The organism is Pseudomonas sp. AC463 (assembly GCF_979253585.1).
Genome location: NZ_CEEDDZ010000001.1, coordinates 281,762 through 394,992, shown reverse-complemented (window position 1 = coordinate 394,992; position 113,231 = coordinate 281,762). Strand labels below are relative to the sequence as shown.

101 protein-coding genes and 4 pseudogenes (2 of these 105 running past the window's edge) are annotated in these 113,231 nt (G+C 59.3%); 44 read left to right on the top strand and 61 right to left on the bottom strand.

Annotation, left to right across the window (positions count from 1 at the left end; all coding sequences use genetic code 11):
* Positions 1–458: the final stretch of a molybdopterin cofactor-binding domain-containing protein gene (locus AC0IYH_RS01850; RefSeq protein ID WP_471832812.1), read on the top strand. It extends 3,061 nt beyond the left edge of the window; the window shows 458 of its 3,519 coding nt (coding positions 3,062–3,519); its start codon lies beyond the left edge, outside the window; its stop codon occupies positions 456–458.
* Positions 459–519: 61 nt separating this feature from the next.
* Here the strand turns inward: AC0IYH_RS01850 and AC0IYH_RS01845 are convergent, their stop codons facing one another.
* On the bottom strand, positions 520–1,164 hold the full coding sequence (locus tag AC0IYH_RS01845) for a TetR/AcrR family transcriptional regulator (protein ID WP_471832811.1): 645 nt from the start codon (positions 1,162–1,164) through the stop codon (positions 520–522).
* A gap of 160 nt (positions 1,165–1,324) precedes the next feature.
* Between AC0IYH_RS01845 and ggt the strand changes: the two genes are divergently transcribed.
* A complete protein-coding gene (gene ggt / locus AC0IYH_RS01840; RefSeq protein ID WP_116628120.1) occupies positions 1,325–3,049 on the top strand; it encodes a gamma-glutamyltransferase in 1,725 nt (574 codons plus the stop codon).
* On the opposite strand, the gene AC0IYH_RS01835 is transcribed toward ggt, so the two are convergent.
* From AC0IYH_RS01835 to AC0IYH_RS01825, 3 genes are all read right to left on the bottom strand, one after another.
* Positions 3,046–3,591, bottom strand: a complete 546-nt coding sequence (locus tag AC0IYH_RS01835) for an AAA family ATPase (protein ID WP_471832851.1) — start codon at positions 3,589–3,591, stop codon at positions 3,046–3,048. The genes ggt and AC0IYH_RS01835 overlap by 4 nt on opposite strands.
* Positions 3,588–4,151 (bottom strand): nicotinamide riboside transporter PnuC, encoded by a 564-nt coding sequence (pnuC, locus tag AC0IYH_RS01830; RefSeq protein WP_116628118.1) that lies wholly within the window; start codon positions 4,149–4,151, stop codon positions 3,588–3,590. Before pnuC ends, AC0IYH_RS01835 begins: the two co-directional genes overlap by 4 nt.
* 92 nt (positions 4,152–4,243) lie before the next feature.
* The gene (locus AC0IYH_RS01825) at positions 4,244–5,878 is read right to left on the bottom strand and encodes a methyl-accepting chemotaxis protein (RefSeq protein ID WP_471832810.1); all 1,635 of its coding nucleotides are present in this window, start codon (positions 5,876–5,878) and stop codon (positions 4,244–4,246) included.
* A 220-nt stretch (positions 5,879–6,098) separates the two neighbouring features.
* On the opposite strand from AC0IYH_RS01825, the gene AC0IYH_RS01820 reads away from it, so the two are divergent.
* Positions 6,099–6,929 carry an undecaprenyl-diphosphate phosphatase gene (locus AC0IYH_RS01820; RefSeq protein WP_116628116.1) on the top strand — a complete coding sequence of 277 codons (831 nt, stop codon included), beginning with the start codon at positions 6,099–6,101 and terminating at the stop codon, positions 6,927–6,929.
* Complete coding sequence (locus AC0IYH_RS01815; RefSeq protein WP_471832809.1) at positions 6,926–7,309, top strand: DUF1294 domain-containing protein; 384 nt, start codon at positions 6,926–6,928, stop codon at positions 7,307–7,309. The genes AC0IYH_RS01820 and AC0IYH_RS01815 overlap by 4 nt, the downstream gene beginning before the upstream one ends.
* On the opposite strand, the gene AC0IYH_RS01810 is transcribed toward AC0IYH_RS01815, so the two are convergent.
* Positions 7,298–7,654 carry an MmcQ/YjbR family DNA-binding protein gene (locus AC0IYH_RS01810; protein WP_116628114.1) on the bottom strand — a complete coding sequence of 119 codons (357 nt, stop codon included), beginning with the start codon at positions 7,652–7,654 and terminating at the stop codon, positions 7,298–7,300. The genes AC0IYH_RS01815 and AC0IYH_RS01810 overlap by 12 nt on opposite strands.
* Positions 7,651–8,559 (bottom strand): LysR substrate-binding domain-containing protein, encoded by a 909-nt coding sequence (locus AC0IYH_RS01805; RefSeq protein WP_471832808.1) that lies wholly within the window; start codon positions 8,557–8,559, stop codon positions 7,651–7,653. Before AC0IYH_RS01805 ends, AC0IYH_RS01810 begins: the two co-directional genes overlap by 4 nt.
* A 125-nt stretch (positions 8,560–8,684) precedes the next feature.
* Between AC0IYH_RS01805 and AC0IYH_RS01800 the strand changes: the two genes are divergently transcribed.
* Complete coding sequence (locus AC0IYH_RS01800) at positions 8,685–9,296, top strand: FMN-dependent NADH-azoreductase (RefSeq protein WP_122772234.1); 612 nt, start codon at positions 8,685–8,687, stop codon at positions 9,294–9,296.
* A gap of 210 nt (positions 9,297–9,506) precedes the next feature.
* Complete coding sequence (locus AC0IYH_RS01795; protein WP_116628111.1) at positions 9,507–10,544, top strand: alpha/beta hydrolase; 1,038 nt, start codon at positions 9,507–9,509, stop codon at positions 10,542–10,544.
* Here the strand turns inward: AC0IYH_RS01795 and AC0IYH_RS01790 are convergent.
* From AC0IYH_RS01790 to AC0IYH_RS01780, 3 genes are all read right to left on the bottom strand, one after another.
* Positions 10,538–11,713, bottom strand: a complete 1,176-nt coding sequence (locus AC0IYH_RS01790; RefSeq protein WP_471832807.1) for an MFS transporter — start codon at positions 11,711–11,713, stop codon at positions 10,538–10,540. The two genes, AC0IYH_RS01795 and AC0IYH_RS01790, sit on opposite strands and share 7 nt — an antisense overlap.
* A 164-nt stretch (positions 11,714–11,877) precedes the next feature.
* Positions 11,878–13,464, bottom strand: a complete 1,587-nt coding sequence (locus AC0IYH_RS01785; RefSeq protein ID WP_116628109.1) for an ABC-F family ATPase — start codon at positions 13,462–13,464, stop codon at positions 11,878–11,880.
* A gap of 142 nt (positions 13,465–13,606) precedes the next feature.
* Positions 13,607–14,845, bottom strand: coding sequence for an MFS transporter (locus AC0IYH_RS01780; RefSeq protein WP_471832806.1), 1,239 nt, complete (start codon positions 14,843–14,845; stop codon positions 13,607–13,609).
* 155 nt (positions 14,846–15,000) lie between these two features.
* On the opposite strand from AC0IYH_RS01780, the gene AC0IYH_RS01775 reads away from it, so the two are divergent.
* Positions 15,001–15,813: a class I SAM-dependent methyltransferase gene (locus tag AC0IYH_RS01775; RefSeq protein WP_471832805.1), complete on the top strand. Its 813-nt coding sequence runs from the start codon at positions 15,001–15,003 to the stop codon at positions 15,811–15,813.
* A gap of 124 nt (positions 15,814–15,937) precedes the next feature.
* On the opposite strand, the gene AC0IYH_RS01770 is transcribed toward AC0IYH_RS01775, so the two are convergent.
* Positions 15,938–16,324: a TIGR03067 domain-containing protein gene (locus tag AC0IYH_RS01770; RefSeq protein ID WP_116628106.1), complete on the bottom strand. Its 387-nt coding sequence runs from the start codon at positions 16,322–16,324 to the stop codon at positions 15,938–15,940.
* Positions 16,325–16,721: 397 nt separating this feature from the next.
* Here AC0IYH_RS01770 and AC0IYH_RS01765 point away from each other — a divergent pair, with 397 nt between their 5' ends.
* Together AC0IYH_RS01765 and lpxO are read left to right on the top strand one after the other, a co-directional pair.
* Entirely contained in the window at positions 16,722–18,038 is a 1,317-nt protein-coding gene (locus tag AC0IYH_RS01765) for a Wzz/FepE/Etk N-terminal domain-containing protein (protein WP_122772230.1), read from the top strand.
* A 264-nt stretch (positions 18,039–18,302) separates the two neighbouring features.
* Positions 18,303–19,202 carry a lipid A hydroxylase LpxO gene (gene lpxO / locus AC0IYH_RS01760; RefSeq protein WP_471832804.1) on the top strand — a complete coding sequence of 300 codons (900 nt, stop codon included), beginning with the start codon at positions 18,303–18,305 and terminating at the stop codon, positions 19,200–19,202.
* Between the two features lie 15 nt (positions 19,203–19,217).
* Here the strand turns inward: lpxO and ligD are convergent, their stop codons facing one another.
* Positions 19,218–21,698 (bottom strand): DNA ligase D, encoded by a 2,481-nt coding sequence (ligD, locus tag AC0IYH_RS01755; RefSeq protein ID WP_471832803.1) that lies wholly within the window; start codon positions 21,696–21,698, stop codon positions 19,218–19,220.
* A 24-nt stretch (positions 21,699–21,722) separates the two neighbouring features.
* The gene (ku, locus tag AC0IYH_RS01750) at positions 21,723–22,562 is read right to left on the bottom strand and encodes a non-homologous end joining protein Ku (protein WP_116628102.1); all 840 of its coding nucleotides are present in this window, start codon (positions 22,560–22,562) and stop codon (positions 21,723–21,725) included.
* Between the two features lie 184 nt (positions 22,563–22,746).
* Here ku and AC0IYH_RS01745 point away from each other — a divergent pair, with 184 nt between their 5' ends.
* Both AC0IYH_RS01745 and AC0IYH_RS01740 read left to right on the top strand, forming a co-directional pair.
* Positions 22,747–23,061 (top strand): hypothetical protein, encoded by a 315-nt coding sequence (locus AC0IYH_RS01745; protein WP_116628101.1) that lies wholly within the window; start codon positions 22,747–22,749, stop codon positions 23,059–23,061.
* A 12-nt stretch (positions 23,062–23,073) separates the two neighbouring features.
* Entirely contained in the window at positions 23,074–24,225 is a 1,152-nt protein-coding gene (locus tag AC0IYH_RS01740) for a PQQ-dependent sugar dehydrogenase (protein WP_116628100.1), read from the top strand.
* 127 nt (positions 24,226–24,352) lie between these two features.
* On the opposite strand, the gene AC0IYH_RS01735 is transcribed toward AC0IYH_RS01740, so the two are convergent.
* The gene (locus tag AC0IYH_RS01735) at positions 24,353–24,832 is read right to left on the bottom strand and encodes a nuclear transport factor 2 family protein (protein WP_471832802.1); all 480 of its coding nucleotides are present in this window, start codon (positions 24,830–24,832) and stop codon (positions 24,353–24,355) included.
* A 28-nt stretch (positions 24,833–24,860) separates the two neighbouring features.
* Positions 24,861–25,424, bottom strand: coding sequence for a TetR/AcrR family transcriptional regulator (locus AC0IYH_RS01730; protein ID WP_471832801.1), 564 nt, complete (start codon positions 25,422–25,424; stop codon positions 24,861–24,863).
* Positions 25,425–25,548: 124 nt separating this feature from the next.
* Between AC0IYH_RS01730 and pssA the strand changes: the two genes are divergently transcribed.
* Entirely contained in the window at positions 25,549–26,892 is a 1,344-nt protein-coding gene (gene pssA, locus AC0IYH_RS01725; protein ID WP_471832800.1) for a CDP-diacylglycerol--serine O-phosphatidyltransferase, read from the top strand.
* Positions 26,893–27,022: 130 nt separating this feature from the next.
* Entirely contained in the window at positions 27,023–31,675 is a 4,653-nt protein-coding gene (locus AC0IYH_RS01720; protein ID WP_471832799.1) for a hypothetical protein, read from the top strand.
* 50 nt (positions 31,676–31,725) lie between these two features.
* Here the strand turns inward: AC0IYH_RS01720 and efeO (AC0IYH_RS01715) are convergent, their stop codons facing one another.
* Genes efeO (AC0IYH_RS01715) through efeU form a run of 4 tightly spaced genes read right to left on the bottom strand, consistent with a single transcriptional unit; the run spans position 31,726 to position 35,946 of the window.
* Complete coding sequence (efeO, locus tag AC0IYH_RS01715; RefSeq protein WP_116628095.1) at positions 31,726–32,544, bottom strand: iron uptake system protein EfeO; 819 nt, start codon at positions 32,542–32,544, stop codon at positions 31,726–31,728.
* A gap of 27 nt (positions 32,545–32,571) precedes the next feature.
* On the bottom strand, positions 32,572–33,873 hold the full coding sequence (efeB, locus tag AC0IYH_RS01710) for an iron uptake transporter deferrochelatase/peroxidase subunit (RefSeq protein ID WP_471832798.1): 1,302 nt from the start codon (positions 33,871–33,873) through the stop codon (positions 32,572–32,574).
* A gap of 14 nt (positions 33,874–33,887) precedes the next feature.
* A complete protein-coding gene (gene efeO, locus AC0IYH_RS01705) occupies positions 33,888–35,090 on the bottom strand; it encodes an iron uptake system protein EfeO (RefSeq protein WP_471832797.1) in 1,203 nt (400 codons plus the stop codon).
* A gap of 10 nt (positions 35,091–35,100) precedes the next feature.
* Positions 35,101–35,946: an iron uptake transporter permease EfeU gene (gene efeU, locus AC0IYH_RS01700; protein ID WP_116628093.1), complete on the bottom strand. Its 846-nt coding sequence runs from the start codon at positions 35,944–35,946 to the stop codon at positions 35,101–35,103.
* Positions 35,947–36,113: 167 nt separating this feature from the next.
* On the opposite strand from efeU, the gene AC0IYH_RS01695 reads away from it, so the two are divergent.
* The 3 genes from AC0IYH_RS01695 (at position 36,114) to AC0IYH_RS01685 (ending at position 38,599) form a co-directional block, all read left to right on the top strand.
* Positions 36,114–37,133 carry an AraC family transcriptional regulator gene (locus tag AC0IYH_RS01695; RefSeq protein WP_471832796.1) on the top strand — a complete coding sequence of 340 codons (1,020 nt, stop codon included), beginning with the start codon at positions 36,114–36,116 and terminating at the stop codon, positions 37,131–37,133.
* A 151-nt stretch (positions 37,134–37,284) separates the two neighbouring features.
* Entirely contained in the window at positions 37,285–38,232 is a 948-nt protein-coding gene (locus AC0IYH_RS01690; protein ID WP_471832795.1) for a hypothetical protein, read from the top strand.
* Positions 38,222–38,599 carry a hypothetical protein gene (locus tag AC0IYH_RS01685; RefSeq protein WP_471832794.1) on the top strand — a complete coding sequence of 126 codons (378 nt, stop codon included), beginning with the start codon at positions 38,222–38,224 and terminating at the stop codon, positions 38,597–38,599. The genes AC0IYH_RS01690 and AC0IYH_RS01685 overlap by 11 nt, the downstream gene beginning before the upstream one ends.
* Before the next feature lie 94 nt (positions 38,600–38,693).
* Here the strand turns inward: AC0IYH_RS01685 and AC0IYH_RS01680 are convergent, their stop codons facing one another.
* From AC0IYH_RS01680 to mexE, 3 genes are read right to left on the bottom strand one after another with little or no spacing between them, the layout of a single operon-like run.
* Positions 38,694–40,109 carry a TolC family protein gene (locus AC0IYH_RS01680; protein WP_116628089.1) on the bottom strand — a complete coding sequence of 472 codons (1,416 nt, stop codon included), beginning with the start codon at positions 40,107–40,109 and terminating at the stop codon, positions 38,694–38,696.
* Positions 40,106–43,285 (bottom strand): efflux RND transporter permease subunit, encoded by a 3,180-nt coding sequence (locus tag AC0IYH_RS01675; protein ID WP_116628088.1) that lies wholly within the window; start codon positions 43,283–43,285, stop codon positions 40,106–40,108. The genes AC0IYH_RS01680 and AC0IYH_RS01675 overlap by 4 nt, the downstream gene beginning before the upstream one ends.
* 15 nt (positions 43,286–43,300) lie before the next feature.
* Positions 43,301–44,542, bottom strand: a complete 1,242-nt coding sequence (gene mexE, locus AC0IYH_RS01670; protein WP_116628178.1) for a multidrug efflux RND transporter periplasmic adaptor subunit MexE — start codon at positions 44,540–44,542, stop codon at positions 43,301–43,303.
* 407 nt (positions 44,543–44,949) lie between these two features.
* Between mexE and AC0IYH_RS01665 the strand changes: the two genes are divergently transcribed.
* Positions 44,950–45,918, top strand: a complete 969-nt coding sequence (locus tag AC0IYH_RS01665; protein WP_471832793.1) for an XdhC family protein — start codon at positions 44,950–44,952, stop codon at positions 45,916–45,918.
* 52 nt (positions 45,919–45,970) lie between these two features.
* Positions 45,971–46,852 carry an AraC family transcriptional regulator gene (locus AC0IYH_RS01660; protein ID WP_122772301.1) on the top strand — a complete coding sequence of 294 codons (882 nt, stop codon included), beginning with the start codon at positions 45,971–45,973 and terminating at the stop codon, positions 46,850–46,852.
* Here the strand turns inward: AC0IYH_RS01660 and AC0IYH_RS01655 are convergent.
* From AC0IYH_RS01655 to AC0IYH_RS01640, 4 genes are read right to left on the bottom strand one after another with little or no spacing between them, the layout of a single operon-like run.
* Positions 46,849–47,355 carry a response regulator gene (locus tag AC0IYH_RS01655; protein ID WP_471832792.1) on the bottom strand — a complete coding sequence of 169 codons (507 nt, stop codon included), beginning with the start codon at positions 47,353–47,355 and terminating at the stop codon, positions 46,849–46,851. The two genes, AC0IYH_RS01660 and AC0IYH_RS01655, sit on opposite strands and share 4 nt — an antisense overlap.
* Positions 47,352–49,670, bottom strand: coding sequence for an ATP-binding protein (locus tag AC0IYH_RS01650; protein ID WP_471832791.1), 2,319 nt, complete (start codon positions 49,668–49,670; stop codon positions 47,352–47,354). The genes AC0IYH_RS01655 and AC0IYH_RS01650 overlap by 4 nt, the downstream gene beginning before the upstream one ends.
* Positions 49,667–50,320 carry a response regulator gene (locus AC0IYH_RS01645; RefSeq protein WP_471832790.1) on the bottom strand — a complete coding sequence of 218 codons (654 nt, stop codon included), beginning with the start codon at positions 50,318–50,320 and terminating at the stop codon, positions 49,667–49,669. The genes AC0IYH_RS01650 and AC0IYH_RS01645 overlap by 4 nt, the downstream gene beginning before the upstream one ends.
* The gene (locus AC0IYH_RS01640) at positions 50,317–51,501 is read right to left on the bottom strand and encodes a sensor histidine kinase (RefSeq protein WP_116628083.1); all 1,185 of its coding nucleotides are present in this window, start codon (positions 51,499–51,501) and stop codon (positions 50,317–50,319) included. The genes AC0IYH_RS01645 and AC0IYH_RS01640 overlap by 4 nt, the downstream gene beginning before the upstream one ends.
* A gap of 173 nt (positions 51,502–51,674) precedes the next feature.
* On the opposite strand from AC0IYH_RS01640, the gene AC0IYH_RS01635 reads away from it, so the two are divergent.
* Positions 51,675–52,193 carry an SgcJ/EcaC family oxidoreductase gene (locus tag AC0IYH_RS01635; RefSeq protein WP_116628082.1) on the top strand — a complete coding sequence of 173 codons (519 nt, stop codon included), beginning with the start codon at positions 51,675–51,677 and terminating at the stop codon, positions 52,191–52,193.
* Positions 52,194–52,252: 59 nt separating this feature from the next.
* Here the strand turns inward: AC0IYH_RS01635 and AC0IYH_RS01630 are convergent, their stop codons facing one another.
* On the bottom strand, positions 52,253–54,328 hold the full coding sequence (locus AC0IYH_RS01630; protein ID WP_471832789.1) for a TonB-dependent receptor: 2,076 nt from the start codon (positions 54,326–54,328) through the stop codon (positions 52,253–52,255).
* A gap of 51 nt (positions 54,329–54,379) precedes the next feature.
* Positions 54,380–54,769 carry a DUF2946 family protein gene (locus AC0IYH_RS01625; protein ID WP_122772214.1) on the bottom strand — a complete coding sequence of 130 codons (390 nt, stop codon included), beginning with the start codon at positions 54,767–54,769 and terminating at the stop codon, positions 54,380–54,382.
* Between the two features lie 270 nt (positions 54,770–55,039).
* Here AC0IYH_RS01625 and AC0IYH_RS01620 point away from each other — a divergent pair, with 270 nt between their 5' ends.
* Entirely contained in the window at positions 55,040–56,380 is a 1,341-nt protein-coding gene (locus AC0IYH_RS01620) for an ABC transporter substrate-binding protein (protein ID WP_471832788.1), read from the top strand.
* Positions 56,381–56,388: 8 nt separating this feature from the next.
* Here the strand turns inward: AC0IYH_RS01620 and AC0IYH_RS01615 are convergent, their stop codons facing one another.
* Genes AC0IYH_RS01615 through AC0IYH_RS01595 form a run of 5 tightly spaced genes read right to left on the bottom strand, consistent with a single transcriptional unit; the run spans position 56,389 to position 63,913 of the window.
* Positions 56,389–58,002 (bottom strand): dipeptide ABC transporter ATP-binding protein, encoded by a 1,614-nt coding sequence (locus tag AC0IYH_RS01615; RefSeq protein WP_471832787.1) that lies wholly within the window; start codon positions 58,000–58,002, stop codon positions 56,389–56,391.
* Positions 57,999–58,883 carry an ABC transporter permease gene (locus AC0IYH_RS01610; protein ID WP_471832786.1) on the bottom strand — a complete coding sequence of 295 codons (885 nt, stop codon included), beginning with the start codon at positions 58,881–58,883 and terminating at the stop codon, positions 57,999–58,001. The genes AC0IYH_RS01615 and AC0IYH_RS01610 overlap by 4 nt, the downstream gene beginning before the upstream one ends.
* Before the next feature lie 3 nt (positions 58,884–58,886).
* On the bottom strand, positions 58,887–59,837 hold the full coding sequence (locus tag AC0IYH_RS01605; protein WP_116628076.1) for an ABC transporter permease: 951 nt from the start codon (positions 59,835–59,837) through the stop codon (positions 58,887–58,889).
* Complete coding sequence (locus AC0IYH_RS01600) at positions 59,834–61,447, bottom strand: ABC transporter substrate-binding protein (RefSeq protein ID WP_471832850.1); 1,614 nt, start codon at positions 61,445–61,447, stop codon at positions 59,834–59,836. Before AC0IYH_RS01600 ends, AC0IYH_RS01605 begins: the two co-directional genes overlap by 4 nt.
* Before the next feature lie 45 nt (positions 61,448–61,492).
* Complete coding sequence (locus tag AC0IYH_RS01595; protein WP_471832785.1) at positions 61,493–63,913, bottom strand: TonB-dependent receptor plug domain-containing protein; 2,421 nt, start codon at positions 63,911–63,913, stop codon at positions 61,493–61,495.
* 258 nt (positions 63,914–64,171) lie between these two features.
* Here AC0IYH_RS01595 and AC0IYH_RS01590 point away from each other — a divergent pair, with 258 nt between their 5' ends.
* From AC0IYH_RS01590 to AC0IYH_RS01555, 8 genes are all read left to right on the top strand, one after another.
* Complete coding sequence (locus AC0IYH_RS01590) at positions 64,172–65,989, top strand: ABC transporter ATP-binding protein (protein WP_471832784.1); 1,818 nt, start codon at positions 64,172–64,174, stop codon at positions 65,987–65,989.
* A gap of 215 nt (positions 65,990–66,204) precedes the next feature.
* Complete coding sequence (locus AC0IYH_RS01585; protein WP_471832783.1) at positions 66,205–67,152, top strand: AraC family transcriptional regulator; 948 nt, start codon at positions 66,205–66,207, stop codon at positions 67,150–67,152.
* Positions 67,153–67,259: 107 nt separating this feature from the next.
* Positions 67,260–68,636 carry an SRPBCC family protein gene (locus AC0IYH_RS01580; protein ID WP_471832782.1) on the top strand — a complete coding sequence of 459 codons (1,377 nt, stop codon included), beginning with the start codon at positions 67,260–67,262 and terminating at the stop codon, positions 68,634–68,636.
* Positions 68,633–69,121 carry a benzoate 1,2-dioxygenase small subunit gene (gene benB, locus AC0IYH_RS01575; RefSeq protein ID WP_122772206.1) on the top strand — a complete coding sequence of 163 codons (489 nt, stop codon included), beginning with the start codon at positions 68,633–68,635 and terminating at the stop codon, positions 69,119–69,121. The genes AC0IYH_RS01580 and benB overlap by 4 nt, the downstream gene beginning before the upstream one ends.
* A gap of 10 nt (positions 69,122–69,131) precedes the next feature.
* A complete protein-coding gene (benC, locus tag AC0IYH_RS01570; protein WP_471832781.1) occupies positions 69,132–70,154 on the top strand; it encodes a benzoate 1,2-dioxygenase electron transfer component BenC in 1,023 nt (340 codons plus the stop codon).
* A gap of 10 nt (positions 70,155–70,164) precedes the next feature.
* Positions 70,165–70,926, top strand: coding sequence for a 1,6-dihydroxycyclohexa-2,4-diene-1-carboxylate dehydrogenase (locus AC0IYH_RS01565; RefSeq protein WP_471832780.1), 762 nt, complete (start codon positions 70,165–70,167; stop codon positions 70,924–70,926).
* A 54-nt stretch (positions 70,927–70,980) separates the two neighbouring features.
* Positions 70,981–72,315: an MFS transporter gene (locus AC0IYH_RS01560; RefSeq protein ID WP_471832779.1), complete on the top strand. Its 1,335-nt coding sequence runs from the start codon at positions 70,981–70,983 to the stop codon at positions 72,313–72,315.
* A gap of 39 nt (positions 72,316–72,354) precedes the next feature.
* Positions 72,355–73,602 (top strand): OprD family porin, encoded by a 1,248-nt coding sequence (locus tag AC0IYH_RS01555; protein WP_471832778.1) that lies wholly within the window; start codon positions 72,355–72,357, stop codon positions 73,600–73,602.
* Here AC0IYH_RS01555 and AC0IYH_RS01550 read toward each other — a convergent pair.
* Positions 73,599–73,823, bottom strand: coding sequence for a DUF2790 domain-containing protein (locus AC0IYH_RS01550; protein WP_122772201.1), 225 nt, complete (start codon positions 73,821–73,823; stop codon positions 73,599–73,601). The genes AC0IYH_RS01555 and AC0IYH_RS01550 overlap by 4 nt on opposite strands.
* Before the next feature lie 110 nt (positions 73,824–73,933).
* On the opposite strand from AC0IYH_RS01550, the gene AC0IYH_RS01545 reads away from it, so the two are divergent.
* From AC0IYH_RS01545 to AC0IYH_RS01535, 3 genes are all read left to right on the top strand, one after another.
* Complete coding sequence (locus tag AC0IYH_RS01545; RefSeq protein WP_122772200.1) at positions 73,934–74,845, top strand: LysR family transcriptional regulator; 912 nt, start codon at positions 73,934–73,936, stop codon at positions 74,843–74,845.
* Between the two features lie 190 nt (positions 74,846–75,035).
* On the top strand, positions 75,036–76,019 hold the full coding sequence (locus AC0IYH_RS01540) for a DUF1852 domain-containing protein (protein WP_471832777.1): 984 nt from the start codon (positions 75,036–75,038) through the stop codon (positions 76,017–76,019).
* 27 nt (positions 76,020–76,046) lie between these two features.
* Entirely contained in the window at positions 76,047–77,075 is a 1,029-nt protein-coding gene (locus tag AC0IYH_RS01535) for a methionine synthase (RefSeq protein WP_471832776.1), read from the top strand.
* A 195-nt stretch (positions 77,076–77,270) separates the two neighbouring features.
* Here AC0IYH_RS01535 and AC0IYH_RS01530 read toward each other — a convergent pair whose 3' ends face one another.
* The 4 genes from AC0IYH_RS01530 to AC0IYH_RS01515 form a co-directional block, all read right to left on the bottom strand.
* The gene (locus AC0IYH_RS01530; RefSeq protein WP_471832775.1) at positions 77,271–78,047 is read right to left on the bottom strand and encodes a carboxymuconolactone decarboxylase family protein; all 777 of its coding nucleotides are present in this window, start codon (positions 78,045–78,047) and stop codon (positions 77,271–77,273) included.
* Complete coding sequence (locus AC0IYH_RS01525; RefSeq protein WP_471832774.1) at positions 78,044–79,102, bottom strand: NAD(P)-dependent alcohol dehydrogenase; 1,059 nt, start codon at positions 79,100–79,102, stop codon at positions 78,044–78,046. Before AC0IYH_RS01525 ends, AC0IYH_RS01530 begins: the two co-directional genes overlap by 4 nt.
* Before the next feature lie 188 nt (positions 79,103–79,290).
* Positions 79,291–80,124 carry an SDR family oxidoreductase gene (locus AC0IYH_RS01520; protein WP_471832773.1) on the bottom strand — a complete coding sequence of 278 codons (834 nt, stop codon included), beginning with the start codon at positions 80,122–80,124 and terminating at the stop codon, positions 79,291–79,293.
* Between the two features lie 163 nt (positions 80,125–80,287).
* A complete protein-coding gene (locus AC0IYH_RS01515) occupies positions 80,288–81,271 on the bottom strand; it encodes an aldo/keto reductase (protein WP_471832772.1) in 984 nt (327 codons plus the stop codon).
* Between the two features lie 98 nt (positions 81,272–81,369).
* Between AC0IYH_RS01515 and AC0IYH_RS01510 the strand changes: the two genes are divergently transcribed.
* Complete coding sequence (locus AC0IYH_RS01510) at positions 81,370–82,296, top strand: LysR family transcriptional regulator (RefSeq protein WP_471832771.1); 927 nt, start codon at positions 81,370–81,372, stop codon at positions 82,294–82,296.
* 100 nt (positions 82,297–82,396) lie between these two features.
* Here AC0IYH_RS01510 and AC0IYH_RS01505 read toward each other — a convergent pair whose 3' ends face one another.
* On the bottom strand, positions 82,397–83,290 hold the full coding sequence (locus AC0IYH_RS01505) for a LysR family transcriptional regulator (protein WP_471832770.1): 894 nt from the start codon (positions 83,288–83,290) through the stop codon (positions 82,397–82,399).
* Between the two features lie 186 nt (positions 83,291–83,476).
* On the opposite strand from AC0IYH_RS01505, the gene AC0IYH_RS01500 reads away from it, so the two are divergent.
* From AC0IYH_RS01500 to AC0IYH_RS01490, 3 genes and pseudogenes are all read left to right on the top strand, one after another.
* On the top strand, positions 83,477–84,067 hold the full coding sequence (locus AC0IYH_RS01500; RefSeq protein WP_471832769.1) for a flavodoxin: 591 nt from the start codon (positions 83,477–83,479) through the stop codon (positions 84,065–84,067).
* 96 nt (positions 84,068–84,163) lie between these two features.
* A pseudogene (locus AC0IYH_RS01495) lies at positions 84,164–84,883 on the top strand (aldo/keto reductase); the annotation flags it as partial.
* 50 nt (positions 84,884–84,933) lie between these two features.
* Positions 84,934–85,362 (top strand): (R)-mandelonitrile lyase, encoded by a 429-nt coding sequence (locus AC0IYH_RS01490; RefSeq protein WP_471832768.1) that lies wholly within the window; start codon positions 84,934–84,936, stop codon positions 85,360–85,362.
* 62 nt (positions 85,363–85,424) lie between these two features.
* Here AC0IYH_RS01490 and paoC read toward each other — a convergent pair whose 3' ends face one another.
* The 3 genes from paoC to paoA are packed head-to-tail and all read right to left on the bottom strand — an operon-like array spanning position 85,425 to position 89,196.
* The gene (paoC, locus tag AC0IYH_RS01485) at positions 85,425–87,623 is read right to left on the bottom strand and encodes an aldehyde oxidoreductase molybdenum-binding subunit PaoC (protein ID WP_471832767.1); all 2,199 of its coding nucleotides are present in this window, start codon (positions 87,621–87,623) and stop codon (positions 85,425–85,427) included.
* Entirely contained in the window at positions 87,620–88,576 is a 957-nt protein-coding gene (locus AC0IYH_RS01480) for an FAD binding domain-containing protein (protein WP_471832766.1), read from the bottom strand. The genes paoC and AC0IYH_RS01480 overlap by 4 nt, the downstream gene beginning before the upstream one ends.
* Positions 88,573–89,196 (bottom strand): aldehyde dehydrogenase iron-sulfur subunit PaoA, encoded by a 624-nt coding sequence (gene paoA, locus AC0IYH_RS01475; protein ID WP_471832849.1) that lies wholly within the window; start codon positions 89,194–89,196, stop codon positions 88,573–88,575. Before paoA ends, AC0IYH_RS01480 begins: the two co-directional genes overlap by 4 nt.
* A 641-nt stretch (positions 89,197–89,837) precedes the next feature.
* Between paoA and AC0IYH_RS01470 the strand changes: the two genes are divergently transcribed.
* Positions 89,838–90,743, top strand: a complete 906-nt coding sequence (locus tag AC0IYH_RS01470) for a LysR family transcriptional regulator (RefSeq protein WP_122772187.1) — start codon at positions 89,838–89,840, stop codon at positions 90,741–90,743.
* A 2-nt stretch (positions 90,744–90,745) separates the two neighbouring features.
* On the opposite strand, the gene AC0IYH_RS01465 is transcribed toward AC0IYH_RS01470, so the two are convergent.
* From AC0IYH_RS01465 to AC0IYH_RS01450, 4 genes are all read right to left on the bottom strand, one after another.
* Positions 90,746–91,252: a GNAT family N-acetyltransferase gene (locus tag AC0IYH_RS01465; protein WP_122772186.1), complete on the bottom strand. Its 507-nt coding sequence runs from the start codon at positions 91,250–91,252 to the stop codon at positions 90,746–90,748.
* A 47-nt stretch (positions 91,253–91,299) separates the two neighbouring features.
* Positions 91,300–91,716 (bottom strand): VOC family protein, encoded by a 417-nt coding sequence (locus AC0IYH_RS01460; protein ID WP_122772185.1) that lies wholly within the window; start codon positions 91,714–91,716, stop codon positions 91,300–91,302.
* A gap of 95 nt (positions 91,717–91,811) precedes the next feature.
* Entirely contained in the window at positions 91,812–92,534 is a 723-nt protein-coding gene (locus tag AC0IYH_RS01455) for a hypothetical protein (protein ID WP_471832765.1), read from the bottom strand.
* A 71-nt stretch (positions 92,535–92,605) separates the two neighbouring features.
* Positions 92,606–93,112 carry a DMT family transporter gene (locus tag AC0IYH_RS01450; RefSeq protein ID WP_471832764.1) on the bottom strand — a complete coding sequence of 169 codons (507 nt, stop codon included), beginning with the start codon at positions 93,110–93,112 and terminating at the stop codon, positions 92,606–92,608.
* Between the two features lie 223 nt (positions 93,113–93,335).
* Here AC0IYH_RS01450 and AC0IYH_RS01445 point away from each other — a divergent pair.
* Together AC0IYH_RS01445 and AC0IYH_RS01440 are read left to right on the top strand one after the other, a co-directional pair.
* A pseudogene (locus AC0IYH_RS01445) lies at positions 93,336–93,503 on the top strand (IS66 family transposase); the annotation flags it as partial.
* A 9-nt stretch (positions 93,504–93,512) separates the two neighbouring features.
* Positions 93,513–93,660, top strand: a pseudogene (locus AC0IYH_RS01440) (transposase domain-containing protein); the annotation flags it as partial.
* A gap of 823 nt (positions 93,661–94,483) precedes the next feature.
* Here AC0IYH_RS01440 and AC0IYH_RS01435 read toward each other — a convergent pair.
* The 3 genes from AC0IYH_RS01435 to AC0IYH_RS01425 all read right to left on the bottom strand — a co-directional run bounded on the left by AC0IYH_RS01435 (position 94,484) and on the right by AC0IYH_RS01425 (position 95,550).
* Entirely contained in the window at positions 94,484–94,840 is a 357-nt protein-coding gene (locus AC0IYH_RS01435; protein ID WP_046036275.1) for a type II toxin-antitoxin system RelE/ParE family toxin, read from the bottom strand.
* A 2-nt stretch (positions 94,841–94,842) separates the two neighbouring features.
* Positions 94,843–95,133 (bottom strand): type II toxin-antitoxin system ParD family antitoxin, encoded by a 291-nt coding sequence (locus AC0IYH_RS01430; protein WP_471832763.1) that lies wholly within the window; start codon positions 95,131–95,133, stop codon positions 94,843–94,845.
* A gap of 201 nt (positions 95,134–95,334) precedes the next feature.
* Positions 95,335–95,550, bottom strand: coding sequence for a death domain-containing protein (locus AC0IYH_RS01425; protein WP_046036385.1), 216 nt, complete (start codon positions 95,548–95,550; stop codon positions 95,335–95,337).
* A gap of 303 nt (positions 95,551–95,853) precedes the next feature.
* On the opposite strand from AC0IYH_RS01425, the gene AC0IYH_RS01420 reads away from it, so the two are divergent.
* A complete protein-coding gene (locus AC0IYH_RS01420; protein WP_471832762.1) occupies positions 95,854–97,131 on the top strand; it encodes a DUF2254 domain-containing protein in 1,278 nt (425 codons plus the stop codon).
* 2 nt (positions 97,132–97,133) lie between these two features.
* Here AC0IYH_RS01420 and AC0IYH_RS01415 read toward each other — a convergent pair whose 3' ends face one another.
* Positions 97,134–98,456 carry a chloride channel protein gene (locus AC0IYH_RS01415; RefSeq protein ID WP_471832761.1) on the bottom strand — a complete coding sequence of 441 codons (1,323 nt, stop codon included), beginning with the start codon at positions 98,454–98,456 and terminating at the stop codon, positions 97,134–97,136.
* 202 nt (positions 98,457–98,658) lie between these two features.
* Here AC0IYH_RS01415 and AC0IYH_RS01410 point away from each other — a divergent pair, with 202 nt between their 5' ends.
* On the top strand, positions 98,659–99,279 hold the full coding sequence (locus AC0IYH_RS01410) for a tyrosine-type recombinase/integrase (protein ID WP_471832760.1): 621 nt from the start codon (positions 98,659–98,661) through the stop codon (positions 99,277–99,279).
* 204 nt (positions 99,280–99,483) lie between these two features.
* Here the strand turns inward: AC0IYH_RS01410 and AC0IYH_RS01405 are convergent, their stop codons facing one another.
* The 4 genes from AC0IYH_RS01405 to AC0IYH_RS01390 all read right to left on the bottom strand — a co-directional run bounded on the left by AC0IYH_RS01405 (position 99,484) and on the right by AC0IYH_RS01390 (position 103,438).
* On the bottom strand, positions 99,484–99,729 hold the full coding sequence (locus tag AC0IYH_RS01405; protein WP_471832759.1) for a hypothetical protein: 246 nt from the start codon (positions 99,727–99,729) through the stop codon (positions 99,484–99,486).
* On the bottom strand, positions 99,726–100,004 hold the full coding sequence (locus AC0IYH_RS01400; RefSeq protein ID WP_471832758.1) for a hypothetical protein: 279 nt from the start codon (positions 100,002–100,004) through the stop codon (positions 99,726–99,728). The genes AC0IYH_RS01405 and AC0IYH_RS01400 overlap by 4 nt, the downstream gene beginning before the upstream one ends.
* Positions 100,005–100,250: 246 nt before the next feature.
* Positions 100,251–101,264, bottom strand: coding sequence for a hypothetical protein (locus AC0IYH_RS01395; RefSeq protein WP_471832757.1), 1,014 nt, complete (start codon positions 101,262–101,264; stop codon positions 100,251–100,253).
* 554 nt (positions 101,265–101,818) lie between these two features.
* Positions 101,819–103,438 (bottom strand): methyl-accepting chemotaxis protein, encoded by a 1,620-nt coding sequence (locus tag AC0IYH_RS01390; protein WP_058421615.1) that lies wholly within the window; start codon positions 103,436–103,438, stop codon positions 101,819–101,821.
* 464 nt (positions 103,439–103,902) lie between these two features.
* Here AC0IYH_RS01390 and AC0IYH_RS01385 point away from each other — a divergent pair, with 464 nt between their 5' ends.
* Complete coding sequence (locus AC0IYH_RS01385; protein ID WP_065881608.1) at positions 103,903–104,508, top strand: RNA polymerase sigma factor; 606 nt, start codon at positions 103,903–103,905, stop codon at positions 104,506–104,508.
* Between the two features lie 3 nt (positions 104,509–104,511).
* Here the strand turns inward: AC0IYH_RS01385 and AC0IYH_RS01380 are convergent.
* Positions 104,512–105,365, bottom strand: a protein-coding gene (locus tag AC0IYH_RS01380; RefSeq protein WP_471832756.1) for an IS5 family transposase whose coding sequence is annotated in 2 segments (ribosomal slippage) — positions 104,512–105,017 and positions 105,017–105,365 — 855 coding nt in all. Because the reading frame shifts where the segments join, the coding sequence is not laid out codon by codon here.
* Positions 105,366–105,491: 126 nt separating this feature from the next.
* Between AC0IYH_RS01380 and AC0IYH_RS01375 the strand changes: the two genes are divergently transcribed.
* The 3 genes from AC0IYH_RS01375 to AC0IYH_RS01365 all read left to right on the top strand — a co-directional run bounded on the left by AC0IYH_RS01375 (position 105,492) and on the right by AC0IYH_RS01365 (position 108,054).
* Positions 105,492–106,169, top strand: a complete 678-nt coding sequence (locus AC0IYH_RS01375; RefSeq protein ID WP_017530590.1) for a response regulator — start codon at positions 105,492–105,494, stop codon at positions 106,167–106,169.
* A gap of 134 nt (positions 106,170–106,303) precedes the next feature.
* Positions 106,304–107,557, top strand: a complete 1,254-nt coding sequence (locus tag AC0IYH_RS01370) for a sensor histidine kinase (RefSeq protein ID WP_471832755.1) — start codon at positions 106,304–106,306, stop codon at positions 107,555–107,557.
* 59 nt (positions 107,558–107,616) lie between these two features.
* Positions 107,617–108,054 carry a hypothetical protein gene (locus AC0IYH_RS01365; RefSeq protein WP_198140456.1) on the top strand — a complete coding sequence of 146 codons (438 nt, stop codon included), beginning with the start codon at positions 107,617–107,619 and terminating at the stop codon, positions 108,052–108,054.
* A 443-nt stretch (positions 108,055–108,497) separates the two neighbouring features.
* On the opposite strand, the pseudogene AC0IYH_RS01360 reads toward AC0IYH_RS01365, so the two are convergent.
* The 7 genes and pseudogenes from AC0IYH_RS01360 to AC0IYH_RS01330 all read right to left on the bottom strand — a co-directional run.
* A pseudogene (locus AC0IYH_RS01360) lies at positions 108,498–108,691 on the bottom strand (transposase); the annotation flags it as partial.
* 293 nt (positions 108,692–108,984) lie between these two features.
* Complete coding sequence (locus AC0IYH_RS01355; protein WP_471832754.1) at positions 108,985–109,371, bottom strand: hypothetical protein; 387 nt, start codon at positions 109,369–109,371, stop codon at positions 108,985–108,987.
* A 144-nt stretch (positions 109,372–109,515) separates the two neighbouring features.
* Entirely contained in the window at positions 109,516–109,971 is a 456-nt protein-coding gene (locus tag AC0IYH_RS01350; protein ID WP_471832753.1) for a hypothetical protein, read from the bottom strand.
* Between the two features lie 413 nt (positions 109,972–110,384).
* On the bottom strand, positions 110,385–110,591 hold the full coding sequence (locus AC0IYH_RS01345) for a hypothetical protein (RefSeq protein WP_032883549.1): 207 nt from the start codon (positions 110,589–110,591) through the stop codon (positions 110,385–110,387).
* Between the two features lie 99 nt (positions 110,592–110,690).
* On the bottom strand, positions 110,691–111,005 hold the full coding sequence (locus AC0IYH_RS01340) for a hypothetical protein (protein WP_015371109.1): 315 nt from the start codon (positions 111,003–111,005) through the stop codon (positions 110,691–110,693).
* A gap of 29 nt (positions 111,006–111,034) precedes the next feature.
* Positions 111,035–111,637: a hypothetical protein gene (locus tag AC0IYH_RS01335; protein ID WP_015371108.1), complete on the bottom strand. Its 603-nt coding sequence runs from the start codon at positions 111,635–111,637 to the stop codon at positions 111,035–111,037.
* A 692-nt stretch (positions 111,638–112,329) separates the two neighbouring features.
* Positions 112,330–113,231: the 3' portion of a TonB-dependent siderophore receptor gene (locus AC0IYH_RS01330; RefSeq protein WP_471832848.1), read on the bottom strand. It continues 1,228 nt past the right edge of the window; the window shows 902 of its 2,130 coding nt (coding positions 1,229–2,130); its start codon lies beyond the right edge, outside the window; it ends in the stop codon at positions 112,330–112,332.

Here is a 113,231-nt window from a genome sequence, read left to right as displayed (position 1 = left end):
TGGGGCCAGTGGTGAGTGAGCTGTCGAAATTGCCCAAGGCGGATATCCGCGCGATGGCGGTGTACCTGGCGTCGTTGAATGGCGAGGCGGCTGCCCAGGTGCAGGTGGCGGCTACGGTGCCAAACCCCAATGGCCGACGCGTGTTTGAAGGGTCGTGCAAGGCCTGTCATGCCGATGGCCTGGGGCCGAAGCTGTTTGGAGTGAGCCCGTCGCTGGCGACCAACACCAATGTGTTCAGCGATCAGCCGGACAATTTGATCAAGGTGATCCTGCAAGGCATCAGCAATCCGGCGACTAAGGATCTGGGGTATATGCCGGGGTTCAAGGACAGTTTGTCCAATGGCCAGGTGGCGGATTTGGTCGCGTATCTGCGCGGCAAATTTGCGCCGAATGCGCCGGTTTGGAAGGGCCTGGAACAAAAGGTGGCGCACCTGCGCGCCAACCCCGGCACCCACTGACACAGCTGGGGTAAAAAAATGTGGGAGGGGGCAAGCCCCCTCCCACATTTTGATTCGGTTTCTACAGTGAGGGAGTGACGCCCCGCAGCACCAGATCGCTGATAAACACCAACCAATCCTGCTGCTGGCCTTTGGTCGACAAATCCTCATCCAGAAACGAGCTGAGGGTATGCCGGTTGGAGTTATAGAAGTAGCACAGCGACGCAATCATCAAGTACACATGCTTGAGGTCCACATCCGCGCGGAACACACCCTGGGCCTGGCCTGCCTCGATGATCGGGCGCAGCACGCCGACCGCTTCCCCCGACAGTCTGCGCATCTCGCCGGACTGTTTGGCGTGCTTGCCCTGGTGCAGGTTCTCGATGCTCAGGATCGCCACGAACTCCGGGTGCTTGACGTAGTAGTGCCAGATAAACCCTACCAGCTCGCGTAGGGCTTGTACGGGGGAGTCCAGGTCCAGCTTGAGCTTGCTTTCGGCTTGGTTGAATTGCTCGTAGGTGTGTTCCAGCACGCAGACGAACAGGTGTTCCTTGCTGCCGAAATAGTAATAAAGCATGCGGTCGTTGGAGTCGGCTTCCTTGGAGATGGTGTCGACCCGCCCGCCGGAATAGCCGTCGCGGGTAAACACCTTGACCGCTGCCTGCAGGATGCGCGCACGCGTCTGGTCGGCCTGTTGGGCGCGGATCCCGGTCTTTTTGATCGCCATGTCAAAGTGCCTTACACGACAGTGTGGGCGCGAAATATAACATGGGCTTTTTCGCGGCCGTTCTGTGACCGACAAGTTCTGTAATAAAAACGCCATTGCGCTGGGGATTAATTCCCGGGCGGGCTATTTTGGTGCGTCTCAATAACTAGAGTAGCCATGGATGAAATACCAACCCTTCAGCCGTACCTTGATTGCCACTGCGCTGGTGTTGACGGTCAGCGGTGTGCACGCCGCGTCCCAGGCCCCGGTGGCCGGTGAAAATGGCATGGTGGTCACGGCCCAGCATTTGGCAACTCACGTCGGCGTGGATGTACTCAAGGCCGGCGGCAATGCGGTGGATGCGGCCGTCGCCGTGGGCTACGCGCTGGCCGTGGTGTACCCGGCGGCGGGTAACCTGGGCGGCGGCGGCTTCATGACCGTGCAATTGGCAGACGGGCGCAAGACCTTCCTCGACTTCCGCGAAAAAGCCCCGCTGGCGGCCACCGCCAATATGTACCTGGACAAGGACGGCAACGTCATCGAGGGACTGAGCGCCAAGGGCCATTTGGCCGTGGGCGTGCCTGGCACCGTCTCCGGCATGGAACTGGCCCTGAGCAAATACGGGACCCTCAAGCGCGCCCAGGTGATTGCCCCGGCGATCAAGCTGGCCGAAAACGGCTTCGCCCTGGAGCAGGGTGATATCGACCTGCTGCACACCGCCACCGGCGAGTTCGAAAAAGACCAGGACCTGCGCGGGATCTTCCTGCACAACGGCCAGCCGATGCAGGTCGGCCAGAAACTGGTGCAGAAAGACCTGGCCAAGACCCTCAAGGAAATCTCCGCCAAGGGCAGCGACGGCTTCTATAAAGGCTGGGTCGCCAAGGCGCTGGTAGATTCCAGCCAGGCCGGCAAGGGCATCATCACCCAGGCGGACCTGGACAAATACAAGACCCGCGAACTGGCGCCCATCGAGTGCGACTACCGTGGCTACCATGTAGTCTCCGCGCCGCCACCGAGTTCGGGCGGGGTGGTGATCTGCCAGATCATGAACATCCTCGAAGGCTACCCGATGGCCGACCTGGGCTATCACTCGGCCCAGGGCCTGCACTACCAGATCGAAGCCATGCGCCACGCCTACGTGGACCGTAACAGCTACCTCGGCGACCCGGATTTCGTCAAGAACCCGATCGAGCATTTGCTGGACAAGGACTACGCGGCCAAGCTGCGTGCCGCCATCGAACCGCAAAAGGCCGGGGATTCCCAGGCGATCAAGCCGGGTGTGTCGCCGCACGAAGGCAATAACACCACCCACTACTCCATCGTCGACAAGTGGGGCAACGCGGTCTCCGTCACCTACACCCTCAATGACTGGTTCGGTGCGGGCGTGATGGCGAGCAAGACCGGGGTGATCCTCAACGATGAAATGGACGACTTCACCGTCAAGGTCGGCGTGCCGAACATGTACGGCCTGGTGCAGGGTGAAGCCAACGCCATCGCACCGGGCAAGGCGCCGCTGTCGTCGATGAGCCCGACCATCGTCACCAAGGATGGCAAGGCCGTGATGGTGGTGGGCACGCCGGGTGGCAGCCGCATCATTACCGCGACCTTGCTGACCATCCTCAACGTGATCGACTACAAGATGAACATCCAAGAAGCCGTGGACGCGCCGCGTTTCCACCAGCAGTGGATGCCGGACACCACTAACCTTGAGACCTTCGCGGTCAGCCCGGATACCCAGAAGATTCTCGAAAGCTGGGGCCACAAGTTTGCCGGTCCGCAGGACGCCAACCACTTGGCGGCGATCCTGGTGGGCGCACCTGCATTGGGTGGCAAGCCGGTCGGCAATAACCGCTTCTATGGCGCGAATGACCCGCGTCGCAACACGGGGCTTTCCCTGGGCTACTAAGGCAAAACGGGCGGCTGCTCAGGGTTGAGCAGCCGCTTCACCGCAGCAAACGCCGCCGTGCGGCGCTCCTCCCAACTCCCGCGAATCACCACCACTGGCTGTTGATGCTGTTGCATCCAGTCCAGGCTGCCCTGGAAAAATGCCCGGCGGTCCGCCAGCTCCGGTTGGCAGCGTTGGCCATCGGCCGTCCATTCCACGTCCTCGGGCGACAGCAACAGATGCAGGTCGTAGTGGCGGGCGAGGAGTTCATCGTCGAGCCAGGCCGGGTAGTCGCCGAACAGGGTCTGGCTCCATAGTTGGTTGGTCAGCAGGTGGGTGTCGAGGATCAGCAGCGCGGGCTGTTCAGCACGGGCGGCATCTTCCCAGGCCAGTTGGCCATGGGCGATGGCGGGAATATCCGCCAGGCAGGTATCGCGCTGATGCTGATCGATGAAATAGCGCACATATTCACCCACCATCAGCCCGCCAAAGTGCGCGTGCAACTCGGCGGCCAGCCAGCTTTTGCCGCTGGATTCAGGCCCCGCCAGTACCACCACCTTCATGCGTGCAGCGCCGGGTCGGCGCGCCATTCGCGCCAGCCTTGCACGGCGATCACGGTGAACAGCGCGTAGAGCGCGGCGGTGAGGTACAGGCCTTTATAGAGGAACAGCCCGACGAAGATCACATCCACGGCAATCCACAGCGGCCAGCATTGCACACGTTTTTGCGCCATCCACATTTGCGCCACCAGGCTGAAGCCGGTGAGGGCGGCGTCGAGCCACGGCTGGGCGGCGTCCGTCCAATGGGCCATGGCGGCGCCGAGCAACAGGCTGAACACGGCGCCGACGGCGAGGCTGAGCATGATCGCCGGCACGCCCAGGCTGGTGACCTGGCGGCCTTGCTTGACCTGGCCGGCGCGGGTCCATTGCCACCAGCCGTACAGTTGCAATACGGCGTAGACCACTTGCAGCAGCATGTCGGAATAGAGCTTCACGTCGAAGAACACCCAGGTGTAGAGCAGCACCATCACCAGGCCGATGGGCCAGCACCAGGGGTTCTGCTTGACGGTCAACCACACGGCAATCACCCCCAGGGCAGCGGCGAACAGTTCAAGCCCGGACATGGCGGTTCCTTGGGGAAGTGGGAGAGGGCGGTGATTGTACCCAGAGGCAAGCCATCTACAAAACACCGCCCCTCCCACATTTTTTAATCGCGTCAGACTTTGAATTGGCGCAGTAGCCCGTCGAGTTGTTCGCTCAGGCCACGCAGTTGCATGCTGGCCACGCTCGATTGCTCGGCCGCCAACGCGGTGCTGTGGGACAAGCCCGCCGCCTGGGTCACGTTCTGGTTGATGTCTTCCACTACATGCGCCTGTTGCAGGGTGGCGCTGGCAATCGAGGCGTTCAGGCCGTTGAGGTTGCGCAGCGCCTGGCCGATGGCGGTGAGGCTCGCGCCGGCCTGGCCGGCTTGTTCGATGGTCAGCTGCGAGGCGCTGTGGCTGTCGCTGATTACCTTGACTGCGGCTTCCGAATGGCCTTGCAGGCGCTCGATCATCACCTGGATTTCGGCGGTGGATTTCTGCGTGCGCTGGGCCAGCAGGCGCACTTCGTCGGCCACCACGGCAAACCCACGGCCTTGTTCACCGGCGCGGGCGGCTTCAATCGCCGCGTTGAGGGCGAGCAGGTTGGTCTGATCGGCGATGGAGCGGATCACTTCGAGTACGCCGCCGATCTGCGTGCTTTCGCTGGACAGCGTGCGGATCACCTCAACAGCCTGGTTGATGGTGCTGGACAGTTGGTCGATCTGTTGCAGGCTGCCGTCGATATTGACCTGACCCTGCTGCGCCTGGGCCTGGGCGTCGCGCATTTCACTGGCGGCGTGCTCGGCGTTCTTGGCCACGTCCTGCACGCCGTAGGTGACTTCATTGATGGCGGTGGCCACCAGCTCCATCTGCTGCGACTGTTGCTGGCTGCGGTCGTGGGCCTGGGTAGCGTTGGTGCCCAGTTCCAGCGAGGACTGGCCCAACGCATTGGCGCACACCTGCAACTGGCCGACCACCTGGCGCAGTTTGGCGGTAAAACTGTTGAAGTGCTGGGACAGTTGGGTGACCTCATCGCGGCCATGGGTGTCGAGGCTGCGGGTCAGGTCGCTTTCACCACTGGCGATATTGCCCATGGCATTCACCGCCGCCTGCAATGGCCGCACGATGCTGCGGGCGATCAGCGCCACCAGCAAACCCATCACCAGCGCGATGCCGAGGCCCATGAACGAGGCTTTCCACACCTGGCCACTGAATTCGGTTTGCACGTCGTCCACATACACGCCGGAGCCGATGATCCAGCCCCACGGCTCGAACAGCTGGATATACGAGGTTTTCGCCACCGGTGCGTCGGCGCCGGGCTTGGGCCAGCGGTAGTTGACGATGCCGGCGCCCTTGGCCTTGGCCAGGATCACGAATTCGTTGAACACGGCAAACCCGTCGGGGTCGCGGATTGCCGAGAGGTTCTGGCCATCGAGCTTGGGGTTGGCCGGGTGCATGATCATCACGGGCGTGAGGTCGTTGATCCAGAAATAGTCGTCATGGTCATAACGCAAGCCGCGCACGGCACTAAGGGCCTGCTTCTGCGCGGCTTCGCGGGTCATCACGCCGGTGGTTTCGAGGCCGTGATAAAACGTCAGGATCCCGCTGGCGGTCTGCACCACGTGTTGGGTTTGCTGGCGCTTGGCCTGGTACAGGTCGTCGTGGATCTGCTTGAGCATCAGCAAACCCAGGGCCAGCAGCATCAGCACGGCGACTATCAGGATCAGCCAGAGGCGTCGGCTGATCGACATATTGCGCAAACTGTTCATCGTCCTGTCACTCCGTGCTTTTTATAATTGTGGGCGCTGCATCGACTTTTGCGGCTTGTCTGATAGGCTTTCGGCCTGAAATCGCAAAACCTGAGTTCTGCCTGATTTTTCACGCAATTTTTGCAGGCCTGCGTTGAATATGAACGCCAGGCCTTGCCGTCAGTGAACCACTAAAAAAGATCAATAAGGCATGCCATCGAGCATGACCTTTGGGGGAAGTATGGATTTGTGGACCGCCATTCAGGCGTTGATTCTGGGCGTTGTGGAGGGGCTGACGGAGTTCTTGCCGATCTCCAGCACCGGCCACCAGATTATCGTCGCCGACTTGCTGGACTTCACCGGCGACCGTTTCAACGCGTTCAATATCATCATCCAGCTCGGCGCCATCCTGGCGGTGGTCTGGGAGTTTCGCGGCAAGATTTTCGAAGTGGTCACCGGCCTGCCAACGCAGCGCAAGGCCCAGCGTTTTACCGTAAACCTGCTGATCGCCTTTCTGCCGGCCGTGGTGCTGGGGGTGATTTTCGCCGACCTGATTCACCATTACCTGTTCAACCCGATCACCGTGGCCACGGCCCTGGTGGTGGGCGGCGTGATCATGCTCTGGGCCGAACGCCGCGAGCATGAGGTGCACGCCGAAACGGTGGATGACATCACCTGGAAGGACGCGCTCAAGGTCGGGTTTGCCCAGTGCCTGGCGATGATCCCGGGCACCTCGCGCTCGGGCTCGACCATCATCGGTGGCCTGCTCTTTGGCCTGTCGCGCAAGACCGCCACCGAGTTCTCGTTCTTCCTGGCGATGCCAACGATGGTCGGTGCGGCGGTGTATTCGGGCTACAAATACCGCGACCTGTTCCAGCCGGCCGACCTGCCGGTGTTTGCCATTGGTTTTGTGACCTCGTTCATCTTCGCGATGATCGCGGTCAAGGGCCTGCTCAAGTTCATTGCCAGCCACAGTTATGCGGCGTTTGCCTGGTACCGCATCGGCTTCGGCCTGCTGATCCTGGCCACCTGGCAGTTCGGCTGGATCGACTGGGCAGCGGCCAAGGCATGATGATCCAGCGCCCACGCCTCAAGGCCGCACTGTTTGTGCTGTTGTGCGCCGCACCGCTGCTGGGCTCGGTACTGGTCTGGCAGCGCGGCGAAACCGTGATCCCGCTGGTGGCCTATGGCGTGGTCAGCGTGATCGCGTTATTCCTCTACTGGAGCGACAAGCGCAAGGCCCGCACCGACAGTTGGCGCACCCCGGAAAACATACTGCACGCCGTGGAGCTGGCGGGCGGTTGGCCGGGGGCGCTGATTGCCCAACAGGTGTTCCGGCACAAGACGCGCAAGGTGTCGTACCAGGTGCTGTTCTGGGTGATTGTGCTGCTGCACCAGGTGTTCTGGCTGGATCAGCTGTTTCTCGGCGGTACGCTGGTTTCAATCCTCTAGCAGCAAGCCGATTTGCGTGCGCTTGGGCAGCTTGCTCACCACCAGTTGGTGGGAACGCTGCAACAAGCCACGCAGCTCCTCGGCGCCCAGCGGGTAGGGCGCGTTCATGATGATCCACTGCGCGCGCGCCAGGTACGGCGCCGGGTGGATGCCCGGGCGGTCGACATGGCCAAGGAACAGCTCCTTGTCGACCTTGAACGCCAGCGAATCGCCGCGCAGGTTCTGCAGGGCAAACATCTTGTTGCCGGCAATCGAAAATACCCGCACGCCGCCCCATTTGTAGTCTTCCCGCGCGCCGGGCAGTCCCAGGCAGAATTGCGCGACTTGTGCTTCGGTCATCTTCATAACAAACGGTCTCCACAGCCCTTGAAACCTTCTTCCAGGTAGTCGATCCAGGCGCGAATCGCCGGCAGCACACCGTGTCGGTGCGGGTACACAGCCTGCAGCCAGCCGCCAGGCAACGACCACTGCGGCAGTAATTGCACCAGGCGCCCGCTGGCCAGCTCCTCCTCGCAATACATCATCGGCAGCACGGTGAAGCCCAGGCCCATGATGGCGCTGGCCTTGCGCACGATGAAATCTTCGATGCCCAGGCGCGCCTCCATCACCAGTTCGTGGGCGTTGCCCTGCGGGTCGAGAATGCGTTGATGCACCATGCGGTCGGGTTCGAGCGCGCCGAGAATCGGCAGCTGTTTAAGGTCTTCGAGGGTTTCGACCCGCCGATCGCGCATGAACCCGGGGCTGGCGACCAGTACGGTGTGCGCCTGGCGCAGGCGCTTGGTGACCAGCAGCGGGTCTTCATCGCCCAGTTCGCGCACGCGCAACGCGACGTCGATGCCTTCGGCGACCAGGTCGACGCGGCGGTTTACCAAGGTCATCTCCAGCTGCACGTGCGGGTGCGCCGCCAGAAACCCGGCGACCATTTCCGGCAGCATGTGCTGGGCCAACCCCACCGGGCAACTGACCCGCAGGCGCCCGCGCGGTTCGCTGGACATGCTCGCCACCGCTTCGTCGGCCATTTCCGCCTCCAGCAGCATCGCCTGGCAATGGCGCAGGTAGCGCTCGCCGACGGCGGTGAGGGTCAGTTGCCGCGTGGTGCGTTGCAGCAGGCGCGCACCCAGGCGTTCTTCCAGCTCGGCAATGCGTCGCGACAGCCGCGATTTGGGAATGCCCAGCAAGCGCCCGGCCGCGGCGAAACCACCGGCTTCGACAACTTTGGCGAAATAGTAGAGGTCGTTGAGGTCTTGCATGGTCGGCCTATTGTCCTGTCAGTGGGACAAACTATCGCATTTCAGGCGGCTTATCGACTATTGGTTTCATGCGTAGCATCACCACCATCTGATCGCCACTGACGATCCCTCATCGGAGATCCACCATGAAACTGTTGCACATCGATTCCAGCATCCTCGGCGACAACTCGGCTTCCCGTCAGCTCAGCGCCGGTGTGGTGAAAGCCTGGCAAGCGGCCGAGCCGGGTGTAGAAGTGACCTACCGCGACCTGGCCAGCGAAGGCATCAACCACTTTTCCGGCGCCACCCTGGGTGCATTGGGCACTGCCGCGGAACTGCGCGACGCCGCGCAAAAGCACGAAGCCGAGTTGAGCGCATCGTCGCTGGCTGAATTCCTCGCCGCCGATGCCATCGTGGTCGGCGCACCGATGTACAACTTCACCATCCCTACGCAGCTGAAAGCCTGGATCGACCGCATCGCCGTCGCCGGCCAAACGTTCCGCTACACCGAAGCCGGCCCGGAAGGCCTGTGCGGCAACAAGAAAGTCATCATCGTCTCCACCGCCGGTGGCCTGCATGCCGGCCAGGCGTCGGGCGCAGCCCATGAAGGCTACTTGAAACTGTTGTTCGGTTTCCTCGGCATCACCGACATCGAAATCGTCCGCGCCGAAGGCCTGGCCTATGGGGATGAAGTGCGCAGCAAGTCCCTGAACGATGCCAACATGCAGATCAACGAGCAGTTGTTCGCCGCTGCGTAATGCTTGTGTAAAGTTCGCTTGCTCTCGGTTTCAATCTGAAGCCGAGCGCCTAAACTCTGTATTCTGGTCGCCTCAAAATGACCGGAGTACGGAGTTTTTTCGTTTGCCCGCTGTCTTGTTCAATGTGGCCCAGGTTGTGCAAGCATGGGTTCAATACCCTGGATTTTCATTCGATATGTCGGTTCTCACGCAGCAAAGGTGGACATCCCCATGATGCGTCTTTGTGCTGTTATGGTTCTTTCCCTGCTCGGCAGCCTGATTTCAGTGCACGCCGCGCCCGCACCGCACCCCCATTGGAGTGTGGGCTTTCATCGCATGACGTTTCTCGACCCGCTGGACCTGCAGCCGATGAAGGCGGTTGCGTTCTATCCGTCCACCGGCGACGAGCACAGTACCCAATTAGGCGCCTACCATGTCGCCGCCACCGAAGACTCCAAAATTGCCATCGGGCGTTTCCCGATGCTGATGCTGTCCCACGGCAATACCGGCACGCCGCTGGCCCTGCATGACCTGGCCACGTCCCTGGCACGCAAGGGGTTTGTGGTGGTTGCGGTGCTGCACCCTGGCGACAACTACAAGGACCATAGCCGCCTTGGCACGGTGAGCAACCTGTATGGCCGGCCGATCCAGATTTCCGAAGCGATCACGGCCACCCTCGGTGACCCGATGCTGTCGCCGTTCGTCAACATCGACCAAGTGGGCGTGATCGGTTATTCGGCCGGCGGCGAAACCGCGTTGATCCTGGCAGGCGCCAAGCCGGATTTCGACCGCCTGCGCCGCTATTGCCAGGAACGCCCGGAGGACCGCGATGCGTGCACCACCAAAGGTGAACTGGTGGTGGACCGTGACGACCTGCAGCCACAATCCGACCCGCGCATTCACGCACTGATGCTGATGGCGCCGCTGAGCCTGATGTTCGGCCGCCACACCCTGGCCGACGTACACGTGCCGGTGTTGCTCTACAGCGGCGACGGCGACAAGCTGGTGGCGGTGGACAAGAACGCCGCCGCGCTGGCGCGCAAGCTGCCGGAACCGCCGGACTTCAAGCTGCTGGCCGGAGCCGGGCACTTTGTGTTCATGGCGCCGTGCGACAGCGACCAGTTAGCCGCGATGCCGGCGATCTGCACGGACGCCGATGGCGTCGACCGCGAAGGCATTCACCGTGATTTGATCTCAGAAGCCGGTCGCTTCTTCAGCCACACCCTCGGGCAATCCACCCGCGCCGGTTTGCAGACGGCCGATCAGTAAGCGCGCCGCTTGAGCAGCAGCGTCACGCCCAGCGCCGTGACCGACAGCAGGGCGGCGCAAAAGAAAATCCAGCCGTAGCCCAGGTTCAGGGCGACAAACCCCATCAACGGCCCGGCAATCGCCAGGGCCAAATCAAAAAACACTGCATATGCACTCAGCCCCGCGCCGCGGCTGCTGTTGGGCACTTGCTTGATCGCTTCTACGCCCAGCGCCGGGTACACCAGCGACAAGCCAAAGCCGGTCAGCCCGGCGCCAATCAACGCCACGCCGGTAGACGGCGCCAGCCACAGCAGGGTCAGGCCCAGCGTCTCGATGGTCATGCAGGCAATCGCCGCGCGAAAGCCGCCGAAGCGGCTGATCGCCGAGATGAATAGCAGCCGCGAGAGGATAAAGCACACGCCAAACACGGTCAGGCAGTACGCCGCGCCGGCCCAGCCGCGATTGAGGTAGTACAGGGTGATAAAGGTGGTCAGCGTGCCGTAGCCGATGGACGCCAGGCACAGGCTGGCGCCAAACGGTGCGATGCGCCCGAATACCGCCCAGAACGGCAGGCGCTCGCCGCGCACCACCGGCACCGAGGGCTTGTTGCGGATCAGCACCAGGCCCAGCGCCGCCAGCACCGTCAGGGCAATGCCCAGGCTGTTGTAGCCGTATTCGGCAACCATCACCACGCCCAGCGGCGCACCGATGGCGATGGCGCCGTAGGAAGCAATACCGTTCCAGGAAATCGAGCGCGCCGTGTGTTCGGCGCCCACCGCGCCCATGCACCAGCTGATGGTGCCCACGCCGATCAACCCCTGGGCCACGCCAAGCAGCAGTCGCGCAACGATCAGAATGCCCAGGCTCAGGCTCGGCATGCTCTGCATCAGTGTGGCAATGAACGTCAGCACGCCACTCACCAGAATCCCCGCCAGCCCCAGCACGATCGCACGCTTGGTGCCCACGTTGTCGGACATGCGCCCGGCCATGGGGCGGCTGAGCAAGGTGGCCAGGTATTGCGAGCCGATGGTCACCCCAGCCACCACCGCGCTGAAGCCCAGTTGCTCATGTACATAGCCCGGGATCACCGCAATCGGCAGGCCGATGCAGATAAAGGCGATGAAGGTGTAGAAGACGATGGAAACGATCTGCAGGGTGATCGACAGGGAGGAGGGGGCGGCTTGGGACATGGGCACTCGTTCGCGGGCGGGCGGTGAGGGCATCATGGCAAGGGCTTGGGGGAAAAGAAAGCAGGCTAACTACTTTTACAGCCCGCAGCCCGTCTGCCATTGACCGCAAGATGCAAAAAAGCCCCGTCACAGTGGACGGGGCTTTTGCGTGCAGCAGGGCGTGTTTAGAACACTACGCCCTGGCTACGCAGGTAGTCGTCATAGGTGCCGCTGAAGTCGATCACGCCGTCGGCGCTCAACTCGATGATGCGGGTGGCCAGGGACGATACGAACTCACGGTCGTGGCTGACGAAGATCAGCGTGCCCGGGTAGTTTTCCAGCGCCAGGTTCAGCGCCTCGATGGATTCCATGTCCAAGTGGTTGGTCGGTTCGTCCATGATCAGCACGTTCGGCTTCTGCAGGATCAGCTTGCCGAACAGCATGCGACCTTGCTCACCACCGGAAATCACCTTGACCGACTTGAGGATCTCGTCGTTGGAGAACAGCATGCGGCCCAGGGTGCCACGGATCACTTGCTCGCCCTGGGTCCATTGGCCCATCCAGTCGAACAGGCTCATGTCGGTTTCGAAGTCGTGGGCGTGGTCCTGGGCGTAGTAGCCCAGTTCTGCAGCGTCGGTCCACTTGATGCTGCCGGCGTCCGGGGTCAGTTCGTTGACCAGGGTGCGCAGCAGGGTGGTCTTGCCGATACCGTTCGGGCCGATGATCGCCACGCGCTCGCCGGCTTCAACCTGGAAGCTGAAGTCCTTGAACAGCGGCTTGCCGTCGAAACCCTTGGCCATCTTCTCGACCATGACCGCCTGGCGGTGCAGCTTTTTGGTCTGTTCGAAACGGATGAACGGGCTCACACGGCTCGAAGGCTTGACCTCGGCCAGCTGGATCTTGTCGATCGCCTTGGCACGGGAGGTGGCCTGCTTGGCTTTCGAGGCGTTGGCCGAGAAGCGGCTGACGAAGGATTGCAGCTCGGATATCTGCGCCTTCTTCTTGGCGTTGTCCGACAGCAACTGCTCGCGGGACTGGGTCGCCACGGTCATGTACTCATCGTAGTTGCCCGGGAACAGGCGCAGCTCGCCGTAGTCCAGGTCAGCCATGTGGGTGCACACGCTGTTCAGGAAGTGACGGTCGTGAGAGATGATGATCATCAGGCTGGAACGCTGGGTCAGGATGTTTTCCAGCCAGCGGATGGTGTTGATGTCCAAGTGGTTGGTCGGTTCGTCGAGCAACAGCACTTCAGGGTCGGAGAACAACGCCTGGGCCAGCAATACGCGCAGTTTCCAGCCTGGCGACACTTCGCTCATGGGGCCGAAGTGTTGTTCCAGGGGGATGCCCAGGCCCAACAGCAGCTCGCCGGCACGGGATTCGGCGGTGTAGCCGTCCATCTCGGCGAATTCGGTTTCCAGCTCGGCCACGGCCATGCCGTCGTCTTCGCTCATTTCCGGCAGCGAGTAGATGCGGTCGCGCTCGGCCTTGACCTTCCACAGTTCTTCGTGGCCCATGATCACGGTGTCGAGCACGGTGAATTCTTCGTAGGCGAACTGGTCCTGGCGCAGTTTACCCAGGCGCACATTCGGCTCCAGCATGACCTGGCCGCCGGACGGATCGAGGTCGCCGCCGAGGATTTTCATGAAGGTCGACTTGCCGCAACCGTTGGCACCGATCAAACCATACCGGTTGCCGGCGCCGAACTTGACCGAGACGTTCTCGAAGAGCGGCTTGGCGCCGAACTGCATGGTGATGTTAGCTGTGGAGATCAATTACTTTACCTATCAATGGGTTGCGAGCGTGGCGGCAGGAGCCTTCAGGCATGCATCAACAGCGACATCAAGGCGCGAAACCCGGTCGCTGAGCAAAAAATGGGGGATGTGTGTTGGAATTTGGCGCGCATTGTCGCATATGTCAGGCGACAGTTGTATGGCGCGCGAAAGATGCTTTTACCAGGGTCTCCGGCATCGCCAGCCATAACAGCGCCAACGCGACGGCCGCCACGCCGGCCAGGGTCAGGAACGCCGCGTCATAGCCAGCCTGTTGCACTACGAAACCGGCCAGGCTGCTGCTCAGGGCCGCGCCCAGGCCAAAAACCGTGGACAGCGCGCCCAGGCTTACATTGAAGCGGCCGGTGCCCTGGGTCAGGTCCTTGACGATCACCGGGAACAGCGCGCCAAACACGCCTGCACCGATGCCGTCGAGCATCTGCACGGCCACCAGCCAGTAAGGGTCGCTGGACAGCGTATACAGCACACCGCGCAGCGGCAGAATCATGAACCCGGCCAGCAACAGCGGCTTGCGCCCCCACACATCAGCCTTAATACCTACCAGCCAGGCCGTCGGCACCATCACCAGCTGTGCGGCGACGATGCAGGCGGAGGTCAGCGGCGTGGCCATCTGCAGGTTGATCTGCGCGAGCTTCTGGCTGACCAGCGGCAACATGGCGGCGTTGGCCAAATGAAACAGCGCGCAGCAGATGGCGAACAACAACAATGGACGGTTGGCCAACAACACCCGCAGGCCGGACGGTTGTTCGTGGTCGCCGGCGTGGGCGGGGTCGAAGCCGCGGGCCACGTCGTGGTCGATGGCCTTGGCCGACACGCAACTGATGGCGATCACGCTGGCCGCGGCCATGAAAGCCATGAGGTAGAACACCACCACCGGGCCGAACAGGTACGCCAGGCCACCGGCCAGCAGTGCGGCCACGGCATTGCCGGCGTGGTTGAAGGTTTCGTTGCGCCCGGTGCGCCGGGTGAAGGCGCGTGGCCCGGTGATACCCAGGGAAATCGCCGAAATGGCCGGCGCGAACACCGACGCTGCGACGGCGCTGGCGGCCTGGGTCAAAGCCACCAGGCTGAATGAGCTGACAAACGGCAGCAACAGGCAACTGGCGGTCACCAGAATCGCCGCCACCGCAACCACCGCGCGCTTGCTGCGGGTGCGGTCGATCAACGCGCCCGCCGGGCCCTGGGTAATCAGCGCGGCGATGCCGGCCAGGGTCATGACCACGCCGATACTGGCCGGGTCCCACTGGTGCACGGCCAGCAGGTAGATGGCCAGGTACGGCCCGAGGCCGTCGCGCACATCCGCCAGGAAAAAATTCAGGCTGTCCAGGGACAGCGTATTACGCAGGTCGGAGGGGTTGGCCATGGCGCGGTCTACGGGGGAGGGCGTTCAACGACTGAACGCTCGATGGGCTAGTGACCTGTGGGCTTTGGGTTAAGTTTCACGCGTTGCCGGGGTTTTAATCCGTGGTCACTTGGCTTACTTTTCGAGCCCCACTGGAACGATTATCTGGAGCCGCAATGGACATGCCCTCAGCTCAGCAGGCGATTGCCTGCAACAAGGACGCCTGGGACCAATCCGCCGACCTGCACAAAACCACCGCCACCTGGACGGCGCTGCTGAACAACGTTGGCGACGCCGATTTTTCCTGCTTCGACCCGACCATCACCGGCCTGCTGCAACAGGTGGGCGTCGCTGGCAAGGAGGTGGTGCAACTGTGCTGCAACAACGGCCGCGAAAGCCTGTCGCTGTTCGGCCTGGGCGCGCGATCGGTGGTCGGCGTGGACCAATCGAGCGCCTTTCTCCAGCAGGCGCGCGAGTTGGCCAGCGCATCGCCGCATAACCCCGAATTTATCGAAAGCGACATCCACCAGTTGCCCCAACGGTTGCACCAGCGCTTTGATATCGCCCTGTTGACCATCGGCGTGCTGGGCTGGATGCCGGATGTGGCGCTGTTCATGCGTCACGTCGCCAGCACCCTCAAACCCGGGGGTATCCTGGTGATGTACGAAACCCATCCGTTTCTGGAAGTGTTCGACCCGCGTGCACAAAACCCGCTGTTGCCGGCGACCTCATATTTCCGGCGTGAGCCATTCGTGCTGCAGGAGTCGATTGTGTATGAGGGCGAGGGCGAAGTGGCGGGCCCGACTTCCTATTGGTATGTGCACACGCTGGGCGAGGTGGTCAGTGCCGCGATCGGTGCGAACCTGCAGATCAGCCATTTGCAGGAGTACGCCCACTCCAACCGCGAGGAGCTCTACGACCAGTACGAGCACCAGCCGGGCCAGATTCCCCTGTGCTTTACCCTGACCGCCACCAAGGGTCATGCCTGAGGCAAAAAAAAGCCCGCGAGGAGAGGCGGGCTAAGGGATTCACTGGAGTAGGTAGGCTTCACCCTATAGACCCGAAAGTGAAGGCTTTGTGAAAATACTGTCGCAGCGTCGTAAGTGGCGCTGATCAGGCGCGCCGTACGAATGTGCGCATGGTTTGACCTGGGCCGGTACTGAATGAGACTGGCCTGGGCATACTTTCATCCGCAGCAATGAACACGAACTCATCCCCTTCAAGGCGATAACTGGCAGGTAGACGCTTGCCGGCGTCATCACCTATGGAGTCTATCCAGGTAATGCTCTTGGGAATGGTGGCGCTGTCGAGGAAAAACCGCCCCGCCAATAACACCTCGCCACTGACTGTCTTCACTTCGAAGCGGTCGCCATAGATGGTGGTGATTGCGCCTGGCGCGCTGTGGGCATCGACCGGGTTGAGCACGCCACTGTCTTCGAGTGAGGTTTGCTCCCAGGCACCTTGAAGGGCCTGAAAATCCGGGTCTGAAATGGATGACATACAAATTCCTTTTTGCTGAAGGGCTAAGCGCGGGTCGTAACGGACAATACGGCTGTTTATAACCTTGATGCGTAGTTGATCGTGGGAAGTTTCCTATTTTTTAGATTTTTATCTGTTTTTTCTTTAACGACAGGCAATTAGCGTTATTTTGCCTCGCCGCTGGGTAACGTCCTGTAACAGGCCGTCTATGCTTCGGGTGTCTGCCGGTCATGACACCCGTGTCGCTGAAATGAAACCTCACGATGCTTAAGTATGAGGGTTCAGTCAATTGGGTGGTCCCCTTGCTGGCAGCGGGCCGCGTATGCCACGCGCCCGGACGTTGCCCCCTGTTTATTCCGTTGTTATTCAGGTCTGTGTTTTTGGGCGCTGGATTTCAACTCATCAGGGTGTATGAACTTTGAATAACACTCCCCAGCTACACCGACATTTGCCGTCGGACGAAATTGATCTGTTTGAACTGTTTCACGCGATCTGGAAACAAAAAAGACTGGTTATCGGTTGCACGATTCTGGCGGGCCTTGTGGGAGTAGGCTACGCGTTTCTGGCACCCAGGGTTTACCAGGTCAGTAGCGTGTTGCGGCCTGCGGCGATCAACGAACTGGACGCGCTCAACCGCTCCGAAGTCTACAAGCTGCCACCGGCCGATGCATTGGCCAAGGTCGGCGCGCGACTGGACTCCTACGAGGCGCGGTTAGGCTTTTTCCGGTCCAACCCCGCGTTGTTCGAAGCCTTTCAGCGGCCCGGCCAGAGCCTGGAGCAGAGCTTCGAGGCGTTCAACCGCAACGCTATCAACCTGGTGCAGGCGAATCCCAAGAGCGCCGAGCCAGCCAACGGCTATATTCGCCTGGAGATGCAGTACCCCAAAGGCGTCGACGGCGTTGCGATTCTCAACGGCTTTGTCGACTACGCCATTGCGCTGGAGCGTAACCAGGTGGGGGCGGACCTCAAGGTCATCGTCAACAACCGCCTTAACGAGATCAAGGGCAAGATCGACGCCGCACGGGCTAACTACGAGACGGGCAAGGAGTCGAGAATCGCCAGGTTGCTGGAGGCCGACAAGGTCAAGCGTGCGCGTTTGCAGGACGAACTGACCGCCTTGCGTTCGCAGATGAAGGTCGAGCGCACCAGCCGCCTGGCGGAACTGGCGGAGGCGATCGCGATTGCCAGGTCCATCGGCATCAAGACGCCCACGACGCCTTCGTCCATGGGGGCTGAAGCGTCACGCGGGCCAAACCAGGTGATGCGCACCGTGGTGACTAACCAGACGGTGCCGCTGTACTTCATGGGCACCGAAGTGTTGGAGGCCGAGCGGGCGACGCTGAGTCAGCGTGCCAACGACGACTTCACCAATCGCCGGGTCGCCGAGATCGGCAAGGAGTTGCGCATGCTCGAGGTCAATCGCGAAGTGGAGGTACTCAGCAATCGTACGAATGAAGACATGTTCCTGTCGGACGTTGAGCCACTCTGGTCCGAAGATTCGCGGTTGCGCAGCCTCAATATCGACATGAGTGACCTGAAACTGGTGATGGTGGATCGGCAAGCGCAAGAACCGCTGAGCCCGATCAAACCCAGGGGCGCGCTGGTTATCGCACTCAGTGTTGCCGGCGGGCTGATGCTGGGGATGTTGCTCGCGTTGATTCGCCATTTTGTGCAAGTGCGACGCGAACACGGGCCGTTCTCCGTGTCGGACGAACAGCGTTTTCCGCGCCGATAGGGCCACGCAGACACCTCGCGGGCCTGTTGCAAGGACAGCCCGCCGAGGCTATTACCCGGCCTATCGAGAAGACAGCTTTTCACAATTCTTAGTTAACTTTTGGTTACAAACTGTGGCTAAATAACTGCCAATGGCAACGAGCCGGTAGTCAAGCCGCCCCTCGTACCGATTGTGTGAATTGTGATTTCAGGTGCTGCTATCCATCCTCGGCCGTTGTGGGCGCGCAGGAGCAGCCTGTTCTCTTCTGACGTGTGACGAAATCCCTTGAAACTCACCATTGTTGTTCTCTACGTTGCCTCCATCGCGTATGTACACCTGCGCGGCCGGGTGCGGCATAAGCTGGGGCGCCAACTCAGTGATCATTCGACCTTCCTGGCGCCGATCAACTGCTTCCTCTATCTGTTCTCCAAGCTGCCTGGCCGACCGTATCTGTCGCCCAGCGATTTCCCCGACCTGAGCCCCTTGCAGGAACACTGGGAGGAGATTCGCGAGGAAGGCCAGAACTTGATGCGCGCCGGTGAAATCAAGCGCTCGGACCAATACAACGACGTGGGTTTCAACTCGTTCTTCAAATCCGGCTGGAAGCGCTTTTACCTCAAATGGTATGGCGACAGTCACCCTTCGGCGATGAAGCTGTGCCCGCGCACCACCGAGCTGGTGCAGAGCATCGGTTCGATCAAGGCCGCCATGTTCGCCGAGCTGCCGCCGGGCTCGAAGCTGGTGCGCCACCGCGACCCGTATGCAGGCTCCTATCGTTATCACCTGGGCCTGGACACGCCGAACGATCCGGGCTGCTACATCAATGTCGACGGCGAGAGCTATTACTGGCGCGATGGCGAGCCGGTGATGTTCGACGAAACCTACATTCACTACGCCGAAAACACTACACAGCAGAACCGCATCATCCTGTTCTGCGATATCGAGCGCCCGATGAAATACCGCTGGGCCGCGGCGTTCAATCGCTGGTTCAGCCGCAACGTGATGGCCGCCGCGGGCTCGCCCAACGATGCCGGGGACAAGACCGGTGGCCTGAACCGAGCCTTTACCCGCCTGTACAAGATCCGCTTGCGTGGCAAAGAGCTGAAAAAGCGCAACCGCGCACGTTACTACCTGGAAAAATGGGCGATCTTCGCCGCCCTGGCAGTTATCTTCATTATTATCTGAAGCCTGAGGCGCGGCTCACTCAGGCGGCGTCGCGCCCAGCCTGTCCCACATCTTGCGGGTGATCCTCTGCCGATTGGCATAGCCGGCCCACGGATCAGCGTTCAAGCTTTCCAGGCGCTGGTGCAGGTTGGCGACTGTCCACTGTTGGGCGCCGCGTAACCCTTCCAACTCCTTGCGACTGACCGGTACCGACACCGGCAAACCCGGGCGTGCGCGCACCGAATAGGCGGACACGGTGCTGGCCCCACGCGCATTGCGCAGGTAGTCGATAAAGATCTTGCCCACGCGGTTTTTCGGCCCGGAGGTGGCGGTAAAGCGCTCGGGCAGTTGTGCGGTCATGAATTGCGCGATGGCTTTGGCAAAGGCTTTCACCGTGTCCCAGCCGTCGCGCCGCGCCAGCGGTACGATCAGGTGCAGGCCTTTGCCGCCGCTGGTCTTGACGAAGGTCTCGAGGCCCAATTCATCCAGCACCGAGAGGGTCAACTGCGCCGCCTCCAGCATGCTTTTCCACGGCAGCGCCGGGTCCGGGTCAAGGTCCAGCACAAACAGGTCCGGCGTTTCGATTTTGTCCGCGGTGGCGCCCCAGGTATGCAATTCAATCGTGCCCATTTGCACCGCACCGAGCAGGGCGCGGGCGTTGTCGATTTCCATCAGGCGCGCATGGGCGGGGTCCAGCGCCGGGTCCAGGTGCTTGATGTTGGGAATCGCCAGGTGTTCCGAGTGTTTCTGGAAAAACTGTTCGCCCTCGACGCCTTCCGGCGCTCTGAGCAATGACACAGGGCGATGGCGCAGGAACGGCAGGAGCCACTCGCTGATGCTGGCGTAGAACTGCGCCAGTTGCTGTTTCTGCGTGCCGCTTTGGCGGTCAATGACCCGTTCGGGGTGAGTGATGTTTACCCCGCTGGTTTTCGCGGTTTTTGGCGCCTTCAGGGATTTGGCTGCGCGCGGCTGCTCGTGGATGATCTGGGCGGCGGGCTTGTCGGTACGCAAGCCGACGAACGCTGCCTGGCGCACCACGCCCTCACGGGTCCACTCGGCAAACTGCACTTCGCCCACCAGTTGCGGTTCCACCCAATGCACGCCACGCGCCTGGGCGCTGGTGAGCGGTTTAACCAGGGGCGAGACCTTGCGTTCCAGAGGAGTGAGCTGGGCATAGATGTGTTTCAGCGCGGCCTGGTCAAACCCGGTGCCCACGCGGCCGGCATACACCAGGCCGGTGTCGTCATTGACCGCCAGCAGCAGGGCGCCAAAACCGCTGCGCGAGCCTTTGGGCCGGGTGTAGCCGATGATCACGAACTCCTGGCGCAGGCGGCATTTGAGCTTGACCCAATCGGTGTTGCGGCTCGATACATAGGGGCTGCCGAGCCGCTTGCCAATCACGCCTTCCAGCGCCAGGTCGCAGGCGCTTTCAAAAATATCGCGCTGGTTGGCGGTAAAGGCTTCGGAGAAACGCAGCAGCTTGCTGCGGCTGGCGGAGAGGGCGGTCTTGAGCACAGCGCGGCGTTGCTCCACCGGCGCCTGGCGCTGGTCATTGCCGTCCAGGTAGGGCGCGTCGAACAGGTAGTAGACGATGTCCAGGCTGCGGCCGATATCAAAGGCATTCTGCAGCGCCTGGAAGTCGGGTAAGCCGTCGCCATTGAGGCTGACCACCTCGCCGTCGAGCCAACTGTCGTTGAGCTTGAGAGCCTGCAGCGCCTTGGCCTGGCGCGGCAGGCGTTCGGTCCAGTCGTGGCCGTTGCGGGTAAACAAGCGCACCTCGCCGTCACGGATGCGCGCCAGCATGCGGTAGCCGTCGAACTTGATTTCGTATTGCCAGTTGCCCTCGGGCGCACGGTCCACCAGGGTTGCCAACTGCGGTGCGAGTTGTTCCGGAAGCGTGGTATTGACCTTCTTCGGCTTGGCTTTTGCTTTGGCCTTAGGCTTTGGCGCGCCGATCGAGGCCTCACTGAGCACGCTGTCGGGCTGCGCCTTGACGATGTCGTAGTCGGCGGCGGGGCGTGCCTGTGGGTCTTTTTCCTTGATCAGCAGCCACTGCTGTTTGTCGCCACTGCCCCTGAGGTGTGTGCGCACCAGGGCCCAGTCACCGGAGAGTTTTTCGCCGAGCAGGGTGAACTTGAGTTTGCCGGCGGCGTAGGCCTTGCGCGGGTCATCATGGGGTTGCCACACGCCGCGATCCCACACAATCACATCCCCGGCGCCGTATTGACCGGCCGGGATGCTGCCTTCAAAGCTGCCGTAGCTCAGCGGGTGATCCTCAACGTGCACGGCCAGGCGTTTCTGGCTCGGGTCCAGGCTGGGGCCCTTGGGCACTGCCCAACTGAGCAGTACACCGTCGAGCTCCAGGCGAAAGTCATAGTGCAGGTTGCGCGCGTCGTGCTTCTGGATCACAAAGCTCAGCGCCGACGCCTTGCGCTTGCCGGTGGCAGCACTGCCGGCCGGCTCGGCGGTGATCTGGAAATCGCGTTTACGGTTGTATTCGCTCAGGGGCTTGGTCATGTCGTTGTCCTGCGAAGGGCTGGCTCAGGAGGCCTTTTTACTGGTCTTTTTGCTGGCAGGTTTTTTCGCTGGCGGTTTGCCCGCCAGGCTACGTTTGAGCAGCTCGGTCAGGTCGATCACGTCGGCAGACTTGCGCTCCTCGCCGCCGTCCTGGGATTCCACGTCCTCGATCTTGCCGGCCTTGGCCTTCTTCGCCACCAGCGCCATGATTTTTTCCTGGAAGCTGTCGCGATAGTCCTCGGGTTGCCAGTCGGCGCTCATGTCTTCGACCAGGCGTTTGGCCATGTCCAGCTCGCCCTTGGCCAGGCTGGGTTTGGTGACGTCGCTGCCCAACTCCAGCTCGTCCAGGCTGCGCACCTCGGCAGGCCAGCGCAGCATCACCAGCACCAGCGCCGATTCCAAAGGCATCAGTGCGGCCAGGTGCTGCTTGGTGTGCAGCACCACATTGGCCAGCGCGACCTTGCGGGTTTTTTTGAGGGTTTCGCGCAGCAGGGCGTAGACCTTGCCGCCGCGTTTATCCGGCGCCAGGAAGTAGGGCGTGTCGATGTTCTGCAGGGGGATCTGGTCGCTGGCCACAAACGCGATGATTTCGATGGTCTGGGTCGACTTGGGGTGGGCCGAGCGGATTTCGTCTTCGCTGAGCACCACATAGCGGCCTTTTTCGAAGGCCACGCCCTTGACGATATTCTCCTTGGTGACTTCCTTGCCGGTGGTCTTGTTGATCCGTTTGTAGCCCACCGGGTCCATGCTGCGTTTGTCCAGCCAGTCAAAATCCACGCCTTGGGCGGCGGTGGCCGACACCAGCGATACCGGGATATGAACCAAGCCGAAACTGATGGCGCCTTTCCAGATTGCCCGTGGCATACGTACGATTCCTTTAGGGGAGACTGTCTTCTGGTGACTTGAAGCCCGTACGAAAAGTTTCCCTCGCTGGATGTGCGGACAGATCGTGTTACACCTGATGAGAAACTATTTAGTGTCGAAAGCCGAACCCAAGGCGTAGCGTGTTATCGAACGCTCGTACTCCTGGCTTCAGAGAGGCTTTGTCATGAACCGTTGTGTGCGTCATCTTGCAGTGCTGGCGTTAGGCCTGGCACTCACCCCGTTTGCCTACGCGCAAAGCCTGCCGGGCAGAAGCGATTCCAATAACAGCCCGATTCACCGGGCCAACCCCAACAGCATGCAGGGCACCCAGCCCGCTGCGCCGGCGACCCGTGGTATCCAGACCGGGCCGACCCAGCGCCCACCCACCTTGGAAAACGGTGGCATCGGCAATCGCTACCCTCAGCGCGATGCCGCGCCGAGCCGTCCTGCCACCGAAACCAAAGCCCCCACCTATGATGCCAACGGCAATCGCCGGTAAGGACTTCGCCCTATGTTGATACGTAAAACCCTACTCGCCGCGCTGTGCGCAACCCTGCCGTTGGCAGCCGTGCATGCCGCCGATGCCCAGCAGTTCCCCAGTGAGCAAGGCAGCATTACCGTCACGCCTGTCGCCCAAGGCCTCGACCACCCGTGGGCCGTGGCGTTTTTGCCGGACCAGCAGGGCTTCCTGGTGACTGAGCGGCCTGGCCACCTGCGCGTTGTCAGCAAGGACGGCAAGCTGTCTGCGCCGCTGACCGGTGTGCCTGAAGTGTGGGCCAAGGGTCAGGGTGGTTTGCTTGACGTGGTGCTGTCACCCGACTTCAAGCAAGACCGCATGGTCTACCTGACCTACGCCGAAGGCGGCGGCAAGGATGGCAAGGCCGGTACGGCGGTGGGGCGCGGGCGCCTGGCCGCCGACCTGAGCGGCCTGAGCGATTTCAAGGTGATCCTGCGCCAGGAGCCGAAGCTCTCCACCGGCAACCATTTCGGCTCGCGCCTGGCCTTCGACCGTGACGGCTACCTGTTCGTGACCCTGGGGGAAAACAACGACCGCCCGACCGCCCAGGACCTCGACAAGCTGCAAGGCAAAGTTGTACGCATCTACCCGGACGGCCGCATACCCGATGACAACCCCTTTGTCGGCCAAGAGGGCGTGCGCCCGGAAATCTGGTCCTACGGCCAACGCAATCCTCAAGGGCTGGCGCTGAACCCATGGAGCGGCACGATCTGGGAAAACGAACACGGGCCCCGTGGCGGCGATGAAATCAACATCATCGAGCGTGGCAAGAACTACGGTTGGCCGCTGGCGACCCACGGCATCAATTATTCGCTGACACCGATTCCCGAAGCCAAGGGCAAGACCGCCGAAGGCACCGTGCAGCCGCACCATGTATGGGAAAAATCACCAGGCATCAGCGGCATGGCCTTCTACGATGCCGACCGCTTCAAACCGTGGCAGCACAATGTGTTTATTGGCGCACTGGCCAGCCAGGAGCTGATCCGCCTGCAGTTCGACGGCGATAAGGTGGTCCATGAGGAGCGCTTGCTGGAAGGGCTGAAAGCGCGGATCCGCGATGTCCGGCAGGGGCCGGATGGCTTCCTGTATGTGCTGACCGATGAAGATAATGGCGTGTTGTATCGCGTGGGCCTGAATCAGGACTGAGCCACAGCAACAATCCGATGTGGGAGGGGGCTTGCCCCCGATGACGGTGTATCAGTCAGCCTATCAACAGCTGACCCACCGCTATCGGGGGCAAGCCCCCTCCCACATTTGGTTACTGCACCAGGTCTTAGAGACCCAGTTCGGATAGCCCCGGATGCTCATCCGGGCGCCGGCCCAGCGGCCAGTGGAATTTGCGCTCACTCTCTTTGATCGGCAGGTCATTGATGCACGCAAACCGATTGGCCATCAGGCCGTTCTCATCGAACTCCCAATTCTCGTTTCCGTACGAGCGGAACCAGTTACCCGAATCGTCGTGCCATTCATAGGCATAGCGCACGGCGATACGGTTATCGGTGAACGCCCACAATTCCTTGATAAGCCGGTAATCCAGCTCCTTGGCCCATTTGCGCGTGAGAAACCCCTTGGCCTCTTCGCGGTTATGGGCGAACTCGGCGCGGTTACGCCACTTTGTGTCCAGGGTGTAGGCGAGGGACACGCGCTGCGGGTCGCGGGAGTTCCAGCCGTCTTCGGCCAAGCGTACTTTCTCGATGGCCGACGTGCGGGTGAACGGCGGCAAGGGCGGGCGTGTTTCTGTGGTCGTTGGCATATCTTGACTCCTGCTTGAACGAAGTTGCTTAAAGTCCCAATAACGTTCGCGCCATGCATTTCGCATTATCGGCAGCCGTTGAATCACCCATTACCAGGGCAACGGTAATGGCGCCATCGATCAGGATCAGCAGTTGCGCGGCCTGCCGTTCGGGGTCGGGGGTGCCATGTGCTTTGCACAGTTCAAGGGCGTACTCGAACAGTTTCTGTTTATGCGCCTTGGCCAACAGGCGCACCGGGTCTTGCGGGTTGCCGGTTTCGCCGCTGGTGTTGATAAAGGCGCAGCCGCGAAAATCCGCCGAGCCAAACCACGCCTTGAGCGCGTCGAACAGCGCCAGCAGGCGCGCGCCGCTGCCTTCGTGGGGTTCAACTTCATCACGCAGCCACTGCATCCAGCGTTCGTCGCGGCGCTGCAGGGCGGCAATCACCAACTCGTCTTTGTTGGCGAAGTAGCGGTAGATACTTTTGCGCGAGACCCCGGCGGTCTTCACCAGAAAGTCCATGCCGGTGGCGGCGATGCCATGGCGATAGATCAGTTTTTCGGTGACGTCGAGGATGATGTCGCGGGTTTCAGTGTTGGTTATGTCGTTCATGTTGCCGACAGTAGAACGATCGTTCTCCTTGGTCAACAAGATTTTTCAACCGGTCACACCAAGACCTGAGCACCCCCATGGTGTAAGCTCGGGGCCTCTTTGGATTCGACCCACTGCGAGCCCTATGCCGTCGTTCTTCAAACGCTCCCTGTTGCCCAAACTGCGCGGTTTCCCCCTGACTCCCGAGGCCATCGAGGTGCTGCCCAGCGCCGATGCCTATCGCCGTTGCCTGCTGGAAAAAATCCCCCAGGCCACCCGGCGCATCTACATCGTGGCGCTGTACTTGCAGCATGACGAAGCCGGGCAGGAGATCTACGACGCCCTGCACGCCGCCAAGGCTGCGCGACCGGAATTGGACATCGTGGTGGTGGTTGACTGGCTACGCGCCCAACGTGGGCTGATCGGTGCCGGCAAGCAGCCGGGCAACAGCGCCTGGTACCAGGCCATGACCGCGCGCCACAGCAGTGAAGTGCCGGTGTACGGCGTGCCGGTGCAAACCCGCGAGCTGTTCGGCGTGTTGCACCTCAAGGGCTTCGTGATCGACGACAGCGTGTTGTACAGCGGCGCAAGCTTGAACAATGTGTACTTGCACAAGCTCGACAAGTACCGCTTTGACCGTTATCACCTGGTCCACAGCAAGCCCCTGGCCGACTCCATGCAGCACCTGGTGGAACATGGCTTGGTCGCCTCCAAGGCGGTGCATCGCCTGGACCTGCCCAACCCGCCGACCACCCGCAGCCTGCGCAACGACATCGGCGACCTGCGCAGCCGCCTCAAGCACGCCAGCTACGACACCACCACCGGCTTGCTGCCCAATGGGCACTTGTCCATCAGCCCGTTGCTGGGTGTGGGCAAGAACAACCCGCTGAACCGAGTGATCCTCGAGTTGATTGCCAGCGCCCAGCAGCAACTGACCATCTGCACGCCGTACTTCAACCTGCCATTGCCGGTGACCCGTGAAATCAATCGGGCCCTGGCGCGCGGGGTGAAGGTGGACATTGTCGTCGGCGACAAGACCGCCAACGATTTCTATATACCGCCCAGCGAGCCGTTCAAGGTGATCTCGGCGCTGCCTTACCTGTATGAAATCAGCCTGCGTCGCTTCGCCAAGCGCCACCAGCCGGTGATCGATAGCGGCCAGTTGAACCTGCACCTGTGGCGCGACGGCGACAACACCTACCACCTCAAAGGCATGTGGGTCGACCAGCGTTACACCTTGCTGACCGGCAACAACCTCAACCCAAGGGCATTTCGCCTCGACCTGGAAAACGCCTTGCTCATCGATGACCCGCAGGGCCAATGGCTGGCGCCACGGCGCACCGAGCTGGCGAAGATCTTCGAGCACACCACGCGCATCGAGCGTTATCAGGATCTGCAAACGCTGCCGGATTACCCGGAAGCGGTGGGCAAGTTCCTGCGGCGGGTCAGCCGGGTGCGGATTGAGCGGCTTTTGTACCGGATTTTGTAGCCTGTTTCGGTTTCAGTGGTTAAGGATAAGAATACGCCTACACGTCTAAGCTGCTTCGCCTCCTACTCTTCCGGTTGACCGTTCTTAGGGACAAGAACTCTCGCGACCTTAACCGTGAAGAGAACTTAGAATGTCAACAATTGCCAGTAATCGTACGTCCACTTCTTCCTATTTTTCGGCAGGCATCGGTAAAAGCACGGCGCCGCTCGATCCTGCCGCTTCACCCCTCCCTCAGAGCGCAGTGGCCGAGACTGAGACCGCGCCGGGTACCGGCGCACTCCGTCAGCGCGGCGGACAGTTGGTGCAGGCCAGGGTTGAGCTGCCTTCGGTACGCAATAAACGCGCACTTGCATCAAAAGGCTCCGAGGGGCTGAGCGAAACAAAACGCAAAAGGCCTGCTTTTCCCGCACCCGCAGACGCAAAAAAAGCCGATGAAAGCCTGCAGAAAGCGCTTACTCACTCTCTGACCAACATCCTGCCTTTCTACGATCCTATTCCTGAAGATGCCTCGATCAAACCGTTCATCGATGCTTTTAGTAAAGCGGTGCGCGACCCAAAGGTGCAGGCCTGGTTAAAGTCCAGGAAATTCGATTTATCGACGGTGCGGGTCTTGAGCGATCGGGTTGAAGGCATCGTGAATGTCGATGGGAAAACTCAAACCCAGAGGTTTACCACTGTCGATGGATCCGGCTGGAGGGAGGTCAGCGCAAAGGTCTGCGCAGCAGTGCGCAGGCTATCTACCGATGCCGATGGGGTGTTTCTGCCTGACGTTAGAAGGGGTTTTATTCACGTCAATACCCTTCTTGGTTTTTACGGTGTGAAACCTCCCAGCCTCCCGAAAGACCGGCAACAGCTTGGCATACAGCTCGAAAAGGAGGGCTGGCCGGCAATAACCGACGAACAACGTGTCAGTTGGAGCAAACAGTACAAACAGCTCGTGCGGGAGAACAGCGACCTTGATACGCGTTCGCAAGTGGCATCGCAGCTGCAGGCTCTGGTCAACAACAAAGCAGCGCAAAGCACGCTCAACCTCAAGGGCGAATTCGTTGATGTAAAACCCACGTCATCGTTGGCGCGCAGCAGCCGGGGGCCACGCGCGCGTTTTGCGGAATGGCTGGCAGCGCCTGCATTCAAGACATTCATTGAAAAGACCGGATTCGGTGGTACCGATAATCTTTACCGGATATCCGATGGGAATCTGGAACGGCGCGATTCAGGTAACCGTTGGATCATCCTGCAAGGCTTGCTGGCGGACGAGATCAACAAGGTCCAGCTCGGCGGCAGCCTCGACGAGCAAACTGCAATCGAGACGCTCAGCACCCAGTTTGATCAGCTCGTTGCGTCGAGTAACGCCACCGGTAACGCCCTTTACTCTCAACCCTTATATGACGCGCGCCAATTTCTTGCGTTTTCAAAACTCGGCACTCCCACTACGGTTGAGCAGGTGAATTCGGCCATCGCGCAGCTGAGCAACACGCCCCCTGGCAAGGACGAAATGTCTTCCGTTGCCGACCGAACGCTTCAGCTTTTTCTGTCCGGCTCAACCCTGCGGAATGCGTTAGACAAAAACGTCGAACTCCCAGCCGACACGACGATCTTCAAGCTGTTCAGTGCATACCGCGATGCGTTCGATACCAACGAATTGAAGGGCTGGCTCCAGGAAAAGAACATGGAGTCGTCGACGGTGGTCATCAAGGGCAACTCGGTAACTGGCAGGGTAACCCATGATGGTGTTTCGAAAATGCAAACATTTAACACCTCCGATTCGTCGGGCTGGCGGCAAGTCAGTGCAAAATTGCGCGTTGCCGCACGGGGCCTTGATCCTGATGCAAAGGGCTTGCCCTATGTAGACCGCAACAGCAACAGCTTTTCCCGTAACGCAATCCTCAGATGGTATGGCGTGAAGCCGCCTGCCAGCGATGGCGATGTGATGAAGGTCCAGAAGACGCTGGCGAAGGTCGATTGGTCTGCACTACCACCCTCTAAAAAGGCAGCGCTTGAGCGCCAGGTCAAACACGCCAGAGACGCTATTGACACACTGGATCAGCGTGCCGATCTGGCAAAAACACTCACGTCGTTATTGGCAAACAAGGGAGATGACGAAGCGGTTTCCCTGACTGGCGTCCAAGTGCGCGCAACCGGCGCCCCGATGCCTGCTGGCAACGATGCCAAAACCGTACCTGTCGTCGAAGCCTTGCAAGCTTTTGGGTTTCCGGAGCCCAGGACGGTGAAGCAGGTGCGGAACGTCGCCCGCTGGCTGGCGCCGCTGGAGCCGGCTGCACCCTGGGGGAATTACTCAGGCCTGTTGGTGAATAAATGGTTGCCCGGTTACATGTCGGCCGCCGATAAAACCTTTCTGGCCGGTTTGAGCGATGAGGATGCCTCGCGTAAGCGCGGCGATAACATCCTGAGAGAATTGGACGTGGGAGGCATGCTGGATCGTGCTACACCAGAGCAACTGCGCAATCAATCCGATCATTTTCTGAAGCTGCTGGTTGGTAGTTCTGCAGCGCTGAAGTGGGGGGAGGAAATTGCTCAAAGGCGTAAATACCTCGGCGCGTCCGGCACGGCACAGATGACATCCAACGAGCGCGCCCAATGGGTAATCGCCGCCATCAAGTTGCAGATTGATCCTGGCGCCCCTGGGCGCCCTGGGACCGTGGCGGGCTATGAACTGTATAAGCCGGGCGACAGCGGGAAAACCATGGCCGAGTTGCGGGCTGATATTGAAAACCATCTCAAACTCAATCCACGGATCGACCCCAAGACCGCGCCTTTGATAGCGCATTTATTTCTCGCGAGCGCGGCGCCGGAGTTTCTAATCCCCGACACACCAACCACGCTTCGCGTAGGTTCCTCGGAATGGTCAGACCTGCGCCAGGGTGTCGTCATTGCCGAACGCCTGGGCGGGCAAGGTAGTACGCGCAGTATGAATTACAACGAGATCATCGCCCTTAGTCGGCTGGATGGAAGGACTACAGAAGAGGAAGCTCTGTTCACCAGTTACGGGGCTGACACATTGCTTGATTGGGGCATGATGCGGGGTCTTTATGCCAAGTCTTTGGACGGTCAATATAAATCGGGGGATTTTCAAGAGGCACTCAAAGGTTTCAATGCCGAGCACGAGCAACTGCTTAACGCCTTCGACGTATTCAATTTGCCGCTCCCTACGCGAGAGAAATTGGCGCTGGAAAACTTGAAAAAGGAATTTCCTGATATCAGCGAAGAACAGTTGAAAACGATCAATGTGTTCATTGCCAACCCGAATGAACGTCGTAATATGAAACTGTCAGAACCGAGAATGCGCTCTCTGCTTGAAACTTACATGAGCGGGGATCTCAAACCCAATCGCTGGATGTTGCTGCCTCCGGATAAGCAGGTGCCCAAACTCCAGACCCCGAGAACCCCATATGGCCCAAGCCCTCATCTGAGCCAGACCGACCAAGCCGATGTTAATCAAAACGTGGCGTCCCTGAATGCCAAGATTGCCAAACTGCCCGACCTGAAGACCCAGGTTCCCCCCGAAGTTGATAGCTACCTGGGCAAGCTTAAGCAGGGCCTGGGCGCTACCACGCGACTGATGATTACGAACCTGCCCCTGGCTGATCGCCAGGCGCTGGAGTTGGGTAACGTCGAGCTGTTTGCCTTGCGCGAAGAAGTCACTAACGTGCCCTTAAGAGATCAGACGACTATGCAGATTGACGCGCGGCGAGGGCGCAAAGGGACGTTGATTCGTAGCGAACACAAAGGTCTCATCCGCTATTACGAGGTGTTCCCGGACAAGATGAAGATAGTCAGGCGTAAAGACTTGCCGGATAACCTGAGCTTGGGAGGGACCATTGAGAAGTCTGAGAAATACTATGCGTATTTGAATACTGGGCCTACTCCCATCCAACTGGAGCATGGCGCAGTGCAGCCGTTTGACTTCAATGCCTACAACTCCAGTGCGCAGCCTCGTCCTGGTGTGAGTTCGCCGGGCATCATTATCGATAAACTGGGCGATACACTGGAGGCTGCGCCGGATGCGGAAAAGACGCGGGCAGACGTTGTCCCCAACAGTTTTTCTTCCGCACGAACTCAAGCCATTGTTGATCGGATAATGCAGAGCAACTTTATCCATCACCGCGATGACATGCTGAAGTTCGCCATCGGCCAGTTACCGCTGGAAGAGCAGCGAGAACTAGCACGCGAAAATGATAAAGTCTTGCTGGGCATGATCCCCTTTGTAGGGGCAATTGTAGATCTGGCCAACGGCAACACCTTTGACGGGATCAAAGCATTGTTCTTGGACAGCCTCGGCGCGGTAATAGGGGGCGCAGGCTCTTCAGTTAAAGCGCTGATAAAATCGACTAAAGCCGTCGCGCCCTTCGGTGCCAAGGCTTTTAATGTAATGGAAAAGGGTGTTCAGTTGGTCAGTAGCTTTTTGAATCCACTGGATGGAGCGGCAGATATGACGATCGCTGCCGGTAGGGGCGTCGCCGCTATCCCTAAATTGGCGAACAACGCAGCCAAGCTATCGCCAGGAAGTTTCCTTCTGGGCGTTGAGGAAAAGGCGCGCGCGGCCTTCAGCCTGCGCAACGTAAAGAACTCGGGCAGGGTGTTTAAACGCACGAAAGTGGAGCAAGAGGACAAAGATTCTGAAACTGTCACGGGGAAAGTCGGTTCCAAGCCGATTGACGCGGTGAAGGTCGGTCAAAGCTGGTACGCGAGAAATCCTGAAAACGGGTTGCCGATCGGTACGCCACTGGAAGGGTTTGTGCCGCTAAGGGCGGCAAGCGCTTAGCGCACAAAGCCCCGGGCCTGATTCACGGCCGGGGCTTGACCAGAACGCGGTCAGTTCAAACCCAATTTCCCACGCAGCGTCGACAGGTCTTCCGCCAGGGTATTCACCGGGCCGACCAGGGCTTTACGGTCGTTTTCCTTGACCTTGTCGTAGGTCTCGAAGCCGCCGTCCTTGGTCTTGTACTTGGCCAGGATCTTGTCCACGGTGGCAAAGTTCTTGTCGACCTTGGCCAGGAAGGCCTTGTCCTGCTTCTCGATCTGGCCACGGAACAGGTCGACGATTTTCTTCGCGCCGTCGATGTTGCCCTGGAAGTCATACAGGTCGGTGTGGCTGTAGCGGTCTTCTTCGCCGGAGATCTTGGTGGCGGCGACTTCTTCGAGCAGGGCTGCGGCACCGCCGACGACTTTTTCCGGCGGGAAGGTCAGGCCGTCGACACGGGTTTTCAGGTCGTTGACGTCGGTGTTGAGCTTGGCGGTCAGCGCCTCCAGGCCTTTGGTGGAGTTTTGCGAGAACAGTGCGTACTCGATGCGGTGGAAGCCGGTGAAGTCTTCGGCGGTCACGCCTTTTTCGTGGTCGTCGACGCGCGAATCGATGGACGCGTCGAGGTCGCTGAACAGCTCGGCGATCGGCTCGATCGACTCATAGTGCACGCGGGTCGGCGCGTAGAGCTTCTTGGCGGTGGCCAGGTCGCCCTTGTTGATGGCGTCGGTGAACGCCTGGGTCTGGGTCACCAGCTCACCGATTTCTTCGGTGACGTAGATCTTGTAGTCCGACACCGGGCCCACCAGGTCCAGCGGCGCGGTAGCGGCAAACGCTGCCAGCGGCGAGAGGGTCATTAACAACGACAACGCGATAGACGACTTCTTCATGGGAGGGTTTCCGCTCTGGGGTTTGTTTTAGGTATTGGCAGTGGTTTGCGCATGCGTTGCAGCGAGCAGCGTGCGGCCAATGAAATCATTGGGCCCCGTGACGCCTGGCAAGGTGAAGAAGTACCCGCCGCCGACCGGCTTGAGGTATTCCTCCAGGGGCTCGCCGTTGAGCCGGGTTTGCACGCTGATAAAGCCTTTCTCCAGGTCAGCCTGGTAGCAGATGAACAACAGCCCCATGTCCAGCTGACCGTTTTTATTGACGCCGTTGGAGTAGTTGAACGGCCGGCGCAGGATCAGGTTGGCCTGAGTCTGCGGGGTACGCGGGTTGGCCAGGCGGATGTGGGCATCGAGCTTGGTCAACTTGCCTTGCGGGTCCTTGCTGTAATCCGGGACCTGGCTTTCCTGCTTGCCATCCATGGGCGCGCCCGTGGTCTTGACGCGGCCGATGATGCTTTCCTGCTCTTGCAGCGGGGTGCGGTCCCAGCGCTCGACGAAGTTGCGGATGATGCGCACCGCCTGGTAGCTGCCATGGGCGGCCCAGGTGGGTTCGTCGCTGCCCGGTTGCACCCACACAATCTGGTTCATCGCGGCGTCGTCGTTGGAGTTCGGGTTGGCCGAACCGTCACGGAAACCGAGGAAGTTACGCGCGCTCTGCGCCGGCTCGCCAGGCTTGCTCGGCGCCTGGGGCGGTACGCTGCCTTCCTGCTTCCAGCGCACCAGCAGCAGGTCGGGCAAGTTTTTGACGATGTCGCGCAGGGCGTGGATGTTGGTGTCCGGGGTATTGGAGCTGAATTGCAGGCTCAGGTCGCCGTGGCACTGCGCCGGTTCCAGCGCATCGTTGGGGAAACCGACCATGCGACTCAGGCGCTTGGGCTTGGCGGAGGTGAGGCCGAAGCGTTCATCGAAGAGTGATTCGCCGACTGACACGGTAATCGTCAGGTTGTCGGGCGTGACCACCGGGCCGAGGATGCCAGAGTCGGTGGGCGGCAGTTTCGGGTCGACTTGCGGCACGGTGCCGCCGGTCATCAGGAAGGCGATGCGCTCGTTCAGGGTGCGGAACAGGCGTTCGAGGTCTTCGCGGTCGGCGGCCAGTACGTCGAACGCCACCAGCATGCCGCAGGCCGGGCGCGGGGTGACGATGCCGCTCTGGTGCTGGCCGAAGAAGTCGTGGTGGTCCTGGGTCTTGTCGCTGCGCGGTGCGGTGGTGACTTGCTCGGCGGCGGCCATGGCCGGGCAGCTCAGGCTGCTGCCGGCAATCGCGGCGCCGGTGGCGGCCATGCCCAGCAGGACGCGGCGGCGCTGGAGGTTAAGCTGTTCTGAATCACTCATGTATGCGGTCGTCTTCACTGCAGGCCGGAAAGGCCAAGGGCGGGGTCGATTCCATCGAGTGCAACGGCCAGAGCCTTGGCCTTGTCGGCGATCTGCTTGCGCTGATCGGCGGAAACGCTGTCATACGTGGCGTAGCCTTTGTCGACGTTGAAACCCTGCAGCTCGGCATCGAAGGCGGCGAGGGCGCTGTCGATTTTCGGCAACAGGTCAGCGGCGGATTTGCTCAGCAGCGGGCGCATCAACTCGACCACCTTGTGCGCCGCTTCCAGATTGGCGGCAAAGCCGTTCAGGTCGACGTGGCTGTAGCGTTCCTCTTCACCGCTGATGGCGCGTACGTCCGCCAGGCTGTTGAGGTTGCGCACCACGATGCTCACCAGTTGCTCCGGCGGCAGCGACTGGGCCAGCAGTTGCTGCTTGAGGGTGGTGACGTCGGCCGTCAGGCGCTGGGCAATCGGCGACAGGCCGTCGAGACTGCGTTGCTGGAACAGGCTGTATTCCAGGCGATGGAAGCCGCTGAAGGCCGGGTCCTGCTCGCGTTTTTCAAAATAATCGGCGCGGGCGTTGATCGCGTTGTCCAGTTCGGCCAGGCGCTGGGAGGCGGGGGCCAGGCGTTGGTAAGCCTCGCGGGCCGGCACATAGAATGCCTGGGCCTGGGCCAGGTCACCGGCGTCGATCGCCTGTTGCAGGGCGGTCACGGCCTTGACCAGGGCGCTACCCTGGCTGCTCAGGTACACGCGGAACTCCGACAACGGGCCGATAAACGCCACCATCGACGGCTTGGCCTTGGCCTGGGCGTCAGACTCGGCCGTTGGCGTCACATGCAAGGTGCCTCGTGGGTTGCTCAGCAGGCCGCAGGTGATGGCGTAGTCGCCGGGCAGCAGGTTGGCGTTGATCACCTGGCTCAGGCCGGGGGCGATGTTCTCGCGTTCTTCGACCACCAGCACGCCGTCGAGGATTTCCCATTCCACCGCCCGATCGGAGCGGTTGATGATACGAAAGCTCGCGCGCCCGGCGGGAACGGTCAGTTCATTGGGCTCACAGGCGTGGCCATGGATGGTCACGGCAATTTCATTGTGGTTGGCCTGGCGCTTGCTGGCCGCCAGTTGCGACGCGTAATAGAACAACGCACCGGCGGCGATCATCACGACCACCGAGCCCGCCACGGCCCAGCGCAAGGCGCGGGGTGGCGAAGCCGGTTGAGGGGTTGGGTTGGACAAGGGACGGTCCTTACTGGCTGGAAACGGAAGAGGTTGTTGCGACGGGCTTGGGCGGCGGCGCCGGCAGGAAGAACATCACCAGGGCCACCACCAGGTAGATCAGGTAGGCGCCGAGGGTGCTGATGGTCGGTGCTTCCTGGTAACCGAACATGCCGGCGAGTACCGAGCCCAGCGGGCTGTCCATCGGCAGTACGGCGCTGAAATCGAACAGCACAGTCTGCAAGTGGTTCCACACACCGGCTTCGTGCAACGCCTGCACCGAGTTGGCCAGGATGCCAGCGGCGACTACGAGGATGAACAGGCCAGTCCAGCGGAAAAACGCACCGAGGTTCAGGCGCATGCTGCCGCTGTAGATCAGGAAGCCGACGATGATTGCCAGGATCAGGCCGAGCAGGGCGCCAATCGGCGCGCCCGGGCCTTCACTCTGTTGAAAGACCGCCAGCAGGAAAAACACGGTTTCCAGGCCTTCGCGGGCCACGGCGAAAAACACCATCAGGATCAGCGCCGTGACCTGGTGCCTAGAACCGGCCAAGGCGTGGTCGAGGGATTCATGCAAGGAATGCTTGATGGAGCGCGCCACCTTGCGCATCCAGAACACCATGGAACTGAGGATCCCCACGGCCACCAGGCCGACCACACCTTCGAACAGTTCCTGCTGCTTTTGCGGAAACTCGGCGCTGACCAGTTCCAGGCCGCCACCCACCAGCAACGCCAGTGCGGCGGCGAGGAACACGCCGATCCACACCGCCGGCATCCATTGGCCACGGCCGGTCTGTTGCAGGTAGCTGGCGATGATGCCGACGATCAGCGCGGCTTCAATGCCTTCGCGCAGCATGATGAGAAAAGGAACGAGCATTCGGCACCGAATCACAACTAGATAGGATGCTAAGTTGTAACATAATGATACTCATTACTAAACAAGGAATATTGACGTTTGCTGAACACGGGCTGAACGGTGGTGGCGAAGCGCAACCGCCCTTATGATGCACGCCATCTAGTGTGCACCGGATTGCCCCACTGACCATGTCGGAAAAAGACACCATTTCCATCCACCTTGTGCGCCAAGCCCTGTTGCAGAGCTGCGCGTCTGGAGCGGCCAGCGCCGAGGTGCTCGATAAAGTCGGCATCGCCCCGGCGCTGTTGACGCAACCCGCTGCACGGGTTTCGGCCACGGTCTACGCACGCCTGTGGCGCCTGCTCGCCAGGCGCACGGACGATGAGTTCTTTGGCATGGACCCGCGCAAGCTCAAGTCCGGCAGCCTCGCGTTTCTGTGCCGTGCCGCGCTGGCGCAACCGAGCCTGGCGGCTGGGCTGGATACTGGCCTGGGGTTTCTCTCGTTGATGCTTGAGCAATTGCCTGCGCAGTTGGTGCGCCAGCAAAGCCTGGCAGAAATCGTGCTGGTCGAGCCCGATGTGGAAGCCAAGCGTGCGTTCACCTATTTCACCTACTGGATGATTGTCCATGGCGTGGCCTGCTGGCTGGCGGGGCGGCGGATTCCGATCCTGGCCATCGAACTGCGGTGCCCGCAACCGGACTTCTGTGATGATTACCGGGTGATGTTTTCCGACAACCTGCGGTTTGATCGGCCACGCACCCGCATGATCTTTTCCGCCGACTGCCTCGACCTGCCGATCAAGCGCAGCCCGGAGGAACTCAAGCGTTTCCTCGCCCATGCGCCGGCCAATATCCTGGTGAAATACCGCGACCCCGACAGCCTGGCCACGCGCATCAAGCACGACCTGCGCCAGCTGCCGCCAGACACCTGGCCGGAAACCGAGGGCTTGGCCGCCAGCCTGTGCATCTCCGCGTCCACCCTGCGCCGCCGCCTGGCGGAAGAGGGCCAGACCTATCAGGGCCTCAAGGACAGCGTGCGCAAGGAGCTGGCGATTGTGTGGCTGGCTGACGCGCAGATCAGCTTTGCGCAGATAGCCGAGCGATTGGGCTTCGCTGACACCAGCTCGTTCTACAAGGCGTTTCGTAAATGGAGCGGGTCGAATCCTGGGCACTATCGCAGCCTGATTCTCAATGAGGAAACCGCCTGATCGGTGAGCGCCTGACAGATGCTGGAGTTTACTGAGTAGCCCTTTTCCCAAAGTTAAAAAAGCCACGTAAATCCATCCGGAAAACCCACGACAACCCGGCATCGCCTTCCTTAAATTTTGCGGCCAATTCCATTCGACAAGGACCGAATGCATGGCCCAGCCATATGCATTTATCAATGACCGTCTGCAAACCTCAACCGAACTCAAGGCCCGCCTGGACTTGAGCAAGTCAGCAGCCGAAAAGTTCGACATCCTGAATAACCACATCCGCAATGTCGTGGTGTTACCCGGCCAACTGGTGATTATCGGCGACCCGACGGCGGCGATGTGTACGCCGCAAGAAAAACGCTTGAATCAGGCGGCCTGGAGCATTCGTCACAGTGTGATGGCTGAGGGCGGTACCGACTTTGCGTTGCACAACTATGACCTGTTGCAGAAACTGCTGGGCTATACCTCGCTCGGGATCGGGACGGCGGGAGATGCGTGGAATCGCCACCTGACGGACATCGTCAAGACCCTGGAAGAAGTTGAAGCGTTGCACAAACAGTCTCTGCGCCGAGGCGGCGGTGCTGCGCGAGATGAGTTCCTGGCGCGCCGCCAAGTCCTGTTCAGCCGACTGGAAGCGCAGATGCGCGGCTTTGCCCGTTATGGCACCGGCCTGCGCAATGAAGGCTCAATCAAGAAGATGCTGGGGATCTCTACCAAGAGTTATCTGCAGAGTGGAGAGATCAGCCGGTATGCCGAGCGGATTTCGCGCATTGCCAGGACGGCCAAAGTGCTCAAGGCGGGTACGCCGTTGGGGATTGCTTTGAACACGGCGTCCACTGCGTTGGAGATCAAGGAGGCGTGTTCGACGGGGAGGGAGGAGCGGTGTGAGAAGGCGAAGTATGTGGAAGTGAGTAAGTTGACAGGAGGCGTTTTAGGGGGCTCGGGAGGGGGGCTAATTGGATCAGGTTTGTGTCTTGCCGTACTGGCGCCTACAACAGGTCCGGGTTCACTGGCTTGTTTATTGATCGGTGGCGCAGTAGGTGGAGCTACAGGGGGAATGGTGGGTGGCGGCATTGGAGAAAAGGCTGGTGAAGTACTTTATGAATATTGATGAGTTCTTGAGTCCTGGAGTCGTACTTGGGTTCTACATAATGTTATTTCTATCGCTCTGCATCGTGTTGATGATTTACGCCTTCTTAGCCTATCGCCGGTTGGAATACATGGAGCGCCTTCTAGATAAATGCAGTTTCATCGCATTTCATTCCCGGTTTTGGGACAGTTCACCCCGGGGAAGAATGATGCGGCTCAACGCGGTTGCAGTTGCAGTGCTACTGCCCAAGCGATTCTTGAAGCGCGGTCTTATTGATTGGCAGCAAGTTCAGGAGTTTCCTCGCGGTTTTAAACGCCTTTTTCAAGGTTTGTTTTTCGTCAGCCTGACTTTCTTTATCTGCAGCGGCGTTATCCTGCTATTTAAATAAAGGGCAATGCACTAACCAAAAAAAAGCCCCGTGACCGAATGGACCACGGGGCAAAAAATTGGCTGGATGCGACCAACCAAAGGAGCTCTTTAAATCACTTGGCGCTAGCCACCACCGTATCCGGCTGCCAGCCACCACCCAATGCCTTGTAGATCGCGACGATGCCGCGATACAGGTCCACTTCGGCCTGGGCCTGGGAGTCTTCGGCGGCCAGGCGTTCACGTTGCGCGTCGAGCAGTACCAGGAAGTCCACGGTGCCTTCGCGGTAGCGGATCGCCGCGAGGTCGGCAGCGGAGCGGCTGGATTCACTTTGACGGATCAGCGACACCAGGCGCTGCTGGCGCTTGCCGTAATCGCTGAAGGCGTTTTCCGATTCTTCCAGCGCCAGCAACACTTGCTGCTCGTAGGTGGCCAGGGCGCCGTCGGCCTCGGCATTGGCGCCGCGCAAACGTGCACGCACGCTGCCCAGGTCGAATGCGGCCCAAGTGATGCTTGGGCCCAGGGACCAGGCATTGGCGGCAGCCGAACCGATCTGCGAGCCGCGCCCGGCGGTGAAGCCGAGGAAGCCGCTGAGGCTGACCCGTGGGAACAGGTCGGCCTTGGCCACGCCGATCCGCGCGGTGGCGGCGGCCAGTTTGCGTTCGGCGCTGAGGATGTCCGGGCGACGTTGCAGCAGTTGGCCCGGGTCACCAATCGGCAGCGCCTTGGCAATCGCCGGCAGGTCTTTGGGGCTCAGGTCCACGGTCAGCTTGTCGGGGCGCTGGCCGAGGAGGGTGGCGATGCGGTTCCGCTCGCGCACTTGTTCGGCTTGCAGTTGCGGCACGCTGGCTTCCACCGCCGCGAGGCGTGCGTCGGCGCGCTCCACATCCAGTTGGTCACCCACGCCGGCATCGCGCAGGCTGACGGTGATGGTGCGCGATTCCTGCTGGTTCTTCAGGTTGTCCAGGGCAATGCGTTCGCGCAACTGGGCGCCGCGCAGTTGACCGTAGGCATCCACCAACTCGGCAATCATGGTGACTTGCAGTTGGTACAGGTCGGCTTCGGCGACCTGTTGGTCAGCGTCGCTGGCTTCCAGGTTGCGGCGGATACGCCCGAACAAGTCGACTTCCCAGGCCATGTCCAGCCCCAGGTCGTAGCGCTCGCTGTTGACGCGCTTGGTGGTCTGGCCCGGGATCTGGCCTTTGCCCACGTCGCTGCTGACCCGGCTGGTGACCACCGGCATGATGTCGTTGGCCGCATCATCGCGGATCGCCCGTGCCGCGCGCAGACGGGCAAACGCTACGCGCAGGTCGCGGTTACCGTCCAACGACTGGGTGACCAGCTGGTCGAGGGTCGGGTCGTCGAACTGTTGCCACCAGATGCCTTCGTACTTGGCATGGTCGTAGCTCTTGGTGTCGGCGGCGGCCGTGATATTGGCCGCCTCCAGGTTCTGGGTTTTGTAGTCCGGGCCCACGGCGCAGGCGCTCAGCGCCAGTACCAGCAAGCTCGGCAGAAAGACTTTCACGCTCATTGCTGTGTCTCCAGCTTCAAGGCCTTGGCCGCTTTGCGCGCCTCTTGGCGCTCCACATAGCGACGGATCAGTACGTAGAACACTGGCGTCAGCAACAGCCCGAAGAAGGTCACACCGATCATCCCGGAGAACACCGCCACGCCCATGGCATGGCGCATCTCGGCACCGGCACCGCTGGACAACACCAGTGGCACCACACCCATGATGAAGGCGAACGAGGTCATCAGGATCGGCCGCAGACGCAGGCGGCAGGCTTCGAGTACCGCAGCCAGCGGATCGAGACCTTCCTGCTGTTTATCCTTGGCAAATTCGACGATCAGAATCGCGTTCTTGCACGCCAGGCCTACCAATACGATCAGGCCGATCTGGGTAAAGATGTTGTTGTCGCCACCGGAGATAATCACCCCGGTGATGGCCGACAGCAGCGTCATCGGTACGATCAGGATCACCGCCAGGGGCAGGCTCCAGCTTTCGTATTGGGCGGCCAGTACCAGGAACGCCAGCAGTACGCAGAGCGGGAACACGAACAGTGCGGTGTTGCCCGAGAGGATTTGCTGATAGGTCAGGTCGGTCCACTCGTAGGTCATGCCGTTGGGCAGTTCATCCTTCAACAGTTTTTCAATCGCGGCCTGGGCCTGGCCGGAGCTGTAGCCCGGTGCGGCGTTGCCGTTGATTTCAGCGGTGATGAAACCGTTGTAGTGCATCACGCGGTCCGGGCCCGAGGTGTCGCTGACCTTGATAAAGGTCGCCAGCGGGATCATCTCGCCTTTGTTGTTGCGCACTTTCAGCTGGCCGATCTGGTCTTCGTCCTGGCGGAACTGTTGTTCAGCCTGCACGTTGACCTGGTAGGTCCGGCCGAAGCGGTTGAAGTCGTTGGCATACAACGAGCCCAGGTAGATCTGCAGGGTGTCGAAGATGTCGCTGATCGCCACGCCGTGGGTCTTGGCCTTTTCACGGTCGATGGCAGCATCGACCTGGGGCACGTTGACCGTATAGCTGGTGAACAGACCAAACAGCTCCGGCACGCCATGGCTCTTGGTGATGATGTTCTGCACTTCTTTGTACAGCTCGTCATAACCCAGGTTGCCACGGTCTTCGACTTGCAGGCGGAATCCGCCGATCGTACCCAGGCCCTGTACCGGCGGCGGCGGGAAGATCGCCATGTAGGCCTCTTCGATGCTGGCGTACTTGCCGTTCAGTGCACCGGCAATCGCGCCGGCGGACATGCTCGGGTCTTTACGCTCATCGAACGGCTTCAAGGTCACAAACACGATGCCGTTGTTCGGGCTGTTGGTGAAACCGTTGATCGACAGGCCCGGGAAGGCAATCGCGCTTTCCACGCCCGGTTGCTTCAAGGCGATGTCGGACATGCGCTTGATCACGTCTTCGGTGCGGTCCAGGCTCGCGGCGTCCGGCAGTTGAGCGAAGGCCACCAGGTATTGCTTGTCCTGGGCCGGTACGAAGCCGGTCGGGGTGTGGGCAAAGCCGAACCAGGTCAGCACCATCAGGCCGGCGTACAGGAACAGCGCGATCCCGCTGCCGCGAATCACGCGGCGCACGGTGCCGACGTAACCATGGCTGGCTTTCTCGAAGAAGCGGTTGAACGGACGGAACAACCAGCCGCCGAAGATTTTGTCGAGAAACTTGGAGAAGCGATCCTTCGGCGCGTTGTGGCCTTTTAGCAACACGGCGGCCAACGCTGGCGACAAGGTCAGCGAGTTGAACGCCGAGATCACCGTCGAGATCGCAATGGTCAAGGCGAACTGTTTGTAGAACTGCCCGGTCAAGCCACTGATGAAGGCTGCTGGAATAAACACCGCACACAGTACCAACGCAGTCGCGATGATCGGGCCGGTCACTTCGCTCATGGCTTTTTCTGTGGCAGGGAAGGGCTCCAGCCCCAGCTCGATGTTTCGTTCGACGTTCTCCACCACCACGATGGCGTCGTCGACCACGATACCAATCGCCAGCACCAGCCCGAACAGCGACAGCGCATTGAGCGAGAAGCCGAACAGGTGCATCACCGCAAACGTACCGATCAACGATACCGGCACCGCCACCAATGGAATGATCGAGGCGCGCCAGGTTTGCAGGAACAGGATCACCACCAGCACCACCAGAATCAGTGCTTCGAACAGGGTGTGTACCACCGCCTCGATGGAGCCGCGCACGAACACCGTCGGGTCATAGGCGATACGATAATCCATGCCTTCCGGGAAGCTCTTTTTCAGCTCCGCCATCTTGGCGCGCACTTCGTTGGAGATGTCGATGGCGTTGGAGCCCGGGCGCTGGAAGATCGGAATTGCAACGGCCGGCTGGTTATCGATCAACGAGCGCAGGGCGTATTGGCTGGAGCCCAGCTCGACCCGTGCGATGTCCTTGAGGCGCGTGATCTCGCCGTTGGCTCCGGCACGAATCACGATGTTTTCGAACTCTTCCTCAGTGACCAGACGGCCCTGGGTGTTCACCGACAGCTGGAAGCTGGTGTCGTTAGGTGCAGGTTGCGCACCCAGGGCACCGGCGGCCACCTGGCGGTTCTGTTCGCGAATCGCGGTGACCACATCAGTGGCGGTCAGGTTGCGCGAGGCGGTCTTGTTCGGGTCCAGCCACACCCGCAGGGAGTAGTCGCCCATGCCGAACAACTGCACATCGCCCACGCCGCCAAGGCGTGCCAACTCATCCTTGATATTGAGGATCGCGTAGTTGGACAGGTAGAGCATGTTGTAGCGCTGGTCCGGCGAGGTGACGTGCACCACCATGGTCAGGTCGGGGGAGGCCTTGTCCACGGTGATACCGATGCGCGTCACTTCCTCAGGCAGTTTCGGCTGAGTCCGGGTCACACGGTTCTGCACCTGCACCTGCGCGTTGTCCAGGTCGGTGCCCAGGGCGAAGGTGATGGTCAGGGTCAGCTTGCCGTCGGCGGTCGACTGCGAGGACATGTACAGCATGTTCTCGACGCCGGTGATGGCTTGCTCCAGCGGAGCGGCCACGGTTTCACCGATGACTTTAGGGTTGGCGCCCGGGAAGTTGGCGCGCACCACCACGGTCGGCGGTACCACTTCCGGGTATTCGCTGATCGGCAGTTGGAACAGCGAGATCGCGCCGGCGATCAGGATCAACAGCGACAGCACCGCTGCGAAGATCGGCCGCGAAATAAAGAACTTGGAGAAATTCATCTTGAGTCGTATCCCTTAACCGCGTGGAGCGGCAGCGGCTGCGAGCTTGGGCGCGGTTTTGTCCGGCGCCACTTGCTCCAGGTTGCTGGCTTCAAGCGCTTGTCGTTGTTGGGCCAAGGCGGCGAGGGTTTCCTTGCTGGCCATCGGGATGGTTTCCGGGGCGACCGGCGAACCCGGACGCACGCGCTGCAGGCCCTTGACGATAATGGTGTCGTCTTTGTTCAGGCCGCTGCGCACGATGCGCAAACCTTCGATCTTCGGCCCCAGTTCCACCGAGCGATATGCCGGCTTGTCGCCGTCCATCACCAGCACGAACTTCTTGCCCAGGTCGGTGCCCACGGCTTCGTCGTTGATCAGCACGGCGGAGTAGGTACCGCTGCCCACCAGCTTGAGGCGTGCATACAGGCCAGGGGTGTATTCGCCCTTGCTGTTGTCGAACACCGCACGGCCACGGATGGTGCCGGTGGCCGGGTTGACCTGGTTGTCGACGAAGTTCATCTGGCCCAGGTGCGGGTTGCCGGTTTCATTCGACAGGCCCAGGTACACCGGGGTGGTCGCGCCACGACGGCCCTGGCGGGCCAGCTCGGTGTACTTGAGGAACACGCGTTCATCGGCGTCGAAGTAGGCGTAGACCTTGTCGGTGGAGACCACGCTGGTCAGCGCGGTGGTGTCGGCGGTGACCAGGTTGCCGGCGGTGATCTCGGCACGGCTGACGCGGCCGCTGATCGGCGAGGTCACGCGGGTGAAGCTCAGGTTCAGTTTGGCCAGGTCCAACTGCGCCTGGATCCCGGCGACAGCAGCGCGGGCTTCCTGGGCGGCGGTGGTGCGCGAGTCGGCCAGTTCGGCGGAGATCGCATTGCTCTGGCGCAGACGGTCGCCACGTTGGGCTTCGTTATCGCTGCGGGTGGCGGCGGCTTTGGTTTGTGCCAGCTGGGCTTCAAGGCGGCGCACTTCGGCCTGGAACGGACGCGGATCGATCTGGAACAGCAGGTCGCCTTTCTTGACCAAAGCGCCTTCGGTGAAAGCGACTTGGTCAATCTGGCCAGAAACCCGTGGACGGATCTGTACGGTTTCCGGTGCTTCGAGGCGCCCGGTGAACTCGTCCCACTCGTTGACCGGTTGCTCCAGCACCTTGGCCACGCTGACTTTTGCAGCCGGCATGGCGGCCGCTTGTTCCGGGGCTTTGCCGCACGCGCTCATCACCACCACGGCCAGAATCGCCAGGGGGAAGCGCAAATGTTTGAGTGACTGTTCCATGAGGTGCATCCGCCAATGTATTTGAGATGGGCGGATCATGCGCGGCGAGGTGCTATGTCACGAATCGAATGAAGCAAAGGTAACTATCATTCGGAATGATATAAGCGGCGAGTTAGCCCTCTAGAATGGGGGTTTCGTTAGGGGGCTATCAATATGCTTGATGACAAAAGACTGTTGCTGGCATCGCAACGACGATTGCCGGTCAGGCTCACGGCATCATCGGTTCTTGATCAGTTTGAGCACTGCCTAAACCAGAAACAATTTGTCACATGCAAGCCTGTTTTACGAGTTCTGTTGAAATAGGCAATAAATCCCCTTGATCAGGCAATCGTCTCTATCGGCTGACTCCACATACTCCGCTGACACTGGAACACTCATCGGAGGAAGGCCGGGCCGGTTCGCATTTCATGAAAAACCTTGATCTCCAAGTTATCCAGCAAGCCACGACGTGGCTCGAACAAGATCGCTGTGTTTGGTTGTGCACGGTGCTTGCGACTTTTGGTTCGGCACCGCGAGGGCCGGGTTCTCTACTGGCCGCTTTGTCGACAGGCGAGTGCTGCGGTTCACTCTCGGGCGGCTGTGTAGAGGAAGACTTCCTTGAACGGTTGGGGCGCCATGAGTTTGTCGAGCACAACCATGTCGTGCGTTACGGTGAGGGCGGGCTTGCGCCGTCACTGGAGCTGCCGTGTGGCGGCGTGCTAGATGTATTAGTCGAAAAGTTCGAGCCCGATTGCGCAGCGAAAACGCACTTCGCAGTGCTGCTGGGCGCGCTGCAAGGCCGCCAGCGCGTGGTGCGGCATATCACGCTTGGAACGACTGCCCGAGATACGCAAAGCGATGCGGGTGCCACTGCGCCGGTCGTCGTTGACGCCGATCAGGTGCGGATTCGTATGGGGGCCGCCCAACGATTATTAATCGCCGGCCTGTCCCCGGTGGCCGAGTTCTGCGCTGGTTTCGCAGTTGCCTTGGGCTATGAGGTGATCGTATGCGACCCGCGCGCCGAGTTGACCAGCGCCTTCAGCATGGCCGGGGTGGAAGTACTCAAGGTGTTTCCTGCCACGTTCATTGCAGAAGGCGGATGCCATGCCGGCACCGCCGTTGTGGCGTTGACCCACGACCCGCGCATGGACGACCTGACATTGCTCGAAGCCGTGAGAACCAACGCTTTTTACATCGGCGCCATGGGCTCCAGACGGACCAGCGAAAAGCGTCTTGAGCGGGTCAAGCGCATTGGCGGTTTGGCGCCGCAGATGCTCGAACGCATCCATGCGCCGATTGGACTTAACTTAGGGAGCAAGACCCCAGCCGAGATTGCCCTCGCAGTCATGGCGGATATTGTTCGTTTGAGCAACGGAGTCGTTCGTGACCAACTCTAAACCTGTGCTGATCAAGGAATCAAAGGTGCAACCTGTGCTCATGAAAGAACCGATGGCGTGTGCCGTCAGCCGCCTCGCGGGCGCGGTGGACCTGGCATTGGGCAGTGATGACGAAAGAATTGGCGCATTGCCTGGGCTGAACGTGTACCGGCGCACCGACATCACTGCACCCATGCACTGTATTTACGGCCTGGGCATTGGCGTCACCTTGCAAGGTTGCAAGCGGGTATTGGTCGGCAGTGAAGTGCTGACCTACGGGCCTGGCCAGTCCATGGTCACCAGCGTCGATCTGCCGGTCATTTCACAGGTCAGCCAGGCGAGCGCGGCGCAACCGTTTTTGGGGATTATGTTGGCGCTGGACAACGCCACCGTGATGCAAGTGGCTGACCGCATGAAACTGTCCCAACGCATGCGTGAGGAAGAGTTCCGAGCGGTGACCGTACAACCCCTGGACCCCGGAGTGCTGGATGCCGTGCGACGCCTGGTGGACCTGCTTGGCGAGCCGCAGTTGCTTGAAACCCTGGCTCCGCTTATCAAGGAAGAACTGATTGCGCGGCTGTTGAGCGGTGCCCATGGCCCACAGTTGCTGCATGTGATCGCGGCCGGGTCGCCCAGCCAGCACATTGCCAGGACCGTGGCCTGGCTGAAACTCAATTATCGCCAGGCCCTGCGCATGGATGATCTGGCTGCCCACGCCCATATGAGTCCGTCGACGTTTCGCCAGCATTTTCGCGCGTTGACGGGCATGAGTCCGTTGCAATACCAGAAGCAGCTACGGCTGCAAGCTGCACGGCAGTTGATGCTTAGCCAGGGTGTGGATGCAAGCAGCGCCGGTGGCATCGTGGGGTATGAAAGCTCGTCGCAGTTCAGCCGTGAATACAGCCGCCTGTTTGGCGAACCGCCGCAACGCGACATCAAGCGAATCCGCGTCTAGCAGCGCCGGATAGTGGAGGGCGGCGCCGCCTCGCTGTTCGCGGTGCCGGCGGTTGAACCGCGCCGTTGCAACAACTCAATCTGATCTGCCGGCACCAGCGTGCGTAAGGTTTTGTAGAGCACGCGGGTTTCCAGCAGGTTCCACACCCGCAGCATGGTTTCCAGCGCATCCAGGGGCTTGCTGATGAAATCCCTGGCGCCGAGCGCCAGCGCGCGCAGGCGGGTGTCGCGGGTGGCATCGGCAGTCAGCACGAGGATCGGCAGGTATTCGCCAGTGGGGATGCGCCGGTTGAGTTGTTCCAGCACCGCAAAGCCGTCGAGCTCAGGCATGTGCAAGTCGAGAATCACCAAGTCCGGTTCGAAACTGTTGAATAGCTCAAGCGTGCGCAATGGCTCAGTGCTGCTGAGCACGTTGTTCAGCCCTTCGCGCGCCAGCAGTTGCTCCACCAGGTCGAGATTGGGGCGTTGGTCGTCGATGATCAGAATGCGCAGGTCGAGGTTCACGCGGGCTCCGGGAAGTACTGGTCGAGGTGGGCAAGAAAGGCGGGGACGTTAATCGGCTTGTTCAAGATGGCCGTCGCGCCCGCGTCATGCAGGGCCTGTCGGGTGAGGTCGCTGGTATCGGCGGTGATCATCAGCACCGGTATGTGCCGGGTGATCGCCGACCGGCGTAAACGCTGCAATACGGTGAGGCCGTCGATGTCCGGCAGTGACACGTCGAGCAAAATCAACCGGGGCGCATGCTGTGCGGCCAGGTCCAGGCCCAGTTGGCCTTGCATGCTGGACAGCAGCTTTATGCCCGGCCTGCGGTGCAGCAAGGTTTCGATCAGCGCCAGGCTGGAAAGGTTGTCTTCGATATACAGCACCTTGCCGTGGATCGAGGGGGCAGGGCGCACCGGCGTGGTATCGACCACGGCAACTGTCGGGTCGCTGGGCGTCTGCACGCGCACGAAGGGCAGTTCCAGGGTGAAGCGTGAGCCGATGCCGTGTTGGCTGTGCACGCTCAGTTTGCCATTCATCTTTTCCAGCAGGCTTTTGCTCAGGGCCAGGCCCAGGCCGCTGCCTTCGACGTTCGGGTCGGCCCCCAGGCGCTCGAACGGCTTGAACAGCTGCCCGATGTGATCGGCCGCGATGCCCTTGCCGGTATCGCAGACGGCCACGCCGATGCATGGCCCCTCAACCCTGACTTCAATGCTCACCTGGCCCTGGGGCCGATTGTACTTAATGGCATTGGACAGCAGGTTCAGCAGCACCTGGGTCAGGCGCTGTCGGTCGGCAACGATGCCGATATCCGCCGCCAGCGTGGGCAACGCCTGCAGCTGGATGCCCGCGTCGGCCGCCATGGGTGACACCAGCGCCAGGGCTTCTTGCAGCGCGCCAGCCACGGGGATCGGTTCGATGTTCAACGGCAGGCGTCCCGCCTCGATCTTGGCAATGTCCAGCACTTCGTTGATCAGCGTCAGCAGGTGTTGGCCCGCGCGCAGGATATGACCGACTTGCGCTTTTTGCCCTACCGCCGAATCCAGGTCCAGCAGTTGCGCAAAGCCCAGGATCGAGTTGAGCGGGGTGCGCAGTTCGTGGCTCATGCGCGAGAGGAACTCGCTCTTGGCCCGGCTGGCCCGTTCGGCTTCCTCGCGGGCGGTGCCCAGCGCAATCTCCGCCGCGCGGCGGTCGGTGATGTCACGTGTGATCTTCGAGAAGCCACGTAACGCGCCGGTACTGTCGTACTGCGCGGTAATCACCACGCTGGCCCAGAAGCGCGTGCCGTCCTGGCGCAGGCGCCAGCCTTCTTCCATGTAATGCCCGTGGCGGGTGGCTTCATCCAACGCCATGGCCGGGTGTTGCGGGCACTCCTGAGGCAGGTAGAACAGCGAAAAATGCTGGCCGATGATTTCCTGTTCGGTGTAGCCCTTGATGCGTTCCGCACCGGCGTTCCAGCTGGTGACATGGCCGACAATATCGAGGGCAAAGATCCCGTAGTCCTTGACCCCATCAATGATCAGCCGCAGGCGTTCTTCATTCTCGCGCAATGCACGCTCGCGTTCGGCCAGCAGCAAGCCGGCCTCCACCAAGCGCGTGCCCAACTGGCCGATCTCGTCGTTTTCCGGCGGCTGCGGCTGTAGGGGCTGACCGAGGGCCAGGCGTTGCGCGTTGCCTTGCACCTGCTGCACCCGCGCAACAATGCCCTTGGACAGAAACAGCACCGCGACGATTGCGCCAAACAGCCCGCAGATGGCCGCCAGCCAGGTGGACAGCAGCAACCGCTGGCGTGTTTCGGCAGCCGCCGTGGTGCGTTCGGCGAGCAACGAGTCCTCAAGGGTGAGCATGGTGCCGATGTGCTGACGCAAGGCGTCGAGGATGTGTTTGTTGCTGACCAGCGTGCTGGTTATCGACTCAGGGCTCATCGTCGGGTCGCTGAGCATGTCTTCCAGGCCATCGATTTTGCTGTGGATCAGCGGCCTGATCGACGCGAGCTGCTCACGCACGCGTGAGTCGCGAACATCGCCGTCGAGGCGCCGCAGGGCTGACTCGATCTGCGGCGTGGCGTTGAGGTACCCCGGCAGGAAATCCTCGTGGCGGGTCAGCAGGTAGCCGCGCACGCTGGCGGCGGCTTCGGCCAGCAGCGTGTGCACGGCGCGGATATCGCCTTGCACGCGCAGCACCCGGCGCACGTCCTCTTCTGCGCGGGCGGTCTGTCGTTCGGTGATGTAGATCAGTACCAGGGACAACAACAGCACTACCAGCGGCAGCGAAATCACCACCAGCGCCTTGCCGCGCAAGGGCAGGTCCGCCCAACGCCTGGCGTACATGCGCATCATGCTTGCGTCACCAGGCCCAACGCGATACCCCGCACGGCCGCCTGGGTGCGATCGGCTGCACCGAGCTTGCCGATCACGCGTTCGACGTGGGCTTTGGCGGTGCCGGTGGTAATCCCCAGGCGTTCACCGATTTGCCGATTGCTCATCCCGTTCGCGACCAGCCCGAGCACCTGACGCTCGCGTGGGGTCAGGTTTTCCGTGGCCGTCGCGCCATTGGCGTTGCGCTCGGTCATGCGCCGCAGCAGGCGGGCGCTCACCGCGCTGTTGAGCGCCTCTTCACCGGCGGCTACCCGTTGCAAGGCGTCGATCACTTCATCGCGGCTGGCGTCTTTGAGCAAGTAGCCCACGGCGCCGGCATTCATCGCGGCTTCCAGGTGATCGACGCTGTCGTCCATCGTGAAGATCATCACCTTCAGTGCCGGCAGGCGCTGTTGCAGCAAGCGCGCGGCACCCAGGCCATTGAGCACCGGCATGCGAATGTCGAGGATCACGATGTCGGGCAGCAACTGTTCGCACAGTTCCACCGCTTGCTGGCCATCACTCGCCTGGCCGACCACTTCGAACTGCGGGTGCCCCGCCAGCAAGGCGACGAAACCGGTGCGTGTGACTTCATGATCATCCGCCAGAACCAGGCGTACTAAGGCGCTCATTGCAGTCTTCCATTGAGGTGGGCAGGCACGCGGGCGTGCAGTTGGGTGCCGCCGCCCAGCGTGCTGGCGCAAACCAGCACGCCGCCCAGCAGGCTCGCACGCTCGTGCATGGTGGCGAGGCCCAGGTGCTGCGCATCCTGGGTGTCGAGCGGTTGGTCGAGGGCGAAGCCCTTGCCGTTGTCGATGACCTGCAGCGAGGCCTGGTCGGCGTTCAGCTGCAGCGCTAGCTGGACCTGGCTGGCCCGCGCATGTTTGAGCACATTGTTGATGGCTTCCTGGCCGATTCTGAACAAGGCGATTTCCACTGGGCTGGGCAAGCGTCCGTCGTAGGTTGCGGTCCATTGCACGTTGATATTCGCCTCGCGCAGGCGGTCAGCCTCTTTGTCCAGTGCCTTGAACAGGCCGAAATCATCCAGCACTGTCGGGCGCAGGCCGGCGATCAATTGCCGGCCTTCGCCCACCGAGTGTTGGGCCAGGTTCAGGATCGCCTGTAAGTCGGCGTTCAAACTGCCCGGCAGCGTCGGGCAACGGCCAGCGAAGCCTTGCAGGCGCTGGTGCAAGCCGGCCAAGGTTTGCGCCAGGCCGTCGTGCAAGTCGTAGGCCACGCGTTTGCGCTCATCTTCCTGGGCACTAAGCAAGCGGTTGACCAGCTCGGACAGGGTCCGGTCGCGGGTTTTGAGGGTCTTGAGCAGGCGATCGTTTTCCAGGTGCGCGGCCAGCAGGGTCGCGAGCAATTGCAGGGATTCGCTGTCTTCATGCTCTGGCGCACGCAGGCTGACGCTATTGCCCAGCACCAAAACGCCAAAAGTAATGCCATCGCCACCGAGCAACGGCACCTGTAACACACTGGGCAGTGTGCTTCCCGGCAACTCCAGCCAGCACGGTGTACGCAGGCTGCGGTCGGCGGTGGCGGTGAGGCTGTGGAGTCGTTCCTGACTACCCAGGCGTGCGGTAATCGTAGGGCTGCCATCGGCGTCCCATTCCTGAATCAACCCGTGGTCCATCGCCAGGAACGCGCAGGCTCGCGCAAGTACCCGTTCGCGCATGGCGTCGGGGGCCAGTTGGGGCAATGCCTGCCCGGTGTCGACCAACAGGCGCAGGCGAGCGGTGCGACTTTCGGATTGTCGATAATGCGCGCGGATAGCCAAGGCACTGCCGGGGTCGTGGGGTGTGTTTGGCATTCGGGTGCTCCGGTGTGGGCGCAGCCTCGCGGATGCGAGGGAGGCTATTAAACCTTGTAGAGCGAGCTGGGCGCCATCTGCCAAATGGCATAGTTAAATGACTCCGGTTGGCCGATGGCGGGAGGCGGGGAGGTTGGCAAAGTGGGCACAACGACCACCCCTGGAGTATCACCATGAATTTCAAAACCACCTCCATCGCCCTGCTTTTCGCTTTGAGCGTGCCGTTGGTTCAGGCCGCAGAGACGACTCCATATGTCTACCGTGAAGTGGCGCAGGCGCCAGCCAATGTGAAAGACCGCGAGATTGCCGGGCTGTTTGACCGCTGGAACAGCGCATTGCAGACCGGCAACGTCAAATCGGTGGTGGACCTGTATGCACCAGGCGCGGTGTTGCAGCCGACGGTGTCCAATCAGGTGCGCACTACGCCGGATCAGATCAAGGACTACTTTGATCACTTTCTCGCGCTCAAGCCGGTAGGGCAGATCAACTACCGTGAAATCCGCCAACTGGGCAGCAATGTGGCGATGGACAGCGGGGTCTACACCTTCACCCTGACCGAGGCAGACGGCCAGACCCGCCATGTGCAGGCGCGCTATACGTTTGTCTACGAGCAGGTGGGCGGCCAGTGGAAGATCCTTAACCACCATTCCTCAGCGATGCCTGAGGTTCAGGTCAAGCACGCGAAGCAGTAACCAGCGTGACGATCCGGCTTATATGACGAGCGCGCTCGCCACATAAGCCTTTTTTTCCGTCAAAAGTCCAACGTCACCCCGCTATACAATGCGCGCCCATCACCGGGTGAATGCAGCGAGGCCTTTGCACCGTCCGGGTCGTACCAGGCGTATTCGTAATAGCGGTTGGTGAGGTTCTTCAGCTGCAGGTCCACACTGACCGATTCGGTCACCTGGTACGTCGCGCCCAGGTTCATCAGCACGTAGCCGCCGTAAGTGCCTTTGGTGTTCTCGCGTTCCAGGTAGTAGTTCGTCTGGCCGTTCATCCATGCGGTGAGTTGCAGCGCAGGCGTGGCCTGGTAGCTGACGCCGGCGTTGTACAGGTGATGGGGGATGTGGTCGATTTCCTGGCCTTTGCTGCCTGGCAAGGTCGCGCTGGGCTGCAGGATCTTCGAATACTGCCAGGCGTAGGCCATCCAGATCTCGGTGCGCTCGTTCGGGTGCAGGTTCAACTGCGCGTCGTAGCCCCAGCGGCGGGTTTCGCCTACGTTATCCGACTCGCCACTCGGGTCGTTGAGCCGGCGGCTGACTTCGCCACTGGCTTCCTGTTGCCAATAGGCCACACGGCCGTCAATCCAGTCGGCCGGGGTGAACTTGATGCCGGTTTCCCAGCCTTCATTGATCGACGGCGCCAGGTCGGTGTCCCGTGGCGGAATCTTGTAGGCCGCCGCCCCCGTGCCGACCTGGAACGTGCGGCCCCAGTTGGCGTACAGGCTGGCCACGTCCCACGGCGAATACACCACGCTGAGCTTGGGTTGCTTGATCAGCCCGTAGTCATTGATGTCGTAATCCTGGCCGGTCATTTGGTTGGTGAAATCCCCCTGGATCTTATCGACGCGATACGCCGGGATGATCTTCAGTGATTCGAACGGCTTGATCTCGGCCTGCACGTAGGCCCCGTAGGTGTCGAAATCGAACTGCTGGTCACGGGTTTGCGCCAGTCGCGCACGGTTTTGCGTGCGGTAGCGCTCGCTCTTGTTCTGTTGCTGTTGCACGTCTGCGCCACCTTCCAGGGCAAAGTCATACAGCCAACTGACCTGCGGGCGCCAGGTCAGTGAGGTGAGGGCGCCGTACTGGGTTTCGTAGGTGTCGCGCTCCTGTTGGGCACTGGTGCGCCAATATTGGGTCCAGCGCCGGTCATCGAAGGTGTTGACGTAGGTCTTGGCCGACCAGGCGAGTGTCTGCGCCGGTTCGGTGTCGAAGTGCAGGCTGACCTGGTTCATGCGCCGGGTGCCTTTGTCGGTGGCGTTGTAACTGTTGGTCATGGTCGGATGCCGGCGGGCATCGTCTTCGCTCAAATAGCCGGGCTCCTGCGCCTCGGTCTCGTAGTGGCGGGCGATCAGGCCGAGGCGGTAGCGGTTGTCGTCGGGGGTGTAGAACCACTTGCCGGCCATCGAGAATTTGTCCGCCTCGGCGTGGTCGCGGTAACCGTCGGACTTCTGATAGGCGAAGAAGTAATTCTGCGTCCAGTTGCTGCTCTCGATGCCTTTCGCGAGTTGGGCTTCCCGGGTGTTGAAACTGCCGTAGCGCAGCCGCGCCTTGGTGTAATCGCCGCCGGTGCGCGTGAGCATATTGACGTTGCCGGCAATGTTGTTGAGGCCGTAGCGCGCATCGCTGGTGCCGCGCACCACTTCGATGCTGTCCAGCTCCAGCGGGAAAATCATGTCCATAAACGGCATGTTGCCGTCGTTGCTGTTGCTGGGAATGCCGTCGATCAGCAGCTTCACCGCATTCACTTCACCTTCGCCGTTGAAGCCACGAAAGGAGATCTTGCCGGAGGTGGTGCCTTGGTTGAACTCGGTGAGCATCACCCCCGGCGCGCGGCTGAACAGCTCCCAGCTGTAGTTGACCGGCATTTTTTCGAGGATGTCGGCGCCGAGGATATCCACGGAGCTGAGCACGCTGCTGGTGCTCAACGGGCCGCTGCCGGCGGTTGCGCCCTGGACCGTGACGGTGCCGAGGGTGAGGGTTGAATCTTCAGTATTGGCGGTGGCGGCGAACGGGTGAAGCGTGAACAGGCCGGTTGAAAGCAGCGGCCACAGGTAACGCGAACCCGAGCGACGCGTGGCGCCGGGCAAAAGCGATGAAGCAGGCATGAGGCAGTCCTCTTGATGACCAAAAGACGAACACAACGAATGTGAGGTCGATCAGGCAACCGGTGAGGCGCGGGGGCTCAGGTTGGGCCAGCGAATCCTCGGGTGCAGGACGGGCAGGGGTGGGTTGTCGAGGAGGGTGTCCGGCGTGAAACGCGGCAACCAATGCCGGTAGTAGTCGGACGGCAGCGCAGCCAGGCCGGCATGGCCACAGCAGCAGTCGCTGTGTTTCATCGCGGTGTGCGTCGGCCCCGATTGCAGCGGGTCGATCAGCGTGTCAAAGCCTGGCGGCAGGGCTTGCGAGCCGCCCCCGGAGCAAAATCCGCCCCACAGCATCAGGCCTGCGTCCGGCGCCTGCATCGCGCGGCTCAGCGGCATGGCCAGCATGTTCAGCAGCAGGGCCAGGCAGGCGACCCAGGGGCTTATGCGTTTGAACGTGGCCATTACAGGTGTCGAGGCAAAGGGGCGGATATTTAGCCGCAGTTCGGGCGCGAAGTAAAACGCGCTATTTTGCCGCAGGCATCGCGAACGCAGTGTTGGTGGCGCAACAGCGGTTCAATAAAGTGTTCGATTGCCCAGGCCGCAGGCGTGAGTGCACCGGTGCAAACCCTTGCAGGCGAGGGCGCATAGGCTTGGCATGAATCGTGTTGTCACTCGTCTGACGCTGACCCGACCACGGGAGGAAACCCCCACCTTTCATAAGAAACCACACCCATGCACAACGTCTTGCAACGCACCCTTATCGCCAGCCTGCTGGCCCTCGGCGCCTTGGGCGGGCCCTTGTCCACGGTCGCCCAGGCCGCCAACGAGCAACAGTTCATCCCGCTGGCCACCTACCGGGTCGGCGCCTATGCCTCCAGCGGTATTCCGTGGTGGGCCGGGGAGATTGACTACTTCCGCTACATCAACGAAGTCGAAGGCGGCGTGAACGGTGTCAAGCTGGTCTGGCAGGAATGCGAGACGGAATGGAAAACCGACCGCATCATCGAATGCTACGAACGCTACAAGGACGGCCTGGATGGCGCGCCCACCGGGTTCTTCTTCACCCACAGCACTCCGGCCTCGTATGCCTTGATGGACCGTGCCGCCGTCGACCATATCCCGCTGATCGACGGCGCGGGCGGGCGCACCGAGTCCACCGACGGCCGCGTGTTCCCCTATGCGTTCCCGCTGTTGCTGAACTACTACGGCCAGGCCTCGGTGGGGATCAACTACATTGCCCAGCGTGAGGGAGGCCTGGACAAGCTCAAGGGCAAGAAGATCGTCACGGTGTACCACGACTCCGCCTACGGGCGTGAAACCCAGGCGGCCATGCAACTGCTGGCGGAAAAGTACGGCTTCGAGAACATTCAGATACCGGTCGCCGACCCTGGCAGCGAGCAATCGACCCAATGGCGCCAGGTGCGCCAGATCAACCCGGACTGGGTGTTCCTGCGCACCTGGGGCGTGTCCACGCCGGTCGGCATCAAGACTGCCGTGCGCTTCGGCATTCCCGTGGACCGCTTGATCGGTGACGTGTGGGCCGGCTCCGAAGCCGACGTGATTCCCGCCGGCACTGCCGCCAAGGGCTACCAGGCGCTGGCGCCGTTCCCCGGTGGCGACAGCTTTGAAATCCATAAAAAGCTCAAGCAGTTCATCCTCGATCCGGGCAAGAGCAACCTCAAGGACGCCAGCTATTTCGGCAAGGTCTACTACAACATCGGCCTGATCAATGCCGCAATTGCCGTGGAAGCGCTACGCACCGGCCAGGCCAAATTCGGCAACCGGGCACTCAATGGCGAAGAAACCCGCTGGGCCTTCGAACACCTGGACATCGACGCCGCGCGCCTCAAGGCCATGGGCTTCGAAGGGTTGCTGGCGCCGTTGAAGCTGTCGTGCGCCGACCACGAAGGCGGCGGCTCGGCCCGGGTTCAGCAGTGGGACGGGCAGAAGTGGGTGCTGGTGACCGACTGGCTACAAGCCGACCGCGCCACCCTGCGCCCGTTGATCGAGGCCAAGTCCGCCGCGTATGCCCAGGAGAAGGGCATCACCGCGCGAGATTGTGCCGCCGAGTAAAACGCCGCTCAGGCGGCGCTCGCGGTAGCGTGCTGGCCAGGGATGGCGCCAATCAACTCACGGGTGTAGTCGCTGGTCGGGCGGTTGAAGATGCGCTCCACCGAGCCCTGCTCGACCACCCGGCCATTGCGCAACACCAGTACTTCATGGGCGAAGTTGGCAACCACCGACAAGTCGTGGGACACCAGCACGTAGGCAATGCCCATGTCCCGTTGCAGCTCTTGCAGCAGTTCAAGGATGTGCGCCTGCACCGACACGTCGAGGGCGCTGACCGGTTCATCCAGCAGCAACAGATCCGGTTTCAGCGCCAGGGCACGGGCGATGGCGACCCGCTGGCACTGGCCACCGGACAGCTCGCGCGGCAAACGATCGAGGAAGCTCACCGGCAAATGCACGCGACTGATCAGCTCGCGCGCGGCCTGCTCCAGGGCGAGGCCCTTGAGCAAACCGAACGACACCAGCGGCTCGACGATGCTGTCGAACACCGTGAAGCGTGGGTCCAGCGCGGCGAACGGGTTTTGTTGCACCAGTTGCAGGCGCTGGCGCAGCGGGCGGAAGTCGCGCCAGCTGAGGTCGGTGACGTCCTGTTGCTCGAACCACACCCGCCCACGGCTGGGTTTTTCCAGGCCCAGAGCGATGCGCAGCGCAGTGCTTTTGCCCGAGCCGGACTCGCCGACAATCGCCAGGGTCTGCCCGGGGTAGACCTGCAGGCTCAAGTCCTCCAGGGCCACAAAGGTCGCGTCTTCGCCCTTGACCCTGGGCAGCGCAAAAGTCTTGCCGACGTTTTGCAGTTGCAGGATCGGCGGCTGCGTCGGGTCCGGTCGCGCCAGCGGCGGGCGGCGCTTGGCGAACGCCGGCGCGGCGGCGATCAAGGCACGGGTGTAGTCATGCTGCGGCGCGCCGAGGATCTGCCGTGGCGCGCCGTGTTCGACCACTTGCCCCTGCTGCATCACCAGGATGCGGTCGGCGCGATCCAGCGCCACGCCAAGGTCGTGGGTGATGATCAGCAACGAAATCCCGCGTTCACTGACCAGCCGCTGCAGGTGGTCGAGGATCTTGCGCTGCACCGTCACGTCGAGGGCGCTGGTCGGTTCGTCGGCGATGATCAAGCGTGGGTTGCCGGCCAGGGCGATGGCGATTAGCACGCGCTGGCGCATGCCGCCGGAGAGTTCATGCGGGTACTGGCGTGCGCGCAGCACCGGCTTGTCGATGCCCACCTGTTGCAGCAACTCGACGATATCCGCATCGACGCCGGGGTAGCGTTTGCCCTTGGCCAGGATCAGCGCCTCGGCAATCTGCTGGCCGACGCGCAGGGTTGGGTTGAGGCTGACCATCGGGTCCTGGGGCACCAGGCCGATGGTGCGCCCGCGCAGGCTGCGTTTCTGGCGTTCGCTGGCGTGGGTGAGGTTGTTGCCGTCCACCCACAGCTCGCCGGCGCTGATGTTTGCGCTGTCCGGCAGCAGGCCGAGAATCGCGTTGGCCAGGGTAGACTTACCCGAGCCCGACTCGCCGACAATCGCCAGCGTCTCGCCTTGGGCGATGGTCAGTGACAGCTGGTTTACCGCCAGATTGCCGTGCCGGTAGCTGACACTAAGCTTGTGAACATCGACTAAAGCATTCATCGCTGAACCTCCTCGAACGTGCGGGCAATATGGTTGAGGCTGAACACCACCGCGACCAGGAACAAGCCTGGCAGCAACGACACCCACGGCGCGGTGATCAGAAAGTGTCGACCGTTGGCGATCAACGTGCCCCATTCGGCGGCCGGTGGTGCAGCGCCGAAACCGAGAAAACTCAGGCCGGCGGTGGCCAGGATCGCCGCGCCGAAATCCAGGGTCGCCAGCACCGCCACCGGGCCCCAGGCGTTGGGCAGGATGTGCCGCAGCAAGGTGCGGCCCCAGCTGGCGCCGCCCAGGCGCGCGGCTTCCACATACGGCAAGGTCTTGACCCGCAGCACCTCGGCACGGGTGGTGCGGGCGAATCCGGGAATAATCCCGACGCCCACGGCGATAGCCACCGGCACCGTGCCGAAGCCGATCGCGGTGACAATCGCCAGGGCCAGCAGCAAGCCGGGCAGGGCGAGCAATACGTCGACAAAGCGCATGATCACCGCATCGATACGCCCGCCGGCAAAACCCGACAAAATGCCCAGCCCCAGCCCACCCAACAGCGCGATCCCCACCGCCAGAAAAGCCGCCAGCACCGACAGGCTGGAGCCGTAGACCACGCGGGTGTACAGGTCGCGGCCCAACTCGTCGGTGCCGAACCAGTGGGTCAGGTTCGGCGCGGTGAGCTTGACCGCCGGGGCGGTGGCGTAAGGGTCGAAGCTGGTCAGCCACTGCGGCGCCACGGCGGCCAGCAATGCAAACAACACGATCAGCACCGCCAGGCTGAAGCCCGGCCGGCGCAGCAACGGCAGTACCGCCGCCGTGGCGCGTTGCCTGCGGCTGCGGCGTTGCCAGAGTGGGGGCGTAAGGCCGAGGTTTTGCTCAAGGATGGTCATGGTCTAGGACACCTTTGGCGTGTGGGAGATGCGCGGGTCGAGCCACGGGTACAGCAGGTCCACCAGCAGGTTGACCAGCACAAAGGCTGCCGCCGACACCGCGACAATCGCCAGCACCACCGGGATGTCCTGGCGCAGCACGGCTTCCTGGGCCAGGCGGCCGATGCCGGAGCGGGCGAAGATGGTTTCCACCAGCACCGCCCCGGACACGGTGTTGCCCACCTGCAGGCCGATCAGCGTGAGAATCGGCAGCGCCGCGTTGCGAAACCCGTGGCGCGCCTGCACCTGGCCACGGCTCAGGCCCTTGGCGTAGGCGGTGACGATATACGCCTCCTGCCACACGCCCTGGAAACTGCGCTGCAGCACCTGGGCGTACACCGCCGCACTGGGAATCGCCAGGGTGATCGCCGGCAGTATCAGGCTTTCAAAGCCCCGGCTGCCGGTGGCGGGGAACCAGCCGAGGCCAAAGGCAAACACCTGGATCAGCAACAGGCCCATCCAGAACACCGGCACCGAAAAGCCCAGGGAGGGCAGGCGCGCCAGGGCCTTTTTCAGCGGTTGCCAGCGGATATAGGCGGTCAGGTAGGCCAGGCCGATGCCGCCCACCAGCGACAACACAATCGCCAGCCCGGCCAGGGACAGGGTTTGCGGCAAGCGCTCGGCGAGCAACTCGGCGACCGGGCGGTTCAGCGACAGGGACTGGCCGAAGTCGCCGTGCAAGGCGCCCAGCAGCAGGTCGATATATTGCTCGAACAGGCCCTTGTCCAGGCCGTAATAGGCGCGCGCCTTGGCCAGGTCGGCCACCGACAGCGAATCGGCCTCCATGCCCGAGGCACTGAGCATGATCGACAGCGTGTCGCCCGGCAGCAGGTAGAGGATGAAGTAGGTGATGCTATAGGCCCCCCACAGCACCAGCAGGGCCTGGCCGACGCGGCCGATCAGGTAGCGGCTCATGGCGTGCCGATCTCGATATCACCCAGCAGCGCGAAGCCCTCGGCGGTCCAGCGAAAGTTCTTCACCTTGGGCGACGTCGCCGCCTGCCACACGCGCTCGTACACCGGGAACGCCGAGCTTTCGTCGATCAGCAGGTCCTGCAGATCGCCGTAGGCGGCGGCGCGCTGTGCGCCTTGGGTGGCGGTGATGCCGGCGTCGAACAAGCCCTTGGCTTTTTCCAGGGTGGCCGGTTCGTAGGTGTTGGTGGCCACGGTGGAGCTGTTGGCGCTGCGCGGGTCGAGGATGGTTTGCAGGATGATCGGGTCGGCGCGGGTCATGTAGTTGATGGTCAGGTCGTAGTTGCCGGCGGAGTTGTTGGCCACCCATTCGGCGCGGGTGACCACGCTGAGTTTCAACTCGATGCCGACCTTGCGCAGTTGGTCCTGGATCAGCACGTCACCGGCGGTTTCGGCCGGGCTGATGTTGTAGCTCAGGCTCAGGCGCTTGCCGTTTTTGCTGCGGTAACCGTCCGTGCCCTTGGCCCAGCCGGCCTGGTCCAACAGTTTCTCGGCAGCTGCCGGGTCGTAGCCGAGCTTGCTGCCCTGGCTTTTGAAGTACGGCGTGGTCACGTCGAAGATGCCGTCCACCACCGGGAATTCGGCGTTGTACACGGTGCTGGCGTAGCTCTTGCGGTCGATGGACTTTTGCACGGCCAGGCGCACTTGTTGATCGGCGAGGATGCGTTCACCACGGGTGTTGGGGTACAGGTTCAGCGCCGGGCCCGGCAGCGAGCGGCTCTGGATGGTCGCGCCCTTGGACTGGAACAGCTTCAGGTCGACTTCCGAAAACGGGTTGCGTGGCCACAGGATGTCGGCCTTACCCTGCAGGAACAGGCCGTTGCGCACGCTCTCTTCGGGGATGTAGCTGATGTCGACGGCGTCCAGGTGCGCTTCACCGGGGTTTTTCATATTCGCCGAGGGCCAGGCGTAACCCTTGCGTTTGGTCAGGTGCGCGCCGACTTCCGGGGTATAGCTGGCCAGCACGAACGGCCCGGTGCCGATGATCTGGCCCAGTGAGCGCTCCTTGACCGTCAGCTTGTAAGAGGCGGGCGCGAGAATGGCCAGGTTGGTGGTGGAGGTGGCTTGTAAAAAGCCCGCGTTGGGCTTGGCCAGGACCAGCTTGACGGTGAAATCGTCGACCACTTCGGCGTGGTCATAACCCGCCAGGTAGGTGGCGCCAAACGTCGCCGGCAGCTCGGTGGCCAGGGCCTTGTCGCTGTCGAACGCGGTTTTCACCGCCTTGGCGTCGAAGCGCTCGCCATTGCTGAACGTCACGTTGTCGCGCAGGTGGAAGGTGTAGGTCAGCGCGTCGTCACTGATCTCCCAGCTCTTGGCCAGCCACGGGATGATCTTGCCGGTGGCCGGGTCCTGGTCGGTGAGTGACTCGGCGACATTGCGCAGCAGCACGCGGTGTTCCAGCCAATAGACCTGGAACGGGTCGACGCTGACCAGAGTGGTGTTGTCGCCAAAAAACGCAATGTTCAGGGTTTTGTTCGCCTGGGCCTGGTCACCCGAGGGTGAGCAGGCGGCCAGGCTGATCGCCAGGGCGCAGGGGGCCAGCAGACGGCTCATCAAGTTGGAGGTGTTCAATGGGGTGCCCTCGTTTGGCGATGTGAATCAGAAGTCGTAGGCCAGCTTGGTGTACCAGTAGCCGCCGCCCGGGTAGAACGGCGGGTTGCCATACGGCGCCAGGCCCAGGTTGCTGTAGACGGCGTGCCGGTCGGGGCGCACGTCGAAGATGTTGGTGCCGCCGATGCTCACGGTGACGCTGTCGACGAAGGTGTAGCTGACGTCGAGGTCGGTGATCCATTTGGCGCCGAAGCTGCGATCCCCGGTGGGGTTGACCGCCAGGGTCTTGACCGCGCCGTAGCGGGCGGTTTGCAGGTTGACCGCGAGGTCGTCGAGCTTCCAGTTCGCGCCGAGGATCCACTTGGTCTTGGGCGACGCCTCGGTGAGGTCGCCTTCGCGGTCGCGGCCCACCAGGGTCACGCCGGAACCGGCCAGCGCCGCCGGGGTGTCGCGGGTGCCTTCGATGGTGGTCTTGTTCCAGTTGAAGCCCAGGCTCCAGCGCACGTCGCCCCAGGCATCCAGCGGCGTGGTGTGGTCGGCGACCACATCCAGGCCACGGGTGCGGGTGTCGAAGGCGTTGGTGTAATAGTTGACCCAGGTGCCGGTGGGCACCCCCTGGGCGGCGAGGATCGCGTTGACTGCGCCATTGCCCTGGTCGTAGATATTGCTGGTCAGGGCGATGCGGTCATCGATGTCGATCAGGTAGGCGTCGGCGGTGATGCTGGTGCGCGGCGCGGGTTGCCAGGTGAGGCCCAGGCCGAGGTTGCGCGACTTCTCCGGTTTCAGGTCGTCGCCACCCAGCGCCTTGGCCAGGTTGCTGCCCGACGGGGTCAGGCGGGTGACTGCCGGAACCACGTTGCCGTTGACGTCGGTGGCCACGCGGTTGTCCGCCACGGTGTAGCCGATCTGCGTCAGCGACGGCGCACGGAAACCAGTGCCAACGGTGCCGCGCACCGCCACGCTGTCGGTCAGCTCGTAGCGCGAGTTGACTTTGAGGCCGAAGGTGTTGCCCGAGTCATCGTCGTAATGTTCGACCCGCCCGGCCACATCCAGGAACCAGCGCTCGGTCAGGTCAAAGCCCAGGTCGAGGTAGCCGGCGTAGTTGTTGCGGATCAGGCTGACTTCATCTTCGGGGCGAATGGTCACCGCCGCCTGTGCGCCCGATGCCGCCGGGTAGGTGCCGGTGATGTAGGCCTCGGGGTCGCCGGCGAAGGTGCTGAAATGCTCCCAGCGATGCTCCAGGCCGGCGGATACCTGCACTGGCGAGGTCAGGTTGAACAGGCTGTCGTAGCGGCGGGTGAAGTCGAGGTTGTTGACCCACTGCTCGAAGCGGAAGGTGGCGAGGTTGTCGAATTTGGTCGGCGAGGCAGTGCCCAGCGACGGGTTGATATTCAGGTCGCTGGAGTGGTGCACATTGTTGCGCCCGTAGGTGGTGCTCAGGTCCCAGTTCCACTCGGCCACTTGGCCCTTGCCGCCAAACAGCAACTGGTAGTCGCGGTCCTTGATGTTGTTGAGCGGGTAGTAGCCGTCGGGGAATACCTCGGGCACTGCCGCGCGGCCGGTGGGCAGGCGGAAATAGTTGGCCGCTTCGGCGTCGCGCTCGCCGTAGGTGGAGAACGAATACAGGGTCAGGTCTTCCAGCGGCAACTCGGCGTTGTAGGCCAGGTTGAAGGCCTTGAGGTCGGGGTCACCGTTCTTGATTGCCACGCGGTCCCACGCGGCTTCCTTGGCCGGGTCATTGAAGGCGCGCACGCTGCTGTCGGCCTTGTCGTTCCAGGCGGCTTCGCCGCGTTTGCGCGCATCGGCGGAGAAGTGGAAAAAGCCGCCATCGCCAAGCTTGAAACCCTGGTCGCCGGCGACCTTGATGGTTTCGCCCTGGCCGGAATACAACTGGCCGTAGCTGGTCTCCAGGTGCCCGCCGTTGTTGGCGGACTTGAGGATGATATTGATCACCCCGGCCACCGCATCCGAGCCGTACTGGGCGGCGGCGCTGTCCTTGAGCACTTCGATATGGTCGACCGAGCTGACCGGGATCAGGTCGATGTCCACGGCATTCGCGCCGCTGTTGTCGATCGAGCCGCGCTGGCCGGTGGCGCCGTTGTGCCGGCGTTTGCCGTTGACCAGCACCAGGGTGTAGGCCGGGCCGAGGCTGCGGTTGCTCAGCGGGCGGGTCACCGAGTTGTAGCCTGCGATGTTGGTGCCGAAGTTGAAGGAGGGCAGCAGCTTGGCAATCGCCTCGGACAACTCGGCGCGGCCGGTCTTGAGCAACTGCTCGCTGTTGATCACATCAATCGGTGCCGGGCTGTCGGCGACGGTGCGCTCCTGGCCACGCAAACCGGTGGAGATCACCGTTACTGTGCCGAGCTTGGCGTCCTCGGCGAAGGCGGGCGCGGCCGCCAGCAGCAGCGAGCTGGTCAACAGCGACAGGTGGAATTTTTTCAGCGGGGCGGGGAGAGAAATATCTGGCATATCGAGAGAGATCCATGTCGGGGGTACGTCCTCCGCCAGGCATGGGGTCGGTCTGTGAAGTGAAGATATCTCTATAAAAAACTGCGGGGAAAGTCTTTTTTGGAATAAGCTAATTATCAGATATTGTTATTTTTCGATTTTATAAAATCATCTATTTTTATTATCTGCTGATGCGGCGCGTCGCCTCGCCGCTGGATGTGCGCAATGTCATCGCCTGTCATAATCCACCCGTCTCACCCCAGCCCCCACACGGAGTCCATGCCATTCATGCTGCTGTTCAATCGATTGAGCGCGTTTTCCATCCAGGCGCGCCGGGCACTGAAGCTGGTGTGGGGGACGTCGCGCCCGTTATTCATGGGCCTGCTGCTGGCCACCATCGTTGCCGGCCTGTTGCCGGCGCTGGCTGCCTGGATCGGCCAGCGTATCGTCGATGGCGTGGTGCACGCGATGCAGATTCATGCCGCGGGCAGCGAGGCGCCTGTATGGCCGGTGATGCAGTACGTGCTGGCCGAGGCGGGCGTGTTGGCGCTGTTGGCCGCCGCCCAGCGCGCGTTGTCAATGCAGCAATCGTTGCTGCGGGTGCAGTTGGGGGTGAAGGTCAACCTGATGATTCTGGAGAAAGCCCAGACCCTCTCACTCCTGCAATTTGAAGACGCCGAGTTCCACGACAAGCTGGTGCGCGTGCGCCAGGGCGCGTCGACCCGGCCGCTGAGCCTGGTCACCAAGGGCCTGGGCCTGGTGCAGAACCTGATCTCGCTGATCAGCTTTGCCGTGCTGTTAGTGCACTTTTCGCCGTGGGCGCTGGTGATTCTGGTGGTCGGCGCCTTACCGGTGTTCTTCGCCGAGACGCATTTTTCGGGCAATGCGTTTCGCCTGTTCCACCGGCGCGCGCCCGAGACGCGTCAGCAGAATTACCTGGAATCGCTGTTGTCCCACGAGACCCATGCCAAAGAGGTCAAGCTGTTCGGCCTGGCGCCGCTGTTCCTCAAGCGCTACCGCGACAACGCCCGGCGCTTGTACAGCGAAGACCGCCAGTTGACGGTGCGCCGCGATGCCTGGGGTTTTGCCCTGGGCTTGCTGGGCACCGCGGCGTTTTATGTGGCTTACGCCTGGGTGGTGCTGGACACCGTGCGCGGCCAGACCAGCCTGGGCCAGATGACCATGTACATCGTGCTGTTCAAGCAGGGGCAAAGCGCGATCACCGCCAGCCTCAGCGCGATTGCCGGCCTGTATGACGACAGCCTGTTTCTGTCGGACCTGTATGAGTACCTGCTAACCCCCGTGGTCGTGCCGAGTGGCCGGCTTACCCAGGGCGCGCGTCCCGGCGACGGCCTGCGCTGCGAGCACGTGGGGTTCAGTTACCCCGGCGCCGAGCGGCCGGCGTTGAGCGGCATCAACCTGCACCTGGCGCCGGGGCAAAGCCTGGCGCTGGTGGGCGAGAATGGCTCGGGCAAAACCAGCCTGATCAAATTGCTCACGCGCCTGTATATCCCGCACGAGGGGCGCATTCTGCTGGATGGCAGTGACCTGCAAGACTGGGATGAACAGACACTGCGCCAGCGCATCGGGGTGATTTTCCAGGATTACATCCGCTACCAGATGACCGTCGGCGAAAACCTTGGCGTGGGTGACGTCGATGCGCTGAACGACGAGGCGCGCTGGCGCACTGCCGCGACCCAGGGGGTGGCCGCCGAATTCATCGAGCGCCTGAGCAAGACCTACGGCACACCGCTAGGGCGCTGGCTGGGCGGCCAGGAGCTGTCGGGCGGGCAATGGCAGAAAGTCGCCTTGTCACGCGCGTATATGCGCCAGGAGGCGGACCTGCTGATTCTTGACGAGCCGACGGCAGCGCTGGACGCCGGCGCCGAGGCGGCGGTGTTCGAGCACTTTCGCGAACACGCCAAGGGCCGCATGACGTTGTTGATTTCCCACCGATTCTCCAGCGTGCGCAATGCCGACCACATCATCGTGCTGGACGGCGGGCGAATCCTGGAGGAGGGCAGCCATCACCAGCTGATGGCGGCGGGTGGGCGTTATGCCGAGTTGTTCGATGTTCAGGCGCGGGGGTATCGCTAGGTCCCCGAGCGCCCCTCCACTCCGGCCAAGCGTATTGTTTCAAAACTTTAGGTCGACATTGTCACCTCAAGCCCTGCGCGCCCCGACGCAGCGCTGAACCCTGGCGCACAACGCCCGACAATACCTCCAGGGTATCCCGCCAGACTTTATCCATATTGGACGCCCCCTTACCCAGGCGTCAGCCTGCGCCCAATAACTATAAAAGAGGCGCAACCATGACCGTGCTATTGAGTGAGCGCAGCCAGATTTTCCAGGGCGCCGATGCCTACGCGGTGTCGGACTACGTCAACCAGCATGTGGGCAGCCACTGCATTCGCCTGCCTCCCAAGGGGCGGCCCCGGGCGAGTATCAGCCACCGCACCTTTTCCAGCCTGGACCTGTGCCGCATCAGCTACGGCGCGCCAGTGCGGGTTACGTCGGTGGCGCTGGAGACCATCTATCACTTGCAGATTCTGCTCAGTGGCCACTGCCGCTCCAATTCCCGTGGTGAAGAACAGGTGTTGGGCGCGGGCGAGATCCTGCTGATCAACCCGGACGACCCGGTGGACCTGACCTATTCCGCCGACTGCGAGAAATTCATCATCAAGCTGCCGGTGCGCCTGCTGGAAAACGCCTGCCTGGAACAGCATTGGAGCCTGCCGCAGGTGGGCATCCGCTTTGCGACGGCCCGCCACGCACTCAGCGAAATGGGCGGCTTCCTGCCGTTGCTCGGGCTGATCTGCCATGAGGCGGAAAACGCGGCCGAGCCACACATGCAGGGCCTGTACGAACGCATCGTGGCCAACAAGCTGCTGGCCTTGCTGGGCAGCAATGTGTTGCGGGTGATCCCCCAGGCGGCCCACGGCGGCGGGTTTGAAGCGGTGCGCGAATTTATCCAGCAGCACCTGGGTGACGACATCAGCGTCGAGCAACTGATGGCGGTGGCCAAGGTCAGCGAGCGCTCGCTGTACAGCCTGTTTGAGCGCCAGGTGGGGCTGTCGCCGCGCGACTATGTGCGCCGCTGCAAGCTCGAACGGGTACACGCCCGCCTGCAACTGAGCAGCACGCGCAGCGTGACCGAGGTGGCGCTGGACCACGGCTTCATGCACCTAGGGCGGTTTTCCGAGGCCTATCGCAAACGCTTCGGCGAACTGCCGTCGCAGACCTGGAAGCGCCATCGTTAGGCGGCGTGCGCCTGGCGGATAGCGATGTGCAGGCAGCGGATATTGACGCGCAGCGCGAACACGTACGGTGAGGGCGCCTGATACAAGAACAACGGAGGGCCCGCCCCATGATCAGTACACTCGACCGACTCGCCTGCCAATTGCGCGAGTCCGTGCAGGAAGACCCCGCCAGCGGGGTGTTCCGCTGCCGCCGCGACATCTTTACCGACCCCGACCTGTTTGCCCTGGAGATGAAACACATCTTCGAAGGCGGCTGGATCTACCTGGCCCACGAAAGCCAGGTGCCCGAGATCAACGATTACTTCACCACCTGGATCGGCCGCCAGCCGGTGGTCATCACCCGTGACAAACACGCCGCGCTGCATGGCCTGGTCAACGCCTGCGCGCATCGCGGCGCCATGCTGTGCCGGCGCAAACAAGGCAACAAGGGCTCATTCACGTGCCCCTTCCATGGCTGGACGTTCAGCAACGCCGGCAAGCTGCTCAAGGTGAAGGACGCCAAGACCGGCGCCTACCCGGACAGCTTCGACTGCGACGGCTCCCATGACCTCAAGCGCCTGGCGCGCTTTGAAAACTATCGCGGTTTCCTGTTCGGCAGCCTCAGCGATGCGGTGCCGGAACTGCGCGATTACCTGGGCGAAACCCGCGTGATCATCGACCAGATGGTCGACCAGGCCCCCTTGGGCCTGGAGGTGCTGCGCGGCAGCTCATCCTATGTCTATGACGGCAACTGGAAACTGCAAATCGAAAACGGCGCCGACGGTTACCATGTCAGCTCCGTGCACTGGAACTACTCGGCGACCATTGGCCGGCGCAACTATGAGGCCGAAGGCACGCGCACCGTCGACGCCAATGGCTGGTCGAAAAGCCTGGGCGGCGTCTACGCCTTCGACCACGGGCACATCCTGCTGTGGACGCGCCTGCTCAACCCCGAAGTGCGCCCGGTGCACGCCCACCGCGAGGCCTTGGCCGAACGCCTGGGCCAGGCGCGCGCCGACTTTATCGTCGACCAGACCCGCAACCTCTGCCTTTATCCCAATGTGTACCTGATGGACCAGTTCTCCACCCAGATCCGCGTGGTGCGCCCCCTCGCCGTGGACAAAACCGAAGTGACGATCTATTGCATGGCGCCCATCGGCGAAAGCGCCCAGGAGCGCGCGACGCGGATTCGCCAGTACGAAGACTTCTTCAACGTCAGCGGCATGGGCACTCCGGATGACCTCGAGGAATTCCGTGCCTGCCAGACCGGTTACCAGGGCGCAAGCACCCTGTGGAATGACCTCAGCCGTGGCGCCAAACAGTGGGTCGAAGGCGCGGACGAAAATGCCCTGGCCATGGGCATGCACCCGCAGCTCAGCGGGGTCAAGACCGAGGACGAGGGCTTGTTCGTGCGCCAGCACGCGCACTGGGCCCAGAGCCTGCAGCGTGCAATCGAGCGCGAACAGCAAGGGCTGATTGCCAGCGACCGCGAGGTGCAGCCATGAGCCTTGCCCGTGACCACCTGCTGGACTTTCTCTACCGCGAAGCGCGCCTGCTCGACGACCGCCAATGGGATGACTGGCTGGCCTGCTATTCGCCCAGGGCCGAGTTCTGGATGCCCGCCTGGGACGATCACGACACGCTCACCGAAGACCCGCAGCGGGAAATCTCGTTGATCTACTACCCCAACCGTGACGGCCTCGAAGACCGCATCTTTCGCATCAAGACCGAGCGCTCCAGCGCCAGCACGCCCGAGCCGCGCACCGTGCACATGCTGTGCAACCTCGAAGTGCTGGCCGACGACGGCGCACAGGTGGACCTGCGTTTCAACTGGCACACCCTCAGCCACCGCTACAAAACCACCGACAGTTATTTCGGGACCTCCTTCTATCGCCTCGACATCCGTGCCGAACAGCCGCTGATCACGCGCAAGAAGGTGGTGCTGAAAAACGACTACATCCACCAGGTCATCGACATCTACCACATCTGAGGACACCGCCATGACGTATGCCATCGCCCTGAACTTCGAGGATGGGGTGACCCGCTTCATCGACTGCAAGGTGGGTGAAAAGGTGCTCGACGCCGCCTTCCGCCAACGCATCAACCTGCCCATGGACTGCTCGGACGGTGTGTGCGGCACCTGCAAATGCCGCTGTGAAACCGGCGCCTACGACTTGGGCGACGACTATATCGACGACGCCCTGAGCGCCGACGAAGCCCAGGAGCGACAGGTGCTGACCTGCCAGATGGTGCCGCAGTCCGACTGCGTGATCGCCGTGCCGGTGCCGTCCAGCGCCTGCAAGACCGGCACCACGCAGTTCGCCGCCACGCTGGCGAGCATCACCCGCCACGCCGATGCTGCGCTGGAGGTAAGTTTCGAACTGGACCAGGCGCCGGTGTTCCTGCCCGGCCAGTACGTGAATATCGGCGTGCCCGACAGCGGGCAGACACGCGCTTACTCCTTCAGCAGTTGCCCGGGCGACACGCGCGCCAGCTTCCTGATCAAGCACGTGCCCGGCGGGTTGATGAGCAGCTGGCTGGAGCGCGCCCAGCCCGGCGACAGCGTGGCGATTACCGGGCCACTGGGGAGTTTCTACCTGCGTGATGTGGCGCGGCCGCTGCTGTTACTGGCCGGCGGTACTGGCCTCGCGCCGTTTCTGTCGATGCTTGAAGTGCTCGCGCAGCGCCAGGAAACCCGGCCGATCCGCTTGATCTACGGCGTAACGCGCGATCAGGACCTGGTGATGGTCGAGGCGTTGCAAGCGTTCATTGCGCGCTTGCCCGGCTTCAGTCTGGTGACCTGCGTGGCGGATCCGCACACCACGCACCCGCGCCAGGGTTACGTCACCCAGCACATGGCCGGCGAAGCCCTGAACGGCGGCGATGTCGACGTGTACCTGTGCGGCCCACCGCCGATGGTCGATGCGGTTCGCCAGCACTTCCAGCAGCAGGGCGTGACCCCGGCCAGCTTCCATTACGAGAAATTCACCGCTAACGCCGTCGCCACGTGCGATGCCGCCTGAGGACTGCCGCATGACTCAACGGTTTAACAACAAGGTCGCGCTGGTCACCGGCGCCGCCCAAGGGATCGGCCGGCGCGTCGCCGAGCGCTTGCTGGAGGAGGGCGCTTGGCTGGTCGCGGTGGATCGCTCCGAGCTTGTGCATGAATTGCAGCATGAGCGAGCGCTGCTGCTGACCGCCGACCTGGAACAATACAGCGAGTGCGCACGGGTGATGGCCGCCGCCACGGCGCGTTTCGGGCGCATCGATGTGCTGGTCAATAACGTTGGCGGGACCATTTGGGCCAAGCCTTTCGAGCATTACGCCGAGGCGCAAATCGAGGCCGAAATACGCCGCTCGCTGTTCCCCACGCTGTGGTGCTGCCATTGCGTGCTGCCCTACATGCTGGAGCAGGGCGCGGGCGCCATCGTCAACGTATCTTCCGTGGCCACGCGTGGGGTCAATCGCGTGCCGTATGGCGCGGCCAAGGGCGGCGTGAACGCGCTGACGGCCTGCCTGGCCCTGGAGGCGGCCGGCAGTGGAATTCGCGTCAACGCCACCGCGCCCGGCGGCACCGAGGCACCGCCACGGCGCATCCCGCGCAACAGCCAGCCGCAGAGCGAGCAGGAGCGCGTGTGGTACCAGCAGATCGTCGACCAGACCCTCGACAGCAGCCCGATGAAACGCTACGGCAGCATCGACGAACAAGCCGGCGCGATTTTGTTCCTGGCCAGCGACGAGGCTTCCTACATCACCGGCGTGACCTTGCCGGTGGGCGGCGGCGACCTCGGCTAAGGCTTTTCCTACCAGCTGACACTGACTCACAACAACAATAAAGAGAGCACTGCCATGCGTACCCATGATGTCCATTCGATTATCGATAATGCCCCGTTCAACCGCTTCCACTGGTTGATCGTGAGCCTGTGTGCCGTGCTGTTGATCTTTGACGGCTATGACTTGTTTATCTACGGCGTGGTCCTGCCGTCGATCATGCGCGAGTGGGGGCTGACGCCTTTGCAGGCTGGCGCCCTGGGCAGCTACGCGCTGTTCGGCATGATGTTCGGCGCGCTGATTTTCGGCACCCTGGCGGACCGATTCGGGCGCAAGAAAGGCATCGTGTTCTGTTTCACCCTGTTCAGTGTCGCCACCGTGGTCAATGGCTTTGCCAGCAGCCCGACCGAGTTCGGTATCTGCCGTTTTATTGCCGGGCTCGGCTGCGGCGGGTTGATGCCCAACGCGGCGGCGCTGATCAACGAATATGCGCCGAAGAAATTTCGCAGCACCTTGATGGCCTTCATGTTCAGCGGCTATTCCCTGGGCGGCATGCTCGCCGCCAGCGTGGGGATTTTCATGCTGCCGGCCTATGGTTGGCAGTCGATGTTTTTTGTCGCGGTGATCCCGCTGCTGCTGTTGCCGCTGATTGTGTACTGGCTGCCTGAATCCATCGGCTTTCTGATCCGTCAGGGCCAACTGGACAAGGCCCGCGTGCTGCTTAATCGGTTGTCGCCGGGCACCAGGATCGAGGCCGAGGATGCGCTGGTGATCGCCGACAGCAAAGGCAAGGGCGCCTCGGTGGTGGAGCTGTTCCGCGATGGCCTGGCGGTGCGTACGGCGATGATCTGGACCGCGTTTTTCTGCTGCCTGCTGATGGTCTATGCATTGAGTTCGTGGCTGCCCAAGCTGATGGCCGGCGCCGGTTACAGCCTGGGGTCGAGCCTGTCGTTCCTGATCGCGCTGAACCTGGGCGGTATGGCCGGGGCGCTGCTCGGTGGGCGTTTGGGCGACCGCCTGAACCTGGTGAAAGTGGTGATTTGCTTCTTCCTGGCCGCCGTGGTCTCGATCAGCCTGCTGGGCATCAACAGCCCGATGCCGGTTCTGTACCTGCTGATCTTCGTCGCGGGCGCCACCACCATTGGTACGCAAATCCTGCTGTACGCGGGGGCGGCGCAGCTCTACGGCTTGTCGATTCGCGCCACGGGCCTGGGCTGGGCCTCCGGCATCGGCCGCAACGGCGCGATTGTCGGCCCGCTGTTGGGCGGCGCGCTGATGGCGATCGAACTGCCCCTGCAACTGAATTTCATGGCCTTTGCCATCCCCGGTGCGATTGCGGCGCTGGCGATGACGGTATTTGCCCTGAATGAACGCCGCACCCGTATTGCCTTGCCCGCCGCCCCGGCGCTGTGAGCGCCAAACCGTCGATAACAATAATTAAAGAGCAACGACATGAACACACAACGTATCTGGCTCGCCCTGATGGGCGTGCCCCTTGCGGCGACGGCTGACGAGGGCGGTTTTTTCAAGGATTCCACGGCGACCTTGCAGGCGCGCAACTACTACTTCAGCCGTGATTTTTCCGACATCGTCGGTGCCAATCAGCAATCCAGGGCCGAGGAGTGGGGCCAGGGGTTTATCCTGACCTACAAATCCGGCTACACCCCAGGCCCGGTGGGTTTTGGCCTGGATGCGCTGGGCACCCTGGGGATCAAGCTCGACAGCAGCCCGGACCGGGTCAATACCGGCTTGCTGCCGGTGCAGGACGATGGCCGCGCTGCCGACGACTACAGCCGCCTGGGCCTGACCTTCAAGGCGCGGATTTCCAGGACCGAACTGAAAGCCGGCGAACTGCAGCCCAACCTGCCGGTATTGGCCTTCAGCGATATCCGCCTGCTGCCGCCCAGTTACCAGGGCGTGAGTGTCAGCTCCAGCGAGTTCGATGGCCTCACGCTGCAGGCCGGGCACCTGACCTCGACCAGCCTGCGCAATGAGGCCGGCGACGGCAAGATGCTCGCCATGCTCGGCCATGTGCCGCAACGCGGGGCCGAGAGTGACGCCTTCAACTTTGTCGGCGGCGACTATGCCTTCAACGACAAACGCACCAGCGTCAGCCTCTGGCAGGGCCAATTGCAGGACATCTACGCCCAGGCCTTTGTCGGCCTCAAGCACAGCCAGCCGGCAGGCGCGTGGATACTCGGCGCCAACCTGGGTTATTACGATGCACGGGAGGACGGCGACCGACTGCTCGGCAATATCGACAACCAGGCGTTTTTCTCATTGCTGTCGGCCAAGCGCGGCGGCCACACCTTCTACGTCGGCTATCAGGCGATGTACGGCGACAGCGCCTTCCCACGGGTATTTGCCAACATCACGCCGCTGGGCAACGAGGTGCCCACCTATGAGTTCGCCTACACCGACGAACGCTCCTGGCAAGTGCGCCACGACTACGACTTCACGGCGTTGGGCATTCCCGGGCTGACCACCACCGTGCGCTATATCAGCGGCAACAACGTGACCACCGGCGCCGGCTTCGAGGGCAAGGACCGCGAGCGCGACCTCGATATCGGCTACGCCGTGCAAAGTGGTGTGTTGAGCGGCCTGGGTATCCGGCTGCGCAATGTGATGGCGCGCTCCAATTACCGCAGCGATGTCGACGAGAACCGCCTGATCCTCAGTTACACCTGGAAGCTGCTTTAAACGCCGCCCTGGCAGGTGCCCATGACGCTGTAGTTGACCGTGTGCGTGACACCCTGGCTGTCGAGATACACCAGGTTGGCTGGTTCCACCTGGCAACTGCCGGGCACCGGCGTGCTGGACAGGATGCGCTGGATATCCAGCACCGGGCTGTCATCGCCACCGCCGGCAAACGCGCCGGTGGCGGTAAACAGCAGCGCAAGGCTGAGCAATCGAATGTGCATGGTGTGACCCTCCGTCAGTAGGCTCCAGTGTAGTGGCCGGCGCGCCGGGTTAAAGCCGGAAAGCGGTAAATGACTCGTACGTATCACGTAGCAATCAAGGAACAATGCCGATGGACCTGCTTAACGGAATGCGGGTGTTTGCCCAGGTTGTCGACAGCGGCAGTTTTGTTGCGGCGGCGGACGTGTTGAAGCTGTCCGGCGCGCAGGTCTCGCGGCTGGTCGCCGAACTGGAACAACACCTGCAAACGCGCCTGCTGCAACGCACCACCCGGCGCTTGCACCTCACCGAAACCGGGGAACGGTTTCTACTGCGCTGCCGCGGCATCCTTGACGATGTGCGGGACGCGAGTGCCGAAGCCAGCGGGGCTCACCTCAGCCCGCGCGGGCGTCTGCGGGTGCACTGCATGAGCGGGCTGGGCGTACTCATTACCCCGCTGATCGCGCGCTACTGCGAGCGCTACCCGCAAGTGTCGGTGGAACTGAGCCTTGCCCAGCACAACCCCGACCCCCTTGAAGAAGGGCATGACGTGGTGATTTCCATCGCCCACGCGTTGCCGGATTCGGCGCTGGTCAGCCAGACGATCGGCCAACTCTTCAGCGTGCCTTGCGCATCGCCAGGCTACCTGGCAAGGCACGGCGTGCCCGAACACCCACAGCAGTTGTTGCAACACCGACGCTTGCATCTGCAGGACTTTCAGGAGGATGAGTGGCTGTTCCATGACGAGGCAGGCGACATTGTGATTGCGCCGGGCAGCACCTTTCGCACCAACGTCGCCGACGCCATGGTGAAGGCGACACAGGAAGGCATGGGCATCAGCCTGTTGCCGTTTTTCAGCGCGCACCCGGCGCTGCAGGACGGTTCGCTGGTGCGCTTGCTGCCGGGCTACCGCCTGCGCGAGCGCAATATCTTTGCGGTGTACCCGTCGCGGCGATTCCTGGATGCCAAGGTGCGGACCTGGGTGGAGTGCCTGCGCGAGCAGTTGCCGGCGTTGTTGAACCAGCAGATTGGGGCAGGGCGTTAGCGAGTTCACACGAAACTACATCATGAAGAGGGCTAACGATTTGGTGAAATCAATTCATTGTCGCTCAATCAATAGCTCAGCTTAAACTACGTCTTAATCACAGAGCATATAAATGCTATCGATGAAAAGAAGCCTGAATAAATAATCAGCCACTTCAGGTTTATCGCAGTAGTCAGGGCGCCAAAGCACAATGAATAACGAATTTGCATTTACTCTCAAAAGCATTAGTTTCGACGAAAACTATCACCCTTCCGAAAATACGCGCATCACCACCAACTTTGCCAATTTGGCCAGGGGCGAGAGCCGCCAGGAGAATTTGCGCAATACCTTAAGGATGATTGATAACCGGTTCAACGCCTTGGCGCATTGGGATAACCCTAAAGGTGATCGCTACGCGGTCGAGCTTGAAATTATTTCCGTTGAGATGGACCTGAGTGCTGAAGGCAGCGGCAATGCCATTCCCCTGATTGAAATATTGAAAACCAATATCGTCGATCGGCAAACCAACGAACGCTTTGAAGGTATGGTCGGCAATAATTTTTCTTCTTATGTGCGCGATTATGATTTCAGTGTGCTGTTGTTGGGGCACAACAAGGATCAGTCCGGGTTTAGCACGCCGGCCAGGTTTGGCGAGTTGCATGGCAAACTCTTCAAGAGTTTCGTGAACTCCAGCGCTTACAAAAATAACTTCAATAAACCTCCGGTCATTTGCCTGAGTGTTTCCAGTAGCAGGACTTATCACCGGACCGAAAACCAGCATCCGGTATTGGGCATTGAATACCAGCAGGATGAATACTCCTTGACCGACGAGTATTTCAGCAAAATGGGCTTGAAGGTTCGCTATTTCATGCCTGCCAACAGTGTTGCACCGTTGGCCTTTTATTTTGCCGGTGACTTGCTGAACGATTACACGAATTTTGAGCTGATCAGCACCATCAGTACGATGGACACGTTCCAGAAAATCTACCGACCCGAGATCTACAATGCGAATTCGGCGGCGGGGAAATCCTATCAGCCAAGCTTGAAGAACCAGGATTATTCACTGACGTTGATTGTTTATGATCGGGAAGAACGCAGCCGATTGGCGATTGAGCAGGGCATCTTTGTCGAAGAGAACTTTATCAAACCCTACCAGTCCGTTCTTGAACAGTGGTCGGCTAGTTACGCTCTTTGACGTCTTAAAAGTACAAGGTTATTGATCATGAAAAAATTATTACCCACTTCAACGGCCGGCAGCTTGCCAAAACCCTCCTGGCTGGCGCAGCCGGAGACACTGTGGTCACCCTGGAAGTTGCAAGATGAGGCGTTGATTGAAGGCAAGCAAGATGCCCTGCGTTTGGCGTTGCAAGAACAACAAAACGCCGGCATTGATATCGTCAGCGATGGTGAACAAACCCGCCAACACTTTGTGACGACGTTTATAGAACACCTTGACGGCGTTGATTTTGAGAAACGCGAGACCGTTAGAATTCGCGATCGTTATGATGCCAGCGTACCGACCGTCGTGGGGGCGGTAACGCGCCCAAAGCCCGTGTTTGTTGAAGACGCCAAGTTTTTACGTCAGCAAACCAACCAGCCAATAAAATGGGCACTGCCGGGCCCGATGACGATGATCGACACGCTGTACGACAGTCATTATAAAAGTCGCGAGAAGTTGGCCTGGGAGTTTGCCAAGATTCTCAACCAGGAAGCCCGAGAGCTGGAGGCGGCGGGCGTTGATATTATTCAATTCGATGAACCTGCCTTTAACGTGTTCTTTGATGAGGTGAATGAGTGGGGCGTTGCCACGCTGGAACGGGCCATCGAAGGGCTTAAATGTGAAACGGCTGTGCATATTTGCTACGGCTATGGCATCAAGGCCAATACGGATTGGAAAAAGACCCTGGGCTCAGAGTGGCGCCAATATGAAGCGGCGTTCCCCAAACTGCAAAAGTCCAGCATCGACATCGTTTCGCTGGAATGTCACAACTCGCATGTGCCCATGGACTTGATCGAACTGATTCGCGGCAAAAAAGTAATGGTCGGGGCGATTGATGTGGCCAGCCATGTTATTGAAACTCCCGAGGAAGTCGCCAATACCCTGCGCAAAGCCCTGCAGTTTGTCGATGCCGACAAACTCTATCCGTGCACCAACTGCGGCATGGCGCCGTTACCTCGTCGTGTCGCAAGAGGCAAACTCAATGCTTTAAGCGCGGGTGCAGATATCGTTCGACGAGAACTTTCGAACTAGCCCCATCAGTCAGGATCTACCACGCCACTCTCCAGTACTGCCATCGAGCCGGTGGGCTTCACGTGCCAGTCGTTTTCCTGACACATTCGACGTGCGTCTTTTGAGCACTTGGATGAACTAACGCTTGGCCTGAAAGCGGGTGAGTAATGGACAGGTCGCCTCGGCGGTTCACTGTCCATTCGTAGCTGTCTCGCGTTAGCCATTACTATGCGAAGCAAACACCTCTTTGAGTACCGGCACGGCCGACATCGCTTTTGGCCAACCGACGTAGAACGCCAGGTGGGTCACGACTTCCGCCGCTTGTTCGCGCGTCAGGCCACTGTCCATCGCGCGGTTGAGGTGAAAGGTCAGTTGCGCCGCCTGGTTCTGGCTGATCAACGCAGCAACGGTGATCAGGCTACGATCGCGTGGCGCAAGATCGGTGCGCAGCCAGAGGTCGCCAAACAATACGTCGTTGGTATAGCGCGCAAGATCCGGCGCGGTGGCGCCAACCGATGCTTGAACGAGCGCTCGGCGTTTGCCCTCGCTTGCCTCGTCCAGACTCAATGGTGCGGTCGGTGGCGGTGTGATCTGCTCGGGGTCCAGGCCGCGTTCGGCAAACACCTGTTTGGCCACACCCACCGCAGACATCGCGTTCGGCCAGCCGCTGTAAAACGCCAGGTGAGTGATCAGACCGGTGATCTCGCTGGGCTTGACGCCGTTATCCAGCGCCAATTTTATATGGCCGGTCATCTGTGCGGTCTGCCCGCTGGCGAGCAATGCCGCCAAGGTGACCAGGCTGCGGTCACGGGGCACCAGCGCCGGGCGCTTCCAGACTTCGCCAAACAGCAGATCGGTGGTGTAGGCATACAGTTGCGGCGTGACTTCAAGCACGTCGGGCGAGGGCTTCGGGTCAGGTTTTGATTGACCTTCTTCTGCGCTGATCAGCGCCGAGAAGAATACGCTGGCAAGGGTCGTGGCGATCAGTTTCATGGGTTTGACTCCGCCGAGAGCGACGCCATATCGATAACGAAGCGATAGCGCACATCGGCGCGTTCCATGCGCTCGAAGGCGTGGTTGATTTCGTCCATGCGAATCATCTCGCAGTCCGGCAGGATGTTTTTCTCGGCGCAAAAGTCGAGCATTTCCTGTGTCTCTGCGATTCCGCCGATAGGCGAACCGGCAATACGCCGGCGCCCCAGCAGCATTGGGACCGAGTTGTGTTCGGCCAGGGGCCCGACCTGGCCCACCAGTACCAGCGTACTGTCGACATCCAGCAGCGAAACGTAAGGGTCGACGCTGTGTTTGACCGGAATGGTGTCGATGATCAAGTCAAAGCTCGACTGTGCATTGGTCATTGCCTCGTTGTCGGTGGACAACAGGAAATGGTCGGCGCCCAGCGCCAATGCATCGGCTTTTTTGTCGGCTGAGCGGCTGAGAACCGTGACCTTTGCACCCATGCCATGCGCGAGTTTGACTGCCATGTGCCCGAGTCCGCCGAGGCCGATCACGCCAACCCGGCTGCCGGCAACGACGTTCCAGGTGCGCAGGGGAGAGTAGGTGGTGATGCCGGCGCACAGCAGCGGTGCGACTTTTGCCAGGTCCAGTGTCTGCGGCACGCGCAGCACGAACTCCTCGCGCACCACCAGGTTTTTCGAGTAGCCGCCGTAAGTGATTTCTTTGGTCACCCGGTCCTGACTGTTATAGGTGTTGGTGTTGCCTTCTCGACACAACTGCTCCTCACCCTTGCGACACTGATCACAGGTCATGCAGCTGTCGACCATGCAACCTACCGCAACCATGTCCCCGACTGCGTAGCGGGTAACGTCAGCGCCGACTGCGGTGACCCGGCCAACGATTTCGTGACCCGGTAAAGCCGGGTAGACCGTCCAGCCCCAGTCGTTGCGCGCGGTGTGCAGGTCTGAGTGGCAAACGCCACAGTAGAGCACCTCCATCGCCACATCGTTGGGGCGCAGAGCGCGACGGTTGAACACGAATGGCGCCATCGGCGATTCGGCGGACAGTGCGGCGTAACCTACGGTCTTCATTGATAGTCCTCAGTAAAAACAGGGGAGGGAGGAGCACGCGAGCAGGCTGTTTGCTGACAACCCTGGGCTCGCGAAGTAACGCACTATGCTAAGCAATCAGTCTGTTGTGATTAAGAGGGGTAAACGGGATGGAGTCATGAGTAGCCCTCACTAATGAGTGTTCCGCATGCTGGCGTGATTACGCGTAATCAGGGCGCCAAGTCACCAAACCAGTAAGACGCAGTCACCCCGCCATCCATGAGGAAATCGCTGCCGGTGATGAAGGTGCCTTCAGGCCCCATCAGCAGCGCCGCCACCGCGCCCACTTCGTCAGGTGTACCGCCACGCCCGGCGGGGCTCAACTCGATCATCCGGCGGTAGCCCTCACCGCGCGGGCCGCTCAGTTCATCCCGTGCCAGCGGCGTGAAGATGATGCCGGGGCTGATGGTATTCACGCGTGCGCCGCGTTTGCCCCAGCGCACGGCTTCTGCCATCACCCGCAATGAATTGCAGCGTTTGGAGATCTGGTAGGCATTGAGCGGATCGGTGACTTGATCGGGTTGCAGCATCGGCAGCGCCAGCAACTCTTCGACCGGCGTGGTCGCCAGCGCCTGGTTCTGCTCGGCACTCAGCGCGGGCAAACGGTGGCCGGACTGCGAGGCGATGATGATGCCGGAACCGCCCCTGGCGATGACCTCGCCGAACACCTCAAGTACCAGCGCGGTGCCGTAAAGGTCGACCCGAAGAATGGTCGCGACTGGCGCTTGAGAGGGCGAAACGCCCGCTGCGTTAATCACACCAGTGATCGCTCCGATAGCCGTGGCAGTCTGAGCCAGTGCCTCTACCGACTCGCGCGATGACACATCGACCGTCGCGGTGGTGACTTCGAAGCCTGCATCAAGCAAGACCTTGGCGGCGGCCTCTGCATTTTCCTGTCGCAGATCCGCCAGCACCACATGCTTGCCCGCGCTGACACGGCGTGCAATAGCTTGGCCGATGGAGCCGGCGCCGATCACAACAGTCACTTCTTGATGATTTTTCATGTCGAAACCTCCTGGGGGCGTTAACGCTGGATCAATCTGATTTGGGTACTGGCCATGGCGGGCAGTGCCTGCAGATACAGGTCCGTGGAGATCGACGCAAACGCCGTCAGGGGGCTGAGGATCGCTGGCGTCGACAGACTCTGGCGGTTGCCAGTGGGCTCAATCAGCGACCAACGTTTTTCTGCAGGTGTGCTGGGTAGCGGTCACCCACCACTTCAATCAGCTTGAGTGCGGATTCAATCGCTTGCAGATCGGCGGCACTCAACTCGATGGCGGCCGCGCCGTTGTTTTCTTCCAGGCGGCTGAGTTTTGTGGTGCCCGGAATTGGCACGATCCATGGCTTTTGAGCCAGCAGCCAGGCAATCGCGATTTGTGCGCGGGTCGCCTCTTTACCGCTGGCGATGCTGCCCAGTACCTCGACCAGTTGTGCGTTGGCCCTGCGGTTCTCTTCAGAAAAACGCGGCACCTGGTTACGGAAATCGTCTTTGTTGAACGTGGTGCTGGCATCGATGGCGCCGGTCAGGAACCCTTTGCCCAGCGGGCTGAACGGCACGAAGCCAATGCCCAGCTCTTCCAGCAGTGGCAGGATTTCTTTCTCTGGCTCACGCCACCACAGCGAATACTCGCTCTGCAGGGCTGCTAGCGGTTGTACGGCGTGGGCGCGGCGGATCGACTCGACCCCGGCTTCAGACATGCCGAAGTGTTTGACCTTGCCTTCGGCTATCAGCTCTTTGACCGTGCCGGCGACGTCCTCGATAGGCACGTTCGGGTCGATACGGTGTTGGTAGAAGAGGTCGATGCGGTCCGTCTTCAGGCGCTTGAGCGAAGCTTCGGCGACGGCGCGGATGTTTTCCGGGCGGCTGTCCATTCCGAGCGGTACTTCACCGTTCTTGAAACCGAACTTGGTGGCAATCACGACCTGGTCACGAAACGGCGCCAGGGCTTCGCCCAACAACGCTTCGTTGGTGAAAGGCCCGTACGCCTCTGCGCTGTCAAAGAAGGTTACGCCACGCTCAAAGGCGCCGCGCAGCAGTTGTATGGCGGCGGCTTTATCCATCGCGGGACCATAGACGAAGTTCAAGCCCATACAGCCCAAGCCGATGGCCGAAACTTCCAGTCCACTGTTGCCTAACAGGCGCTTTTGCATTCTATGTCTCCTTCGATAGGTTCAAACACACCTTATATTGCTGTGATATCCTCAACAATACTGATAATTGTTAATGGGTATATGAAGGAAATTCACGAATGAGTCGAGTGGACATGCCTGAACTGTCAGCTTTTATCGCCATCGCCGAACTTCAAAGCTTTAGCGGGGCCGCGCGGGTTCTTGGGGTATCACCTTCGGCGCTGAGTCATTCGATTCGTAACCTTGAAGCCCGCCTGGAGATGCGCCTGTTCAATCGCACCACGCGTTCGGTGGCCCTGACCGAAGCCGGCGAGCAGTTACTGCAAGGCGTTCGGCCATTACTCAGGGACTTGGCCAACGTGGTCAACGAGGTCACCTCGGCGCGAACCACTCCATCAGGCTCGCTACGCATCAGCGCCTCGGAATCAGCTATTCGCCCGTTGATTCGTCATGTCGTCCCCGACTTTGTGTTGCGCTACCCGCACATCAACATCGAGTTTGTGGTGGACAGCAAATTGCAGGACATCGTCGGGGATGGTTTTGACGCTGGCATTCGACTGTTTGACGACGTGCCACGTGACATGATCGCCGTACGTTTCGGGCCGGACATGCGCTTCGCAGCGGTTGCCTCGCCGGCCTATCTTGAACGGCACGCGGTGCCGCAAACGCCGCAAGATCTCAAGACTCACAGTTGCCTGCGTTTTCGTTTTACCAGTGGCGCGTTGTTTCGCTGGGATTTCAAACACGCGCTGCAAAGCGTGAGCCTGGACGTCGAGGGCCAGATAACCTTCGACAACATCAACTTGATGATTGAAGCCGCGCTGGCCGGAGTGGGGGTTGCGTGGGTGCCTGAAGCTCAGGTCGTAGAGCATTTGAACGCCGGCAGGTTGTTACACCTCTTGCCAGAGTGGAGCCCTGTCTATTCGGGGCTTTGTCTGTATTACCCGGCAAACCGTCATCCACCGATAGCGTTGCGCCTGTTCGCCCACGCCGTACGCGACTGGGCCACTCAAAACGCTGGTCAGGCATTGACGCCCACGGCGTAGTGATGCGCAGGTATCTGGTTTACCTTCCCCGGCAATTCGTTATTAACCAAAGCGTTCTGGGGTCCGAAGCGTATTCTTTGAGTACTGTCGGTCTGGATGCTCAATTTTTATAGCGCAGTGCGTCCAACAGCAGAGCAAACGCTGGAGAGGCCTGGCGCCGACTGGGGTAGTACAGGTGGAATCCGGAAAAAATCGGTGACCAGTCTTCCAGCACGTGAATCAAGCGGCCTGCTTCCACGTGCGCCGCGACGATGTTGTGAGGAATGTAACTAAGGCCGAAGCCGTCAAGTGCCGCCTCTAACAGTTGATAAACACCGTTGTAAGTCACTTGGCCTGTGACCCTGGCATTCAGGCTTTGGCCGTCTTTTGCGAACTCCCAGGCGTACAGCCCACCGTTGGTTGGTAAGCGCAAGTTATTGCATTGGTGTTCGGTCAGGTCGCGGGGTGTCTGGGGGGCCGAACGGTGCGCAAAGTAGGCCGGTGAACCGACCACCGACATGCGCATGTCCGGGCCGATGCGGGTCGCGATCATGCCTTGCGCCACGTCCTCACCCAGACGTACGCCCGCATCGAAGCCTTGGGCGGCGATGTCGACGAAGCTGTAGTCGCAGCAGACCTCTACCGAGATGTCCGGGTACTGGGGCAGGAATTTTTTGAGCACCGGGCGCAGGACCATTTCCAATGCATGGTCCATCGCGTTGATGCGGATATTGCCGGCAGGCGTATCACGCAAATCACTGAGCCCAGCCAATTCGATTTCGATCTCCTCGAAGTGCGGCCCGACCTTCTGCATCAGTCGTTCGCCGGCCTCGGTCGGTGAGACGCTACGTGTGGTGCGCGTTAGCAGGCGAAGGCCCAAGCGTGCTTCCAGGCTGCGGATGGTGTGACTGAGTGCCGATTGGGAGACACCAAGTTTGGCGGCTGCCTTGGTGAAGCTTCGTTCTCGCGCTACCGCTAGGAAAGCGAGCAGGTCGTTGGCGTTTTCGCGAAGCATTGGTGAGCCCATCACATAAGTATTCGAGGATTGTAACGATTAAAGTTGAATTAGAAGAACTGTCTGGATGCCTTCGATTAGCGTTGGCGCCGATATATGAGAAAAATTCATAAGGCCTTGCGATTTATTCGGTCTAGTGCGGGCTTGCGCGCGTACGTACATTGGCCGTTGAACAGGGGAGGGTATATGCACTCATCACATGATCCTCAACGTCGCAAGATCATGGCGGCCTTGGCGAGCCTGCCACTTTTGGGGGCTGCCGGTATTTCTGAGGGTACTGAGCAACAGCGTTCGGACTCGTCTGTCCTGGTGGCGTATTTCTCTCGCTCCGGAAACACCCGGGTGGTCGCGGGGCTTATTCAGCGCGCAGCACGGGCGCAGCTGTTTCAGATCATGCCGGCGAACGCCTACCCGGACGAATACCTTGCAACTGTCGAGCAGGCACGCCAGGAACGGGATCGCGATTTCGAGCCGGTATTGGCGGCCAAGGTGCATGACATCGGTGCCTACCACACGGTGTTTTTAGGCTTTCCTGTCTGGGGTGGAACCGCGCCGCCCATCATTCGCGCTTTTTTAGCGTCCCATGACTTGTCCGGAAAAACCCTGATCCCCTTCATCACGCATGGAGGGTACGGCCTGGGCGACAGCCTGACTGTGCTCGCGAGTCATGCGCGCAATGCTCGTTTGCTGGAAGGCTTCGCCATGCAGGCTGATCAAGAGCGCAAAACCATGGAGCAGGTCAGCTCATGGCTCAGCAAGGCAAAGCTTCCTGCTTGAGCGCCGCGCGTTGCTGTGACCCTCACTGGCCTTTGTCTTGCCGGGTAGCTCAATTAAGCCATCTGGAGAAACATGATGAAAATTCGCACTTTGGGCAACAGCCGTCCAGAGCATATCCACAAAGCCGTCGAAGGCATGTTGAAGCGCTTGCGCACTGACCGTATCGATTTGCTCTACCAGCATCGAGTAGATCCACAAGTGCCTATCGAGGACGTGGCTGGCGCTATTAAAGAATTAATCGCGCAGGGCAAGGTGCTCCACTGGGGGCTCTGCGAGATGGGGCTCAATACGTTGCATCGCGCACATGCCGAGCTACCGCTGACCGCCGTTCAGAGCGAGTATTCAATGCTGTGGCGTGGCCCTGAGAACAAGGTACTCGCCAGCTGTGAAGCACTGGGTATTGGCTTCGTTCCGTGGAGCCCTGTTGGTGTTGGATTTCTGACCGGCGCTATCGACGGCAAAACGCGATTTGCTGAAGGTGATATCCGTAAAAGTGAGGGTCGTTTTGCCCCGGAACACCTGCAGCACAATTTGGCTCTGGTTGATTTGCTCAATCACTGGGCCCAGCGCAAGCAAGCAACGCCCGTTCAAATCGCGCTGGCATGGCTGCTGGCCCAAAAGGCCTGGATCGTTCCGATTCCCGGTACGACCCAAATGCCCCATCTGCTGGAAAATATCGGTGCAGATACCGTGAGCTTCACGCCTGCCGAAGTGGTCGAGCTGAACCGCTCGGTTGCAGCCATTGAAATTCACGGGCAGCGGTTGCCGGATACCGTTCTGGCGTACTCGGATGTCGAGGCGCCAGCTCGACGTTGACGGCACAGCTTCCAGCGTTCGAACCCTCAGCTTTGAAAGGACAAATACTCATGACTACACAACACCAGACCATTATTCGTAACGGCACCAAGCCGTCCATCAAAGGCCCTGAAGACTGGTTTACCGGGGCGGTGCGAATTGACAGCCTGTTTCAGATGCAGGAGCCGGCGCGCACGGGGGGCGCCATCGTGACATTTGAGCCGTCTGCACGCACGGCGTGGCATACGCATCCGCTTGGGCAGACGCTCATCGTACTGTCCGGCGTTGGCTGGACGCAGTGTGAAGGTGGCCCGCGAACTGAAATCCGTGCAGGCGATATTATTGCCTGTGCGTGTGGCAAACGGCATTGGCACGGCGCGGCAGCTACCACGGCGATGTCGCACTTCGCGGTCACAGAAATGCTCGACGGCAAGAACGTCGAGTGGATGGAACACGTGACCGACGAGCAATACAACGCTGGCCCTTTGGTGACCGAATAACCACGCATGGCTCAGGTAAGGTCCTGAGCCATGGCTGCGGTGGCAGTCCCGGTAAGCGTCGGTCAAAGCATCGGCGGTAATTGGTCGAGCAATTTGTCCAGGGTGATCGGGTATTCCCGAACACGCACGCCAGTGGCGTTGTAAACGGCGTTCGCAATCGCCGCGCTCACGCCACATAACCCTAGCTCACCCACACCCTTGGCCTTCATCGGCGAGGAGTACGCATCGGGCTCATCCAGAAAAATCACCTCTTGATGCGGGATGTCCGCGTGTACAGGCACCTCGTAACCTGCCAAGTCGTGATTCACGAAAAAGCCCTGGCGCTTGTCCACCGCCAGTTCTTCCATCAGGGCCGCACCGACGCCCATGGTCATGGCGCCGATTACCTGGCTTCGGGCTGAGGTCGGGTTAAGGATGCGTCCTGCCGCGCAGACTGCCAGCATCCGCCTGACTCGTACCTCACCCGTGGCGCTGTCGACGGCGACTTCGACGAAGTGCGCGCCGAAGGTCGATTGCACAAACTGCTTGTTCAGATCGCCGAACTCGATGGAATCCTCGGCAACCAACTCGCCCGATTGGGCTGCGTTGCGCAGGGGCACGCGCTTACCGTCTGCGTGCACTTCACCGTCAGTGAATACCGCGTCCTGCGCATTCAGCCCCAGGCGCTCGGCGACCGCTTCGCGCAGTTTCACGCAGGCGGCATACACACCAGCGGTTGAGCAGTTGGCGCCGAACTGGCCACCGGAACCGGCTGAAACAGGAAAACTTGAATCGCCAAGTCGCACCCGTACTTTGTCCAGAGACACCCCCATCATCTCGGCGGCGGTCTGGGCAATGATCGTATAACTGCCCGTGCCGATATCGGTCATGTCGGTTTCCACGGTGACCACGCCCTGGCTATCAAGCCGGACTCGCGCCCCGGACTTGACTAATTGGTTGCTGCGAAAGGCCACGCCAACTCCCATACCGATCAACAGGTGGCCGTCGCGTTGTGCGCCAGGTTGCCGGTGGCGCTGGTCCCAGCCGAACCGCTCGGCGCCGGTTTGTAAGCATTCGACCAATTGTCGTTGGGAGAAACGCCGCTCGGGTTTGCTCGGATCGACCTGTGTGTCATTGAGGATGCGAAACTGCACTGGGTCGAGGCTGAGCTTCTCGGCCATTTCGTCCATGGCGATTTCCAGAGCCATCAGCCCTGGGGTTTCACCGGGTGCACGCATGGCATTGCCTTCTGGCAAATCGAGGACCGACAGGCGGGCGCTGACCAAGCGATTGGCGCCCGCGTAGAGCAGTTGGCTGGGTTGCGCGGCCCGCTCGACTTTGCCACCGGGCAAATCGCCTGACCAGCCTTCGTGGCCCATGGCAGTGATCTTGCCCTCGCGGGTAGCGCCGATCCGAATGCGCTGAATGGTTGCCGGTCGGTGGGTGGAGTTGTTGATCATCAGCGGCCGTGTGAGCGCGACCTTGACTGGCCGGCCACACAGCCTTGAACCCAGTGCGGCCAGGACGGCGTCGGAGCGGATGAACAACTTGCCGCCGAAGCCGCCGCCGATGTACGGCGAAATCAGGCGTACGTTATGTTTGGGAATACCGAGCGTGGTCGCCAGATCGGTCACCGACCAGTCAATCATCTGGTTGGAGGTCCAGACGGTCACCTGGTCACCTTTCCAGCTGGCCATCGACGCGAAGGGCTCCATCATGGCATGAGCCTGATCGGGCGTGGTGTAGGTGGCGTCCAGCTTGACTGCGGCAGCATCGAACGCCCCCTCAAAGTCGCCGTAACGGCTGTCGGCCAATTGCGCTTTAATTTCAACCCCTGAATCGCGAACACTGGCCAAGTCGTAGGCACCTTCGCTGCGTTGGTAGGTAATCTTCACCCATTGCGCGGCGCAGCGTGCCTGCTCAAACGTATCCGCTACCACCATGGCCACGGCTTGGTGGTAATGCTGGATAGCAGGGCCAGCGAGCAGATTCGCGGTATTGAACTTGCCTTTACCGAGCTTTCCCGAATTGGCCGCGGTGACAATCGCTATGACCCCGGGAGCGGATTCAGCGTCTGTCAGGTCCATCGATGCGATGCGCCCCTTGGCAATGGCGGAGCCGATCACATAACCATAAGCCTGGTTTGCCACTGCATCGTGGTGTTCGTAGGCATAAGGTGCCACGCCGCAGACTTTCAAAGGGCCCTCGATCCGCGCGGTGGGCTTGCCGACCACGTTCATTTGGTCGATGGGGTTGGTTGTGGCGGGGGTATCAAATTTCATGCTTGAGCCCTCGCCCGCGCGATCACCGCAGCGAGCGTACGCTCGACCAGCGTCACCTTGAACGCGTTTTCATGAGTGGGAGTGGCACCGGCGAGTAAGCCTTTGGTCACCGCTTTGGCGCCTTCGGGCATCGCCGACTCGGCGGCTTCCACACGCCAAGGCTTATGCGCAACGCCGCCCAGTGCGACACGACCGTTGCCGTCTTGGTGAATGACCGCGCCCACCGAAATCAACGCGAATGCGTAGGAAGAACGGTCCCTGACTTTCTGGTAGATGTGTGTGCCGCCCAGGGGCGGGGGCAGGGTGACGGCGGTGATTAGCTCGTTAGCCAATAGCGTGGTTTCAATATTCGGCGTATTGCCAGAAAGGCGATGGAAATTTGCCATGGTGATGAGCCGTGTCGTGCCGTCAGGCCGGACGGTTTCGATCTGCGCGTCAAGTACGCGCATGGCGATGGCCATGTCGCTGGGGTGAGTAGCAATGCAGGCGTCGCTGACGCCGATGATTGCTGACTGCCGACTGAAACCGCCGATGGCCGCACAACCGCTGCCAGGCAGTCGCTTGTTACACGCTTGATAAGTGTCATAAAAGTAAGGGCAGCGGGTCCGTTGCAGCAGGTTACCGGCGGTGGTCGCGACATTGCGTAGCTGGCCGGAAGCGCCTGCCAGCAGCGCGCGGGATAATATCCCGTAGTCTTTTCGGATGCGTATATCGGCGGCCAGGTCGGTATTGCGCACCAGCGCGCCAATCCTCAAACCGCCTTCGGGCGTGGCGTCGATGCGGTCCAGGTCGAGCCCGTTGACGTCGATCAGGTGGGTCGGCGTTTCGATCTCCAGCTTCATTAAGTCCAGCAGGTTGGTACCACCCGCGATAAACCGTGAGCCGTTGACTTGCGCCGCCAACGCAGCGGCTTCCGCCGGGGATTTGGCACGTAGGTAAGTGAAGGGCCTCATGCGTTGACCTCCGCGACTTCGGTGATTGCTTGAATGATGTTGGAGTAGGCGCCGCACCGGCAGATGTTGCCGCTCATGCGTTCCTGGAATTCGCTGGCGATCAATTGCGGCCTGTCGACCAGGCTGGCGCTGGCATGGCTGGGAATCCCCTGGCGAATCTCAGCCAATACCGCCACCGCCGAACAGATCTGCCCCGGTGTGCAATAGCCGCACTGGTAGCCATCGTGTTTGACGAACGCCGCTTGCATGGGATGCAATTTGCCCGGTGTGCCGAGGCCTTCGATCGTGGTGATCTTCGACCCCTCATGCATCACCGCCAGGGTCAGGCACGCGTTAATCCGTCGACCGTCGGCAATCACCGTGCAGGCACCACATTGGCCGTGATCACAACCCTTTTTGGTCCCGCTGAGCTTCAGGTTTTCTCGCAACGCATCGAGTAGCGTCGTGCGGGTGTCGACATCCAGCGAGTGAACCTGTCCATTCACCGAGAGCCTCAATGCCGAATTGATAGGGCGCGCCAAGTTGGCTGCACTAGCTTCGACGCTGATGAAAGGAGGAAGCGCTACGGTCGCTGCCGTCACTGCACCCACAATCAGAAATTTGCGTCGGGATATTGTTATCACGTCGTCCATTGGTTCTATTCCCAGCTAGCGGCAGCGGTTCAGTCTCGGGCAGCATGGCGGTTCGGGTCTTCGCCCTATGCGCTACTGCATTGCCAGTACTCATCAACAGGAGTGACCTGGATAGTCGCAGAACGTTTTTGCGATGTGCTGCTATAGAGTTATGTGCTGGACTCATGAATCGGCGAGGCGTGCGCATTAACTGGGGTGCGGCTGCGTTTGGGCGGTGGCTAGAGGAGGGCGTATCTGTTACGCGATATTTCTTTGATGCTTACATGGTCAGTCATGTGTCACTTCACCGCGTTTTCCGCAACGGGTCTACGTGGTTGGCCCATTGCTGGGCCACCTCGCGATGGGCGCTAGCAGATGCACGTGTGCGCATGAACATTTTGACTAGGCTCTAGGACGTCATTTTCAGCTTGAAAAATTCACGCTATGCCCCCAGGTTTGCACCCACTCGCGCGCCTTAGACGAGCGATCGCGGATGGCGATTTCTTACAGTACCGAGGTGGTACAGGGTGGTCTTCAATTTACATCTACGGCGGGATGACCGAAATCCGCTCGCTCAACGTTCGGCGTACGTGTCTGTTCATGTGTTAATTTGATTAAATTCACTACCTGGCGACTCGAGTATTCATTCCATGGATGAACTGCGCAGGATTGACCTCAATATGCTGGTAACACTTCATGCGTTATTGGCCGAGAAACACGTCACGCGAGCGTCAGTACGACTGCATAAAAGCCAGCCGGCAGTCAGCCACGCGCTGAGCTTGCTCAGAGCGCATTTCGACGACCCTCTGCTCATACGGCGCAACGGGGCGATGGTTTTGACGGCGAGGGCGCAAGCGCTGGCTCAGCCACTTAAGGATGCCTTGGGCCATCTGAATTCGCTGTTGGGCGCTGCGGAATTTGAGCCATCAACGGCAAAGGGCCGTTTTCGATTGTCGCTATCGGACTACGCGGCGCGGATCCTTCTGCCTCCGCTTACCCGGAAAATCCGCAAGGAGGCGCCGGGTATTGATTTGGCTATCAGCCAAGCCAGTCGAGATATGATGATTTCTCAGCTGTTGGATGGTGAACTTGACCTTGCGCTGGGCATCTTTCCCGAGGTTCCGGGTGCCATTGCGCTTCAAGATCTGTTTTTCGAAGGATTCATCAGCCTTGCAGATAAACAAGTGCTGCCAGAGCAGGGTGGTCTTTCACTGGACGATTGGTTGTCGCGCCCGCATGTGATGCTCGCGCTACGTCCTGATGCGAACGATGAGATCGAGAAGGCGCTGGCCGCTCAAGGTTTGAAGCGTCACATTGCCTTGGCTTTGCCGCACTGGAGTGCGGCAGTTGAAGTACTTGCGGGCACCGATCTGATTCTTACGGTTGCCAGCCGCGCAGTGGGCCCGATGCGCAAACATAAATCGCTGCGGCAATTCAAACCGCCCATTGATATCCCGCGATTCGCCTATCAACAGGCCTGGCACGCCAGAAAAGAGGGTGATGCCGCACACCGCTGGCTACGGGAAGCCGTTTTTGAGTGTTCTCAACCAGGCTGACATCAAGCTGAAGCAGCCAGATTGTGCTCCATCACGATTAATTCGATATCGTCGCAGTCGTCAATCTCGCCTGTTGCGACGAACCGGTTCCTTAACCAAAAAGCTTTGGCTTTCTCATCAGTACTGGCATGGCTCAAGATGGCAATCTTGAAGCCACTTGCAGCGTAGTCTGCAAGCACCGATTTGATGATTGCAGACCCCAATCCTCTACTTTGCGCAGCCTTTTCGATTATGAAGAAGCCTATAAGGATATGATCCCGTTCCGGGAAAGACTCGATCAGCTCCAAATAGCCAACCAGCCTGCCTTGCTGTCGAAAACCGATGTTCTGCTTGTGGGCCAGGTCTGCTCCGGGAGGGATCGCGGTTAGTAACTTTGCAAGCTTTTCCACACTAAGGGTTTCACGCATGTGCTCGAAGTAGACCGGGTTGTCAGAACAAATTCGGAATATTTCTCCAAGGTTCTGTTCGGTCAGCTTGGAGCGTTGAGTGTTGTGTGGCCCGATTGTCATCCTTTCTATTCCCGCTATTCACACGTTCATCGACCTGGCTGATTTCATCAGGGTTGCACAGCAGGGCCTTTCAACTCGATCTGATTATCATCAGGGTCGTTGAGATAAATCGACAAACCTGTTCCCTCCGCTCCATACCGCATCACGGCCTCTTGAGCGGATACACCGGCAGCAGCCAAGTTGCGGAGAATGGCCTGTTCATCAAACGGCTCAACCCGAAGGCAGAAGTGATCGACATTGTGTCTTTGCTTACCCGCCGGCTGCCCACCCTGACGACCGATCGGCCCGTTAGCATCAACCAGGTCAATCATGGATGTCCCTGCGCTCAGATGAATCATACCAAGGTCGTCACGGCGCTTTTTGACATCACATCCCAGTACAGATGTGTAGAAAGCCAGGCTGCGCTCAATGTCCTGCACCCGCAGTACAACATGGTCGATACGTTGAATTGAAAAACTGCGCATTACGATCACTCCTGTTGGATCACTGATGTGAGCCCCACCCAGTTTCGAATCTTCAGATGGGCACTCTTCACGATGCGGGCAGCAAGTTCGACGACTCAGTTTACCTTCGAAAACAGTTGAGGCGCCTCACCCGAGAAGTCGACCCAAGGATTGGTATTGAGCAACTCGGCATGCGGCACGCTGGGTTCATCGAAGCGAATAGTGAAGCTTTCCGGGCCATGGGCGTAGGCCACAATTATGCCTTGGTGCGGATCCATGTAGCCGGCGTGCATGCCGAAGCCAGGATAGCTGAGGCGCACGGCTGGCCCTTCAGGATTGATCTCATGCACAGTCAGACGCGCAAGGACGACATCTGGCAGCACAAACACCCAGGTGAAAGCACCACCGGATACCACCGTCATCACCTCATCAATGCCCGCGCCATTGTCCGAAGTGTTTACATGAAGACGACCATAACGATTCAGAGCCCAAGTCCGCATCTCTGGGGTCATGGCCTTCATGTCGTAAACTTTTGGATAGGGCGCTGTATCTCCCTCGCGGGTACCTAGGTAGCCACCACGGTGCACCTCAGGAGTACGACCTGCGAGGTGTATTTGCTCCAGCAGTTCAGCACGGTTGAGACTGAATATCGAAAGCAGCTTGTTTTGATCTTCTTCGCTGATGGCGTCAATCAGCGATGCTTTGAGAATTGGCTTGGCTTCTTCGGGAATGGAGACAGTGCTGGCGCGCACACCTACGCTGCGCAAGACAGCATTGACGCTATCGATACCTTCAACATCGGAACGACCATCGCTGAACTGAAGTTTTACGAAGTTCATCTTTGTTTCTCCTATCGTGAGTTAGAAAGTTGCAATTGCGTTGCGGGCCTGCATAAAACGGGTAGAGAGGGTTACTTGTAGATTTGGGTAGCGCTGTTCTCGACCGTCGGCGTGCCGATGCCCTGAACCAGCAACACACCACCGAAGATGAGCACGACCCCTACCAGTCGAGTGAAGGTGATTGGTTTGCTGGCGAGTCCCATTAGCCCGAAATGGTCAACCAGAACGGAAGCTAAAATTTGTCCCGCTACGACGAGCAATAGAAATCCGCTAGCCCCTAGCTGGGGAGTTATGGCCGTTGCGCTGCCTACATACACGGCACCCAAAATGCCGCCGATCCAAAACCACCAGGATCCCTGTAAAGCCTTGCCGACATCAGGCGCAGATACCCGCATGACTAACAGTGCAATCACCACCACAATGGCACTGACAAACAGCGACGTTAACGCCCCCCAAAGCGGGTGCCCTAACGCTCGGCCCACGGCTGCGTTACTGGCGGCTTGGAAGGGCAGGACTGCGCCTGCCAGCAGTGCGGTACCCACCGGGATAAGTGCGAGAGCTACTGCCTTACTGAACATGACATTCCCCTTTGGAGATGGCGGGTTTCGATGGGTAAATACTCTCCAATCCACAAAGATTATGGAAATCACATGTTTGCACATGCATTATTCATATGATGGATAGTTTGGGCGGGCGAAGCCTTCTAGCTCAGCCACGCTCAGGAGGCTGACCAAGGCTGCGGTGGAGCATGTTTTTTGGCGTGGGATTCAAGTTCACGCTGCGCTAAGCAGTACGGGCTTGGGCGAGATCCATGCCGATGAAACGCCAGTGCAAATGCTTGCGCCAGCCGAGAATAGAACTCACCGGGCTTACATATGGGCCTATAGCACCATGCCGCTTTCTGCACTCAAGGCTGTGGGGTATGACTTCAGCCCAAGTCGTGCCGGTGAACATGCACGTAACTTCCTGCGTGCCTGAAGCGGCAAACGGGTGGCGGAGATCATGAGCCTAATCCAGTCAGCGCGCATGAAATGGGCATGATCAGTATGCCTATCTCGAGGATGTGCTGACTCAGCTGCCTACCCAGAACGCCAATGGAATCGGGCAACTGCTGCCGCATCACTGAATGCCGGCCTGACTCACGCAAAGTGAGTTGGGTGGACGCTTACGCTGGGCCTTAGGCTGGGGGCAATCATTTCAAACCATCCAAAGCATGCCCTCAGATGTGCCCCCAATGTAGCCATCCACTGGTAGTGAATGGAGCTCCATGGTTTGTCGAAAGGCAAAAATGATCAAATGAACAGCCTGCCAGAAGACGTCTAGAGACTCTCAGGGTCCCCAAAAAACATTTTGACTGGGCTCTAGCACGGTAGTCGCAGCCTGAAAAAAACGAATTATGCCCCCAGTTATGCCCCCAGTTGCGCGTAGTGTTCGAGCGATCGCGAATGGCGATTTCTGGCACGGACTTGGGTGGCTTTGGCTGGTATTCAGTGCGCCTCCGTATACTGGATTAGCAACCCGTATCTGGCAAACCCTTGCTCGTCCGGAAGAGGATATGGGTAATGAGTCGATATCCTTAAATGGTGTTGTTGGGTCTTTCTCTCTGCACCTATCCTGAAATTGACTCCAGAGATGCTCGTGCTCTGCGTGATGTTGCCAGGGCTCTGGATGCTAGGGACGTTGATCCGCATGTCCATCGGCAGTTGCAGCGTAATGCGAGGCGCCTAGGCACGGAAAACGCCTACGAAGCGGTTGTTCAGCATTGAAAGCGGTGGGCAAAATTGAACATCGTGTTTCTTGTCGTGGATCTCGATATTCCGGTCGGGGCCAGAGCATCGTGCTTCAATTGGCCGCCGAATCGGCTGGCAGCGGGGGAGGGGCTCAGGTTGCGATGTAGAGGGGGCGCCTACCTTTGCTGTTCATGGCCGGTTAAACTGCCCGGTCGGTGATCAGTCGTTCGGCAAGTGCAACTGCACTTCCATGGCGTCATGAAGGAGTCGGACGACCTCGATCAGGGCGTCATTTGCCACACGATAGAACACGATATGGCGTGGGCTTTTGACCCTCCCATGGGGGTGTTTGACCTGCTGGCGTGAATAGGTGAGGTGATAGCTGCGAAGGCCCGGTGCAAGCTCATCACGGTCGTGGCTGCCAATGCAATAAGGAGTGCTGGCAAGAGCTTGCAACGCCGTGAGTATCAGCGCCTGGTAGCGCTGCCGTGCTTGATCGCCGAACTGCGTCTGGGAGAGCCTGAGGATGTCGACAATGTCGGCGCGCGCCGCGTTGGAAATCCGATACTGCGGCATGCTCAGTGTTTCTCGCTCGCGAGAGTGGTGGCCTCCAGGCTCAAGCCCTCTAGGTAAAGCTCCAGATGCCCTTCGTTCAATTGAGTAAAGCGCCCGTGTTCAAGATCCATGATGCCGATCGAGGTCGCCAGACGCAGCGCCTCAATTTTGGCAGTGTCTTCGGCGACGCGCTGCTCCAGTAAACGCAAACCTTCTCGCATCACTTCGCTGGCATTTTGATAACGGCCGGACCGGACCAGGTCTTGGATAACCTGTTCTTGGTGAGGGGTGAGCACAACGTTTCGCGTCGCCATCATTAGCTCCAACTCTGGGCAAACATATTGTTTCGATCGTTGGCATATTATGCCATTTTACATAAACTCAGGGAGTTTGGGATTTGTATCTGACGAACTGTAAAGTGTGGGGTCATCCTTTGCGCCGAACAGATGGCCCGGACTGTATGCGCACAAAGTCCAAGCAAGGCTGTCGCATGCGGGACGTCGTGGACAGCTTAATTAGTGTGGGCCTCGGGCCTTCAGTTTTGCCAAGCCTTGTTTGATGTGTCCGGCGTTCTCTCCAATCGTTTGTAGCGCGCCGCGGATATTGTCGCCTGTGTCCGTCGTACCCTTGCGCTCAATCCACAACGTCAACTCCATCACCGCCGCCTCTAAGGCGAACTGGTTTTGGTACAGACGCTCAAGGACATCAGGCAGTGAATATTCAGTGGGTATTGTTTCGACTCCAATGAAGGAGCCGAAAGCGTAGCAGCGGGGGAGGCGGATGTCCCGAGCCACCCGTGAGTTAAGTGAATGAAACGGTTTAGAGTGAGGGTCAGCATTCGCCAAAAACTGCCGTTGCGACAGGCAGCAGACGGCCAATAGCGGACGCCGGCTTGATGCCCCGCTATTGACTTTTATCAATTTAAAATCAGATAACTTGAGCTTCTTACTGTTCATCTCCCGCGTCGTCCCATAGTCGAATAAAACTTCAGCCCTATCTGCGACTATATCGACGTATTCACTGAAGGATTGCACATGATCGCCCGTTGGCGCTGGGTCACGAATCAACTCACCAAACGGCTGTGGTTCAGAGCCTCTCTATTTTCCCTTCTAGGGGTAGCGACGGCGTTGCTCGCTGTTGTATTCAAAGATTTCATCCCAGAATCATTGCCAGCGCGTATCGGTGCAGATGCCGTAGACAAAATTCTGGGGATCATTGCCTCCAGCATGCTGGCCGTCACAACCTTTTCGTTAAGCACGATGGTCACCGCTTACGGTGCCGCGAGTAGCGGAGTGACACCGCGCGCCACCACCTTGGTAATGGAAGACACCACGACCCAAAATGCCCTTGCCACGTTTATAGGTTCATTCCTATTTAGCCTGGTAGGGATCATCGCGTTGAGCACGGGGGCTTATGGCACGCAAGGTCGGGTGTTGCTGTTCGCAGTGACGATAATTGTGGTGATCTTGATCGTTTACACCCTCTTGCGCTGGATCGATCACCTCTCAAAACTCGGACGGGTGGGAGAAACCATCGACCGCGTCGAGAAGGCTGCGATAACGGCAATCACTCAACGAGTTCAGTGGCCCTACTTAGGCGGTTCAGCTTACCCGACCGATCTTTCGCTACCTCCTGGCGCAATCACAGTCAAAAGTGAGCTAACAGGCTATGTGCAACATATTGATGTGAGCGCACTTGGAGCCATCGCGCAGGACGATCAAATACAGATTTATCTGGAGGTGCTTCCGGGGACATTTGTGCACGAAGGAATGCCACTGCTCCACATTGTGAGCTTGGGCAACACAAGGGGCGGTGATACCGATACTACAAGAGAGAAGGTTCTAGCGACCCTGACCTTCGGCGTCCGTCGAACCTTTGAAAATGATCCACGCTTCGGACTTTGTGTGCTCTCGGAAATCGCTTCTCGCGCCTTATCGCCTGCGGTGAACGACCCAGGGACAGCCATCGATGTCATTGGCCGGGGAGTGAGGACTTTAACTTGCTGGAGCAAGCCTCACTTCTCTAGCTCGCAAACGGATCAAGGGTGTAAACAGGTCTTTCTCCGAGGATTGACGGTTGATGATCTGTTCGATGATTTTTTTGCTCCGATCAGCAGGGATGGTGCAGCTTTGCTGGAAGTTAACGTGCGCCTGTTGAAAGCCCTCATCAGTCTCGCTGAAATAAACCCAGCGATCTTTAAAGATGCATGCGACAGGCACGTGGATCTTCTGATGGCTCGTGCAGAGTCCACGTTAGCGCTGCAGCATGAGAAGGATCAACTTAGCTCACTGGCTAGAACGATCACGCGGTAGGCTTATTGAGTTGGATTCTTTGGCTTAGTGACAGCTTCTGCACTCTCGAGGAAGCCTCGCGCCAATTGCTGATACAACTCAGGGCCCATTCTTGAACTGACAGCCTTGGCGATCAGGGCTACCGCCATGAGACTGATCACCATGCTGTGGCTATCAATCATCTCCATCACAATGATTGCGGAGGTGATTGGCGACTGAGTGACGGCAGCCAGAAAACCAACCATGCAGAGTGCAATAGTGGGCTGCGCTGCCAGATGGAATAGCTCTGCGGTATTGGCGCCTACTGCTGCCCCTACAGCAAGCGAAGGGGCAAAAATACCTCCTGGAATACCAGAGAAGTAGGTCACTACGGTCGCTAAGAATCGGGTGATGGGGGCGTGCCATGGCAGGACTACATCAGATGCGATGACCTGAGAGGTAATGCCGTAGCCACTACCGAACGACATTCCGCCGCTCAGCCAACCCAATATAGCGACGACCAATCCACAGATGCCGGCAAACCACACCGGGTGCAGACGCCGCCACTGCCAGATGATGAAGTGTGGATGCCGCTGTGGCCATAACAACATTCGGCTGAACAAACCACCCAATAACCCGCACCCAATCCCTATAACTAATGCCGGGACGACTATGTCGAGGTTGATGTCCTGAATGCCAAAATGACCGAAGTAGTTGTAGTTTCCCTGCAAGGCAATGGCAACCATCCCAGAAAGGATAATGGTGCTGAGAAGAACCCCGCTGGTACGGGTCTCCAGCTTGCGTCCAAGTTCTTCTACCGCGAATGCGATCCCTGCCAAGGGCGTATTGAATGCGGCCGCAATACCCGCTGCACCTCCCGCCAGAATGAGATCCTCGCTGCGTACGATTCGCGCATTGGGCAGGAAGCGGTGAAAGAAGTGCATGATGGATGCGGCAACTTGCACTGAGGGGCCTTCACGCCCCGCCGAAAAGCCGCCCGTCAGCGCCAGAGTTCCAAGGCTTATCTTGGCGAAAGCAATGCGCAATGAGACCAGTCTGTTAATGGGCTTACCTTGACGCGCAAGTCGTGTTGCTGCGATTACTTGAGGAATTCCGCTGCCTTGGGCGCCCACGAAAAAGCACGTTGTCAGCCAGACTACGAGCATGCCGATCAGTGGGGTGTAAACAAGAGGAAGCCACGCTCGCTCAGCGATCTGTTGAGCAAACTGCGCCAAGGCCATGTCTGCCAGCCTTGCGAAAGCCACCACCAGCAGGCCGGCAATGGTTGCCGCAATCCATAACGTGACCCTGGTGCGCCAGCGCATCGAGGCGAAGCCTCGGCGTAACAGCATTATCGGTTTGATCACACGAAGTGCTCCTTGAATTCACCTTCTTGATCGTAAGACTAACTAAATAGCATCTTTCCCTCATAGCGACGGTTTTGTTGAGTAAAGAAAACGACCCGTGAGTCGCCCTCCGTTTTTTAGGCGCTGAGTGACTGCTCTTGGCCGGTTAGCAACCGTCGCTCTGATTAGCCATCCTTGTCTTTCCACACGTGGAGGACTTGTCATGAACATCATCGCTACCTGCAGCCGTCAGCCCTGGAACAAAGGAAAACTAGTCGGGCAGAAAGCCCCACTCCGACTGAGAGATATCTGGGCCATCCGAGTAAGGCTTCAAATTGCGGAAAGAACCCGGGATCTGGCTCTCTTCGATCTGGCCATCGACAGTAAGCTTCGAGCCTGCGACTTAACCAAGCTCCGCGTGCGCGATGTCGCTCATGGCGAGCACGTATCATCACGAGCCATGGTGAAGCAGCAGAAAACGCAGCGGCCAGTGCAGTTTGAGATCACTGAGCAAACACGGTCAGCTCTCGTGGCCTGGATACATCAGGCACAACTACGCAGCGAGGACTGCCTTTTTCCTAGCCGGCTGCATACCTCGGACCATCTATCCACTCGTCAATACGCTCGTATCGTCAAAGGCTGGGTGAAAGCCGTAGGCCTTGATCCAGCCATGTATGGCACTCACACAATGAGACGTACGAAGGCATCACTAATCTATCGCAGAACGAAGAACCTACGGGCGGTTCAGTTGCTGCTCGGCCATACGAAGCTGGAGAGCACTGTTCGATATCTGGGGATTGAGGTCGATGACGCACTGGAGATGGCGGAACAGACTGAGGTTTGATCATGCATAGCGACGGTCGAAGTCAGGCCGTCGCTAACCGGCCAATAGCGGTCAGTCGAACTAGCAGGTGGAGACGTAAAATGAGCCCGAGCAAGAACTGCAGTTGCCCGGTGGGACCGCCCAGACGGATGGACAGCCCCACCTCCCGCACTGCATGCTGGCTGACCAGGGCTTTCAACGTCTCCGACTGGATTGCTTCGCCTATCATGGAGTCAATTCCTCACGGCGAGCTGTGGCAGCGACGTCTACCGCAATAGATAGCGCTTCGATGGTGGCCGGAGTCAACGCGCGCGACGCTTGTACACCTTCCACAAAGCCTTCGGCGCGTTCCAGGGCCAGTTCTAAAGCACGCAAATCTGCAGCACGCCATAGGCGTGCGAGGTGGTTGGCCGACTTGGTGCGAATCAAATCTGGCAGGCTGACGCCGTTAAGAGAAAACACTTCGCTCATACGTTTTTCGCCACCGTCTTGGCTCCCAAGCGATCCGCGACAGCCTTCCAGATCTCGGCCAGAGTAGATGTCATGGCCAGTTCTGTTTCATTCGCAATCAGTTCCGCATCCCGCAGAGCCTGCGTGTAGCCAACGGCGTTATGGTAGGCACGTATAGCGTCCGCCTGGTCTGTAGCGGCATGTAGAGCGTTCAACCGTAAATACCAAGCTCTCTGGGTCCTGGCGTTTGGTAAGCCTGGCTGATCGTTAGTCAGGAGTACGGTGTTGGCTGGCATGCCCTAGTCCTTATGTTATGCACTTACCAGCACACGGCGCACTGGTACACCAGTATAGGGTGGCTTCGTTACCGCAGCCACCGGAAAAGGCCCCCACACCAAGCCTTGGTGCGGGGGCCTTTTGAACATAAGCGGCGTTATTCGCATTCAGTGATCAATCCAACTGTCGTCCAGAGCAGTTATCGACAAGAAGGTCGAGATCGATTCGTGCAGAAACTAATACTGACTCCCTGATCTGCCATGAGGTCAATTGGTTTCCTGCATCCTTGTGACATCAAGGGAAAGCTTATAGCGAATTGGTACTGCCGAATTTCTCTCTTCTTCAGACACCTCTTGTATGCAAAAGGGAAATTCATTCGAGATCCGATGCATCAAGAGATGAATAAACATACACTCCGTAACACCAAGGATAAATTCTACGATCGCGGCCATATCTTCCATGATAGGGCGAGGTTTGACCACGTCCTGCCCTTTTAAATACCAAGTAGGTGTTTGTATCTGTCCGTCCGGCAGCACACGAAAATTCTCAATTACGGTTCTTATTTGCTTCGGGTGCTCGTGAAAGTTACGTAGCTCGATCAAAGAGCGCACACTCTCCGCGTTACCTCGCACAAATGTAGAAATCGAAGATGTCTCCCCTAGGGCATCCGACAGCCTTTCGGCGAGGTGATCAAAATTAGTATCTATTTTGTTAAGCTGAATAAACATAGATGGTAGTTCGCAGATCAGCTTGATCGCTCTATTCACTTGAACTAAAAATGTCCCGCAATCCAACTCTAAGTCGTGAACCTGAGGAAAAGGGTTTAGGCCACGACCGTGATTATCTTTGGCTACGCCATGCGCGGTAATGTTGATGATGATTTCATCAATGCGGGAAGCAACTCTGGTAGACACTCTTTCACAAGCAAGCAGCATTTCCTTGCAGCTGTGTAGATGCGATAAAACCGCTACTTTATCGATATCTCCTTCGAACATTGCGAGGTCAAGCATTTCCCGGCTTTGCAGAAGCACGCGAGCAACTATGGGGTTGCTTGATCCCACATCGGCCACTGGGGACACCACCCAGGGTGCATCTGGATTAGTGTTATCTGGATCAATTGATTCAGGCGTCTGAACTCGAAAGGTTTTGTCTTGCTTGTAAATCTCTAAGAACGAACCGCAGGGGCACATTTTTGTGATTGGCCCAGTTCCACCTTGAAGCTCCATTTTTCCTGCAGCGTGCCGAGGGAGTTTTGTGTTTGCGCGCGGTGCTTCGCTCATCGATGACCCCACAAATAGACGTCAATTATTGGATAGCTGTATCGCCTCTGCTTGATAGACACATACCTAGGGTCGATTCCCGCTTACTCCACTCTATCACCTGAGCCGTATTCTGGCCGAAAACTGCCAGCAGTTGGGTAGGTCGCCGGTGGTAAATGAAATGGCGACTCGCATCAGTTACTGGCTCTACTTTACGCACCGAAATAGAGCACCAGTCCCATGGTGGTCCCATGGGGCTATTTTCTGGACGCCAAAAACCACAAACCCCCGACTTTCTCTAGTAAAATCAGGGGCTTGCGCTTTCTCAATTTGGCGGTGAAGGAGAAGATTCGAAACCCCATCACTTCAGGCATACGCAGCGTCCGATTCAGCTCGTACGCAATGACTGCTATTGGCCGATGGCTGCCCGTTACAAAGTGCAGTAGTCGGCCAAAAGCGGAAGTTCGGTTTATAGGAACTGCCTGGTGTTGCGACGATTGCATCAATTAGGCTACTCAACCGGTCATTGAGTGGCTAGTCTGAAGCTAGCCATCAGCGCCCCCAAAAAGCCTTTGTCACACAACAAATCGGTTAACTAACTGATTCAGGTTCACCGCTAGCTTTGACATCTCACCACACGCACTCGCTGTTTGGGCGGCTCCAGCAGCACTCTGTGTTGCAAGTTCACGAATGCTGACCAGGTTTCGATCAACTTCCCTAGCGACGTGAGATTGCTCTTCAGAGGCTGTCGCGATCATTAGGTTGCGTTCGTTAATTTGAATAATGCCCGTTGATATTTGATCCAGTGAGGTACTGGCCTCTTGGGCAACACCAAGAGATTCGGTGGCCAGGTCTCTGCTTGTATTCATCGCCTTCACGGCTAGGTCAGAATCACTCTGAATAGCAGCAATCATCTGCTCAATTTCCTGAGTCGACACTTGGGTGCGGTGGGCTAATGCCCTTACTTCATCAGCGACCACTGCAAATCCACGACCTTGCTCGCCAGCTCGCGCGGCCTCGATAGCGGCGTTTAACGCCAACAGGTTGGTTTGCTCTGCAATTGCCCGAATCACCTCGACAACTTTAGTGATGCTTTGGGCACGATCTGACAACCCTTGAATCTGTTGGCTTGTGTTTTCGACGTTACCGTTCAGCTTTTGAATTGACTTTAACGTCTGAGCCACCCGCGCCAAACCTACCTCAGTGTAACCCTGGGTACGCTTTGACTCTTCGGAAGCTGACTCCGCGTTGCGAGCGACCTCATCAACTGCCGCACTCATTTCTGTGACCGCTGTTGCAGCCTGATTGACTTCATCGTTCTGGGAAACAAGGCCCCGGCTTGACTCTTCAGTAACCACTGTCATCTCCTCCGAAGCTGAGGCCAACTGGGTGGAAGAATCGGATATCTGCATAATTGTGGCACGCAGGTTTGCCTGCATCTGCGCCAGAGCTTTCAACAGTCTCCCAGCCTCATCAGTACCACTGACCAATATCTCCTTGGAGAGATCACTAGCCGCGATACGCTCTGCCACAGACAGGGCATCGTTAATCGGAGAGGTAATACTTTTCGTGAGCACAAAAGCCAATCCTGCCGTCAAAATGACCACGCCCGTTATAAGTCCGATAACAAGCCAAAAACCATGGCTATAGAGATCGGTCGCGGTTTGCCCTGCCTGCGCTGCGCCTTCGTTGTTAAAGTTGGTCAAGTCTTTAATTTGCTGCTCCATTGTATTCGTGAGCGGGCGAATGCCTGTACTCACCAGATTGACCGCTGTGGCGATCTCACCTTGCCTCATCAAAGGTTCGAGAATATCTAGTTGTTTGGAATATGCATCGGCGCTGTTTTTTACCGGTGTGTAAAACGAGCGCTCTTTATCACTCGCTATCAGAGGATCATAGTTTGCCACCGCATCGGTGAAAGCCTTGCGATAGCCGGCGAAGCTTTCAATGTTCTTTTGAATGGACTGAGGATCGGCAATGGCTCGCTGGGTTTCGAGCCTCAGGCGAAGTGTCGCTTTGTCCATCAAAGCCGTTTGTCGGATACTGGCCATCCAATTGAGCTCAACGTCTTTTTCGGCATCCCTAAGCTTGCCCATTTGCAGGACTGCGAATACGCCGAGTACAAAAACAAGAACTATGATTGAAGCGAAAAACAGGGCAGCTCGTGGAGCTAAATTGAGGTTTCTGACGCGCATACGACGTTCCTGCTTTCCAATGATTGTTGAGATGCTCAAAAGGCTATCGACCCAAAGCTGAAAACTTGAAGCAAGTCGTCGAAAGGTGAAGTGAATGGTCCCTAGTTTCCTAGACACCTATGAGCAGCTGCTTTTGGCCGGTTTCTACCTATGCTGGCGGCGGGAGGGATACCGTCGCTACACGACCCAAAGCTGACGGTGGACTTAGGCAGAGATCGGCCAGCAGCTGCCAGCCGCATGCGTCTTGAAAAGTAGCGGCGCTTCACTCCTTCCACATTTAATTATCTTCGCTGTGCATCTAGTGAATGGGTTGATCCGTATGTGCTCTTGAGGGCTCGAGTGCGATGAGTATCCGAGATTATCAAGCGATGCAGTGCGATGAGTGGTTAGGCATTTCATGATCCGAACCGTCATCTCTGCCAAGGACAGCTACGATCATGATACGACCACAGTTAGGTACTGCCATGAACGCCAAGGATGACGCTCATTTTTTGGACCGCCTATTGCGCGGAGAACAAGACGCATATCGTGATTTGGTGTGCACGCATCAGGGAGCCATGAAGGCCATAGCTTATGGAATCGTGGGGCGGCACCATGCAGATGACGTAGTGCAAGAGGCATGGCTTGCGATTGTGAAAGGCATAGGCAAATTTCAGAGACGATCTAGCTTAAGAACCTGGATGATGGCCGTCACGTCCAATACGGCGAAGTGCCGATATAAAGCTCGGCGAAGTGAGTCGAATTGTATTCCATGTACCTCGTGGATTGAGGGAGGAGGCGTTTTAGTCGTAGGTGATTATTCCTACACTCCTTCCGTGATATCGCATGAAGATAGCCCTGAAGCACTTCTGAGCGAATCCGAGCTATATGCTCGCATCAACATTGCTCTCGAGACTCTACCGGAATTGCAGAGAAGCGTATTGATATTGAGGGAGCGCTCTGGGTTGGATCTAAACGAAATTTCTACGCTTCTTGGGATATCGCTGACTAACGTAAGAGTGCTATTGCACCGAGCTCGTTTAAAGGTTTTTTCTGCAATAGCGAAGTACCAGTCCGCTCTTGATATGTGAGCATTAGGGTTTGTCTGAAAAGTCAGCCCGCAAGCATTTCTCGATACAGGCCAGTGTAACCATGGCTTTGAAGCTGCTCGCCAGTTTTTCGTATCGCGTACAGAGCCGACGTTTTTCTTTGAGCCAACTGAACAGCCGTTCGATCACGTTGCGCTTTTTATATTGTGGCCTGTCGAACAGTCGAGGCAGGCCTGGTCGAGGCTTGCGATGCATCTTGCGCAAGGGAATGATCGGCTGCATGCCGTAGCGGTCACAGTACTGACGCAGTATCTGGCTGTCATAGCCCTTGTCCGCCAGTACACATCGGCAACGCTTACGCGGACGACCCTTGCTGCCTGGCAGGCTGATCTGTTCCAGTAGCGGCATGAAATAGCGCGAGTCGGCTTCTTGACCGGGCGACAACATGACAGCCAGGGGGAAGCCATGGCTGTCGCAGGCGAGATGTATTTTGGTGGTCAATCCGCCTCGGCTACGGCCTAGGCAGTGGTGTTGCGGTTCTTGCGGGCCCCTTTTTTTCCAGCACCGCTGGCCGCTCGGGTAGCTCGAATCGATGTCGAATCGACCATCCAGGTATTCAGATCGATAAAGCCATCTTCGCACAAACGAAGGTGTAAATGGCGCAGAACCTGCTCAAAAGTGCCGTTGTCACGCCATTGTCGGAAACGCTGGTAAACGGTCTTCCAAGGCCCAAAGCGCTCTGGAAGATCTCGCCATTTGGCACCAGAGCACAAAATCCAGAAGATTCCGTTAAGCATCTGGCGGTCATCGCGCCTTGACCGCCCCATGTGTTGAGGAGGAGAAACGATGGCTTCGATCATCGCCCAACGCTCAGATGAAATTTCATAGCGGCCTGTCATGACGGCCCTCTTGGCAATCAGAGGGCATCATTTTAGTCAAAGAGACTTTTCAGACAAATCCTAATAGATTTCCTAATATATTTTTTCTTCAGACGTTCTTCATTCACTTTTGATAACGTAACTATTGTGAAAATTCTCCTAATCGAAGACGACCTGGATCTCGGCAATGGCGTTCGTATCGCACTTGCAGATCAAGGGTTAGATGTCATATGGGTTCGCCGAAAAGTAGATGCGTTGCATCAGCTCGATGTCTGCGTACCAGAACTTGTGCTACTCGACCTCGGACTGCCCGACGGTGACGGCATGAGCCTGGTAGCATGCTTACGTCAGCAGTTCAGGGGGATCCCCGTCATCATCCTGACTGCAAGAGGCACTCTGCAAGATCGCCTGTGTGGGCTCGATGCGGGTGCAGACGACTATCTGGTAAAACCATTTGTTCTCGCCGAGTTGTTGGCTAGGGTGAGAGCACTGGCCCGACGCAGTTACGGTTTTCAAAATGAGGTGATAGAAATTCGAGGATTATTTCTTCATATGCCGACTCGTCGCGTGACAGTTAGTGGACGTAATGTTGATTTAACGGCAAGTGAATACGCCCTGCTTGAAATTTTAATGATGCGCGCTGACCGCGTGCTTACACGACGTTTTCTGGAGGAAAGGCTATTCGGCGCGAAAGAAAATATGAGTAATCCGCTGGATGTGCATATGGGAAATTTGCGTCGCAAAATCGGCGAAGGCTATGTGCGAACGGTGCGGGGTGTGGGGTATGTCATTGATACCGCTACAATTCAGAAAGGGATTGGTTGATGCGAAATTTTTGGCTCAACTTGAAAACGCCAACGCTTGTAAGACGAATTATACTCGCCCAGATGCTACTACTTACACTGCTTTGGTGTCTTTTTCTGACCTACATCTTGTGGGAGAACTTGCGAAGCCCCTCTATGCTCACGGGTAGCAATACTTACGAAACCATTCTTACATTAGTTAAGCGCATGGATGATCGCCCGCAGGACCTCACTACTGTGCTGGAAAAGTTCAGCGAAGCATTGCAGGAAGGTTATGGCGGAGGTGAAGATCCCAAACTGTCAATCAGCCTCATTGTTCGTAAGAATAGAAAGATAATTTATTCATCTGATGGTGCTCCGACAGGAGTAACAAATAGCAGGTATGGAGAAATTCAGAGCATTCAGAGTGAGGGGCGCAGCTGGAATAGCCGTACTCTCAAATCAGGGAACTCCGACGCGGAGGTAACACTTATTACCCCTGCCGGAGGCTGGAAATTCTTCATATACCTGAACTCTCGTGGATACTACATATTGCCGCTGCTGGTGTGCATTCCTTTTCTTTTTTTTCCCGCATGGCTATCAGTCCGTATTGCAATGCGCCCTTGGAGCAAGGTGATAAATGGTATTTCTTTGCGAACTTTAGAAGATCTCTCCCCCTTAAAAGAAGGACCAAAGCAGATAGAGCTTCGCCAAATGGTGGACGCGACTAATCTATTTCTTGCCAGAGTGCGAGCAAGTTCTGAGAGGGAACGGGTTTTCATTGCAGATGCCGCTCATGAGCTGCGTACTCCCCTGGCTGCAATGCGAATCAATGTTGAGGCTTTGCAGTCCTATGTAAGCAGCACTAATCAACAGGAGCTGCTTGCAGGGATTATTCGCAGCAATAGCCGTGCTGCGCGTCTCGTCAATCAGTTATTGCTGCTGATGCATAGCGAAGCAAGCATCGACACTGTTATGGAGGCTGTGCCGCTGACGACCCTCATACAAGAGCAAATGGCTGCGCTGGCCCCCCTAGCGGCTGAGCGTAGGATTGAACTTGAATTCTACTCTGATGGTGAAAGCTGGATCAATGGCATCAGGGAACGCCTTATGTCGCTGATTGATAACTTAATTGAAAATGCCGTGAAGTACAGCCCTGAGGGCGGACGCGTTGAGGTAGATGTGCGATCACTTGATAAATCTACTCAGCTACGTGTCTCAGATGCAGGCCCTGGCATTCCATTTGAATTAAGGGCGCGAGTCTTCGATAGGTTTTTTCGCGAACCCAATCAAATGCAAAGCGGCAGCGGACTGGGGCTCGCAATAGTCAAAGCGGTTGCACTGCAACACAACAGCAACGTATGGCTAAGTACATCTGCAGAGGGTGGACTCCTGGCGACTGTTGATTTTCCAAAACACAATTCCGACTGAAAAAGCATGATTTGATGCCTGCCCGGCGGAGGGCCCATACCAGAACAATGGAGTTGAAATTGAAATATTTATCCTTGCCTATACTATTCTTTTCTATCTCAATCAGCGGGTGCGCTATAACCGTCAGCGAATTAAAAAGTAGTCATTCATCTTATGACGGCAGCTTCACTAGCGAGAAGACGCCCTCCGATACTTATCGAAACTTAAGACTAATGGCAAGACAATGCCTGGAACATGAGACATATACAGGAAAGCCGGTCATCGTATTAAGCGAGTTTAGTGATGAGCGTAGTGAAGGTGAGATCAATCAAAAGCTCCTTTCGGAAGGACTGTTGATTAACAACGCCCTAATTGAAATAGAAAGACATGATGCGAACAAAGCACAGGTCAGGTTGTACACAACAAAGAGCATCTTGAGTGTCGGTGCTAGATCGCCGAAGATAAGTGATATCAAGCGCTGGGCTGACGGCGATATAAATTGCGCTAACGAACTCTAGTTCATGCCGTGAGTACTCCAAGTACTATTGGAAAAATCCCGCATAATCGTTCAATCTGCTTTTATAGGTCAACGGCGACATATGCAATGAGCCGTTTGCCAGTCGCCTGCATAGAGTCGATGCAGCGAGGAGCCGACTTGTCGCTTAGGAGTAGTGGGCCTAAATGTAGGTAGCATTCTATGGTTGGGTGTTTGAATGCTTCAGGGTATCGGACGGAGCCGTAAAGCTTGATCGCAATATGCTCTGAATAATGGTGACCGATTGGCCAAGTGTCGGTAGGCGTGGCCATGCTGAAAGACCATTGTTGGCGCTGGAGCGAGATTGATCCAGTTGCTGATATTTAGCTGACCCGGGCTGTTGTGACGTAAACGATCATTGGCTCTGGGTAATTCGCGAGCTGACCGGGTAAGCGTCCCGTCCGCAACAGCGGCAATCCGTCATCAGCGGTCACAAACAGTCTTCCAAGGCCCAAAGCGCTCTGGAAGATCCCGCCATTTGGCGCCCGAGCACAATATCCAGAAGATACCGTTAAGCATCTGACGGTCATCGCGCCTTGGGCGTCCCATGCGTTGAGGAGGGGAACGATGGATTCGATCATCGCCCAACGTGCAGATGAGATTTCATATCGGCCTGCCATAACGGCCCTCCCAGCAACCAGAGCACGTCATCTTAGCCAAAGCGACTTTTCAGACAAACCCTAGGAGGATTTTTCCAACGGTCTGGATGGCTGATTGAATAGCCCCTGTTTCTGTAGACACCTGATGACCGCTTTTGGCCGATTTCTGCCTGTCGCGACCGGCTGAAACCGACCCAAAGCTGACGGTGGCGACAGTCAGAGATCGGCCAAAAGCAGCTCCTCAATTCAGGGGCGTTTTCGTCCGAAAAAACACCATTCGGAAATGTCTGAAAGAGGACGCGCAGGCACCTACCTCAAGGACGATGCAGCCCTGTCGCATCCCGCCAGTACAAGGTTTTTTCGAACTGAAAGCTAATAAGAAAGAAAGCCGAACACGACTGAGATATGGACCGAGCGATTTTATTCAGATCTTCCATAGCCGACTCCCCCTCTGGTTCGGGCCCTTTAATTCTGATGGTGCAACGCACAGCGACAGGGAAGTCGATACCCATTGTATTCTCAGCATAAATCGTAGGGGCATCGAGTACGTCATTGGTACTCAATTTAAGTCCCGAGCTAAATTCAGCGTATAGCCCATTTCCTGCGACCTCTATTTCCCAAGCACCGGCATTCGCAACTGCCTTGCTCAGCGTCGAAATTGTGAGCGTACTATCAGCTTCCAAGCACAGATCAAGACTCATGAATCCTCCCTTTTCCTTGGCTGCACACTTGCACCAAAATTTTTGAGTGCGATCTTCGCGACAGTGTATTTGGCTAGGGGTTTGAACGACCTCCGCCGTTCACTATGGGCGGGAGTCGACCCAAAGCCGACATAACTCCGTGCATTATCGTTTTTCCACAACAACCACATAATCGGAGAAGTCGACATCACCCACCCCGTCGCTACATTCCAACGTTATCGTGCCATCGGTCCCGTGGACGTGAATTCCAGCATTGCCAACCCATGCGTTCATGCCAAAAGCGCTCTTCCAGACGTTCCAGATTTTTAGAACGTTTCCACCTTTAGAAAACACTTCTATCTCCAAAGCATCGGGACTGGTATCAGACCACAAAACTATTTCGGGACAGCCGTTGCCAGAGCCTTCGACGACGATTTGCCCGCCCATCATCTTTAATGCCAATCCTTGCACTCGACCGTTCGTAGCGCCCAATCGACGAACTGAAAAGACGGTTCTGGGTTCTGTGATCTTGATCTCCATTATCGCAACGATAGTTTTTCCATTGAAACTTATGGGCTTCCCTTTGGTGCGCATAAATGTAGAGGAGAGTGTTTCTTCCATTTTTTGATCCCCGGAATCTCTCAGGTGCCTTGCCTCAGTTTGGCCTAGCGAGGTTAGCATCCCTATACCTTAAGGGATTATGAATGGCTGCTTCTGGCCGAGGCTGTGGAAAAACGTTTTTGAGCGCGACAGGTACTCAAAACCGAACCGAAAATCGCGTTTCTACGCAAAATCCACATCTGCTGACGTACCGATAAATTTCAGATTTGACGTAGACGCGGACACTTAAATTTTGGTGAAGCGTTTTTACACACTCTGGGCCATTAGCCGCCATTTACTAAAAGCCGCTTTCGACTCAAAGCTGGCAATGGCGATACCCCAGACTGATTCCGGCCCGATACGATAGAAGCATTTACAACACTTGGTCGTGCCCAGCCCCATTGTTCGGGAACCTTCTGGCCACTTAATAAGAACTAATGCTGATCGTCTGGAGGGACGGTAACGGGATGAAGAAAAGAGTTCCAGGCCTTGTATGCTTCATGATGCTTTTTGACTTCCTCATCCCAATCAGGCCCTGAAACTCTCTTCGAGACCACCATCATCATCATTTTGGTATTGGCGGCATCAAGCTCAACTAGTAGCTCGTGGCATCTAAATCTAAAATCATCTATGTCTTCCATATACTCACCTTGCGACAGGTCTAGCCGGATATACCGGGTCATGCCCATTTTCGTAATGACAAGTCCCCAAAGACAAAGGTTCATTGAGCAGCCGAGTTTCTATTCGGCATGTTTTGAACAGACTGCATCGCACAGCAGCTCCAACAACTCATTCGCCAGGACCGCCGCTTCTTGTCGATAGTCGGCGTTCCAGCGGCACGACCAGTTATCAGGCTTTCCCTCATCCTCCCATTGCGCCAATGCAAGCCCGTTGAGTATTTCCAGCTCGAACCAAACACGCTGCCAAGCGACGGCGTCCTGGACTGACGCCGTGTCTTGCCATAGGAATTCTGTTTGCACGACAAATGCCGACCATGCAAACAGATCCTCTGAGGCTCGCTCACCGATCATTCGGAAGTATTTTGCGCTAGCCAATCAACGATTCCTTGTAGTCGTTTACCTGTTTAGTAAACGTCTATCCCCGGATAGAGATCCGCGGGTGGACGATAATTGGGGTTCTCAAAGCGGCTGTTCTCGTAATGGGTTTTGGCCGTCGGTCCATCGCCGTTATAGGTCACCTGCGGGTTTGGCGTGAGATGCCAACCGCTTCCTTCCTTGTCGCGCTCGATCAGTGATGCGTATAACCTACAGTTGCCTGATGAGCCGGATGTCAGCCTGAACTGGTAATAGCGTCCGGCTTGGGGCGTGAACTTAGTCGAGACATAGCAGGAACGAGTGCGTGTCCCCTCCCAGAATAGATCCACTTGCGTTTCGATACCGGGTCGGATCTGCGTTTCGTAATAGTCCCATGTAAGGTCTTGCCCTGCCTTTGGCATGCCCACGTCCTGTGTGTGGGTGAATGGCAGGGGGCCGGTGCGAACGGCGCCGCCCGAACGTTTGCCGTTTTCGTATTGGTAAATTTCGGCGTGCTGCGTGTAGTCGACGATACGTACCCAGGCAGGGTTGGGCTCGTTTTCGGGCGCGGTAAAGTAGTTGGTATGGGGCAAAAACTGGCAGCCTGCGAACAACGGCAATGCAAGCAGGCAGAGCAGAGGGCGTATCGACATGAAGCCTTTCCTTTTGCGGAGTCAGGGTTACAGACAGCAAAAGAGGAGGCGCATTGCGTAAAAGCTGAAAATTTTGTGGCTGAATCGTCGCGACGATATCGGTTTCAACCGGTCGCGACAGGCAGAAATCGGCCAGAAGGAGCCAATCAGGTGCACCCAGCCAGGGTCAAGCTCTGATATTGGCAGAGCCATATCCTTAGCGCTTGAGGCAGAGGGGCGGGGTCGGTTTGCTATGACTCTCACGCCCGGATGCAAAACCTGGTCGCTACGACGAAGAAATCGATCTTGACACAAATGCATTGACAATCAAGCGAGGTGGCAATGCCAACTTCGCTCTTGCGGACGCGGGTTTGACAGCAGATGTCCGAGTTTTTGTAACCAAGCAGTAGGACACTTCGGCCGTTTAGGCATCATGGCGAATAATGATGGCGTCTTCACTGGCGTGAAGACAATCCGGGAGGGGAACGAGACAGGAATCGAACCATTCGATCCTAGCCCAGCGAAAACGGTAATACTTTTAGATACACCTATGAAAAAGGCGCTCATTTGGGCACTCAGCGTAGCCCAGGTAGTACCCTTGGGCTGCTGTTCCATATGCCTGTCGATCCTTGTTCCGCACGCTGCCTCTTTCCGTTAGGAAGGTAAGGCCGCGCGCCGCAGCAAGGTGCTTGCTCGGCGCGCGGAGCGGCAGATCACCAGTTGAAGTTCACCGAGGTCAGCAGGGTGCGCTCGTCACCGTAGAGACAGGTGGAGAAACTGCACTGCGCGTAGCGCTCGTCGGTCAGGTTGTTGGCGTTGACGGTCACGTCCCAGTGTTCGTCGATCTTGTAGCGCGCCATGGCGTCGAAAAGGGTATAGGCTGGCATGGCCGAATCCATACCCGAGGCCTGTGTTGTACCCATGTAGCGAGCGCCGGCGCCTACGGTCAGTTTCGGAATGCCCCAGTTGATTAAGTCGTAGCGGGTCCACAGGGCTGCCTGGTGGTAGGGCGTTTCGTCGGTACGTTGACCCACTTCAGCGGCGATAGCGCTCTTGGTGGTGCGTGCATCGGTATAGGCGTAGGTGGCGATCACGCTGAGTGCCGGGGTGAGATCCGTCTTGGCTTCCAGCTCCAGACCGCGGGAACGTTCCTCTCCGGTTTGGCGGAACTCGTCGGTGGCTGGATCCTGCTTGAGCACGTTGGTCTGGGTCAGCTCGTAGACGGCTGCGCTGAGCAGCATATTGCTGTCCTTGGGCTGATAGCGCACGCCAACTTCGTACTGTTTGCCTTCGGTGGGGGCGAAGGTCTGGCCGGTGACTTGCGCAACGGAAACCGGGAAGAACGACTCGCTATAGCTGATATAGGGCGCCAGGCCGTTGTCCGCCAGGTAGACCAGGCCCGCACGCCAAGTGGTGGCTTCGTCGCTTTGGCTGGCCTTGGCGCCATTGCGATGCGCCGTCTGCTGCTGGTCAGCCCAGTCGTGGCGGCCACCCAGTTGCAGCACCCACTTGTCGCTGAACTTGATCTGATCCTGGAAATAGGCACCTTTTTGCAGCATATCGAGCTGCGAGCCACGGTCCAGGGCGGGGCTTCTGTTGGCCACTACGGGCTGAC

Excerpts from the sequence above, each read along its gene's own strand:
- AC0IYH_RS01835 (WP_471832851.1), bottom strand. The coding sequence starts at position 3,591 with ATGAAGGTGGTGGTACTGGCGGGGCCTGAATCCAGCGGCAAAAGCTGG.
- AC0IYH_RS01515 (WP_471832772.1), bottom strand. The coding sequence starts at position 81,271 with ATGCAAAAGCGCCTGTTAGGCAACAGTGGACTGGAAGTTTCGGCCATC.
- AC0IYH_RS01815 (WP_471832809.1), top strand. The coding sequence starts at position 6,926 with ATGATGATCCAGCGCCCACGCCTCAAGGCCGCACTGTTTGTGCTGTTG.
- AC0IYH_RS01675 (WP_116628088.1), bottom strand. The coding sequence starts at position 43,285 with ATGAATTTCTCCAAGTTCTTTATTTCGCGGCCGATCTTCGCAGCGGTG.
- AC0IYH_RS01500 (WP_471832769.1), top strand. The coding sequence starts at position 83,477 with ATGCACTCATCACATGATCCTCAACGTCGCAAGATCATGGCGGCCTTG.
- AC0IYH_RS01560 (WP_471832779.1), top strand. The coding sequence starts at position 70,981 with ATGCGTACCCATGATGTCCATTCGATTATCGATAATGCCCCGTTCAAC.
- ligD (WP_471832803.1), bottom strand. The coding sequence starts at position 21,698 with ATGACCAAGCCCCTGAGCGAATACAACCGTAAACGCGATTTCCAGATC.
- AC0IYH_RS01405 (WP_471832759.1), bottom strand. The coding sequence starts at position 99,729 with ATGAGCGAAGTGTTTTCTCTTAACGGCGTCAGCCTGCCAGATTTGATT.
- AC0IYH_RS01775 (WP_471832805.1), top strand. The coding sequence starts at position 15,001 with ATGGACATGCCCTCAGCTCAGCAGGCGATTGCCTGCAACAAGGACGCC.
- AC0IYH_RS01620 (WP_471832788.1), top strand. The coding sequence starts at position 55,040 with ATGCACAACGTCTTGCAACGCACCCTTATCGCCAGCCTGCTGGCCCTC.
- AC0IYH_RS01555 (WP_471832778.1), top strand. The coding sequence starts at position 72,355 with ATGAACACACAACGTATCTGGCTCGCCCTGATGGGCGTGCCCCTTGCG.
- efeO (WP_116628095.1), bottom strand. The coding sequence starts at position 32,544 with ATGAAGAAGTCGTCTATCGCGTTGTCGTTGTTAATGACCCTCTCGCCG.
- AC0IYH_RS01505 (WP_471832770.1), bottom strand. The coding sequence starts at position 83,290 with ATGCTTCGCGAAAACGCCAACGACCTGCTCGCTTTCCTAGCGGTAGCG.
- AC0IYH_RS01430 (WP_471832763.1), bottom strand. The coding sequence starts at position 95,133 with ATGGCGACGCGAAACGTTGTGCTCACCCCTCACCAAGAACAGGTTATC.
- AC0IYH_RS01605 (WP_116628076.1), bottom strand. The coding sequence starts at position 59,837 with ATGAGCCGCTACCTGATCGGCCGCGTCGGCCAGGCCCTGCTGGTGCTG.
- AC0IYH_RS01810 (WP_116628114.1), bottom strand. The coding sequence starts at position 7,654 with ATGAAGATGACCGAAGCACAAGTCGCGCAATTCTGCCTGGGACTGCCC.
- paoC (WP_471832767.1), bottom strand. The coding sequence starts at position 87,623 with ATGAAATTTGATACCCCCGCCACAACCAACCCCATCGACCAAATGAAC.
- pssA (WP_471832800.1), top strand. The coding sequence starts at position 25,549 with ATGCCGTCGTTCTTCAAACGCTCCCTGTTGCCCAAACTGCGCGGTTTC.
- AC0IYH_RS01635 (WP_116628082.1), top strand. The coding sequence starts at position 51,675 with ATGAATTTCAAAACCACCTCCATCGCCCTGCTTTTCGCTTTGAGCGTG.
- AC0IYH_RS01610 (WP_471832786.1), bottom strand. The coding sequence starts at position 58,883 with ATGACCATCCTTGAGCAAAACCTCGGCCTTACGCCCCCACTCTGGCAA.
- AC0IYH_RS01695 (WP_471832796.1), top strand. The coding sequence starts at position 36,114 with ATGTCGGAAAAAGACACCATTTCCATCCACCTTGTGCGCCAAGCCCTG.
- AC0IYH_RS01400 (WP_471832758.1), bottom strand. The coding sequence starts at position 100,004 with ATGCCAGCCAACACCGTACTCCTGACTAACGATCAGCCAGGCTTACCA.
- AC0IYH_RS01625 (WP_122772214.1), bottom strand. The coding sequence starts at position 54,769 with ATGGCCACGTTCAAACGCATAAGCCCCTGGGTCGCCTGCCTGGCCCTG.
- AC0IYH_RS01540 (WP_471832777.1), top strand. The coding sequence starts at position 75,036 with ATGAATAACGAATTTGCATTTACTCTCAAAAGCATTAGTTTCGACGAA.
- AC0IYH_RS01595 (WP_471832785.1), bottom strand. The coding sequence starts at position 63,913 with ATGCCAGATATTTCTCTCCCCGCCCCGCTGAAAAAATTCCACCTGTCG.
- AC0IYH_RS01435 (WP_046036275.1), bottom strand. The coding sequence starts at position 94,840 with ATGCCGCAGTATCGGATTTCCAACGCGGCGCGCGCCGACATTGTCGAC.
- AC0IYH_RS01685 (WP_471832794.1), top strand. The coding sequence starts at position 38,222 with ATGAATATTGATGAGTTCTTGAGTCCTGGAGTCGTACTTGGGTTCTAC.
- benB (WP_122772206.1), top strand. The coding sequence starts at position 68,633 with ATGAGCCTTGCCCGTGACCACCTGCTGGACTTTCTCTACCGCGAAGCG.
- AC0IYH_RS01745 (WP_116628101.1), top strand. The coding sequence starts at position 22,747 with ATGAACCGTTGTGTGCGTCATCTTGCAGTGCTGGCGTTAGGCCTGGCA.
- pnuC (WP_116628118.1), bottom strand. The coding sequence starts at position 4,151 with ATGTCCGGGCTTGAACTGTTCGCCGCTGCCCTGGGGGTGATTGCCGTG.
- AC0IYH_RS01455 (WP_471832765.1), bottom strand. The coding sequence starts at position 92,534 with ATGAACTTCGTAAAACTTCAGTTCAGCGATGGTCGTTCCGATGTTGAA.
- AC0IYH_RS01795 (WP_116628111.1), top strand. The coding sequence starts at position 9,507 with ATGATGCGTCTTTGTGCTGTTATGGTTCTTTCCCTGCTCGGCAGCCTG.
- mexE (WP_116628178.1), bottom strand. The coding sequence starts at position 44,542 with ATGGAACAGTCACTCAAACATTTGCGCTTCCCCCTGGCGATTCTGGCC.
- AC0IYH_RS01525 (WP_471832774.1), bottom strand. The coding sequence starts at position 79,102 with ATGAAGACCGTAGGTTACGCCGCACTGTCCGCCGAATCGCCGATGGCG.
- AC0IYH_RS01690 (WP_471832795.1), top strand. The coding sequence starts at position 37,285 with ATGGCCCAGCCATATGCATTTATCAATGACCGTCTGCAAACCTCAACC.
- AC0IYH_RS01565 (WP_471832780.1), top strand. The coding sequence starts at position 70,165 with ATGACTCAACGGTTTAACAACAAGGTCGCGCTGGTCACCGGCGCCGCC.
- AC0IYH_RS01355 (WP_471832754.1), bottom strand. The coding sequence starts at position 109,371 with ATGAGTCTTGATCTGTGCTTGGAAGCTGATAGTACGCTCACAATTTCG.
- AC0IYH_RS01450 (WP_471832764.1), bottom strand. The coding sequence starts at position 93,112 with ATGTTCAGTAAGGCAGTAGCTCTCGCACTTATCCCGGTGGGTACCGCA.
- AC0IYH_RS01645 (WP_471832790.1), bottom strand. The coding sequence starts at position 50,320 with ATGAGCGCCTTAGTACGCCTGGTTCTGGCGGATGATCATGAAGTCACA.
- AC0IYH_RS01530 (WP_471832775.1), bottom strand. The coding sequence starts at position 78,047 with ATGAAACTGATCGCCACGACCCTTGCCAGCGTATTCTTCTCGGCGCTG.
- AC0IYH_RS01805 (WP_471832808.1), bottom strand. The coding sequence starts at position 8,559 with ATGCAAGACCTCAACGACCTCTACTATTTCGCCAAAGTTGTCGAAGCC.
- AC0IYH_RS01410 (WP_471832760.1), top strand. The coding sequence starts at position 98,659 with ATGAACATCATCGCTACCTGCAGCCGTCAGCCCTGGAACAAAGGAAAA.
- AC0IYH_RS01800 (WP_122772234.1), top strand. The coding sequence starts at position 8,685 with ATGAAACTGTTGCACATCGATTCCAGCATCCTCGGCGACAACTCGGCT.
- efeU (WP_116628093.1), bottom strand. The coding sequence starts at position 35,946 with ATGCTCGTTCCTTTTCTCATCATGCTGCGCGAAGGCATTGAAGCCGCG.
- AC0IYH_RS01665 (WP_471832793.1), top strand. The coding sequence starts at position 44,950 with ATGAAAAACCTTGATCTCCAAGTTATCCAGCAAGCCACGACGTGGCTC.
- AC0IYH_RS01630 (WP_471832789.1), bottom strand. The coding sequence starts at position 54,328 with ATGCCTGCTTCATCGCTTTTGCCCGGCGCCACGCGTCGCTCGGGTTCG.
- AC0IYH_RS01345 (WP_032883549.1), bottom strand. The coding sequence starts at position 110,591 with ATGGAAGACATAGATGATTTTAGATTTAGATGCCACGAGCTACTAGTT.
- AC0IYH_RS01720 (WP_471832799.1), top strand. The coding sequence starts at position 27,023 with ATGTCAACAATTGCCAGTAATCGTACGTCCACTTCTTCCTATTTTTCG.
- AC0IYH_RS01585 (WP_471832783.1), top strand. The coding sequence starts at position 66,205 with ATGACCGTGCTATTGAGTGAGCGCAGCCAGATTTTCCAGGGCGCCGAT.
- AC0IYH_RS01385 (WP_065881608.1), top strand. The coding sequence starts at position 103,903 with ATGAACGCCAAGGATGACGCTCATTTTTTGGACCGCCTATTGCGCGGA.
- AC0IYH_RS01780 (WP_471832806.1), bottom strand. The coding sequence starts at position 14,845 with ATGGCCAACCCCTCCGACCTGCGTAATACGCTGTCCCTGGACAGCCTG.
- AC0IYH_RS01520 (WP_471832773.1), bottom strand. The coding sequence starts at position 80,124 with ATGAAAAATCATCAAGAAGTGACTGTTGTGATCGGCGCCGGCTCCATC.
- AC0IYH_RS01770 (WP_116628106.1), bottom strand. The coding sequence starts at position 16,324 with ATGTCATCCATTTCAGACCCGGATTTTCAGGCCCTTCAAGGTGCCTGG.
- AC0IYH_RS01420 (WP_471832762.1), top strand. The coding sequence starts at position 95,854 with ATGATCGCCCGTTGGCGCTGGGTCACGAATCAACTCACCAAACGGCTG.
- AC0IYH_RS01660 (WP_122772301.1), top strand. The coding sequence starts at position 45,971 with ATGGCGTGTGCCGTCAGCCGCCTCGCGGGCGCGGTGGACCTGGCATTG.
- AC0IYH_RS01730 (WP_471832801.1), bottom strand. The coding sequence starts at position 25,424 with ATGAACGACATAACCAACACTGAAACCCGCGACATCATCCTCGACGTC.
- AC0IYH_RS01845 (WP_471832811.1), bottom strand. The coding sequence starts at position 1,164 with ATGGCGATCAAAAAGACCGGGATCCGCGCCCAACAGGCCGACCAGACG.
- AC0IYH_RS01545 (WP_122772200.1), top strand. The coding sequence starts at position 73,934 with ATGGACCTGCTTAACGGAATGCGGGTGTTTGCCCAGGTTGTCGACAGC.
- AC0IYH_RS01465 (WP_122772186.1), bottom strand. The coding sequence starts at position 91,252 with ATGACAATCGGGCCACACAACACTCAACGCTCCAAGCTGACCGAACAG.
- efeB (WP_471832798.1), bottom strand. The coding sequence starts at position 33,873 with ATGAGTGATTCAGAACAGCTTAACCTCCAGCGCCGCCGCGTCCTGCTG.
- AC0IYH_RS01350 (WP_471832753.1), bottom strand. The coding sequence starts at position 109,971 with ATGGAAGAAACACTCTCCTCTACATTTATGCGCACCAAAGGGAAGCCC.
- AC0IYH_RS01615 (WP_471832787.1), bottom strand. The coding sequence starts at position 58,002 with ATGAATGCTTTAGTCGATGTTCACAAGCTTAGTGTCAGCTACCGGCAC.
- AC0IYH_RS01650 (WP_471832791.1), bottom strand. The coding sequence starts at position 49,670 with ATGATGCGCATGTACGCCAGGCGTTGGGCGGACCTGCCCTTGCGCGGC.
- AC0IYH_RS01470 (WP_122772187.1), top strand. The coding sequence starts at position 89,838 with ATGGATGAACTGCGCAGGATTGACCTCAATATGCTGGTAACACTTCAT.
- AC0IYH_RS01640 (WP_116628083.1), bottom strand. The coding sequence starts at position 51,501 with ATGCCAAACACACCCCACGACCCCGGCAGTGCCTTGGCTATCCGCGCG.
- AC0IYH_RS01740 (WP_116628100.1), top strand. The coding sequence starts at position 23,074 with ATGTTGATACGTAAAACCCTACTCGCCGCGCTGTGCGCAACCCTGCCG.
- AC0IYH_RS01580 (WP_471832782.1), top strand. The coding sequence starts at position 67,260 with ATGATCAGTACACTCGACCGACTCGCCTGCCAATTGCGCGAGTCCGTG.
- benC (WP_471832781.1), top strand. The coding sequence starts at position 69,132 with ATGACGTATGCCATCGCCCTGAACTTCGAGGATGGGGTGACCCGCTTC.
- AC0IYH_RS01590 (WP_471832784.1), top strand. The coding sequence starts at position 64,172 with ATGCCATTCATGCTGCTGTTCAATCGATTGAGCGCGTTTTCCATCCAG.
- ku (WP_116628102.1), bottom strand. The coding sequence starts at position 22,562 with ATGCCACGGGCAATCTGGAAAGGCGCCATCAGTTTCGGCTTGGTTCAT.
- AC0IYH_RS01390 (WP_058421615.1), bottom strand. The coding sequence starts at position 103,438 with ATGCGCGTCAGAAACCTCAATTTAGCTCCACGAGCTGCCCTGTTTTTC.
- AC0IYH_RS01395 (WP_471832757.1), bottom strand. The coding sequence starts at position 101,264 with ATGAGCGAAGCACCGCGCGCAAACACAAAACTCCCTCGGCACGCTGCA.
- AC0IYH_RS01370 (WP_471832755.1), top strand. The coding sequence starts at position 106,304 with ATGCTCACGGGTAGCAATACTTACGAAACCATTCTTACATTAGTTAAG.
- AC0IYH_RS01680 (WP_116628089.1), bottom strand. The coding sequence starts at position 40,109 with ATGAGCGTGAAAGTCTTTCTGCCGAGCTTGCTGGTACTGGCGCTGAGC.
- AC0IYH_RS01335 (WP_015371108.1), bottom strand. The coding sequence starts at position 111,637 with ATGTCGATACGCCCTCTGCTCTGCCTGCTTGCATTGCCGTTGTTCGCA.
- AC0IYH_RS01535 (WP_471832776.1), top strand. The coding sequence starts at position 76,047 with ATGAAAAAATTATTACCCACTTCAACGGCCGGCAGCTTGCCAAAACCC.
- ggt (WP_116628120.1), top strand. The coding sequence starts at position 1,325 with ATGAAATACCAACCCTTCAGCCGTACCTTGATTGCCACTGCGCTGGTG.
- AC0IYH_RS01490 (WP_471832768.1), top strand. The coding sequence starts at position 84,934 with ATGACTACACAACACCAGACCATTATTCGTAACGGCACCAAGCCGTCC.
- AC0IYH_RS01825 (WP_471832810.1), bottom strand. The coding sequence starts at position 5,878 with ATGAACAGTTTGCGCAATATGTCGATCAGCCGACGCCTCTGGCTGATC.
- AC0IYH_RS01460 (WP_122772185.1), bottom strand. The coding sequence starts at position 91,716 with ATGCGCAGTTTTTCAATTCAACGTATCGACCATGTTGTACTGCGGGTG.
- AC0IYH_RS01510 (WP_471832771.1), top strand. The coding sequence starts at position 81,370 with ATGAGTCGAGTGGACATGCCTGAACTGTCAGCTTTTATCGCCATCGCC.
- AC0IYH_RS01820 (WP_116628116.1), top strand. The coding sequence starts at position 6,099 with ATGGATTTGTGGACCGCCATTCAGGCGTTGATTCTGGGCGTTGTGGAG.
- AC0IYH_RS01790 (WP_471832807.1), bottom strand. The coding sequence starts at position 11,713 with ATGTCCCAAGCCGCCCCCTCCTCCCTGTCGATCACCCTGCAGATCGTT.
- AC0IYH_RS01735 (WP_471832802.1), bottom strand. The coding sequence starts at position 24,832 with ATGCCAACGACCACAGAAACACGCCCGCCCTTGCCGCCGTTCACCCGC.
- AC0IYH_RS01550 (WP_122772201.1), bottom strand. The coding sequence starts at position 73,823 with ATGCACATTCGATTGCTCAGCCTTGCGCTGCTGTTTACCGCCACCGGC.
- AC0IYH_RS01480 (WP_471832766.1), bottom strand. The coding sequence starts at position 88,576 with ATGAGGCCCTTCACTTACCTACGTGCCAAATCCCCGGCGGAAGCCGCT.
- AC0IYH_RS01600 (WP_471832850.1), bottom strand. The coding sequence starts at position 61,447 with ATGAGCCGTCTGCTGGCCCCCTGCGCCCTGGCGATCAGCCTGGCCGCC.